Source organism: Nostoc sp. DedVER02, from assembly GCF_034530675.2.
Lineage (GTDB): Bacteria > Cyanobacteriota > Cyanobacteriia > Cyanobacteriales > Nostocaceae > Nostoc.
The window spans coordinates 1-115,343 of the sequence record NZ_JAVRCP020000019.1; the positions used below are offsets into that span (position 1 = coordinate 1).

The 115,343-nt window shown below is 41.8% G+C and carries 83 protein-coding genes and 1 pseudogene (1 of these 84 running past the window's edge); 41 read left to right on the forward strand and 43 right to left on the reverse strand.

Annotated features, from left to right (window positions below; genetic code table 11):
• The 5 genes from RMZ41_RS19190 to RMZ41_RS19210 all read right to left on the reverse strand — a co-directional run.
• Positions 1-795: calcium-binding protein (locus RMZ41_RS19190; protein ID WP_322734326.1), on the reverse strand; the 795-nt coding region annotated here is incomplete at its 3' end.
• Between the two features lie 81 nt (positions 796-876).
• Positions 877-2,445: a serine hydrolase gene (locus tag RMZ41_RS19195; RefSeq protein ID WP_322643972.1), complete on the reverse strand. Its 1,569-nt coding sequence runs from the start codon at positions 2,443-2,445 to the stop codon at positions 877-879.
• A 174-nt stretch (positions 2,446-2,619) separates the two neighbouring features.
• A complete protein-coding gene (locus RMZ41_RS19200; RefSeq protein WP_322643971.1) occupies positions 2,620-3,357 on the reverse strand; it encodes an RNA methyltransferase in 738 nt (245 codons plus the stop codon).
• Positions 3,358-3,468: 111 nt separating this feature from the next.
• A complete protein-coding gene (locus tag RMZ41_RS19205) occupies positions 3,469-3,864 on the reverse strand; it encodes an HNH endonuclease signature motif containing protein (protein WP_322643970.1) in 396 nt (131 codons plus the stop codon).
• Between the two features lie 2 nt (positions 3,865-3,866).
• Entirely contained in the window at positions 3,867-4,208 is a 342-nt protein-coding gene (locus tag RMZ41_RS19210; RefSeq protein ID WP_322643969.1) for a hypothetical protein, read from the reverse strand.
• A gap of 217 nt (positions 4,209-4,425) precedes the next feature.
• On the opposite strand from RMZ41_RS19210, the gene RMZ41_RS19215 reads away from it, so the two are divergent.
• From RMZ41_RS19215 to RMZ41_RS19230, 4 genes are all read left to right on the forward strand, one after another.
• Positions 4,426-5,376 carry an ATP-binding cassette domain-containing protein gene (locus RMZ41_RS19215; protein ID WP_409875626.1) on the forward strand — a complete coding sequence of 317 codons (951 nt, stop codon included), beginning with the start codon at positions 4,426-4,428 and terminating at the stop codon, positions 5,374-5,376.
• Positions 5,373-6,191, forward strand: coding sequence for an ABC transporter permease (locus RMZ41_RS19220; RefSeq protein ID WP_322643967.1), 819 nt, complete (start codon positions 5,373-5,375; stop codon positions 6,189-6,191). Before RMZ41_RS19215 ends, RMZ41_RS19220 begins: the two co-directional genes overlap by 4 nt.
• Before the next feature lie 45 nt (positions 6,192-6,236).
• Entirely contained in the window at positions 6,237-7,067 is an 831-nt protein-coding gene (locus tag RMZ41_RS19225; RefSeq protein WP_322643966.1) for an ABC transporter permease, read from the forward strand.
• 99 nt (positions 7,068-7,166) lie between these two features.
• Entirely contained in the window at positions 7,167-9,701 is a 2,535-nt protein-coding gene (locus RMZ41_RS19230; RefSeq protein WP_322643965.1) for a penicillin acylase family protein, read from the forward strand.
• A 37-nt stretch (positions 9,702-9,738) separates the two neighbouring features.
• Here the strand turns inward: RMZ41_RS19230 and RMZ41_RS19235 are convergent, their stop codons facing one another.
• Together RMZ41_RS19235 and RMZ41_RS19240 are read right to left on the reverse strand one after the other, a co-directional pair.
• Positions 9,739-10,518 (reverse strand): Uma2 family endonuclease, encoded by a 780-nt coding sequence (locus RMZ41_RS19235; protein ID WP_322643964.1) that lies wholly within the window; start codon positions 10,516-10,518, stop codon positions 9,739-9,741.
• A 293-nt stretch (positions 10,519-10,811) separates the two neighbouring features.
• Complete coding sequence (locus tag RMZ41_RS19240) at positions 10,812-12,044, reverse strand: hypothetical protein (protein ID WP_322643963.1); 1,233 nt, start codon at positions 12,042-12,044, stop codon at positions 10,812-10,814.
• Positions 12,045-13,002: 958 nt separating this feature from the next.
• On the opposite strand from RMZ41_RS19240, the gene RMZ41_RS19245 reads away from it, so the two are divergent.
• The 4 genes from RMZ41_RS19245 to RMZ41_RS19260 all read left to right on the forward strand — a co-directional run bounded on the left by RMZ41_RS19245 (position 13,003) and on the right by RMZ41_RS19260 (position 18,973).
• Complete coding sequence (locus RMZ41_RS19245; RefSeq protein ID WP_322643962.1) at positions 13,003-14,496, forward strand: sensor histidine kinase; 1,494 nt, start codon at positions 13,003-13,005, stop codon at positions 14,494-14,496.
• A gap of 18 nt (positions 14,497-14,514) precedes the next feature.
• The gene (locus tag RMZ41_RS19250; protein ID WP_322643961.1) at positions 14,515-14,943 is read left to right on the forward strand and encodes a response regulator; all 429 of its coding nucleotides are present in this window, start codon (positions 14,515-14,517) and stop codon (positions 14,941-14,943) included.
• Positions 14,944-15,171: 228 nt separating this feature from the next.
• Positions 15,172-16,254 (forward strand): sensor histidine kinase, encoded by a 1,083-nt coding sequence (locus RMZ41_RS19255; protein WP_322734327.1) that lies wholly within the window; start codon positions 15,172-15,174, stop codon positions 16,252-16,254.
• A 259-nt stretch (positions 16,255-16,513) separates the two neighbouring features.
• The gene (locus tag RMZ41_RS19260; protein ID WP_322643959.1) at positions 16,514-18,973 is read left to right on the forward strand and encodes an EAL domain-containing protein; all 2,460 of its coding nucleotides are present in this window, start codon (positions 16,514-16,516) and stop codon (positions 18,971-18,973) included.
• Between the two features lie 113 nt (positions 18,974-19,086).
• Here the strand turns inward: RMZ41_RS19260 and RMZ41_RS19265 are convergent, their stop codons facing one another.
• Positions 19,087-19,557, reverse strand: a complete 471-nt coding sequence (locus RMZ41_RS19265) for a hypothetical protein (protein ID WP_322734328.1) — start codon at positions 19,555-19,557, stop codon at positions 19,087-19,089.
• 326 nt (positions 19,558-19,883) lie between these two features.
• Here RMZ41_RS19265 and RMZ41_RS19270 point away from each other — a divergent pair, with 326 nt between their 5' ends.
• From RMZ41_RS19270 to RMZ41_RS19285, 4 genes are all read left to right on the forward strand, one after another.
• The gene (locus RMZ41_RS19270; RefSeq protein WP_322645270.1) at positions 19,884-20,777 is read left to right on the forward strand and encodes a YihY/virulence factor BrkB family protein; all 894 of its coding nucleotides are present in this window, start codon (positions 19,884-19,886) and stop codon (positions 20,775-20,777) included.
• Positions 20,778-20,864: 87 nt separating this feature from the next.
• Positions 20,865-21,371 carry a DUF4112 domain-containing protein gene (locus RMZ41_RS19275; protein ID WP_322645271.1) on the forward strand — a complete coding sequence of 169 codons (507 nt, stop codon included), beginning with the start codon at positions 20,865-20,867 and terminating at the stop codon, positions 21,369-21,371.
• Between the two features lie 19 nt (positions 21,372-21,390).
• A complete protein-coding gene (locus RMZ41_RS19280) occupies positions 21,391-22,323 on the forward strand; it encodes an alpha/beta hydrolase (RefSeq protein WP_322645272.1) in 933 nt (310 codons plus the stop codon).
• A gap of 749 nt (positions 22,324-23,072) precedes the next feature.
• Positions 23,073-23,738 carry a class I SAM-dependent methyltransferase gene (locus tag RMZ41_RS19285; protein ID WP_322645273.1) on the forward strand — a complete coding sequence of 222 codons (666 nt, stop codon included), beginning with the start codon at positions 23,073-23,075 and terminating at the stop codon, positions 23,736-23,738.
• A 295-nt stretch (positions 23,739-24,033) separates the two neighbouring features.
• Here RMZ41_RS19285 and RMZ41_RS19290 read toward each other — a convergent pair whose 3' ends face one another.
• A complete protein-coding gene (locus RMZ41_RS19290; RefSeq protein ID WP_322645274.1) occupies positions 24,034-25,722 on the reverse strand; it encodes a fasciclin domain-containing protein in 1,689 nt (562 codons plus the stop codon).
• Between the two features lie 736 nt (positions 25,723-26,458).
• Positions 26,459-29,254: a PAS domain-containing protein gene (locus RMZ41_RS19295; RefSeq protein ID WP_322645275.1), complete on the reverse strand. Its 2,796-nt coding sequence runs from the start codon at positions 29,252-29,254 to the stop codon at positions 26,459-26,461.
• Between the two features lie 388 nt (positions 29,255-29,642).
• Between RMZ41_RS19295 and RMZ41_RS19300 the strand changes: the two genes are divergently transcribed.
• The gene (locus tag RMZ41_RS19300; RefSeq protein WP_322645276.1) at positions 29,643-30,824 is read left to right on the forward strand and encodes a serine hydrolase domain-containing protein; all 1,182 of its coding nucleotides are present in this window, start codon (positions 29,643-29,645) and stop codon (positions 30,822-30,824) included.
• 209 nt (positions 30,825-31,033) lie between these two features.
• Here the strand turns inward: RMZ41_RS19300 and RMZ41_RS19305 are convergent, their stop codons facing one another.
• The 3 genes from RMZ41_RS19305 to RMZ41_RS19315 all read right to left on the reverse strand — a co-directional run bounded on the left by RMZ41_RS19305 (position 31,034) and on the right by RMZ41_RS19315 (position 34,474).
• The gene (locus RMZ41_RS19305; RefSeq protein WP_322645277.1) at positions 31,034-32,242 is read right to left on the reverse strand and encodes a NupC/NupG family nucleoside CNT transporter; all 1,209 of its coding nucleotides are present in this window, start codon (positions 32,240-32,242) and stop codon (positions 31,034-31,036) included.
• A gap of 495 nt (positions 32,243-32,737) precedes the next feature.
• Complete coding sequence (wecB, locus tag RMZ41_RS19310) at positions 32,738-33,868, reverse strand: non-hydrolyzing UDP-N-acetylglucosamine 2-epimerase (protein ID WP_322645278.1); 1,131 nt, start codon at positions 33,866-33,868, stop codon at positions 32,738-32,740.
• 231 nt (positions 33,869-34,099) lie between these two features.
• The gene (locus RMZ41_RS19315) at positions 34,100-34,474 is read right to left on the reverse strand and encodes a hypothetical protein (protein WP_322645279.1); all 375 of its coding nucleotides are present in this window, start codon (positions 34,472-34,474) and stop codon (positions 34,100-34,102) included.
• 729 nt (positions 34,475-35,203) lie between these two features.
• Between RMZ41_RS19315 and RMZ41_RS19320 the strand changes: the two genes are divergently transcribed.
• Positions 35,204-36,487, forward strand: coding sequence for a type IV pilus twitching motility protein PilT (locus tag RMZ41_RS19320; RefSeq protein WP_322645280.1), 1,284 nt, complete (start codon positions 35,204-35,206; stop codon positions 36,485-36,487).
• 205 nt (positions 36,488-36,692) lie between these two features.
• Complete coding sequence (locus tag RMZ41_RS19325; protein ID WP_322645281.1) at positions 36,693-37,460, forward strand: circadian clock KaiB family protein; 768 nt, start codon at positions 36,693-36,695, stop codon at positions 37,458-37,460.
• Positions 37,461-39,984: 2,524 nt separating this feature from the next.
• Here RMZ41_RS19325 and RMZ41_RS19330 read toward each other — a convergent pair.
• The 9 genes from RMZ41_RS19330 to RMZ41_RS19370 form a co-directional block, all read right to left on the reverse strand.
• Positions 39,985-40,896 (reverse strand): M23 family metallopeptidase, encoded by a 912-nt coding sequence (locus RMZ41_RS19330; protein WP_322645282.1) that lies wholly within the window; start codon positions 40,894-40,896, stop codon positions 39,985-39,987.
• A gap of 326 nt (positions 40,897-41,222) precedes the next feature.
• Complete coding sequence (locus tag RMZ41_RS19335) at positions 41,223-41,660, reverse strand: DUF6918 family protein (protein ID WP_322645283.1); 438 nt, start codon at positions 41,658-41,660, stop codon at positions 41,223-41,225.
• A 412-nt stretch (positions 41,661-42,072) separates the two neighbouring features.
• Complete coding sequence (locus RMZ41_RS19340; protein WP_322645284.1) at positions 42,073-45,366, reverse strand: multidrug efflux RND transporter permease subunit; 3,294 nt, start codon at positions 45,364-45,366, stop codon at positions 42,073-42,075.
• Positions 45,367-45,881: 515 nt separating this feature from the next.
• Positions 45,882-47,189: a CO2 hydration protein gene (locus tag RMZ41_RS19345; RefSeq protein WP_322645285.1), complete on the reverse strand. Its 1,308-nt coding sequence runs from the start codon at positions 47,187-47,189 to the stop codon at positions 45,882-45,884.
• Between the two features lies 1 nt (position 47,190).
• Positions 47,191-47,781, reverse strand: coding sequence for a CDP-alcohol phosphatidyltransferase family protein (locus tag RMZ41_RS19350; RefSeq protein ID WP_322645286.1), 591 nt, complete (start codon positions 47,779-47,781; stop codon positions 47,191-47,193).
• 35 nt (positions 47,782-47,816) lie between these two features.
• On the reverse strand, positions 47,817-49,313 hold the full coding sequence (locus tag RMZ41_RS19355) for an NADH-quinone oxidoreductase subunit M (RefSeq protein WP_322645287.1): 1,497 nt from the start codon (positions 49,311-49,313) through the stop codon (positions 47,817-47,819).
• An 86-nt stretch (positions 49,314-49,399) separates the two neighbouring features.
• Complete coding sequence (locus RMZ41_RS19360) at positions 49,400-50,122, reverse strand: carbonic anhydrase (RefSeq protein WP_322645288.1); 723 nt, start codon at positions 50,120-50,122, stop codon at positions 49,400-49,402.
• Positions 50,123-50,171: 49 nt separating this feature from the next.
• Positions 50,172-52,049 carry an NAD(P)H-quinone oxidoreductase subunit F gene (locus tag RMZ41_RS19365; protein ID WP_322645289.1) on the reverse strand — a complete coding sequence of 626 codons (1,878 nt, stop codon included), beginning with the start codon at positions 52,047-52,049 and terminating at the stop codon, positions 50,172-50,174.
• Positions 52,050-52,397: 348 nt separating this feature from the next.
• Positions 52,398-52,583 carry a hypothetical protein gene (locus RMZ41_RS19370; protein ID WP_322645290.1) on the reverse strand — a complete coding sequence of 62 codons (186 nt, stop codon included), beginning with the start codon at positions 52,581-52,583 and terminating at the stop codon, positions 52,398-52,400.
• 823 nt (positions 52,584-53,406) lie between these two features.
• Between RMZ41_RS19370 and RMZ41_RS19375 the strand changes: the two genes are divergently transcribed.
• Positions 53,407-54,918, forward strand: coding sequence for a hypothetical protein (locus RMZ41_RS19375; protein WP_322645291.1), 1,512 nt, complete (start codon positions 53,407-53,409; stop codon positions 54,916-54,918).
• Between the two features lie 120 nt (positions 54,919-55,038).
• Here RMZ41_RS19375 and RMZ41_RS19380 read toward each other — a convergent pair whose 3' ends face one another.
• Positions 55,039-57,177: a hypothetical protein gene (locus RMZ41_RS19380; protein WP_322645292.1), complete on the reverse strand. Its 2,139-nt coding sequence runs from the start codon at positions 57,175-57,177 to the stop codon at positions 55,039-55,041.
• 500 nt (positions 57,178-57,677) lie between these two features.
• On the opposite strand from RMZ41_RS19380, the pseudogene RMZ41_RS19385 reads away from it, so the two are divergent.
• Positions 57,678-57,791: pseudogene (locus RMZ41_RS19385) on the forward strand (transposase); the annotation flags it as partial.
• 341 nt (positions 57,792-58,132) lie between these two features.
• Here RMZ41_RS19385 and RMZ41_RS19390 read toward each other — a convergent pair.
• A complete protein-coding gene (locus RMZ41_RS19390) occupies positions 58,133-59,335 on the reverse strand; it encodes an alpha/beta hydrolase (protein ID WP_322643222.1) in 1,203 nt (400 codons plus the stop codon).
• Positions 59,336-59,424: 89 nt separating this feature from the next.
• Positions 59,425-60,306, reverse strand: coding sequence for a shikimate dehydrogenase (locus tag RMZ41_RS19395; RefSeq protein ID WP_322643221.1), 882 nt, complete (start codon positions 60,304-60,306; stop codon positions 59,425-59,427).
• 147 nt (positions 60,307-60,453) lie between these two features.
• On the opposite strand from RMZ41_RS19395, the gene RMZ41_RS19400 reads away from it, so the two are divergent.
• A complete protein-coding gene (locus tag RMZ41_RS19400) occupies positions 60,454-61,392 on the forward strand; it encodes an alpha/beta fold hydrolase (RefSeq protein WP_322643220.1) in 939 nt (312 codons plus the stop codon).
• Positions 61,393-61,521: 129 nt separating this feature from the next.
• On the opposite strand, the gene RMZ41_RS19405 is transcribed toward RMZ41_RS19400, so the two are convergent.
• The 7 genes from RMZ41_RS19405 to RMZ41_RS19435 form a co-directional block, all read right to left on the reverse strand.
• Positions 61,522-62,172 carry a sigma-70 family RNA polymerase sigma factor gene (locus tag RMZ41_RS19405; RefSeq protein ID WP_322643219.1) on the reverse strand — a complete coding sequence of 217 codons (651 nt, stop codon included), beginning with the start codon at positions 62,170-62,172 and terminating at the stop codon, positions 61,522-61,524.
• Between the two features lie 233 nt (positions 62,173-62,405).
• Positions 62,406-63,779: a DUF2330 domain-containing protein gene (locus RMZ41_RS19410; protein WP_322643218.1), complete on the reverse strand. Its 1,374-nt coding sequence runs from the start codon at positions 63,777-63,779 to the stop codon at positions 62,406-62,408.
• A gap of 1 nt (position 63,780) precedes the next feature.
• Positions 63,781-64,719 carry an RnfABCDGE type electron transport complex subunit D gene (locus tag RMZ41_RS19415; RefSeq protein ID WP_322643217.1) on the reverse strand — a complete coding sequence of 313 codons (939 nt, stop codon included), beginning with the start codon at positions 64,717-64,719 and terminating at the stop codon, positions 63,781-63,783.
• 121 nt (positions 64,720-64,840) lie between these two features.
• On the reverse strand, positions 64,841-66,103 hold the full coding sequence (locus RMZ41_RS19420) for a lactate racemase domain-containing protein (protein WP_322643216.1): 1,263 nt from the start codon (positions 66,101-66,103) through the stop codon (positions 64,841-64,843).
• 3 nt (positions 66,104-66,106) lie between these two features.
• Positions 66,107-66,943, reverse strand: coding sequence for an SDR family oxidoreductase (locus RMZ41_RS19425; protein WP_322643215.1), 837 nt, complete (start codon positions 66,941-66,943; stop codon positions 66,107-66,109).
• 187 nt (positions 66,944-67,130) lie between these two features.
• Positions 67,131-68,549, reverse strand: coding sequence for a glucuronate isomerase (gene uxaC, locus RMZ41_RS19430; RefSeq protein WP_322643214.1), 1,419 nt, complete (start codon positions 68,547-68,549; stop codon positions 67,131-67,133).
• 263 nt (positions 68,550-68,812) lie between these two features.
• Positions 68,813-69,847 carry a LacI family DNA-binding transcriptional regulator gene (locus RMZ41_RS19435; protein ID WP_322643213.1) on the reverse strand — a complete coding sequence of 345 codons (1,035 nt, stop codon included), beginning with the start codon at positions 69,845-69,847 and terminating at the stop codon, positions 68,813-68,815.
• A gap of 165 nt (positions 69,848-70,012) precedes the next feature.
• Between RMZ41_RS19435 and RMZ41_RS19440 the strand changes: the two genes are divergently transcribed.
• From RMZ41_RS19440 to RMZ41_RS19485, 10 genes are all read left to right on the forward strand, one after another.
• Positions 70,013-70,498, forward strand: a complete 486-nt coding sequence (locus RMZ41_RS19440; RefSeq protein ID WP_322643212.1) for a gluconokinase — start codon at positions 70,013-70,015, stop codon at positions 70,496-70,498.
• A 137-nt stretch (positions 70,499-70,635) separates the two neighbouring features.
• Positions 70,636-70,959, forward strand: a complete 324-nt coding sequence (locus tag RMZ41_RS19445) for a DUF1815 family protein (protein ID WP_322643211.1) — start codon at positions 70,636-70,638, stop codon at positions 70,957-70,959.
• 621 nt (positions 70,960-71,580) lie between these two features.
• Positions 71,581-72,477 carry an inositol oxygenase family protein gene (locus RMZ41_RS19450; RefSeq protein WP_322643210.1) on the forward strand — a complete coding sequence of 299 codons (897 nt, stop codon included), beginning with the start codon at positions 71,581-71,583 and terminating at the stop codon, positions 72,475-72,477.
• A 563-nt stretch (positions 72,478-73,040) separates the two neighbouring features.
• A complete protein-coding gene (locus tag RMZ41_RS19455; RefSeq protein ID WP_322643209.1) occupies positions 73,041-74,036 on the forward strand; it encodes an ABC transporter substrate-binding protein in 996 nt (331 codons plus the stop codon).
• Positions 74,037-74,172: 136 nt separating this feature from the next.
• Entirely contained in the window at positions 74,173-75,195 is a 1,023-nt protein-coding gene (locus tag RMZ41_RS19460; RefSeq protein ID WP_322643208.1) for an ABC transporter substrate-binding protein, read from the forward strand.
• A gap of 388 nt (positions 75,196-75,583) precedes the next feature.
• Entirely contained in the window at positions 75,584-77,140 is a 1,557-nt protein-coding gene (locus tag RMZ41_RS19465; RefSeq protein ID WP_322643207.1) for a sugar ABC transporter ATP-binding protein, read from the forward strand.
• Positions 77,137-78,135, forward strand: a complete 999-nt coding sequence (locus RMZ41_RS19470) for an ABC transporter permease subunit (protein WP_322643206.1) — start codon at positions 77,137-77,139, stop codon at positions 78,133-78,135. Before RMZ41_RS19465 ends, RMZ41_RS19470 begins: the two co-directional genes overlap by 4 nt.
• A gap of 38 nt (positions 78,136-78,173) precedes the next feature.
• Positions 78,174-79,634 carry a sugar porter family MFS transporter gene (locus tag RMZ41_RS19475; protein ID WP_322643205.1) on the forward strand — a complete coding sequence of 487 codons (1,461 nt, stop codon included), beginning with the start codon at positions 78,174-78,176 and terminating at the stop codon, positions 79,632-79,634.
• 239 nt (positions 79,635-79,873) lie between these two features.
• Positions 79,874-80,920 (forward strand): Gfo/Idh/MocA family oxidoreductase, encoded by a 1,047-nt coding sequence (locus tag RMZ41_RS19480; RefSeq protein WP_322643204.1) that lies wholly within the window; start codon positions 79,874-79,876, stop codon positions 80,918-80,920.
• Positions 80,921-81,049: 129 nt separating this feature from the next.
• Positions 81,050-82,663, forward strand: coding sequence for an iron uptake porin (locus RMZ41_RS19485; protein ID WP_322643203.1), 1,614 nt, complete (start codon positions 81,050-81,052; stop codon positions 82,661-82,663).
• Between the two features lie 176 nt (positions 82,664-82,839).
• Here the strand turns inward: RMZ41_RS19485 and RMZ41_RS19490 are convergent, their stop codons facing one another.
• From RMZ41_RS19490 to RMZ41_RS19510, 5 genes are all read right to left on the reverse strand, one after another.
• Positions 82,840-84,249 carry a family 2B encapsulin nanocompartment shell protein gene (locus tag RMZ41_RS19490; RefSeq protein ID WP_322643202.1) on the reverse strand — a complete coding sequence of 470 codons (1,410 nt, stop codon included), beginning with the start codon at positions 84,247-84,249 and terminating at the stop codon, positions 82,840-82,842.
• A gap of 104 nt (positions 84,250-84,353) precedes the next feature.
• A complete protein-coding gene (locus RMZ41_RS19495) occupies positions 84,354-85,763 on the reverse strand; it encodes a family 2B encapsulin nanocompartment shell protein (protein WP_322643201.1) in 1,410 nt (469 codons plus the stop codon).
• 68 nt (positions 85,764-85,831) lie between these two features.
• Positions 85,832-88,189, reverse strand: coding sequence for a family 2 encapsulin nanocompartment cargo protein terpene cyclase (locus tag RMZ41_RS19500; RefSeq protein ID WP_322643200.1), 2,358 nt, complete (start codon positions 88,187-88,189; stop codon positions 85,832-85,834).
• 890 nt (positions 88,190-89,079) lie between these two features.
• On the reverse strand, positions 89,080-89,856 hold the full coding sequence (locus RMZ41_RS19505) for an intradiol ring-cleavage dioxygenase (RefSeq protein ID WP_322643199.1): 777 nt from the start codon (positions 89,854-89,856) through the stop codon (positions 89,080-89,082).
• 361 nt (positions 89,857-90,217) lie between these two features.
• Entirely contained in the window at positions 90,218-90,841 is a 624-nt protein-coding gene (locus RMZ41_RS19510) for a hypothetical protein (protein ID WP_322643198.1), read from the reverse strand.
• Positions 90,842-91,088: 247 nt separating this feature from the next.
• On the opposite strand from RMZ41_RS19510, the gene RMZ41_RS19515 reads away from it, so the two are divergent.
• The 5 genes from RMZ41_RS19515 to RMZ41_RS19535 all read left to right on the forward strand — a co-directional run bounded on the left by RMZ41_RS19515 (position 91,089) and on the right by RMZ41_RS19535 (position 99,287).
• Positions 91,089-91,772 (forward strand): response regulator transcription factor, encoded by a 684-nt coding sequence (locus tag RMZ41_RS19515; protein WP_322643197.1) that lies wholly within the window; start codon positions 91,089-91,091, stop codon positions 91,770-91,772.
• On the forward strand, positions 91,769-93,310 hold the full coding sequence (locus RMZ41_RS19520) for an ATP-binding protein (protein WP_322643196.1): 1,542 nt from the start codon (positions 91,769-91,771) through the stop codon (positions 93,308-93,310). The genes RMZ41_RS19515 and RMZ41_RS19520 overlap by 4 nt, the downstream gene beginning before the upstream one ends.
• Before the next feature lie 208 nt (positions 93,311-93,518).
• On the forward strand, positions 93,519-93,989 hold the full coding sequence (locus RMZ41_RS19525; RefSeq protein WP_322643195.1) for an N-glycosidase: 471 nt from the start codon (positions 93,519-93,521) through the stop codon (positions 93,987-93,989).
• Positions 93,990-95,047: 1,058 nt separating this feature from the next.
• On the forward strand, positions 95,048-97,792 hold the full coding sequence (locus tag RMZ41_RS19530; RefSeq protein ID WP_322643194.1) for a GAF domain-containing protein: 2,745 nt from the start codon (positions 95,048-95,050) through the stop codon (positions 97,790-97,792).
• Positions 97,793-98,516: 724 nt separating this feature from the next.
• On the forward strand, positions 98,517-99,287 hold the full coding sequence (locus RMZ41_RS19535; RefSeq protein ID WP_322643193.1) for a hypothetical protein: 771 nt from the start codon (positions 98,517-98,519) through the stop codon (positions 99,285-99,287).
• Between the two features lie 84 nt (positions 99,288-99,371).
• On the opposite strand, the gene RMZ41_RS19540 is transcribed toward RMZ41_RS19535, so the two are convergent.
• Positions 99,372-100,226: a phosphate/phosphite/phosphonate ABC transporter substrate-binding protein gene (locus RMZ41_RS19540; protein WP_322643224.1), complete on the reverse strand. Its 855-nt coding sequence runs from the start codon at positions 100,224-100,226 to the stop codon at positions 99,372-99,374.
• A 181-nt stretch (positions 100,227-100,407) separates the two neighbouring features.
• Between RMZ41_RS19540 and RMZ41_RS19545 the strand changes: the two genes are divergently transcribed.
• A complete protein-coding gene (locus RMZ41_RS19545) occupies positions 100,408-101,322 on the forward strand; it encodes a DUF3365 domain-containing protein (RefSeq protein WP_322643192.1) in 915 nt (304 codons plus the stop codon).
• 66 nt (positions 101,323-101,388) lie between these two features.
• On the opposite strand, the gene RMZ41_RS19550 is transcribed toward RMZ41_RS19545, so the two are convergent.
• The 3 genes from RMZ41_RS19550 to RMZ41_RS19560 all read right to left on the reverse strand — a co-directional run bounded on the left by RMZ41_RS19550 (position 101,389) and on the right by RMZ41_RS19560 (position 105,919).
• Positions 101,389-102,768 carry a serine/threonine-protein kinase gene (locus RMZ41_RS19550; protein ID WP_322643191.1) on the reverse strand — a complete coding sequence of 460 codons (1,380 nt, stop codon included), beginning with the start codon at positions 102,766-102,768 and terminating at the stop codon, positions 101,389-101,391.
• A 220-nt stretch (positions 102,769-102,988) separates the two neighbouring features.
• Positions 102,989-105,217, reverse strand: a complete 2,229-nt coding sequence (gene psaB, locus RMZ41_RS19555) for a photosystem I core protein PsaB (RefSeq protein ID WP_322643190.1) — start codon at positions 105,215-105,217, stop codon at positions 102,989-102,991.
• Positions 105,218-105,673: 456 nt separating this feature from the next.
• Positions 105,674-105,919: a hypothetical protein gene (locus RMZ41_RS19560; protein ID WP_322643189.1), complete on the reverse strand. Its 246-nt coding sequence runs from the start codon at positions 105,917-105,919 to the stop codon at positions 105,674-105,676.
• Between the two features lie 283 nt (positions 105,920-106,202).
• Between RMZ41_RS19560 and RMZ41_RS19565 the strand changes: the two genes are divergently transcribed.
• The 5 genes from RMZ41_RS19565 to RMZ41_RS19585 all read left to right on the forward strand — a co-directional run bounded on the left by RMZ41_RS19565 (position 106,203) and on the right by RMZ41_RS19585 (position 111,072).
• Positions 106,203-107,291: a M24 family metallopeptidase gene (locus tag RMZ41_RS19565; protein WP_322643188.1), complete on the forward strand. Its 1,089-nt coding sequence runs from the start codon at positions 106,203-106,205 to the stop codon at positions 107,289-107,291.
• Positions 107,292-107,296: 5 nt separating this feature from the next.
• Entirely contained in the window at positions 107,297-108,379 is a 1,083-nt protein-coding gene (galK, locus tag RMZ41_RS19570) for a galactokinase (protein WP_322643187.1), read from the forward strand.
• Positions 108,369-108,764 carry a signal peptidase I gene (locus RMZ41_RS19575; protein WP_322643186.1) on the forward strand — a complete coding sequence of 132 codons (396 nt, stop codon included), beginning with the start codon at positions 108,369-108,371 and terminating at the stop codon, positions 108,762-108,764. Before galK ends, RMZ41_RS19575 begins: the two co-directional genes overlap by 11 nt.
• Positions 108,765-109,088: 324 nt before the next feature.
• Positions 109,089-109,898: a phytanoyl-CoA dioxygenase family protein gene (locus tag RMZ41_RS19580; RefSeq protein ID WP_322643185.1), complete on the forward strand. Its 810-nt coding sequence runs from the start codon at positions 109,089-109,091 to the stop codon at positions 109,896-109,898.
• Between the two features lie 157 nt (positions 109,899-110,055).
• Positions 110,056-111,072: a glycoside hydrolase family 43 protein gene (locus RMZ41_RS19585; protein WP_322643184.1), complete on the forward strand. Its 1,017-nt coding sequence runs from the start codon at positions 110,056-110,058 to the stop codon at positions 111,070-111,072.
• Here the strand turns inward: RMZ41_RS19585 and RMZ41_RS19590 are convergent.
• A complete protein-coding gene (locus tag RMZ41_RS19590; protein WP_322643183.1) occupies positions 111,066-111,206 on the reverse strand; it encodes a DUF4383 domain-containing protein in 141 nt (46 codons plus the stop codon). The two genes, RMZ41_RS19585 and RMZ41_RS19590, sit on opposite strands and share 7 nt — an antisense overlap.
• A gap of 584 nt (positions 111,207-111,790) precedes the next feature.
• Here RMZ41_RS19590 and glf point away from each other — a divergent pair.
• Positions 111,791-114,226 carry a UDP-galactopyranose mutase gene (gene glf, locus RMZ41_RS19595; RefSeq protein WP_322643182.1) on the forward strand — a complete coding sequence of 812 codons (2,436 nt, stop codon included), beginning with the start codon at positions 111,791-111,793 and terminating at the stop codon, positions 114,224-114,226.
• Between the two features lie 146 nt (positions 114,227-114,372).
• Here the strand turns inward: glf and RMZ41_RS19600 are convergent, their stop codons facing one another.
• Entirely contained in the window at positions 114,373-114,636 is a 264-nt protein-coding gene (locus tag RMZ41_RS19600) for a hypothetical protein (protein ID WP_322734493.1), read from the reverse strand.
• A 154-nt stretch (positions 114,637-114,790) separates the two neighbouring features.
• On the opposite strand from RMZ41_RS19600, the gene RMZ41_RS19605 reads away from it, so the two are divergent.
• On the forward strand, positions 114,791-115,343 hold the start of the coding sequence (locus RMZ41_RS19605; RefSeq protein ID WP_322643180.1) for a family 1 glycosylhydrolase. The gene runs 1,655 nt beyond the window's last position; 553 of the gene's 2,208 nt are visible here — the first part of the coding sequence; it begins with the start codon at positions 114,791-114,793; the stop codon falls past the right edge of the window.

Genomic DNA, 115,343 nt, shown 5'->3' on the forward strand with positions numbered 1-115,343 from the left:
AATCCCTCCAGCGCCGATGACACTATCAATCCCTGTACCTGGGTCAAGGTAATCATCTCCATCTCCGCCGTTGAGGGTATCATTACCAGCACCGCCATAGAGTCCACCATAGCGACTCGAACCAAAATAGGTATCTCGATTATCATTGCCTGTACCACCAATTAGCGAGTCATTGCCATCATCGCCATAGAGTCCATCAATTCCACCACCACCATTGAGGGTGTCATTCCCACCAAGACCAATCAAAAGATCGTTGTCAGTGCCACCGACCAGATTATTCGCGTTGTTGTCGCCGGTATAGTTCGCTTGTTCGACTTCAATTTGTTGACCATTAAGGGTAATTGTCGCGTGGTCATCCTCAGCTTTTAAAGCCTGTAAGGTTTCTGCATCCAGACTGTAACCTTGTACCAACGCGGCAAAAATCGCCCCTTCATCTCCAGCACTATCGGTCTGATTGACATGAGCATCAACAAAATGTCCAATTTCCTCTAACAGAACCGCTCTAAGTGCTGCTGGGGTAGCGGTTGCCACAAAGTTATCTGAGAGATAAATCTTATTAGTACTGCTAGCATAAGCTCCATAAGCATTGCCAAGAATGCTACTACTAATCACCTCAACTTGGGGAAGTTGACTAAAATCATCTGCTTGCCATTGCGATCGCAATGTTGTGGCGACAGTATAGTTGTATTGTGTACCAAAAACAGTATCGAGCAGATTCCAAAAGTTATCTGAACCAGAAAACGCGCCAAGCTGTTTGTATGTCAGCGTGACAAAGGATTTGAGGAAAATATTCATAAAATATCAGATTTATGCCTTATATAAATTTATGGTTATTTCAAAAACCATGAAAATAATAGCAAATTTCCAAATTCCAAATTATCTTGGGGGATAATACTGGGGATTCATAACTGGAGATTGATAACCGTTTGGTGGTACATTACTTCCCATACCGTTGGGTATAGGGCTGATAACAGGAGGCTGATAAACGTTCATGGGCACAGTGCCTGTTGTACTGTTGGGTAAAGCCGGATTCGCAACCTGTGGCTGATAACCATTGGTGGGTATAGTAGTTGTGCTACTGTTGGGTGTAACAGCATTTTGGCTAAACTCTTGGTAAGCAGCACGAGAAATTGAGCTAATCAGTTTTTCGGCACGAGGGTCGTTTTCAGGGCGTTGTACCATGACACTAGCTATATAGCGCTTGCCAGTTGGAACAACAATTAAACCTGTGTCTGCCAGCATAGTACTAATATCACCCGTTTTATGGAATGCTCTTGCGCCTGTTCCTAAACCAGATGGTAGCAGACTATCTCTTTGGGTGCGACGCAAGATATCGAGCATGAGATCGCGTGATGGCATACTGACTAAATTTCCCTGACTAATAATAGCCATCAAACTCGCTAATTCTTTGGGACTAGTCGTATTTGTTCCTTCTAAATCTGGGAGTTGATTACGAATTTTTGTGGTTGTCAATCCCCAAGTGCGGAAACGCTCGTTTAACGCTTCCATCCCTCCCAGGCGGGCTATCAGCATATTTGTCGCCGTGTTGTCGCTGACTGTAATCATTTTAGTGACGACTTCCAGGGCGTTGTACTGGGTTCCGGCTGGTTTATATTGCAGATTTCCCGAACCGCCAGCTATCATATTTTGTTGCATTGTCAGCATTTCATCCAGGCGGATTTTCCCTGTGTCCACATCCTGGAAAAAAGCAAGTAAAATCGGTACTTTAATTGTGCTAGCTGCTGGAACACTGGTAGAAGCGTTGATATCTACATAATTACCAGTATCCAAATCTACCAAGAAAACACCTGGTGTAAGACTTGGGTTGGTCGTCGCCAGATTTTGAACGGCGTTTTTTAAGGAAATAATTTCCTGGGATAGGTATAAGCTGGAAGTGGCAGTTGGGGGAGCTTGAGTAGGTTGTGGCTGCGATCGCGCTACATTATTAGATTGGGATGCAGGAGTTGTGCTGATGCGATTAGCCGGATCTAGTACTGACAGTACCGTGCCCACAATTGCACCCATCCCAACACCCACAATCAACAACCGCACAATATACAACATCGTTTTGGCCATTGGCTTTAATCGCGTTTTGTGCGATGTTCGTCTGCCGAGTTTTGGCTTTTCCATCCGTACTGTTTTCACCATTACAGCACCTGGTCGAAAGGGAGGAATTTTCCCTTTCCCAGTCGGTATTGGTTTTACTGCCGTTGGCATAACTAAACCCGATTTTACCCTGCTGGTGCGTGTAGCACTAGGGCTTGGGGGAGGACTAATGCGATTTTTTGGGCGTGCTAGCGCCGCTTCCCGTCCATTGATAGCTTGCTGCTGGTTGTTAGCTTTAACTTTCTTTTGTGCCACTTTTTGAACTTTTTGTGGACGTTGGCGGCGATTTAAGGGTTGTCGCCGCGAGAAAGCTGTTAGTTCGTCACTTGACTCTGACACAGTTACTCCTTGTGACCGACTTGACTGTTTTCTTGCAGACTCCTGACCCAAAACTCAATCTTTAAGCAATATTTAGTACTCAAATTCTACTCTGTCACTAAGTAGGACTTTTTTGTTTAGTTTAAGCTATGTTAAATATTTTGGGGGATAATTACGTATATATTAAACAAATAATTACAAGTTTTCACCATCCCTCTGGTTTTTAAGCGCCCATTCTACCTGCTGCAAAATTCCTCGGAGCATGGCTACTTCGCCAGTTTTCAGGTGAGCGCGATTATAAAGTTGGCGAAATTTTCCCATACGACTAGCTGCGGTATGGGGATATATATAACCAATTTTTAATAATAGTGATTCTAATTGCTGGTAGTATCCTTCTACAACATCTAAGGGAGCTTCCGGTTGGCTTATGGTCTGAGTATTAGGTTGCTGGGCGCATTGTGACAATTCATAACAACAGATTGCGACGGCGGTGGCCAAATTGAGGGCTACATAATCTCGACTTGTGGGAATAGCAACAAACCTCTGTGCATAATTTAATTCTTCATTGCTTAATCCCCGGTCTTCCCTACCAAAAATTAGGGCTGTAGGTTTTTCTGGTTCCTCAAGTAACCAGGGTAGTGCAGTGCGGGGATTTTCTAAGGGTGTTTCTAAACTGCGAACCCGACCAGTAGTAGCGATCGCTCGTACACATCCATGCAATGCTTCTGGTAAGGTCGGCACTATGACCGCAGATTCGATAATTTCCTGACCATGAACAGCCATCATCAAGGCTTCTGTCGATAGCGGATCGCATTGGGGGTTCACTAATACTAAATTATATAGCCCGAAATTTTTCATGACTCTGGCGATCGCCCCGATATTTATCGGCCCAGCTGGTTCTACCAACACAATTCTTAATCCAGCCAAGCCCATTTTTTGCCTCCTGCGATCGCACCATAAGATATTTTTAGGCTAACTTTCAGCATTGTGGTTCTGCTGAAAAGTTTCCTTGGAATCATTTTAACTGTGTCAGGTCTGAACAGTTCAGCGCAATCTCCGTCGTTCAGCTAATCGTTCGTCGCTATTTATTTGTAGTAATCTAATCGTAGTACGTCCTATGGGTGTTAGTCCCACCAAATCTAGTTCTAAAAAGCTGAAGTGTTCAGCCCATTTCTGAATGCGTGGGTTGAAGAGAAAACTAAAAGCCCCTGTTTCAGGATCAAACGATCCTAAGTCAGTGCCTTTATGACGGTTACATCGCCAGCAGGTGAGAGCTAGATTATCAGCATTTGTTACACCGCCGTGCTTTTGGGCAATAACATGATCGATTTCATGGGGAAAAAAAGCAACTCCTGCGGGTAACTGACAATATTCACATCTGTAGTTTGCACGTTCTTCTACTAATCGGCGAAGAACAACCGGAATATAGGTTACACTCACGGTCAACTGGTTAAATAAGCTAAGTTACCTGCTTTAATCATCACAACTAAGTGTTCAATACGTTCATATTCATCTAGTTCTTTCAACTCTGTGGGGGTGACTTCACCTGCGTTACTGCGTGCTAGCAAGGTACGCAACCGTTCTTGCATTTCAGGAGTGGGTTTAAATTCAGCAATTTGTTCAGGAGTGGGGTTGCTGGCCAAAAAATCTAGGATATATCGGTAAACTTGTGCTGGTACAGCTGGTTGTTGGAGGCTTAAAGCCAGAAGTTCAGGTAAGCGATCGCCTACTTGTGCTAGTTGTTGAGATAATTCTTCTGATACTTCTAGGGTAATTCTTGGCATGGGGATTGCATTGGCAATTTATTATTATTAAATGATATATCGGGAAATTTTTCATCACCCTGGCGATCGCGCTGCCAAATCATTCGCGCTGCGTCTCGTAAAGAAGATTATGGCGGGAGCCTTCTCTCGGAATTAGGTAAAAACACTTCTGCAAGCGATAATAGACTAACAAAATATGTCTCACATTCTTGTCGAAAATCTGAGGAAGACTTTCTTTGTGTCTGAACGTTCTTCTGGGCTTTTCGGGTCAATACGAGGGCTTGTGCAGCGAAAAACTAAAGAAGTTTATGCCCTCAAAGGAGTTTCGTTCTCACTAGAACGGGGAGAACTTGTAGGATACATTGGCCCAAATGGAGCCGGGAAATCGACTACTATTAAAATTCTAAGTGGTATTCTCGTACCTTCCAGTGGAAAATGCATAATTGGCGGCCGAACTCCTTGGAAAGATAGAATCAAGCACGTTAATCGTATTGGTGTAGTGTTTGGTCAAAGAACACAACTCTGGTGGGATTTGCCGGTAATTGAGTCCTTTGATTTGCTGCGGGATATTTATCGCGTTCCCCAATCAGAGTATCGCCAGACACGTGAAGAAATGATTGATTTGCTTGGTCTTGCAAGCTTTCTCTCGACTCCTGTGAGACAGTTAAGCCTTGGTCAAAGGATGCGATGTGATTTTGCAGCAGCCATGCTTCACAGACCGGAAATTCTTTTTCTTGATGAACCTACCATCGGGCTTGATGCAGTTTCCAAGCTTGCAGTCAGAAAATTTATCAAAACGCTGAATAAAACTCATCAAGTAACCACCATCTTGACTACCCATGATATGGATGATATCGAAGCATTGTGCGATCGCATAATTATTATTGGTGGAGGTGAAATTCTCTGTGATGGATCTTTAGCAGCACTGCGTTCTCAGGTTTCCTCGCGTCGTTACTTAAGAATCGACCTAGCAAACGATGATTTTTTCTTTGAGCAAGAAGGAGTCAGTATTATCTCTAAAGAAGGTCGCACTGTAACTCTTGCTTTCGATCCTATAAAGCTTTCTGCTGCATCTTTAATTAGCCAAGTTACCTCACAACACGAAGTAGAAGATCTTTTTGTAGAAAATCCACCCATTGAAGAGATAGTTGCTGAACTTTATGCAAATTCAGCAGAAATTTTTGTATGAAAGCATATTGGTCACTGTTTGTTGCTAGATTTACACTACTGTTGCAATACCGTACTGCTGCTTTAGCAGGCGTTCTAACTCAGCTTTTTTGGGGGTTCGTGAAAGTAATGGTATTACAAGCATTCTTTACTCATACAACCTCTGCTCAACCTATTACTTTTCAACAAGCTGTAGGCTATATATGGCTAGGACAGGCTTTTCTGATGGCGATTGTCCCTTGGGGAGGTGATAGAGATATTCAAGAACTCATCCGAACTGGTGCCGTAGGATACGATCTTCTCCGACCGACAGACCTTTATAATTTTTGGTTTACTCGCGCCTTGGCACTTCGTATAACGCCCCTAATACTTCGTGCTATTCCGCTTCTTGGTGTCACAATTTTTATTTTTCCTCTTTTAGGGTTTTATGAATGGTCGCTTTCTGTTCCACCCTCATTTGCTGCTTTTCTTGCCTTTTTTCTCTCTTTTATTGGCGCAATTTTCCTTTCGTCTGCATTGACAATGCTTCTTACTGTATCAATGATGTGGACAATTTCGGGTGAGGGAATTAATAGTGTTCTACCCACTCTTATTATTATCTTGTCTGGAATGATTGTTCCTTTGCCACTTTTTCCTGAGTGGAGCAAACCTTTTTTGAATGCACTTCCTTTCTCAGGATTGCTCGACAAACCTTTTCGTCTTTTTACTGGTAATCTTGAACCAAATGCCCTGTTGAATATATTGCTGCATCAAACTTTCTGGATAGTTGTCATTATTATCCTTGGGCGTTTACTTGTGAAATATGGCATCAAAAAGCTTGTAATTCAGGGGGGATGAGGAAATTATTTGTAATTTTTTCAGGCAGGAAGCTAGGTTAGGTAATTGATTTTAGATAAAAATTACAACGCGGCTATGAATGATTTTTTGCTTTATATTCGATATATTTCTGTATCTTTCAAGTCGCAAATGCAATACAAAGTTTCCTTTTGGCTGCAAGTTATAGGGCAACTTATAGGAACTGCTGTTGAATTTTTTGGAGTTTGGGCACTCTTTACTCGTTTTAATAGTATTGATACATGGACTTTGAATGAAGTTGCTCTCTTTTATGGAATAATCAATATTTCTTTTGCCTGTGCGGATGCCCTGGGAAAAGGTTTTGACTCATTCACAACAATAATTAAAAGTGGAGATTTCGACCGTTTACTTCTTCGTCCACGCACTACAGCACTTCAACTTTTAGGTAAAGAATTTACTTTGAAACGAATCGGAAGATTTTCTCAAGGAATAGTTGTTATGGGTTGGTCAGTTTCATCTCTTCACATCCCTTTAACTTTTAAAACTTTATGGCTTTTGGGCACTTCATTTCTTGGCGGGGTTGCACTTTTTGTTGGCATTGTCATTATGCAAGCAACCCTCACCTTTTGGACTATTGAATCTCTCGAAATTATGAATATCCTTACTTATGGAGGAGTTGAAACAGGTCAATACCCTCTTTCAATTTATAGCAAGTGGTTTCAGCGATTCTTTACGTTCTTGATACCGCTTGCTTGCGTCAGTTATTTTCCTTTGCTTGCAGTACTTGAAAAAGAAGATGTTTTTTTAGTGCCTTTGTGGTTTTGCTATGTTTCGCCAATCGCAGGCATCCTGTTTTTGATGGTTGCGCTGAAGCTTTGGAACATAGGAGAGCGATACTATTGTTCTACTGGCAGCTAAACAAAATTTTAAATGGGCAGATCGCAGTTTTCTAAAGATTCTGATTAAATACCTTCTAGTATTACCTGATTTTACTAAACAATGCCACGGGAAGCTCAAATGAAAAACTCCAGGAAAGGTTGGTTAGGTAAAAGACTCAAAATTACTCTGATTTTCCTGTTAGTGCTGGGGCTATTATTAATGGGATTCGCCACATACACTGTACGTCAATCCTTTGCTCAAGAGAGTGGCACAATTCAACTATCTGAACTCAAAGCGGAAGTAACAGTCCAGCGCGATAAATGGGGAATTCCTCATATTTATGCTGCCAACTCCCACGATTTATTTATGGCGCAAGGTTATATCCACGCCCAAGATCGTTTTTGGCAAATGGATTTTTGGCGACACATCGGTTCTGGGCAACTCTCAGAAATGTTTGGTTCCTCTCAGATTGACGCTGACAGATATCTGCGGACAATGGGTTGGGCAAGGGTGGCGCAGCAAGAAATTCAGGAAATTAATGCAGAGATGAAGGCATATCTGGAAGCATACTCGGATGGTGTCAATGCCTATTTAAAGGAGCATCAAGGCAGCGCTCTCAGTTTAGAATACGCTGTGTTAAAATTCCTGAATCCTCAGTATAAACCAGAACCTTGGCAAATACTGCACTCCCTGACTTGGGGGAAGGTGATGGCTTATGACTTGGGTACAAATTTTCAGAGCGAAGTTGAACGTGCTATCCTGCTTAAAACTCTTACTCCCGCGCAAGTAGAAGAACTTTATCCACCGTACCCTGAAGATTTGCCAGCGATTTTACCTGAATTCCAAAAAGAGAAAACAGGAGAGGATGAAAATTATGACGATACGCCATTCACCGCCTTTGGTTTTGAGGACGCAATAGAGTCAATTACTAAACCGATGATGGCTTTGGAAGAACTCATCGGGCCAACGGGGATAGGCATTGGTTCCAATAACTGGGTAATATCCGGCGATCGCACAAATACAGGTAAGCCAATTTTAGCAAATGACCCCCACTTAGGTATGCAAATACCCTCTATTTGGTATGAGGTTGGTTTGCACTGTACACCTAAGAGTGCAGAATGCCCTTACAACGTTACTGGCTTTTCCTTCGCGGGAATGCTTGGGGTAATTATTGGTCATAGCGATCGCATTGCCTGGGGTGTAACTAATGTACTATCTGATGTAATGGATTTATACATCGAGAAAATCAATCCCAAGAACCCCAATCAGTATGAGGTAAATGGGAAATGGGTTGACATGAAACTCTTGCAAGAGACGATTCAAGTTGCGGGAAGTCAGCCAATTGTACAAACGGTGCGCTATACCCGACATGGGCCAATTCTTTCTGATATTTCGCCAAATCTGAAGCAGTTCCAACCAAATCAGCCGTTAGAAATACCGCAAAACTACGCTGTAGCCCTGCGCTGGACAGCCTTAGAACCTTCCAAACTTGCGTATGCCATTCCCCAAATAAATCGCGCCCAAAACTGGCAAGAATTCCGCACTGCTGCCAGCAATTATGATGTCCCGGCTCAAAATTTGGTCTACGCTGATATTGATGGCAATATTGGCTACCAAATGCCTGGTAAATTCCCGATTCGGGCTAAGGGAAATGGGCGTTATCCCGTTCCTGGTTGGACGGATGCTTATGAATGGCAAGGCTATATTGACTTTGAGAAGTTACCCAAAAGTTTCAATCCGTCTCAAGGTTTTATTGCTACTGCTAATAATTTAGCTATGCGTAAATATCCTTATTTAATTACCGCAGATTGGGTTTATGGCTATCGGGCAAAGCGCATCGTTGAAATGATTTCACAGCAAAGCGAACCGATTTCTTTAGAAGATGTGCAGCAGATCCAGGGCGACGATCGCAATCTCAATGCCCAAACATTAGTACCCCTATTGCAATCTATCACTGTTGAGACTCCCCGTTTGCAAACAGCCCAAAAACTTTTGCAAGATTGGAATTTGCAGTTGAGAATGACATCGCCTGCTGCTGCCTTGTTTGAAGTATTCTGGAAACACTTGCTAGCAGATACGTTTCACGATCAGTTACCTGAAAAGTACTTTCCCAGTGGGGGCGATCGCTGGTATGCTGTGGTAGCAAATCTGTTAAAACAGCCCAATAGTTCTTGGTGGGATAATCGCAACACCCCAAAAGTTGAGAACCGCGACCAAATTTTGCAGCAATCCTTTACAGAAGCCGTGGATGAATTAGAACGGATTCAAAGCAAAGATCCGAAAAACTGGAATTGGGGTAAACTACATACTGTTACTTTTCGTAATTCCACCTTGGGTAAATCTGGAGTTGCACCGATTGAAGTTTTATTTAATCGTGGTGCATTTGCTACAGCCGGTAATGGCGAAACGGTCAATGCTAACCGATGGAGAGCAAATAAATCCTTTGAGGTGACAGATATTCCTTCCCTGCGGATGATTGTAGATTTAGGAAATTTGGATAACTCGGTAGCGATTCATGCACCTGGACAGTCAGGCCATGCTTTCCATAACCACTACAGCGATATGGTTGACTCTTGGCGCAATATTGAATATCACCCCATGTTGTGGGAGCAAAAGAATGTTACAAGTAGTACTGCTGCAACGTTGAAGTTAGTTCCAAAATTGGGAGAGTAAGGAGGCAGGGGGCAGGGTGAATCCCCATAAATGCATCTTAATCCAACATTTCGGGGTTAATTCCTAAAGCATTAAGTTGTTCAATAGAGAGCGATCGCAATTTTTCTATAATTAAGAGCCGTTTTTGTCGTTCAGTTTCAGCCCTTTGTCGCTCAACATTCGCCCGTTCTTCACCAGTTAGCAGTAAATTTCCTTGTGCATCCCACCAGCGTAACCAAGGTAACTCTGCATTCTGATAAAATCCCTGCCAGATTCCCAACTCTACCCCCAAAGGAGCAATTGGGTAATGTCCCCGTTCATTGGGTTTCATTAGTTGATAAGTATTATCGATTAGGTGATATACTTCAACCTGTGCTTTTGCAACTTCATAAATCCCATAATAAGGGACTCGAATCGCTTGCTCATAAACCCAAAATTTACCAACATTCCCACCTTCGCCTTGAGATGGTGGCGTGTTATCTCGTTCTTCTGAACCATCGCCAGAGACAAATTCTAGTGCAATCAACGGTGCTATGTACTCTTTCCATAGCACATAAGAACGCCGCATTTGACCATTCAGAGTAGGCGGTACATTTGGTACATAAAACCAATCGGGTGCTTCAGCGCCTTTTTCAGGAGGTTCTGTCAATCGCCAGTAAATACCAGAATCTTGTCCAATACAATATTGACCATCAGGATGGCGTTGTTCTAAAACTGGTTTAATTGAATCTGTAATTAAGATGCTTTGCGGATGCTCCTGAAGATTTTTCACAAATGTACCATCTGAATCTGGTAAATCGGTGTGATCGGGTAAAGTTAATGTTGATAAAGAAGTCACGTCGCTTCGCTCCAAATTCAAAATTCAAAATGACGCTCGCGGACTCGCTGTGGGTCAAATTAAATATAAAACCTCACCCTACCTCCGGCTTCCCTCTCCTTACTAAGGACAGGGATTGAGGGTGAGGTTTGATTTTATATTTAATTACGCATACCTACTTATTATATCAAGAAGAAGTAGAGTAAATTTATTTGTTTAAAATTCCTCTTAGACATTTTTTGATTTTGAATATTTCAATCCAAAATCAAAAATTTAAAATCTAAAACTTAGGGATTGAATAGCGTTAATATTGCCTACAACTTTACCTTTGATATTTTTTCAATTTGCTTAGTAAAGTATGCTTCTTCATGTTTAAGTTGTTGTGCTATTTCCAACCCTTTTTTAAAAGCTGTTAATGCTTGAGGAAAATCTTTGCGTTCTAGATGTAATTGCCCAATTTGATCGTAAGCTTGCATCGCCCCGTAAAAGTTTGCGGCTTGTGTCTGTGTCTGCACCAGAATTTGACTAGTCTGCAAAGCTTCGTCTATTTGTCCTTGAGAACGGTACAGCGCAATTAACTTCTGCAAAGCTTCACCAGCACGAACGTATTCCAGTAATTGCCAAGCAGTTATATAAGCTTCTTGATAATTATTAAAAGCTTCTAGCAGTAGGTTAGGATCTTTCGCGGCTAGAGATTCGTAATTTGAACCGATCGCTAGCTTTAATTCTGGGATTTGAGTAAGATTATTTTCACTAACGTAAATTTCTACTAGTCTATTAAGTACATTTAATGACTTCTGCGGTTGTTTTGTCTGCTCATAAATATAAGCCAGCCGTTGTAAATACGTTAACTCGTTTATACGCTCACCTTGGGAAGTCGCTAAACCCAATAATTCCTCGTAGACTGGGGCGGCTTTGGTATAATCAAACCAAGTTAAATGTAGTTCCCCGATTGTCTGAAGTATTTCTACTAGTGCTATGGGATCTTTTTGCTGTCGCACCACTAACAAAACTTGGTCATAAGCTTCTACAGCTAGTTTAATCGATCGCACATCTTGGTAAGCTTGGGCTAGCGATCGCCACAATTCTAGATCGACTTGGGCAGTTTTTTTCTGCTGAGATTGTGCAAGCTTTTGAATAGCTTGCAATCGCTGCAAAATATATTGTACTTCTTCTTTATTGTTTTGCTTCCAGGCGATCGCCCCGACTCGTGATAGCGCTTGCACTTCTGCTAATGGCCCGAAAAAGCGCCGCAAACGAAGTTCCCGGTTCCAAATTTCAAACGCCGTCAGCTGATCCCCAGCTTGCAGTTTTGCTGCTGCTTCTTGATTTAAGTCATCTAACGCTGGCTCTAACTTTTGCTGTTCTTGAACAGTTAACGGCTGTTTATCCTTGGGCGAACGTGGTAGCAGTGGATCGGGTGTGGTAATTTCTAGGGGATTAGGAGGAAATTGATCGGGTGGTTTGGGTTTTTTAGTCTGCGCCAATGTCAAGGAGTTGCTAAAGAGTATGGCGGCAGTCACAATCACAATTAAGCGCCTGAGCATGGGTACTTTACCTTACCTTGAGTTAGTTGCATGAGTTAATTATCGAATAGAGTTCAGGAGTCAGGAGTCAGAATTCAGCTTGGGTATTCTGCACGACTGGCAAAAAGCGAGTCCGCGTTCGCTCTAGCGTCTCGTAGAGAGCGTCTTGATTCTGACTAGAGGCGGAGCGTCTCCGGCTCCGCTTCTGTTAGCGGATAGCTAAGGTTTAGCCCATTCTGACTTCTGAATTCTGACTTCTGAATTCTGACTTCTGAATTCTTCTTCAACCCCATACCATATTATTTTTACCTTATTCCAGGAATTCCAAAGCGTCACTGAGTTTGCTTCCCCTACTCCCCTACATTACTTTATGTCTCCATCTAGTCTAAGTATTTAATTAGTCAATTTAATATCAAGCTAATATAACTAAAATTTTTTAAGTATAATTACTGAGAATTATTACCATATTTGATTAATTTATGCAAGCGAAAATCTCTTGAATATAGCTGGGGAAATATACTGAATAATTAAACAAAAATTCTTATTTTCCTTACGATGAGTCAGAACATATACCCTCACAATAATTAACCAATTATAGATATCCTTTATTAGAGCTAATTTACTCTGTAAGTTAAGAAATTTGGTATCAGTTAGCATGACTATGACGAATAGTACTATGAAAAACTTTTGGCATTGTTGAATAAGAAGTATCAATGAAGAGTTAGAAACGCGACATATCACGTCTCTATATGGATTTTGATCTTATACAAAATCATTTTCATACTTCTTATTCAGCAAGCTAAGTTTTTCATTACTGCTATTTGGTGGAACGAAGATACAGCCGCTAAGATTGGGGCTGCTAGTTGCCTGAAGGTGACGCTCACTGTGCTAACGGCACTATTGTTACCTATCTATAGGACTGGCTCACCGTTATTACCACTTTAGTCAGAGGCTACTTTTTCAACTAGGAAGGTAAAAAATGGAATGGGCTATTTACAAAAGGAATACAGGTAGTTTTGTAATAGCAGTGACAATTATGGCTGGCGTGGGCGTAATTTCGTATCTGAGCTTGCTTCAGTATAGAGAAAACGCTCAATGGGTAATACATACCCGCGAGGTGCTTGAAAAGACAAAAGAAGTAATGTCACAGATAAAAGATGCAGAAAGTGGACAACGGGGCTATCTTCTCACGGGTAAAGAACGGTATCTTGAACCCTATCGTACAGCAGCTGGCGAGATTGTTCAGAAACTTAAGACTCTGCGCCAATTGACTGCGGATAACCCAGATCAACAACAACGGCTCGATCGCCTTGAACCCCTGATTGCCAAAAAACTGGTTTTGATGGAACAGGCAATTAACGCCAGGAAGAAAAATTTAGAATCCGCGCTGCAAATAGTACAAATAGATGAGGGTCAGCAGATTATGGAGGACATCCGAATGCTGACTACAGCAATGGAGAATGAAGAGAATGAGTTGTTGAAACAGCGATCGCTAGAGGCAAATGCTAGCGCTCATCAAACAACTTTGCTAACTATTTTTGGCAGCATTATCGCCTCTGCGATTGTTGGTTTAGCAGCGATAATTACCAATCAGGAACTTGTCAAACGCAAGCAGATGGAAAATTCTCTGCAAAAGGCTCGTGATGAGTTAGAAATAGAGGTTAACAAACGGACTGCCGAACTTAGAAATACTAACGAAGAATTGCAAATCGAAATTAATGAGCGCAAAAAGGCAGAGTCAGAAATTCTACGTTTGAATGTCCAGCTTGAGCAACGAGTTGCAGAACGCACAGCCCAACTCGAAGCTACTAACAAAGAGATGGAAGCATTTAGTTATTCTGTGTCTCACGATTTGCGGGCCCCTTTACGGAGTATCGACGGCTTTAGCCAAGCCCTACTAGAAGATTATGTTGACAAGCTAGACGCAGTAGGTCAAAACTACCTCCAGCGAGTGCGTGCAGCTACTCAACGGATGGCACAACTGATTGACGATTTGTTGAATCTGTCACGACTGACGCGCAGTGAAATGCGTTACGAAAAGGTCGATCTGAGCGCACTAGTGGAGGCGATCGCCACAGAGTTGCACAAAACAGAACCAGAACGCCAAGTAGAATTTGCGATCGCGCCAGGATTGGTTGCTAATGGTGATGCTCATTTGTTACGAATCGTGCTAGAAAACCTGCTGGGTAATGCGTGGAAGTTTACAGGAAAACATGAAAGAGCAAGGATAGAATTTGGGCTTTTGCAGCAAGATGACACCCTTGTGTATTTTGTCCGTGATGATGGCACAGGCTTCGATATGGCTTATGTTGAAAAACTCTTCGGTGCTTTTCAGCGCCTACACGCCATGACTGAGTTTGAAGGTACTGGCATCGGATTAGCTACTGTGCAGCGAATTATTCACCGTCATGGTGGCCGTGTCTGGGCCGAAAGTGCAGTCGAGCAAGGCGCAACATTTTACTTCACCCTTTAACAACTTTAGGAAAATAACATGATTTTACTTGTAGAAGATAATCCTGACGATGAAGCGCTAACCCTACGCGCACTGAAGAAAAACAATATTATGAACGAGGTAGTAGTGGCACGTGATGGAGTAGAAGCCCTAGATTATCTCTTTGGTAAAGGTGTATATGCCGATCGCGACATGAGCGTTATGCCGAATCTGATCCTCCTAGATTTGAAGCTACCTAAAATGGATGGTTTGGAAGTTTTGCGACAGCTGCGAACCGACGACAGGACAAAAATCCTTCCTGTTGTGATTCTCACTTCCTCCAAAGAGGAGCAAGATTTAATCAATGGTTACAGCTTGGGTGCTAACAGTTATGTTCGCAAACCAGTAGACTTTTCCCAATTCAGTGAAGCAGTCAGACAACTAGGGTTGTACTGGTTTGTCCTAAACGAGTCACCACCAAGAATATAGGGCAGGGAGCAGGGGGCAGGGGGCAGGGGGCAGGGAGCAGGGGGCAGGGGGCAGGGGGCAGGGAGTAGGGAGTAGGGAGTAGGGGAAGAAAATCGCTTTGATTCAGTGAAGTTGGATAATTTATTTTTTGGAAGTCCCTTATACCAATCCTTCAAAATCAGGCTAGAGATGCAAGGCTAACTTTCTTAATTACGAATTACGAATTACGAATTACGAATTACAACTTACATGGGTACACCTCTGCGCGTATTACTTGTTGAAGATTCAGAAGACGACGCTTTCTTGGTGTTGCGGGAACTGCAACGTGGTGATTATGAAGTAACTTTTGAACGGATTGATACAGCTACAGCCATGAAAGCTGCGATCGCAGGGCAAACATGGGATATCGTTATTTGCGATTATTCCATGCCCACCTTTAGCGCCCCGGCTGCATTGAAGCAGGTCAAGGAAAGTGGGCTTGATCTACCATTTATTATTGTCTCAGGAACTATTGGGGAAGATACCGCAGTCGCCGCCATGAAAGCTGGTGCCCATGACTACATTATCAAAGGTAATTTAGCGCGGCTTATTCCTGCTGTTGCCCGCGAGTTGCGTGAGGCATTAGTGAGACGGGAGCGTAAACAAGCAGAGGAGCAGATTAAAGCATCGCTTCAAGAAAAAGAGGTGCTATTGAAAGAAATTCATCATCGGGTAAAAAATAATTTGCAGATTATTTCTAGTCTGCTCAATCTGCAAGCAGAGCATCTCAAGGATAATCAAGCCCTTGAGGTATTCAAAGATAGCCAGAACCGGATTGAATCGATGGCTCTAATCCATGAAAAACTATATCAATCTCAAGACTTGGCAAGAATTAATTTTGCTGACTATATCCAAGATTTAGTAACTAATTTATTTTATTCATATAACGTCAATTCTAGTGCTATTAACTTGAAAATGAACGTTGAGGAGGTTTTTCTAGCTATTGATGCGGCTATTCCTTGCGGCTTAATTATTAATGAACTTATTTCAAATTCACTAAAATATGCTTTTCCCCAAAAAGAACCGGGAGAAATTTGTATTGACTTTTTCTCCATAGAAGCAAATTTATTTACACTAACCATCAGTGATAATGGTGTCGGTTTGCCCCAAGATTTTGACTTTGAAGCTACAGAATCATTAGGTCTGAGGTTAGTTAAAGGTCTAACAAATCAACTACAAGGCAAAATAGATTTGATCGGTTATAACGGAGTAAAGTATAAAATCATATTCCCGATTGAAGAAGAATTCAGAAGTCAGATTTCAGGAGTCAGAATCAATCAGTCGCGGGTCTAAATCCCCGACTAATTGAAGACCACCAAATTGAAATTTGGTGGGGGTTTTAAACCCGTTTATTCAGACGCGACGCTCGCAGAATCGCTCTAAGCGTTCGCTATCGCGGACTCGCTCTAAGCGTTCGCGTAGCGTCTCGCAGAGAAGCCATGCCGTAGTCTTTACGCTGCGCTATCCGTCACTCGTACAGTGTTCATACCCGCTTTCTGACTCCTGAATTCTGTTTCGATCAAATTTTATAAACTTATAAATTACCAAAGTTATGGACTCAGTAAATATATTAGTTGTTGAAGATGAATTCATCGTGGCAATGGATATACAAAATCGGCTCAGAAAATTTGGATATACTGTTCTGGGACTTGTCGATTCTGGAGAAGAAGCAATTAAAAAAGCAGCAGATGATTCTCTAGATTTAATTTTAATGGATATTCACCTCAAAGGAAAGATGGACGGGGTGGAGGCTGCTGAGGTAATTCATAATATTTTTAATATTCCAATAATCTATCTTACTGCTAATGGAGATGAATCAACATTGAATCGAGCCAAAGGAACAGAGCCATTTGGCTACATTCTTAAGCCTTTCAAAGAAAAGGAGTTAAAGTTCACTATTGAAATTACCCTTTCTAAACATCGGACAGAAAAAAAATTAAAGCAGAATGAACAATGGCTGACTACTGTACTTAAAAGTATTGGAGATGCTGTAATTACTAGCGACGCATCTGGATCTGTGAATTTTATGAATCCGATTGCAGAGGAATTGACGGGTTGGAATTATTCAGATGCTTTTGGTAAAGAAACAGCTGAAGTATTCAATATCGCTCATGAAGAAACTCGGACAATTATTGAAAGCCCAATCAGACAAGTCCTTCAATCTGGTGTTACTGCCAGTCTACCAGAGCAGACGATACTTATTGCTAAAAACGGTGTAGAAATTCCAATTGACGATAGTATTGCAGCGATTAAAGATGACAACGGAAACATTACGGGTGCAGTTTGCGTTTTTCAAGATATCACTGAGCGTAAGCAGATATTAGAGGCATTAGCACGTCGCCAACAAGAATTCAAAGCATTAGTTGAAAATGCACCTGATATTATTTCCAGATTTAATCATCAATTGCGCTACGTTTACGTTAATCCAGCTATTGAAAAGGTTACAGGGATATCAGCCGAAACATTTATCGACAAAACAAACGCAGAGTTAAATTTACCAGAAGAATTTTGCCGAGTATGTGACCATAAACTTCAGCAAGTTTTTCAAACTAAGGAAGAAACCGAGTTTGAATGCAGTTTAGCGATCGCTTCCCAAACCAGATATTACTATACCCGTCTTGTACCTGAATTAGCTAGCGACGGCTCAGTATACTTTGTTTTAAGCATTTCTCGTAACATTACCGCTCTCAAACTGGCACAGGCGCAATTAATTCATGATGCTTTTCACGATATATTAACTAATTTGCCAAATCGTGCCTTATTTATGGAACGGTTAGAACGGGCACTGATGCTGGCAAAACGACGTGCTGATTATACATTTGCTGTTCTCTTTCTAGATTTAGATCGCTTCAAAGTTATCAATGACAGTCTCGGTCACGTGATTGGCGATCAACTCTTAACTGCCCTTGCTCGTAGATTAGAGAAGTGTCTGCGTGCTGGAGACACAGTTGCCCGTCTAGGGGGTGATGAATTTACCATCTTGCTTGACGATCTCAACACCATCAATGACGTAACGGGTGTAGTGGAGAGGATACACAAAGCTTTGACATCTGCATTCAAACTCAGTGGATATGAGGTATTTACTACCGTCAGCATTGGTATCACCCTAAGTAAAAGTAGTTACAACCATCCAGAGGAACTGCTGCGCGATGCTGACATTGCAATGTATCGTGCTAAGGCATTGGGTAAAGCACGCCATGAGATGTTTGACTCAACCATGTACACCCAAGTAACAAAGCTATTAGAGTTAGAAATGGATCTAAGGCGGGCTGTTGAACGCCAGGAGTTTCAGGTTTACTACCAGCCAATTGTTTCGTTAGAAACTTCCAAAATTATTGGTCTCGAGGCTCTCGTTCGCTGGCAGCACCCGCAACACGGATTAATTCCTCCAGACAACTTTATTCCACTAGCAGAAGAGACTGGGCTGATTATCCCTATTGGTTATTGGGTACTAGGTGAGGCTTGTCGGCAGATGCGGGCTTGGCAAATTCAATTTCCGACCGATCCACCTTTAACAATGAGTGTAAATCTTTCCACTAAACAGTTTTTGCAACCCGATCTGATTGAGAAAATTAACCAAATTATGCAAGAGACTGGCTTGGAAGCCAACAATTTAAAGCTGGAGATTACCGAAAGCGCACTTATGGAAAATATTCAATCAGCAACTTTTATGATTTTGCAACTGCAACAGATGAATATCCAATTACATTTAGATGATTTTGGCATAGGCTATTCATCGTTGAGTTACCTGCACCGCTTTCCAAGTAATGCTTTAAAGATCGATCGTTCTTTTATTACTAAGATTGGCGCTAATGGAGAAAACTTGGAGATTGTTCAGGCGATCGTTACCCTAGCTCAGAGTTTAAATATAGATGTAATAGCAGAGGGTGTAGAAACGGTAGAGCAACTAGCACAACTTAGAACCATGAGATGCAAATATGCACAGGGATATTTTTTCTCCCAACCCTTGGATAGCAAGTCGATAGAGATGTTAATTGCATCTGGCATTTAGCCGAGAGAAAAATAGGGGGCAGGGAGCAGGGAGAAGGGGGCAGGGAGCAGGGAGCAGGGGGCAGGGGGCAGAGGGTAGGGGGTAGGGGAAAAAAATTTTTAATTCAAAAACGGTCATTTACTCTCTTTTTCTGCTGCGGCTCGTTCGCGTGTCAGACTGTCAATAGCATCACCCAAGGCAGTAGTCAGGCTATTGCGGGTTTGGGCGTGGCTATCCTGCTCAGTTTTCAAAGCTTGCAAGAGGCGATCGCGTTCTTGGGTTACAGCGATGAGTTTAGCTTGCAATTCCTCCACAGATTTTAGCTGTTCTATCTCTTTTTGGATCGCTGTTACTGATGTCTCAGCAGGCAGTGTTTCAACCTCAAAACCAAAACCTCGCAGTTTATGCAAATCTGCCTTCAGAGATGCGATCGCCTGTTGGGACAATTGGGCATCTGTGCGGCGTTGTTCTGCTTCTGTGTTGTAAAGCTGTCGCCATTTTTGGGCACTTTCCCAAGCCCCATCGCGATCGCTCTGAAGTGCCGCCATCTGCTCTCTAAGTTCCTGGATTTCTATCAACCACTGTTGTGTAAAATCTTGATTCATAGTTATTGGGAATTGGGGATTGGGGATTGGGGATTGGGAATTGGGGATTGGGGATTGGGGATTGGGGATTGGGAATTGGGGATTGGGGATTGGGGATTGGGGATTGGGGATTGGGAATTGGGGATTGGGGATTGGGGATTGGGAATAGTAATTTTCCTTCCTCTCTTGTCCCCTGCTCCCTGCCCCCCTGCTCCCTGCCCCCCTGCCCCCTGCCCTCTGCTCCCTCATCTCCCCAGTCGGTATTATTGCGGTGAAAAGATAAATGCGATCGCTACGCAAAGTTTGGCACAGTAGTTAAGAAACCTAACCAGTTTTCCCTCTAAATTATGCCAAACCCTCGTTTTTTTCGCTTCTTTCGCCACCTTAATTGGCGCACGATCAAAAAAACTTTTGCCAGGACAATCGAAAGACGACTTTTGGGACTAGCCTCGGAAATCGCCTTCAATGCCATGTTATCGCTGTTTCCAGCGATTCTTGCTGTCCTCACAGCAATTGGTTTATTGGCAGAATCTTTACAAGCTACCTTTAAACAATTAGCGGCACAACTGAGTCAAGTTCTACCTGAACAAGCTCTGGTTTTGATTCGTGATTTTACTACTACAGAAATTACAAATTCTAGAAATAGTGGCTTATTTTCTCTGAGCTTTGTCTTAGCAATTTGGACTGCTTCTGGAGCGGTAAGTACTGCTATGACAGCCCTCGACCAAATTCATCAAATTCCTTCAGAAAAGATCCGCCCCTTTTGGAAAGCCAAGCTTGTCTCTCTGGGATTAACACTTGGTACTATGTTACTTTTAGTGCTGGCTTCTTTCTTAGTATTTACTAGCGACTGGCTGTTAGGAATAGTAGTACGCGAAAATGGTTCTTTGATCTTTTTATTGCATCTTTGGCAGCTGTTACGCTGGCCTTTAGCATTAAGTATTGTTGCTGTCGCTTTTGGCTTTGTTTATCGCTATGGGCCAAGTGCATGGAACTCAGGCACACCAATGATGCCTGGAGCAATTTTAGCAGCTGTTTTCTGGGCAATATTGTCTGCCCTATTTCGGCTTTATGTGGCTAATTTTGGCAATTATAATAAAGTATATGGTGCTGTAGGGGCTGTGATAGTTTTAATGCTCTGGTTGTCGATGAGCGCAGCTGTACTTTTAATCGGCGATCAGTTGAATGTAACAGTCGGTGAAGATATGCGCCCAAAAGCGCAATCTAACGAAAAATATTAATTTGTAAATCCCTGAGAAAAGTTTTGCAAAAGCTCAGTAGAAGAGTAAAATATCTAACGATTCAATGCAAAGTTAGCGATCGCCTTCATGCCAGATTCTAACCCTCGGTTTTCTATGATTGAACCTGATACCAAAGCACCTACCTTGAAGCGCCTGCGTCAGTTAAGTCGGCTGCTAGATAATATTATTACCATTCCTGGTACAAAGATTGGTTTTGGTGTAGATCCAATTTTAGGACTTATACCTATTGGTGGTGATTTTTTGGGTGTTATGTTTTCTAGTTACATCATCCTAGAAGCCGCACGGCTAGGTGTATCTAGAGCCACTTTAGCTAAAATGGTTTTCAACGTGATCCTTGATGGCTTGGTAGGGACTGTCCCAGTTTTGGGAGACTTCTTTGATTTTGCCTGGAAAGCTAACACTAATAATATCAAGCTATTAGAAGAATACTTAAAGTTTCCCAGCGAGCAAAAGAGTGCAGACAGATGGTTTATCATTGCTCTTTTACTTGGATTATTATTGATCTCTATTGTTTTAGTAGCATTACCTGTCATCCTAATTAGAATGGTCTGGAACGCTTTAACTGGTGGTTAAATTATTGATAGATAATGGAATGAAAGATTGGTGGCAAGCTACTTTTCCTAAAGGGCGACAAAGTTTAATTATTACTGATGCTCAAGGATATCCTGTACAAATTTCTTATGGCGAAAAAGGTAAAGGTAAACCGCTAATTTTATTACATGGCATGGGTAGTTGGAGCTACAATTGGCGACATAGCATAGGAGAATTATCTAAATATTTTCGGGTAATTTGTTTTGATGCCAAAGGTTTTGGATTTTCCGAAAAAACATTGTTTCGTAGAGAACATAACGGCCATCAAGTTATTGAGTTTCAAAGAATTATTCAGGCGTTATGTAATGAACCAGCAATAATTGTGGCTGAATCTCTGGGCGGATTAGTTGCCCTTGCCCTAGCTCAAGAAAGTCCGCAGTTAATCAGGCAGCTTGTAGTAGTAAACGTACCTGTTTTTATCAAACAACTACCCCATTGGGGTATGTGGTTACTTGCCCAAATTCCTCGAGAAGTAATCCAAACAATTGACTCCTTACGTTTGGCATATTTGTTTGCACCTCTATTAAGAGAAATTATGGCAATAGAAAGACGTAGGGTATTATTTGATCCGTCAATTTTGACACAAGAAGATGTCTATTGGATAACTTACCCGTTTATTGAATTTCCTGGTACGATTGCCAAGGTTTCTGAAGAGTTACAAATAGCAGCGCGAGAAATTGATAATTACCAAGCAAATAAACCAAATATGCTTACCCAAATTCAAAATAACTTGGGTGCAATTAAATGTCCTACACTAGTTTTATGGGGCGATCAAGATAGTTGGTTTCCTGTTAGTCATGGGGAAAAATTGCATCAGCGTATCCCCAATTCCAAATTAAAAATTTTGTCTAATTGCTATCATGATGCCTCAACAGGCGCTTTTGAGAAGTTGAATGCAACAATTCTTGAGTTTTTACAGGATACTGAATTTTAAAAGAAAATTCTGTTTAGATAAAAAGAGAGTGGGAGGAAGCATATCAGTTAGCTTTCAAACTCCCACTCTGCCATTTGCTGCTGAAGCGAGCAGGAATGTATACAGGCGTTACCCGTTATTTGGGGGCCAATGCGTACTTTAACAACAACGCCCATACGCATTTAATATTCCTGTTGCAGCAAATGCCAAACCTGATTATTAATATTTCTCTGCTGAGGAAAATCCTCTGCAAATAATTGGTAGAGAAGCCCCTGATAAAAAAACCCTTGAAGTCGTTTATCTTTGTACAATTTAACTTGGTGAATCAGAGTGTAGTTGCCATTTTGCCAGGTTTCTAAATTCCCTAATGGGACTCGCGTGAAAATAAAACAAATAGGTAAGTAGGTCAAATTAAATATAAAACCTCACCCGGTTTCCGGCTTCCCTCTCCGATACTTTGGAGACGGATTGAGGGTGAGGTTTGATCTTAGAGGTTGTTTTAAAAGTGGTATGTTGTGATTTTAATCGAATTATTACCCCCCTTATAAAGGCGGGAAACCGGAAAATCTGGTTCCCTCCCCTTTATAAGGCTACCGTGTATACACAAGAGGGGGATAAGGGGAGGGTTAGGGTGGGGTAATAAATACGTATTTTATTTCTGAATTCTTGGTAGAACAAGACGAAGACGACATTAAGCTTACTGATGATTCCGAAGAAACCACTCTTAGGCGATAGTATAGCTGTAGTTTCTTTTAATCCTCCCACCTATCATGCCAAAACAGTCTTTAGGTCTTGATAACCAACTCTACAATTACCTTTTATCCGTTTCGCTGCGAGAACCGGAGATTCTTTTGAAGTTGCGTCAAGAAACTGCCAGTCATCCCAGAAGCACAATGCAGATTTCACCAGAACAAGGGCAGTTTATGAGGCTACTGGTACAGCTAATTGGAGCCAAGAAAACCTTAGAAGTTGGTGTATTTACAGGCTATAGTTCACTCTCAGTTGCCTTAGCGCTTCCTGAAGATGGTAAGATTATCGCTGCTGATGTGAGTGAAGAATTTACTGCGATCGCTCGGCGATATTGGCAGCAAGCTGGAGTTGCCCATAAAATCGATCTGCGACTGGCTCCAGGTTTGGAAACTCTAGATGCGCTTTTGGCATCTGGAGAAGCCGAGACATTTGATTTTGCTTTTATTGATGCGGATAAAGAGAATTATGATGGATATTATGAGCGATCGCTGCAATTAATTCGTCCAGGTGGATTGATTGCTATTGATAATGTTTTATGGTCTGGAAAAGTTGCCGATCCGCAAAATCAAGATGAAAGCACCCAATCAATTCGAGCGCTCAACGAAAAGTTACATCATGATGAACGGGTTACACTTTCCCTTGTCCCGATCGCCGATGGACTGACTTTAGCTATTAAGCGATCTTAGTATAGTTTTATTTCTAATTACTTATAAATTACGCAAACAACACCCGAAACCGTTATTTCTACATAGGGGCAATTCATAAATTGCCCCTACTTCTATCTTCAACTTGTCGCGGCGCTAGCGCTGTAGGAGTGTAAGAGTCATCTACTAACCGACGGTTTGGTGGCACGATGTCCGCCACTCCGCAACTGGGAAAAGTTTTTTAAAATTTGGTAGTGGGTAATGAGCAACCACCATAATTTTTCGATGATTCTTCCCTATGCCCAGTCCCCAATCCCCAGTCCCCAGTCCCTTCTACTTAGAAGTTGTAGCCAAGTCCTAATTGCAGCCCTACGTCAGTTTCATCCATAAAAGCAGCATTTACAGCACCATTTAGCGTAAAGCGAGAACCGAGTGGAACGTCTACACCACCAGTTAGGAGTAATCCAAAATCGGTATCGAGATTCGCTTCAATGGCTACGCCAGCACCTATATAAGGAGCTATAGCGAAGGTTCGTGTACCCACATCAGCAGTTGCGCGAGGAGTAAAATCCAAAGTCAAGGGAACCATAAACAATGTATCATCCCCAAAGATTACTGATGGCCGGACTGAGATATTGCGTGTCAGACCAATTTTGCTGAACACTGAAAAGTTGGTGTCGCCCAAAGCTGTATCGTTACCGCTCAAACCAATGTTACCACCAACCCCGATATAGCTAGGGCCACCAAGAGTAGTTCTACCTGGTCTAACGCTAGGCGTTGTGCCATCTGTATTTCCTGTCGGTGGTTGATTTAACTGACTGATGTTAACATCAGGCGGGACGAGGACTTGGTTAATTGCATGGATAACTCCATTGCTAGCTTTAACGTCTGCCTGGATAACTCTGGCATTATTCACCGAGATTTGATTGCTAGCGCGATCGATTTGAATATTTACAGGTTTTTCTTCAGCAGTATTCAGTTCCCCAGCCGCAAGTTGACTAGAAGTTACTGCACCAGGAACGACATGGTATGTCAAAATTTTAATCAATGCTTGTTTGTTTTCTGGTTGCTGTAACTGCTGTAATGTTGCAGCAGGCAAAGCAGCAAACGCTTGATCGGTAGGAGCGAAAATTGTATAAGGGCCTGGTTGTTGAAGAATATCTGTTAAACCAGCTGTTTTTAATAAAGAAGTCAGAGTTGTCAAAGAATTACTTGATGCCGCAAGAGAAACAATATCGCTACCGGTTTGAGTGCCGCCAGTAGTTCCACCAACAATATACTGACTAGCTGGAAGATTGCTAGCAATGGGTTGTACCCGTCCTTGTCTCGCCAAAGCTTGATACAACAGTGCCGCAGCTTCTGCACGAGTCAGGGGTTGTTGTGGATTGAGTTGTTTGACATCTGGATAATTAACAACAATATTAGATTGTGTTGCACTAGTAACACTGGCAACAGCATAGTCTGGAATATTTGAAGCGTCGGTGTAATAGGTGCTGAGGTCAGTACTGCCTCCAGTGCTGCTAGCAGTCAAACCCAAACCACTTGTTAAAGCAACGATCGCCTGTACTCTAGGTATTTGTTCACCTGGTCTAAATACGTTCCCAGGATAGCCTGCCAGAAATCCTGTTTCGTAGGCGTATTGAATTACAGAACTCGCCCAGTAGCCAGCCGGAACATCTCTAAATCCACCTGCGCTTAATTGCCGAATTCGGTTTTGGCTAGGGAAAGCTTTTTGAATGAGTGCGGCAAATTCAGCCCGAGTTACAGCCTGATTTGGTCTGAAGCTACCATCAGGAAAGCCAGCAATCACACTATTGTCAGCTAGGGCTTGAATGAAGGGACGCGCCCAATAATCTGAGGAGACATCAGATAAGTTAACTGTGGAAGTTGGGGTTGGTGTTGCAGATGGAGCAGTATCTTGAGATGAAGCTGGGGCAGAAATTACGATAGGAGTTATTGTTGCAGCTGTCATTCCTAGAACTATTAAAGCAACCCTTGCTGATGGCCAACGAGAAAAACTAAACATGGAAATACCCCTCTTGAAATACTTAGATTAACTACTGGAAAATACTGGATGCAAGGTTAAAGTAATACAAATATCCAGATGATTGCTTGGTTTGCCTTGATATGGAAGCGTTAACTCTGGAAAATTTAAGTGTTGGACATTATGAGTAGCTGCTCTGACATCTCATCACATTTATCCAAATATTCACCACACATAGTACTAGAATTCCTATTTAATTTTTCAGAAACCGCAGATCGCACTAATAACGATAGGAAATGTTTCTGTGGTATGTGGTATGTTGCAACAATAAAGATGATTAATGCCAGGAGGCGATTTTGTCAGGTTTAAAATCGCAGGCAAGCAATAAGGTTATGGGCTTTTAATAGCCGTCTCTCTATAATTGCCAATGAGGGTTAAAGCCGTCAATCTCAATGTATCATGATATTTCGCAAGATTTCACAAATAAAATTTCTCTAAGTGATATGGTGTATTATTAGTCTTTTGGTAACATTATACAACTAACTAATGGCTGGGGTTTGAGGAAAAACTTTCACTCTTTAGATAGTTGTCCTTGATGGAATAATTTTAAATAATAGACTGCAAATCAGCGATCGCAATTAATATTTTGGTGCAGTCATGCCCCAAATTCTTTTGTAAAAAACAATTTTATGAAAATCTACCCAAGGATAAACTAGGGTTTTTGAATTTCATAGAAGTGTGACATATTTGCACATTTTGAGCTAGTCAGAAGGGTTGCCTATCTCCGCCGTAGCAAATCTGCAATTGAGGTTAGTAATTCAGTTGGTTGTACTGGTTTAGCAATATGTTTCTGAAAACCAGCTGCTAAGACTCGCTCGCGATCGCTTTCTCCAGCGTAAGCTGTAAGAGCGATCGCCGGAATTTCCCCTCCTTCTTCCTTGGGCATCGCTCTCAGCAGCTTAATCAGGTTATAGCCATCCATCTCTGGCATTCCTAAATCACTGATTAATAAATCAGGTACGGTTTTCACTATGAGAGCCAGCGCTTCAGTTCCCGATGCTACAACTGTGGTCAGCACCCCATTTTGTTGGAGCAAGAAGTGCAAAAACCCCCGTGTGTCAGCATCATCATCGACAATCAATATCCGTCTTCCGGCGATGAGTGACGAGTTAAATTCTTTCTCTACTTCCTTTGCTTCCCCTACTACCCGACTCTCCTGCATCACGGGCAGCCTAACAGTAAAAATTGCTCCCTGTCCTATTCCTGGACTAGCCGCTGTGACAGTCCCACCATGCAACTCTACCAGATGACGAACTATTGCCAATCCCAGCCCCAGCCCACCAAATTTTCTGGTTGTGCTGCTATCGGCTTGCCGAAAATATTCGAAGATGTGGGGTAAAAATTCGGGAGAAATACCAAGACCTGTATCTTGAACTTGAATTAGGGCGAAATCAGAACTTACTTCCCCACTCAATGAGAGGCTGACTTCCACTGAACCATTGGCCGGAGTGAACTTGACAGCATTCGAGAGTAAATTTCCTACAACTTGCTGCAAGCGATAATAATCGCCTGACACTTTACCAACATTGGGTTCAACCTGTATTTTTATCTGAATAGATTTGGTTTCTGCTATTAACCGGACTGTTTCTAATGCAGCATTAATTACAGATACCAGGTTAACAGTGGCAAAAGTCAGGCTCAACTTACCACGAATAATTCGGGAGACATCCAGCAACTCATCAATTAATTGAATCTGCAATTGGGCATTTCTTTCGATGGTTTCCAAGGCGCGATTTGTAGTCACGTCATCAAATTTGCTGCTTTTGAGCAGAGATGACCAGCCGAGAATGGGGTTGAGGGGCGATCGCAATTCGTGGGAGAGAACAGCAAGAAATTCATCTTTATTCCGGTTTGCTTGTTTGAGTTCCTCTGCTTGTTGTCTCAGTGCCTTTTCTAATTGCTTCCTCGGGGTTAAATCCAGAATAAAACAGATCCAAGATACCGGATCTTTCTCTACCAAAGCACCACCAATTAGTATAGGAATGCGCGAACCATCTTTGCGGATATATTCTTTTTCAAAAGGATTACATACTCCAACCGTTAAAAGTTGCTCAAGTCCTTGCTCATCAAGAGCGTAATATTCCGGTGGAGTTATCTGTTTTCTGCTTACCTTACCTGCTAATAGTTCCTCTCGCGTATAACCCACCATTTCTAAAAAAGCCTCGTTCGCCTCAGTAATGTAGTCAGGAGTGGCGAACATAATGCCAATAATATTGGAATCAACTAAGCGCCTTAATTGAGTTTCACGCTGGCGCAAATCATTTTCTGCTTGTTTGCGCCCAGTAATATCCTGAGCAGTACCCATCATCCGAACTGGCTTACCCTCGGCATCGTAAAAGACACGACCTTTAGCAGCAATCCAATGAATACTGCCATCAGCCCAAACACTGCGGTATTCAATGTCATACTCAACCTTTTCTTTAAAAGAGCGGCCGATCGCTTCATTGAGGCGTTGATGGTCTTCTGGATGTACACTGTTGATGAAAAGCTCATAGTCGATTTCAACTTCTGGCTTGAATCCAAACAGCTGCTTACATTTCTCTGTCCAAATTAACTCGTTAGTGGTGATATTCCAAAACCACATCCCCAGTTCTGCGGCAGTAGTAGCTAACCGAATCCGTTCTTCACTCTCGCGGAGGTTTGTTTCAATTTGTTGGCGTTCGCGCAGTATAGCTTGCTGTTCGGTAATATCTGTACTAGCACCAACTACTCTAACTACTCGACCATTGGCATCTCGGACAGCAAATCCTTGGTCTTTCACCCACAAGTAGCGGCCATCCTTGTGACGGACTCGATACTCGATACTATAACGGTTCCCATCGGCCATACTAGCCATGAACTCGTCATTAACTCTTTGTTGATCATCAGGGTGAATAAGTTCTTGCCACCACTCGAAGGTAGGTTCAGCTTCTTGTTGTGTGTAGCCAAAAAGCTCAGTTAGACCTTGAGTTCTTTCTACAGTACTTCTTTGAATTTCCCAGTCATAGATTAGGCAATTAACCGCCGCCGCCGCTAGTTCAAACCTTTCATTACTTTGCTGCAAAGAAATTTTTATTTGTTCGTAGCTAGAGTTTTCCTCAAGTTGCGCGTGCTTAGATTCTGTAATATCCGAAAAAGTTGTAACGATCGCGTAGGGAATGCCTTCTGCATTTTGGAACAGAGGTTGTGAAGACAACAATAGCCAGACTAGCTTACCATCTGGCTTATAAAAGCCACACACAACATTTAAACAAGGTTTACCCGTTTTCTGAGCAGCGATCGCAGGGTGAGTCTCACCGAGCAAAGGAGAGCCATCTTCATGAATAAATTTCCACTTGGGATCGAGTAGATTTTGCCCTACAAGCTGTTCTGCGGTTAGTCCTAAAATGCGATCGCTATCTGCATTGCAAGCCTGAATTGTGCCATCAGCCAACAGAAGCACCATTGCCTCTTCTTTTTTGGCTAGCAGCGCATAATTGGCTTTGTTACTAACTTGCCGATGCAGCTGGTTTTGGGACTTTTCCGCGTCTGGCATTTTATCAAGTTAAATAAATTTAAATTTAATGTATAACGTAGGATTCGCGGCTCGTGTTTACCTAAATTTTAGGACAATTTCTTCCAATTTGAGACTTAATATTTTTAGTCAACAGTCTTCTGAAAAGGAACAAGACGAATTTCCAAAGGTTCCTCAGTAGTGAGATGATCTCAACGAGGCCGTACTTGACCTTTTTCCATTACCCAAACAGTGGCTTTAGTTTTGCTTTTAGTTGGCATTTTCATGTTTTTGAGACTTGGTAAATTGAAATTTTGATACTAATCTGGAAATATAGGAATGCTATTTTTATATTCACATGTCTCTTTGATACTCACTAACTAATTTTCTCAGTTGAGCTAGCTTGCTATATTTCTATTTAGGAAGTAAAATGAACCTAAAATTTTTGGCTTTCAGGAAAATTTTATTTGCAATACCCTTTGTGATTTTCCTTAGTTTCGTAGGATATCTAGTGGGTAATAATATTAGTCAGAGACTAATTGAAAAATCTTTTGCTCGCCAAGTCACATCTACCTCTACCGTCGGAAAAAATTCTCAACTACAGACACTTTTAAATGAGATAGTTGCAGAAGAAAAAATACCTGGTGGAGTAATGTATATTTCTACACCTAAAGGTTCTTGGCTAGGAGCATCTGGTGTCAATAACTTGTCAACTAAAACTCGGATGAAACCCACAGATGGCTTTTCCATTGCCAGTATGAGTAAAACTTTTATGGCGGTGGTTGTCCTGAAACTAGTGGAACAAGGGAAGATAGAATTAGATCGGGCGATCGCAACCTACCTACCAAGAGACATCACTCCTCATATTATCAACAGCGACAAAATTACAGTTCGTCAACTGCTCAACCATACTAGTGGTGTTGCTGAATATCTAGATACAAAAGAGTTTATTCGAGCTACTGCAAAAAGAAACCGTTCACAGCCTTGGACAGCCAGAGAAGCTATTCAGTATATGTACCAAGAACAACCCCAGGCAGATCCTGGAGAAAAATTTATTTATACTGATTGCAACTACATTCTTTTGGAACTGATTGTTGAAAATATAACTAGGGAAACTCTCGCACAAGCAATCCGCACTCAGATTTTAAAACCATTAGGATTAAAACATACCTTCACGGAATTGCGCGAACCGACAATTGAAGAAGTAGCTACAGGTTATGGCGATCGCAATAAGGATGGTAAGCTAGATAGCTATGCAGAAGTCAATGATGGCAATGGTTTAGGCGATGGTGGATTAGTTTCAACAGCAGAGGATTTAGCTAAGTTCGCCAAAGCATTATTTGTCAAAAAAAGCTTACTTTCCTCGAAGATGATGAAAGAAATGCTGAAATTTAAAGATAATGGCAAAAGCTATAGTTATGGGTTAGGTGTAGAAAGATTTTCATCTCCTTTGGAAACAGCAATTGGACATAGTGGTATAGCTTATGGCTTCACAACATTGCTGGCATATCTCCCCAATCAAAATACCACTATAGTAGTGCTGCTAAACGCTCAGGGTGTTGATATTAAATCAATAGCTAGGACAGGTTTAGAGGTCGTCAGTAATAAATGATATAGCTTTTCCTAATCAAATGAGCTACATCAGAGCAAGCTCCTCGCTTGCGGGGAGGGGGTTGGGGGTGGGGTTCTTGTATCTCACCAGACCGGGAAACGCTATATCAATATTAAAGCTATGGCAAAAGCCAATACCATTTTGTGAAATGGTATGACTTCTGTTAGCTGTAGCAGGGCATTTCGTCCATTCTGACTCCTGAATTCTTTTCAAATCACCATCCCAGCAATACAAGCGGTAATAAAACCTGCTAATAAACCGCCAATCATTGACCTTACACCCATACGAGCTAAATCATGCTGACGATTAGGTGCTATCCCAGTAATGCCGCCAATAGTAATGCCAATTGAACCTATATTTGCAAAATTACATAAGGCGTAAGTTGCAATAATTACTGCCCGTTGTGAAATTTTACCACTTTCAATTAGTGCCTTCAAATCTAAAAAAGCAATAAACTCATTGAGAATTGTCTTTGTACCCAATAAAGCCCCAACTTGCCGACAATCAGCCCAAGGTACACCCATCAGCCATGCTACGGGAGCCATAACAAAAGACAAAATCCACTGTAATGACAGTTGTTGTAAACCTACAAATGCTCCCAACCATCCCAGCAGTGCATTTAAAGCAGCCAATAATCCCAAAAAAGCGATAATCATCACTCCAACATTAACTGCTAACTTCACACCGTCAATGGCTCCAGTAGTAGCAGCATCAATTACATTTACATAATTAGTTTCTACATTTGCCTTTACCTTTCCAACCGTCTCTGATACTTCTGTTTCTGGATAGAGTAATTTTGATACTACCAACGCTGTCGGGGCAGTCATAAAAAAAGCAGCAATTAAGTGTTCTGCTGGTATCCCAAAGGAAAGATATGCTCCTAGTACTCCACCCGCAATTGTGGCAAAACCACCCGTCATCACAGCATGAAGTTCTGATTGCGTCATCTTCGCTATGTATGGTTTAACCATCAGCGCCGACTCTGTTGGCCCTAAAAAAATGTTACCTGCACAAGATAAAGATTCAGAACCAGATGTTTTCAGCGTTTTTATCATTACCCACGCCATCACATTTACTACTCGCTGCAAAATGCCGTAGTAGTATAAGACGCTGATGAAAGCAGAGAAAAAGATAATTGTCGGTAGCACTTGGAAGGCAAAGAAATGATCCTTAAAGTTTTCTCCAAAGACAAATTTGGCACCAACATCAGAAAATGCTAAAAAGTTGCTGACAAAATCTCCCAAAAATTTAAACACATTCAAACCCCAAGGAGTTCTAAGAATCACCAGCGCCAATGCAAATTCTAATCCTAAACCCCACGCTACTATGCGCCAACGTACCGCTTGACGATTAACCGAGAAGGCGTAGGATATACCGATAAAAACTAAAATTCCTAACGCAGAGATGGCGCGTTCCATATTTACTCCCAAAAAGGTATCACTAAGGCACTTGGCCACAAAGCATACACAAAAATACGCCTTGTTTATGGCTTTGTAGTTAATTACCCAAAGAAGGCAGGGGGCAGGGGGCAGGGGAGTAGGGGCGGGGGAAAAGGGAAAGAAAAAACCTTTAACCTTTTCCCCAAATCCAATTCCGAGTTAAAAATGCTTTACCCTAGCAGTATTGGGAATTATTCCCTGTCTCAAAAGGGTTTAGAGCAAGTAAATTTATTTCCTATAGCAACAGTCAAGGTGGTTAGGACATCAACAGATGATGAAACTTAGACACAAAAAGACTTTTCACCCAGTCCCCAGTCCCCAATCCCTTGCTATAGCGTCTCTAAGAGTTGCCATGCCAAAGGCTTTATGTAACCAGTGGGGATCTGAATCCCCGACTGATTGTATTCTGACTACTGAATTCTTCTTCAAGTACCCTAAAAAACAAAAATTTTGCAAGAGGGTTAATCTAAGTTCCTAAGTTAATGTTTCTGATGAAAGACCCAAGTAATTTTGCACAATCTGCAAAATGCGTTCTGCTGCATGACCATCTCCAAAGGGATTAATTGCATTTGCCATTGCCTCATAAGCATCTCGATCGCTCAGTAACTCAGCAGCAGCAGCAAAAATGTTCTCACTCATAGTTCCTACAAGTTTGGCTGTACCGGCTGTAACAGCCTCTGGCCTTTCGGTGGTGTCTCTCAAAACCAGTACTGGTTTACCCAAACTGGGGGCTTCTTCTTGCAATCCACCAGAATCAGTAAGCAAAAGATGCGATCGCCCAATTGCTCCCACCAATTCGCCATAATCTAGAGGTTCTGTCAAGAAAATTCGGGGATGATTGCCTAAAAGTTCTTGTAACGGAACTCGCACTGTCGGATTACGGTGTAAGGGTAGCAGTAAAGCTGTATCAGGGAACTTGTCTAATATTTGTAAAAAGCCTTGAGCGATCGCTTCGAGAGGTTCTCCCCAATTCTCCCGCCGATGAACCGTTGCTAACAAAACGCGATACGAATCCCAGTCTAAGCCTGGTATATTACAAACAGCTTGGGTTGCAGCTACATTCAACAGCGCATCAATAACCGTGTTACCCGTCATGTGAATTTCACCCAAAACACCAGAACGGTGCAAATTTTCCACAGCCCAAGGAGTCGGCGCAAAGTGCAACTGAGTAATTTGAGAAATCAAGCGCCGATTAGCTTCTTCTGGGTAAGGATTGAAAATATCATCAGTTCTTAAACCTGCTTCTACGTGACCAATAGGAATTTTTTGATAAAAAGCTGCCAAAGCTGCGGCAAAAGCCGTTGTAGTATCTCCCTGCACCACCACTAAATCTGGCTTTTTCTCTTTAAATAACGCTTCTAGCCCTTGTAAACTGCGGCAGGTAATATCATTTAGAGACTGCTGAATCTGCATAATTTCCAAGTTATAACCTGCCTTGATGTTGAACAGCTGCATAACTTGCTCAACCATCTCTCGATGCTGTCCCGTTAGAATTACTTGCGACTCAAAACTTGAAGACTTCTGGAAAACCTGAATCACTGGAGCAAGTTTAATCGCTTCGGGACGAGTACCCAAGATAATGCAAACCCGTTTTTGATTAGTCATTTGTCATTAGTCATCTGTGATTTGCCAATGGTAATAGTCAATGGTCTATGGCAAATAGTCAATAGTTGGCTGTTAATTATCACATAAATCATATAAAAAGCATAAAAAAACCCGGCTGAATCGGGTAGATGTACTGGTTATCGAAATTAACTGTAATCACATTACAAAAAAGCATGAAAAAACCCGGCTTAACCGGGCAGACGCACTGTTTGTCGTATTGACCTGTAATGACTAAATTTTAATCTCACAAGTTAAAGGGCAAGCAGCATAAACAGTAGCCTGCATTTGGTCTGCCTCTCCATGCAGCCAGCTTAACCATTTGACTTCATTGGGATGAATTCCTTTCATAGTTAGCACACCCGCAGCCAATAAAACTGCCATGACATTAAACATGATTAGAGCGCCTGCTACAAGCAAAACAGCACTAACAGGCATCACAGATTGCAAAACGATCGACAACAGACATCCAACCGTAGCCATCAAGACAACTAATGGAAAACCAACAACCAACAAGCACACTGCTAATGTAAAAGTCCATATTAAAAAGCTTTTAATCATCAACAAGGAGTAGGTCTTTCCTTGATTAGAGCTTTGAGCAGAAACCATGACTTTTCCTCCCAAAAATACACAACAAATTTTAATTTTCAGTTAGATCCCGCCTTTCGCGAGTTAACTGATTTCGTTTCTCAGTGAAATTCAGTATATAAAAACTAATGAGGAAAATGAGCATTTATTTACTAAAGTTTACAGTCAATTTTTTGTAATTGTGGATGAAAAGTCAAGTTTATATCTATTAAAATAACTTCCTTTTTGCATCTACCTTCAGGTATATAACCCAAAAGCTATCAGCTTTTAATCTTGATCCCCAGATATCGCTTCTATTCAACTTAACATTTCTTATAAAAAAGAACAGTATTTCTCATAATTTATAAATGGGCTGAATAAATGAAGAGTCAGTATTTGTGCTGTTAATTGCTGGTAATTCATACCTACACCTGAAATAAATTTCTCATGTAAGGGCTGAGAATATTTATGTTTTGTCAAAAGTATTGTAAAGCACCAACTAATCCCTGTGCTTTTGCTGAGGCGTTTTGAGCCATTGAGTGTGTTAAACCAGTTTAGATAAGTTAAATAATTTTTCTAAATATTCTGATTAGTGGAATCTGAGGAAAAAAGATACCAGTTGAGGTGGATGAAATAGATTAACCGTGGTTCTATTTCAATCGTCTCCCATCATCACCAAGGCTTGCAATGCAAGCATTCTCCAAAAGTCATCGAAGTAAGTGACTTAACTTTTCGCTAATTCAACTTTTTAACTGCCAAACGTAAAGATATATGACAGAATCACAGTCTCCATCAAATTCTAACTCTGTTACCGAACGTAACCTGCCCCCAGCGCCTCCAATGCCGCCACCTCCGCCAACCTTTAGCACGCAGAGGCAGATGACACAAACATTGGATATGTCAATGGAGAGGAGTACTAACGCTCCTGTTGCAGGTCATCGTCCAGTTAGTCCACCGCCAATACCTAGTTCAGTTGCCCCTAAAAACACCAATGCGGGGCCCACTTTAGAGAAGTTAATCAGAGAAGCTTACGATCAGGGATATTCTGACTTGCACTTGGGTGTAGGTGAAGTACCCCGCTTCCGCAGCCGAGGAGAAATTCAATCATGGGATTATCCAGAAGCAGATAAAGAAGCTTTTATGAATTGGTTGCGAGAGGTGATGACTGAGGCGGAAATTCAGCGCTTTGAAGAACACTTAGAATTTGACGGAGCAACTCAATATGACTTTGCTCGCGTGCGGATTAATGTTTTCGGCACTCTTAAAGGGCCTGCGATGGTCTTACGGTTGATTCCGTTGAAAATCTTAACTATGGAACAGTTGAGATTACCCCCAGTTTTTCGGGATATTTGCCATCACCACAAAGGTTTAATTTTAGTAACTGGGCCCACTGGTTCTGGTAAGTCCACTACAATGGCGGCGATGGTTGACTACATCAATAAGGAGATGGCCAAGCATATCATCACCATTGAAGACCCGATAGAATTTATCCATCAAAGCCGCAAGTCTTTAGTCAAACAACGGGAAGTGGGAATGCATACCCGGAAATTTGACAATGCTTTGAAAGCAGCTTTGCGGGAAGATCCAGATTTGATTCTAGTTGGGGAAATGCGCGATAAGGAAACAGTCAACACCGCCCTAAAAGCCGCTCAGACTGGTCACTTAGTTATGGGAACCCTACACACCAATAGCGCAGTTAAAACCATTGAGCGGATTCTTAACCTCTACTCTGGTGACGAACAAGATGCAATGCGGGTAGCAATTTCTGAGTCTTTGGTAGCAGTAATTGCTCAAGGTTTGTGCCGCACAACTGACGGGAAGCGGGCAGCTTTCCACGATGTGCTGATCAATACTGAGGCGATTAAAGAATGGATCAAAGATGGTAAATATGATGAAATTGGCGAGTTGATGAAACAAGCTAGCTTTGACGGCATGGTTACGATGAATCAGTCGTTGCTCAATCTCTATCAAGACGGTCGCATTACTGAAGAAACTGCTTTGGAAATGTCACCAACTCCTAACGAAATGGCACAGTTTCTCCGAGGTCGAGTTTAAGATTTGGGAATTGGGAATTGGTCAATGTTAGTAATCAGTAATTATTTTATTATCCCTCATCCCCCTCATTTCCACCCAGTCCCCAATCCCCAGTCCCCAGTCCCCAATCCCCAGTCCCCAATCCCAAATATCTTTGCGATCCTGGTTGCAGTTATAGCTAAGGTAAAAGGTAAAAGAGAGAATTTTTTACTTTTAGCTAGCCTTTGTGAATAACTTGACGACTAACAAACTATCTACACCCCAGTTGTTTAAAGGCATTGCCCTATTTACACCTGGAGGAGATTTAATTTACTGCATCGACCCTAGCAAGCAGGGTCGATGGCATTTGCATTTGTGTTCGGCTTTGCAAGAAATTCTAGATTTACCAGAGCCACCGCACTTTTTAGTGCCTTGTTATACTGCGACTATTGATCATTGGTTAGATCCGCGCACTCAACAAGTACGAACTTTCGCTGAAGCTTATCCGGCTGTAATTAGACATCAAGCTTTACTTAATGCCATTTTTGGCACAGGGGAGTTAGTATGGCAAGCAGCGCCTTGGCAAGATGGGTTGTGCGATCGTATGGTATTAACAACTTATCGTTCATCATTCCCGCAGCTTTGGGAAGATCACGATTTAATTGTCCGCCTAGACCTTTCTGAACCTGTACCAAAATACCACCAGCCAGTAATAGTACAAAAAAAGGAAGTAATTACACAAGGCTATGTTCTGCGCTTGTTTGTAGCAGGACATAGCAGTACTACCGAACGCATTCTGCAAAATTTACATGAATTGTTGGAGCGATCGCTCGGACATCCTTATACTCTAAAAGTTATTGATGTTTTAAGTCATCCAGAACAAGCAGAACTAAACCAGGTTTCTGCAACTCCTACCCTTGTCAAAGTTTGGCCTCACCCAATTCGGCGAATTGTTGGAGAGTTGGATCATGTAGAAAAGATTTTACACATGTTAGCTACTAAGGAAAAATTTTAAGTTTTATAACTAATTGAAGGTTAAAAGTGAAATACAGAGTTTTGATAGATGGCAATTGTTTTCGCTAGAAATCAAAAAAAGTCTGTAATAACCTTATAGAGCATAAACCGCTTTGCAATCAGACTAGTTTTTTGTACCAAGTGCGCGAATGGGTAGGTGTTGATGAAGGGATAGCTACAAAAATAGCTGAATTGCCCTGTATGCAAAGACTTAATGACTGTAGAATCTTAAAACCATCCGCGCACCTTGTATGGACTGGCTTTCAGCTATTTTCATTTGGTACAATTGCCACTCCTCATGTTATGATCTCTCTATTCGCGCTATTGAACCTTGAAAACCAAATAATAGGAAGCTTTCAGATGCCTGCATCGCAATCAACTAAAATCCCTATTAGGGATTGAAACACAAAAAAATCATACACAGCTTTAACGCTGATGGTAATCGCAATCAACTAAAATCCCTATTAGGGATTGAAACTCTTTTGAAATCCAATTAGGGAACGAATACAAGATCGCAATCAACTAAAATCCCTATTAGGGATTGAAACATGATTAACAAACTGTCGGGATGATCTAAAGGTAGATCGCAATCAACTAAAATCCCTATTAGGGATTGAAACATTAAAAAAGGATTCTGTCTCAAAGGTTCTGGTAAATCGCAATCAACTAAAATCCCTATTAGGGATTGAAACATAATAAAGCGTTAGCAGCTTTACAAGTTTTTGAATCGCAATCAACTAAAATCCCTATTAGGGATTGAAACTTATCGGCTATTCACCGCTAGTCATTAAATAGCTTACCCTGGCACATCGACCGACTGAAAGGGATTGAAACTTATCGGCTATTCACCGCTAGTCATGCCGAACTAGAATCGCAATCAACTAAAATCCCTATTAGGGATTGAAACTTGATTGGCTGTTGCATGAAGGGTGTACCAAATCGCAATCAACTAAAATCCCTATTAGGGATTGAAACTCAAACCTCTTAGGCATCCAGCCATATTTAATGTGATCGCAATCAACTAAAATCCCTATTAGGGATTGAAACTACTGGGTAATTGAAACTTCTGCCAGATATCAAAATCGCAATCAACTAAAATCCCTATTAGGGATTGAAACTACCAATTTCCAAATACCAGAAAGCCAGCCAAGCATCGCAATCAACTAAAATCCCTATTAGGGATTGAAACTTATTAGAAACTATATCAAAAACATATAATAAAGATCGCAATCAACTAAAATCCCTATTAGGGATTGAAACTAAATGCAATTGCTTTTTTACCATAATAATTAGTATCGCAATCAACTAAAATCCCTATTAGGGATTGAAACGATTCAGCAAGTAGGGTACACATTTATTATTATCATCGCAATCAACTAAAATCCCTATTAGGGATTGAAACATATTAATCGCCACGCTAGCAAGAGCAGAAATACATCGCAATCAACTAAAATCCCTATTAGGGATTGAAACAAAATCTACCCTAGCCTTCTAAATGCGATACAATTTCGCAATCAACTAAAATCCCTATTAGGGATTGAAACATCATGAATATGACTTGCATTAGCATCATGAGCAATCGCAATCAACTAAAATCCCTATTAGGGATTGAAACTCCGACATTTTTAGCGGCTGGGCCAGCCAAATAAGCTCGCAATCAACTAAAATCCCTATTAGGGATTGAAACGAAAACTCGCACTATCCCCCTTAACAAAGATTTAATCGCAATCAACTAAAATCCCTATTAGGGATTGAAACTTCTTACATAATCACTAGGCTGCTCACCAAAAACATCGCAATCAACTAAAATCCCTATTAGGGATTGAAACCTTTCTTTACCTACCCATTTACCTGTACCTGGAGAATCGCAATCAACTAAAATCCCTATTAGGGATTGAAACAGGAATCTTGGAAGAAGACGCAATGATAATGATGAATCGCAATCAACTAAAATCCCTATTAGGGATTGAAACTTAGTCCCCTATTCATATACTGAAGAACCAAGCATCGCAATCAACTAAAATCCCTATTAGGGATTGAAACGTCATTTGTTTTGCTCCTGATTTATTTCAAGATTATCGCAATCAACTAAAATCCCTATTAGGGATTGAAACTGAATTGTTGTCCTTACATCCTGACAAGGGAATTGAGAAATCGCAATCAACTAAAATCCCTATTAGGGATTGAAACCCAGGAAATCCATTCCTACCATCTCTACCATTTCATCGCAATCAACTAAAATCCCTATTAGGGATTGAAACCTATATTAGCGTGTAGTTTGAGCGACGTACCGCTAGATCGCAATCAACTAAAATCCCTATTAGGGATTGAAACTTTTCGATTGCAAGTTCAGGTGTAAGCTCAAAAGTTAATCGCAATCAACTAAAATCCCTATAGGGATTGAAACAATTCTGTAGATACTGCTTGCACCATTTTTTTATCGCAATCAACTAAAATCTCTATTAGAGATTGAAACCTGTGATCTGCTTTGCGATCGCAACCCAATCAAATATTAGATACTAACTTTATGGCGATTTTGTTAAAGTATAAAATCTGTCAGAACGCATCTGAGTGCCATTTCGCCAAACTTCCACTCTTTCAGGGCTAACTAAATAATAAAAACTACCATTATCTGCTCGATATTTGCCTTTGCCAATATTTAAAGCTGCAATTTTTATAGGCTTACTTAAGTCTTTCTTTAACTGACCAATATAAAATAATTGACCATTTTCTTCACAGACTTGTACACGAATATTTGCATTCTCACCCTCAATGAGAATAGCTCCATTACACTTAGTTTCATTATTATGAGGTACAAAACCTATTGGACTTGGTTGTGAAAGTGAAACTTGTTTCCCTAATTGGGGTGCGGAGACTGGGCGGTTTAGGTTATCAACTTGCTGAACCTTAGAAGTAGGAGTAACACTTGCAGTTAAAGATGTTAATAGACGAAGGGGATCAACTGCTATTCGACCATTTGGATGAACTTCAAAATGGAGATGAGGTGCTGTACTATTGCCCGTAGATCCCATCTCCGCAATAATTTGACCTTGAATAACCTGTTGATCCTTGCTCACCAACAAACGGCGATTGTGACCATAAACAGTAATGCTGCCATCAAGATGTTTAATCGTTATGGCATTGCCTAATCCCCAATTATCCCAACCTGCTTTTACAACTCTACCCGATGCAGCAGCAACAATCGGAGTTCCAGATGCCCCTGCAATATCAATTCCTTCGTGTTGATATTTGCGAAAGCCTTGAGAAATAAACCCTTGAGTCGGCCAGATTAAGTTAGAAGCAGGGATAGGAGTTTGCCCAATTGGAGAATCAGTTGCTAACTGTGTTAGGGCAGATGTAGTTGTACTTAATATGGTAGTTAAGGAGATTAACCCAATTAGTCCATAAGTGCGGTATCGATAAGTAACTTTTTTCATAAATTGCAAGCCTATTAAAACAATAATTCAGATAGTTTCTGATTATTTGCTGTTTCAAGCTGACTCGGTAAATATCAGGAAGTTTAGAATATATAGCATCTTTAAGATTCTCGCCAAACACTTTTGTAATACAAGTGTAATGTCTGCCTCGTATGCCAGCCATCGATGTATCGAAGGGCGGCATACGTTTATGAATTGCTAGAGAGCAAGGGTTTAAGACCCCACTGTTGCCTCAACTTCCTTTTTTCTTGCAAAAGTTCAGTGGCTTCAATTCAGGAGCGATCGAATTTCATAAGTGATATTGTACCCGGCTCCTGCTTCGTACCTTAAACCTTAGTGTAATTATTTATTACTTTAGCTAAATCTGGCACTGCTTCTTCTACGTGCTTTTTGGCTGAACCGCGAAGTTTTTCATAAGTTCCTCGCACTATTTGGCGCTTGGCGCTCTTGACTCTAGCATCAGTGACACTCAGTAGCGCATCTGCTGTATGAGAGCGATTTGCATTTAGGTGTCCAATCGGATCGCCTTTCTCTACGCCTTCACTCCAGATAGGATCGAGTGCCGTGAAACACTGCGGTAAAATCTGCTCAACGACGTAGGGGATATACCCTGGCTTGACTCCCTTCAGTGCAGCGAAAGCAGTTTTCAGAGCAATGCCGCTCATACCTGACTTAGATGCCAGCTGTTCTTCGATCATGTTGCAACATTCATCTATCACCATAGCCTTTTTGGTCGGGTTCGAAAGTCCTTCGCTAAGTCCCATTTCACTTTTCCTTCTCTAAGTACTTAATTTTTATTCGACTAACTTTTTTAGCAAGCAGGAAATTACAGAAAATGGTATCAGAGTTGGAGGATGTTATGAACATCACGCTCTTACTACTTAAGCAGGACTTACGCAAAAGTAGATGCTGTACGGGCTAATTTATAAAGGCTTTACACTGCGTTATCAGTGGGGGATTTAGACCCGCCACTGATTTGTTGCACCACCAAATTTTCAATTTGGTGGTGATCTTAAACCTACTTATTCAGACGCGACGCTCGTTCCTGCCTTTCTCGTGTCGCTATCCACCACTCGTACAGAATACCCAACTGTTAGCGATTAGCTAAGGTTTAGCCCATTCTGACCGGAGGCGGAGCGTCTCCGGCTCCGCTCCTAAATTCTGTTTCGATAAAATTCAGGTTATCCCATCCTGCTGAGACCTAAGTTGTGCCTCTGGCTGACTTAAGCCAGTAGGTAAAGCCCCATGTTCAGATCCCGAAGCTTGATTAGGATAATCTGGAGGTTTTAAGCCACCCGATCGCTTCCGAGAAAATATAGCCTGGGCTAGCGTCTTAACCAAAATATACAGAATTGGCACTAAGAACAAACTCAAGAATGTTGCAAGCAGCAGCCCCCCAAAAAGCGCTGTTCCTAAAGACCAACGGCTGCTGGCTCCAGCCCCTTGAGAGATTACCAAGGGCAAAAATCCTAACAACGCTGCAAAGGAAGTCATTAAGATCGGTCGCAGACGTTCTTCCCCGGCTTTTACCGCTGCTCGCGTGTAGCTCATGCCCTGTTCGTGCAGCTGATTGGCAAATTCCACTACCAAAATCGCGTTCTTGGCGGCTAGACCAATCAAAGTCACCAAACCTACCTGGCAATAGATATCATCCACTACTTTGGGAAAGAGGCTACCGGTCATGAAAATATTAGAACGTAGCCAAATTGCTGTCATTGCTCCCAAAACTGCCAGGGGAACTGTCAGCAAAATAATGATCGGATCGACATAGCTTTCATACTGAGCCGATAGCACCAGAAAGACAATAACGATCGCTAAGGCAAAAATCAAGCCTGTAGATCCCCCAGATGTCTTTTCCTGGAGATAAGTCCCTGTCCATTCATAACCAAAACCTTGAGGTAAAACCTCTGCTGCAACTTCCTCCATTGCTTTAATTGCCTGTCCAGAACTAGCACCGGGAGCAGGAGCGCCCTGTACTTTGATTGACCTATACAAGTTATAGTGGGAAATGGTTTTTGGCCCCACAAAGGGAGTAATTGTCACCAAATTGCTCAACGGAATCATCGCTCCACTTGCAGAGCGAACATACAGCTTACCAATATCATCTGGATTAGAGCGGAAAACCCCATCTGCTTGGACATATACTCGATACTGTCGCTGTCCCTGCACAAAGTCATTCACATATTGCGACCCCAAGTAACTTTGCAATGTCCCAAAGATGTCGTTGAGTTCGACGTTGAGAGCTTTAGCTTGGTTGCGGTTTACCTGAATGTCAAACTGGGGTGTGTCTGCGGTGAACTGAGTGAAAACTCGTTGTAAAACAGGTTTTTTATTTGCGGCTGCAATGAATTTTTGAGTAGTCTCAACCAGGGTTTCAATCGGCGCACTTCCGGTTCTGTCTTGAATGATAAACTCAAAACCGCCTGTACTACTTAACCCTCTAACTGGAGGAGCATTCACAGCGATCGCTCTGGCATCTGTAATTGCAGAGAGCTTTTGGTTCACCCTCTGAAGTATTCCATATACAGATTCAGATTCTTTAGCTCTCTCTTTCCACGGTTTCAGGTTAGCAAAGGCAATGCCTAAATTAGAAGCATTGCCATCAAAACCAAAACCACTGATCATAAAACTAGCTCTCACTTCGGGAACCGATGTTACTTCTTTGACAACCCGATCCATAACAGATTCGGTATATTTCAAAGAAACCCCGTCAGGGCCCTGGACAATTACAAAGAAGTAACCTTGATCTTCCTCTGGAATAAATCCGGTAGGTACTGCTCTGTACATCAAAACCGTTGCTAATAAACCAGTAATAAAAACCCCAATTACAATCGGCTTGACATGGGTAAGGTAGCTAACAAACCCGACATATCGGCGTGTGAACCAGCTAAATCCTCGATTGAACTGTGTAAAGAACCATCCCAAAGGGCCCCGTGGAGTCTGAGCAGGACGCATAAGAATGGCTGCCATACTTGGGGAGAATGTTAAAGCGTTGAAGGTCGAAATGGCAATGGAGCAAGCAACAGTTAACGCAAATTGTTTGTAGACAATGCCTGTAGTGCCCGGAATGAATGCAACAGGAATGAATACCGCCATCAGGACAAGTGAAGTGGCAATGATTGCCCCAGTTAATTCCTTCATGGCTTCTACAGCCGCTTCAAAGGGCCTCATACCCTGCTCTAGTTTGACTGCAACAGCCTCCACTACAATAATCGCATCATCAACGACGATGCCGATCGCAAGAACGAAACCAAATAATGTCAGTGTATTAATTTGAAATCCTAAAACCAACAGAGCCGCACATGTCCCAATTAGGGAAACGGGGATCGCAATAGTAGGAATAATCGTGGTACGCCAGTCTTGCAAAAATACGAAAATTACCAAGACCACCAGGATAATTGCTTCAACCAGAGTGTGCAGAACTTCTTCTAAAGAAATTTCTACAAATGGAGTGGTATCAAATGCCAACTGTGCTTTTAGTCCAGGTGGAAAACTCTTCTCCAGCGCTACGATCTTCTCTTCAACAGCATGAGCAACGTCCAAGGCATTACTACCCGGAAGTTGATATATCCCCAAACCTACGGCTGGTTTGGGCGCATTACCTGGGATGGTGAATTTGGCATCAGCGAGATAGCTTTCTGCTCCCAGTTCAACTCGACCGACATCTCTAACCTTAACTAGGGTGCTACTAGTGCCACCTTGACCTACTTTTAGCACCATATCCTCAAATTCAGCCGCATTTTTAAATCGACTGCTGGCTCGTAAAGCAAATTCAAAGCTTTGATTATCTGGTGCTGGTTCCTTACCAATTGACCCTGCACCCACCTGAATATTTTGTTCTTGCAGGGCAGTTGTCACATCTTGAGGAGTTAGTTGATGTTGGGCAAGCTTATTGGGATCGAGCCAAAGACGCATGGCATATTTGCGCTCCCCAAAAACTCTGGCACTTCCTACACCAGGAAGCCGTTTGATTTGATCGAGAATATACAGATCGACATAGTTACTGATAAAAATGTTGTCATACTCATTATTATTTGAGTAAAACCCATAAACCAGAAGCAGACTGCTCGATGCCGTTTCAACGGTGACACCTGTTCGTTGAATAGTATCTGGCAGTTGAGGTTCAGCAAGTGCTTGTTTATTTTGAACGTTTACTTGAGCAATATCGCTATTAACATTAGTCGGAAACGAGACGGTTATATTGCTGGAACCATCATTACCCGTATTAGAAGAGATATAAGATACATCTTTAACACCATTAATTTGTCGCTCAATAATGTTGGTGACAGTATTTTCTGTTGTTTGAGCATCCGCACCAGTATTGTTAGAGCTAACGGTGATTTGCACCGGGGCAAGATCGGGTAGCTGAGAAATCGGCAGGATGGGAATACAGATGCTTCCCAGCAATAGGATGATGAACGTACAGACTGTAGTTAAGACTGGACGTTTGATGAAGGTATTGACAAACATAAATCCAGGAACAGTTTAATTCTGGTTACGGACAGAGTAGCTTGTTATTAATATCAGAAGTATCAAGATTTAATGTTAGATATTTTCTTGTTGTTCTCTCTCGTTTCCATACCCGTATAGGAATGTACACGTTGAGCCAGAGTCTCAATGTATCACTAGAGGGAAGCCTTTCATCCCAATTTTAGCTAAGGCTGCGCTTTATTTAGGGGAAAGTCATGAATTGCCCATCTGATTGGACAAAAAAATGGCGATGCCTTCGGCAAGGCTTCGCCAACGCGCTGAAATTTTTCGATCGCCAGATTCCTAAAGTTATTCGCCTATACTCTTGACAAAATCTTTATCTTGTGGTGCTTTTTAATGAGTGTTAAGGCAATACGGTTTGGTTAAAGGGGAAAGGTTTTGAATACATCCTTTACCCTTTCCCCCTTACCCTTTACCCTTTACCCCTTACCCTTTCCCCAGACCACAAGGAAAATGAAAAATGCTTATCCGAACCGTATTAAGAGTTAAGGGGCTTATCGATAATCTTGCCTTTGAATACTCCCTAAACGAGCAGCATCACGAATATTATAATCGGGTCGAGTAAAGCGATTTAGCTGCATTTCAAAGAAATCTCGATTAGCTTGTAAATGCTTGGGATTTTGGTCATCTAAAGGATATAAAAGTGCAGTTCGCAAAGCTTGAATTACCGCAGAAGTAACACAGTACATTGACCGTTGAAAGCTAACGCCTAACTGAATCAACATATCTTCTTCACCCCGGCAATGTTCGCTGTAGTAATCAACAAGATATGGGGGCAAAAAATGCAGCATATCTTGCATTAATAGTGTGGGGGGAATGCCAGCAGTACCTACTGGAAATACATCAGCGTAAAGAATACCAAAGTGAAAGTCTTTCTGGTCTGCTGGCACTTGACGCGCTTGAGCATTATAAGATTTTGTCCCTCGGAAGGGTGCGGTGCGGTAGAAAACTGCTTCTACATAAGGTAACGCAGCTTCATATAGCCACATGAAACCCTTTGATTTGGGGATAATTTCGTAGCATTCGCCACGAATATAAACGTGATGGTAAATGGGACGACCTGCGATCGCAAATATACCATTAACTATGAAGTTCATCGCCTCTGGGACAGTGCTAATGGTACCTTCGTCGTAGCGATCGGACATTTCAAAGAATACTGGGGCCATGATTTCCCAGAATAAGCCCAAATTAGAGTAGTATGACATCTGGCGGCACTGTTCTAAAAACATATCTGGGAACAGCTTGTAAAGTCCCAGCATGACTGGGTTTCCTTGAAAGTAAGCTTTAATTGCTCGGTCAGCGTTGGCTTTGTATTCTTCAGAATCTAGGTAAGGGTCAAATTGCCCACCCATGCCTCTGTGCCACAACATCGCCCGCATACAAGCTTCCGCAAATTCCATGTTAATGCGATCGTGGAATAAGTGATGCAACAACTTCGGCATTTTAAAAGTTTCACCTTTCTCCATAAATGCCAAAAGTTCTGGATGTGCAGTCGCTTCGCCGCGCCAAATTCGTAAATCGGCATCATCGCCAGCATAATGATTATGCAGTTCTAAATACTCTTTGGGTAAGAAGTATTTAAAGAAAGGAACCGGGTTTAAAAATTCATTTTCGGCAATATAAAGCAGGTCGCGCCAGTAAAAATCCATCGGCACAGCATAAGCTTTGTATAAACCGATGATTTGCATCAAATTTTCTGGAGTATCGGGTAACATTGCACCGCCTGCTTCTAAGCGATGAATTACTTCAGCAAATTCATGTTTGGAAGGTGGTAATTTAATTGCTGTTTTAATTGCTGTCATGTTATTTAGTAGTTGGTTTTAGTGATTCCTGACGAATATTCAAAGCATGAAAAATGCTTAAAACATCATGTGTCCAAACTGGCAATATTAGCGTCATGGCAATTTCTTCAAGGCTGTGAATTGTGCCAGCAATACAAGTAAGCCATAGGGTAACTCCGGCATAATCAAAGCCAAACAGGGCAACTATGGCAATAAAAAGAGTGATTCCCCAAAATTTTGCTGAGTAAGTGTGATAGCTAGCGGGTTTACCATATTTCGCTAAATTCACCACCCACCACAGCAATTGAGCAAAAACAATCACTAGCAAAGGGAAGCTATGAGTAACAAGAATATCTTGATGAACTATCCACGCACTCAGGAAGATACAACTAAAAAGACAGACATCAGCCCAACTATCGGCTTGGCGTAATTGGGCAGTACTGACACCTAATCGCCGCGCAATAATGCCATCAAAAATATCTGAGAGGAAGGCTGTGACAAAACCAATGATGAACCAAATACTGGTTTTGCCATCCCAGGCATCTAATAAAAGGAATGGAGATATTAAAAAGCGAAATAGAACAAGACCACTGGGAATTAATGTCAGATTCATCCTTCCTCCTATTAGATGCGTAACTCTCTAATTTATTACTTCAGCGCTACTTCAGAGATTACAGTTTTTTCTAACGGGGAAATTGCAGCCACCATTGTTGTAGTTGTAGATTCACTCCAACGTACTAACCAAGTGGGTTGTACTCCCAAAAAGATGATGAAGGCTGCCAAAATTAAAGCTGGGATTTTTTCAGACCAAAGAACTTTAGGATAGTAAGCGAAGTTATCCAGTCTGCCAAAACAAGTACGGTTGAGGAGGATGAGAAAATAAACTGCGGTTAATCCACTAGCCACTATACACAAAATAGTCGGGATGGGGAAGGCAGAGAAACTACCTTGAAAGACAATAAATTCGGCGATAAATCCTGTTAAACCGGGAATACCTGCGCTAGCCATCCCACTTAAAACTAGTAAGGCGCTAATTAAGGGTAAACCGCGTATGGGACTCATTAAGCCATTGAGTTTATCTAACTCGCGCGTACCAACTTTGGCTTCTACAACTCCCACCAAGTGGAAGAGAATCGCCAAGATGATACCGTGACTAAACATTTGGGCGACTGCACCAACGAGTGCTAAGGGAGTACTAGCAGCACCAGCTAACAAAATATAGCCCATGTGACCGACGGAACTGTATGCTACCATGCGCTTGATATCTGTTTGAGCGATCGCAATTACTGCCCCATAGATAGCGCTGATTGCTCCCCAAATCGCCAAAGTCGGTGCAATAATACTCCAAGCATGGGGAAACATACCTAACCCAAATCGTAGCAATCCATAAGTTCCCAGCTTTGCCAAAACACCACCGAGAAGAATGGCAATTGGTGCTGAAGCTTCAACATAAGCATCGGGTAGCCAAGTATGGAAGGGAACCAAGGGAATTTTAATGCCAAAACCTAAGACTATTCCTGCTAGTAAAAGGATTTGTTTGGCTGTTGACAGATTTTCTGTAGAGACTGCATCAAAAGCAAAGTTGGTAGAACCACTCAGCCACACCATACCCAAGAATGTCGCCAGGATTAATGCTCCCGAAACCGCAGTATAAATCAGGAATTTAATCCCAGCATAACCCCGTTTTGCCCCTCCCCAAATGGAAATTAGCAAGTAGAAGGGGATTAATTCTAGTTCGTAGAACAGGAAGAATAGCAGTAAATTTTCAGCGAGGAAAGCACCTGCAACCCCTCCACTCACTAATAAAATCAAGGAGTAAAATAGCCGAGGGCGTTCAGTTTCTTTATTGCTGCTATAAATCGAAATCCAGGTGAGCAGGCTATTTAGCACCAACATTAATATAGAAAGACCATCAACACCTATTTGATAGCTCAATCCAAGGGTTTCATTCCAGGGCAAATACTCTTTAAATTGCATTCCTGGATTGCTGATATCAAATTTTAGCAGGATAAAAAGGTTCCAGGCAAGAACTGTTCCAGAAAAAATTAATGCTGTTAAACGAATGCGATGATTAGGAAAACTTACAGGTAATATTGCTATAATAGCGGCGGCTAAAATAGGGAGCCAAATCAAAACACTTAACATTATATTTGTCCTTTGTTATTTCTCCTTTGTTATTCGTCCTTTGTACCTTAGTAATGACCAATGACTAATGACAAAGGACAAAAAAATTAACTTACTAAACTGATTTTGCCAGTATCTAAATCGTAATAACCACCGACTATTTTCAGCTTTTCTGCCTTGATTAATTCAGATAAAACTGACGATGACTTCAATTTTTCAACTTGTGCCAAAATATTTGCTTTACAAGCATTTTCTAACTTATCTCCCGATTTATCTTTGGTACTTTCTACACTTGGTTTAATTGCTTCAAGCAAACTTCCAATTTGTCCTGGCACTGAAGCGCCTTTAATAGCAGCATCTACCGCACCACATCTTTCATGTCCTATTACCATGATGACTTTAGTACCTAACACTAAGCTGCCAAATTCTAAGCTACCAATTTGCTGTGTTGTGGCAATATTTCCAGCTATGCGACAGACAAATAAATCTCCAAGTCCTTGGTCAAAAATAATCTCTGATGGTACGCGGGAATCTGCACAACCTAAAATAGAAGCAAAAGGCTTTTGACCTTTAGCAACTTCGACTAAACGTGAATGGTTTTGGTTAGGATTGCGACGTTTTGCTTTGACAAATCTTTCATTCCCCTCTAATAACTCTTGCAATGCCTTATCGGGGGTAATATCATTTTCTGCTGGCGCTGGTGGGGTTTTTTCGGCTGCAAGTAAATTTGAGCCGAGTCCAGCTGTCAATACACCTGTACCGATGGCACCTGCACCAAATTTGAATAGACTTCTTCTAGAAAGATTGATTTGTGGATGTTGTCTGCTCATAGAATTATGCTCACAATATTAATGTCTGCTTGTAATAAACGGTATTTAACTACCCAACTGTCGAAATTTGAGAAATCAAATTTAAAAGCTGCACTCCCCAAAATGGCCAAGCTACCCACATTCCTAAAAGGCTGACTCCTAGTAAGACGGTTAAGGCGTAAAATTGGGTTTGTCCAGAGGTGCTGTATTTAAGACCTTCACCACCTAATAGCGAAAATAAACCAACGAAATTAACGATGCCATCGACAACAAAGCGGTCAATCATATCGGCAAGTTGGGAAACTTTGGCAACGCCAAAAATGATAGTCATGCGATAGAGTTTTGGGGTGTAAAAGTCGTATGCAAACAAATCTTGTAAACCTTTCCAAGGGAGGCGAATCGGTTTAGGAATATTGCCTAAATAAACCACACCAGTGATGCTGCAACCGAAAATACTCGACCAAATTAAAAGTAGCGCGACATCTTTATTTAAAGCTGCCCAATCTGGTAAAAGTGATAAGCTTTGCAACAATAAAGGAAGATGGAGGCTAAATGCAAGTAAAATAACCATCGGTAAAACCATTGGCCAGTGTGCTTCAGGCGATCGCTGACTCATTTGTGTAGCTTTACCACCAAAAATTAAACCAAATTCTCTGGTTAAACTCACGGCTGTCAAAGCGTTTACAGCTATCACTACTCCCACTAACCAAGGTTGGGTTTCCCACAACCCATCTGCTAGTTTTACTAACGCCCAAAAGCCACCTAGTGGTGGAAAACCAATTAACCCTAAAGTGCCGACGATAAAAGCTATTGCTGAAATCGGGCGACGTGTCCACAATCCGCCTAATTGGGTAACATCTTGAGTGATGCTATTCCAAATAATTCCCCCGGTACTCATCACCAATAGGGCTGCGGATATAGCATGGGTGAGTACTAACAACAGCGCCGCTTCGTCTTGTTGTGTTCCCACGGCGATGAACACTAAACCCATGTATGCACTGACAGAATAGGATTGGCAGCGTTTGAGATCGATTTGAGCGATCGCAATTAAAGAAGCACCAATCGCTGTCACTACCCCGATGGCTACCATTGCAGAGGAAATTATGGGCGACAGGCTTAACACAGGTTGCAGTTTAATCAGCACCCATGCACCACTAGCAACTACTACCGAATTCCGCAAAATCGTACTGGGAACTGGGCCTTCCATTGCTTCATCCAACCACAGATGCAGTGGAAACTGGGCACATTTACCCATTGGCCCGGCAATCAAGGCTAAACCTACCAGTGCCATTGTTGTTGGATTGACGTTAGCAGTCGCCGCCCACTCAGCTAGTTCTGGATAACTCCAAGTGCCGGCGAGGGGCCATAATGCCAACACGCCCATAAGTAAGAATAAGTCTCCTACCCGCTTGGTTAAGAAAGCGTCTCTTGCACCTGAGACTACCAACGGCTGGCTAAACCATAAGCCAACTAATAGATAGGTTCCCAGTGTGAGGACTTCCAAAATTACATAGCTGAAGAACAAGTTATTACAAAGAACGAGGGCGCATAGTCCGGCTTCAAATAATCCTAATAAGGAATAGAAGCGTCCCCAACCCCAATCCATCTCCATGTAACCGATGGCATAAATTTGCGCTAACAAATTCAAACCAGTAATTACAACTAAAGCGCCGACGCTGACCGAAGATATTTCTAAAGCAATGGTGAGGTCTAAACCAGCTGTAGATAACCAAGGGATAAATACTTCTTGGGGTAGATGATTCCAAGTTGCTTGTAAGGCGATCGCACTATGTACAAACGCCAAAAATGTCATCACCAAGTTTATATAACCCGCCGGCCTTGGCCCGGTTTTCCGAATGATCCCCGGCGACCAAGGCACTGCTAACAAGCCACCTATTAAGGCATAGCAAGGAACTAGCCAAACAGTCTCAAGTAGAAACTGAGCCATCAACTTACCTCTATATTTTCATGAAAGGTTTGGGGTTTTGAATCAATTTGCATTGATCCCTGTTACCCAGCGATTGCAGATAAGAGAAATTTATCTTTATTTAATCTTGTTAAAATAGCTTACCTTTATATCTGTCCAAATGGAATTACTTTATCTAAACAAATCTGAGATAAATACTCTAAATAAATCTTATATAATAGACCATTTGAGTCATGAATAATAGCTATTGCTTTTTATCTATGAACCAATCGTTGATTTAATCAATAGTTGTTATGAGTTTTTACTTATTGACTTAAATAACAAAAGACGCAGTTGATTGCGTCTCTAAATAAATCAGCTAAACGTCATTCATGTGTTGGTAATTTTGTCAATCTGCAAAAAATTAGAAATAATCGCAGGACTTTGGTCAAATTGGCTGATGGGGGCGGGTTTCATGTCTCGGTAGTCCAGTAGTTGGACTAAGATCAGGTAAGCGATCGCTAAAATCACCGAAATCGCACCTGTAAGAATAGCAATTAGTTTTGAGCGTTCCATCAATATTTCCTGTGATGCAAGTTATTATGTTGTGCCTATATCTACATTAATACTTGAGACACACTTACTTATATATAAGAATCCGATTTGATTTATGAAAATATACGTAGGATGTGAGCGCGGAGAGTACGGCATCAAACCCGTGATAATAGTGCGTTACGAACTCCGTTCTAACACACTCTACAATACCTAATTTCGTTCAAAAATCAAATAGTAATCCTACATATAAGAATCCGATTTGACTCCTGAATCACTCGTAGAGAGAGGGAACAGGAAAGAAAGAATAAAGTTGTCAACTAGGAGTCTTATAGTCGTACTTCATTAAAGCAACGCTTTAGACATTGCACCAACTTTACATAGGTTATTTTTTTCATACCTACCCATTTATTTATTGAAGCATTTTTATGAAGATACAGTTTTGATTACACTAGAAGCCTTTGCAAACTCTAAAAGGTGTGGTAGAACATAGCAACGTTAAAAACAAAATTTAGTACCAAAAGGCTTATAGCCATTACCTGTTACAGTTTGTAGACACTATCATTTATGAAGAAGGTATGTATTTATTGTTATCTGATTAAGATATTAACTACTGCGATATATAAGGCTCATATTTAATGTTTTTAAAATAACTCAGTACACCCTAATTTCCTAGAATCATTTTGCCTCTTATCTACCTATAGAAGTAATTTCAGGAATCAGATCGTGTTCGGTTAAACAGTTGTCATTGCGAATGAAGTATTCGCAATGACATATCATAAGTAATTTACCTGACATGATCTAACACTGAATTTCTATATTAATTTGAATTGAAACTAGTTATGCCATGAAATGTATTGCTAAATTAAATAAGACTGACTTTATAGTTTTGATTGTTATTGTCGTTATTGGTCTTATCCATTTACCTTTTCCCTTTGACGGAGATCAAGCCTTTTTTAGGCTAGGTGCTTTGGAAATGCAACAAGGAAAGGTACTCTATCGGGATTTCTGGGATATAAAGCAACCGGGAATTTTCTACTTTTATTTTTTAGCGGGAAATTTGTTTGGTTTTGATGAGATTGGCATCCATGTTTTTGAACTTATTTACATGGTATTATTTTCGATAATATTACAGTTGACTCTCAAAAGCTATTTTCGGCATCAAATCATTGCAAGTCTAGTACCTTTGTTAACGGTTGGCGTTTACTATAATGTTTCAGGTGCTTGGCATCTTACTCAAGTAGAAGCTCTGGTTGGTTTTCCTTTATTTCTTTGTCTTTGGTTAACCTTTAAATCTTTTAAAAATGAAGGAAAGCAAAGATTTTATCTACTTTTAGTCTCAGGCTTTATTGGTGGAATTGTTTTACTATTTAAATTGTTACTTTTGGTTATATTGCTTGCGTTTTGGCTAACAATATTTATGTATTTTCTAGTAATAAAACGCCAAGAAATTCAAAAAATATTGGTTGATACGTGCGTGCCAATTTTTATAGGACTTATACTTCCTTTTTTAGCTTTTGCCAGCTACTCTGTTTGGGTTAATAGTTTTTCAATAGTGTATCAGACGTTTTTTATATATCCACCCCGTCTTGTAGCTAATACTGTATTAAATAAAACTAATTTTATTTCGGGAATAAAATGGTTTTTACAGAGTTTTTATCCTTTAGTATTAATGGGTAGTATTACAGTCTATGTATCATTATATAAGTCTAAAAATTTATTAACTTTGTTACTTGTTGTTTGGTGTGTTTTTGGTTTAGCTGTCATTGTTTTACAACGAACATCATTGTGGCAATACCATTATTTACTATTATTTGTACCCATCGGGATTTTAGCAACTAAAGGATTAGATATATTATGGGATTATTTAAAAGAGTTAAGGTCTTTAATCCCAACTATTTTACTGATATTTTTATTGTTCTTACCTTTGTCATTAACTTTGATAAAAAAGAGTGCAACTCTGGTTGACAATAATTTTGCTTTAACTGAAGATACCCGATTAAAATATCAGACTGTCTTTAGAAAAAAATATCCATCTCTTCATTATGAAGCTAATTTGATATCTCAACCGGGAAGTATTGCTGGCGATATTTATGTAGCTGGCGATCCAGCTATTTACTATTTAGCTGGTCGGAGTCAAGCAACAATACTACGTGGTTGGGCACTTGAATATTTTCTATCTGAGCAATGGTTAGAACTTATAAATCAGTTAGATTCATCAAAGCCTCCTTATATCTTTATTGATTATGAACCACAGGCTATAATCAAAAAAAGTTCTCCCAAAATGCTGGAATTTGTTGAGCAAAAATACCAGATTTTGCGTCAAAGCAATAATGGTATTTGGTATACGATAAAATGATGATTATAGCAAAGTTGAAATATTCCTTTCACGGATGATTAAGCCCTGACGAATAGAACTTGCAGCTAAATCAAGTGCGATCGCATTGCATGTCGATGCATTAATAATTTTGAGTCGAACTTACCCTGCATCAATGCCGCAGCCATAAGCCATTTTGACATAACGAGGTTTTGTAGAGCGACACCAAGTTCTATCGTTACCTGCAACAGAATTAGTTGCCAATTGAGTATTGAGTGCTGTATCTGGCAATTTATTTTGGGGGTCTGTTTCTGGCAATAGCAGGTAATTATCTTTGCCACCGCCATCAACAAATAAACCTAATGTCAGCATCAACTCTCGCAAACCACTAACACCCTCTAACCGAGATTGTCCATAAGCTGGTTCTAATAAAGATAGATAAGTGTCATCGCCGTGCTTATCCCAGAAAACTCCGATACCGTTAATATCTCCCGTTCCGAAAGTCATTAAGCTGCCGTTATACCAATCATTTCCAGCACTATCTTCAAACCAGCCAATACTCCAGTCACGACCATTGCCTAAACTTTGCATGATGATGCCCGTATAGCGATCGCTTCCGCTATCATCTTGATAAACTCCTACGCCAAAATGCGGCGAACTTCCCAGACTGTACCATCCGGCATCGTGGTAATCATCACCCGCTTTGTCTACCAAAAAGCCCAAGCTATACCAGTAAGCTGTGCCTTGTCCGTAAACCTCACATTCGTAGCGATCGCTTCCTGCACCATCGACTAGCATTCCTAGACCTCCAGCCCAACTGTGACCTTCTGTATAGTCTGCACGCCTTCCTAAACCTGCACCTTGGATAAAATGGACGTGCCTTTTGGCTCCAAATGGGCCGCCGTTGGGATATTTGTCTTCTAGCCCAATGTATTTATCGTCACCTACACTATCTAATAACAACCCCACTCCTTTAGTAAAGCCATAGCCTTGTCCGTACCTGTAGAGAGAATAGCGATCGCTACCTTCATTATCAATCAGCAGTCCTGAGCCAAAAGTACCACTACCTTGGAGATTACTAATGCCTTGATAGGTATCTTGACCTTGTGCGTCATAGAGAATGCCAGTACCAAAAATACCTATACCTTGACTGGCGTATTCTGCCTGATAACTGTCATCACCTTGTAAATCTAGCAGCAATGCGTAGCCGAAGATACCAGCCCCAAAGCTGGGAATTTTCCCCGGTGGGCTAGAGTAGCGGTCTTTGCCAGCTAAATCTAAGGTGACACTGATACCATGAGCAATATTTTTAGTAGCAGCACCGCCTGAGTAAGTATCATTACCGTCAACATCTACAATCAACAGGTAATCGTCGGGGGAGTAGACTTGATCGCCTTTACCACTGAGAATAATTCGACCTTGGGGTGTATCTATGCTGTAGTTGTAATTGCCTTGCAACAAATTAACTGGGATTTGGCTGATTTGACTTTGCATTTCACCAGCAGCGGCGGCAGTTAAAATTGCTCCTGTGTTAAGGATTTTAAAATCAACGTTGTCTAAAAGAGATTCAATTAACAGTACCTTTTCTGGGCTAGCATCTACTTCTTCTGCGGCTTCTTCCTCCACAGTTTTAACTGCGTAGTTAAATACTTCGGTGTAAGTGCGATCGCCATCTAGTTGTAATTTAGCTAGCGATCGCAACAATCCCACCTGTCTGTAATGCAGTGCATCTGGTACTGTAAATAAAAACTGTGCGCTCGCAGAACGAAGTTGTGGTGGTAAAGCTTTGTATTCGCTATTCTTAAAATTCTCAGCAGGTTGAGTGGTTAGTTTACCAAGAGCAACAGCCAAGGCATCATCACCCAACTTTTGTACTTGCTGTTTGTATTTTGTCAGCAAATCTCTGTTTAATTGGGGATTCACACCTCCATCGATTCTTTTGGAGGCACTGGCAGCGAGTTGTGCTAAATCTGATTTAGCTGTAAGTAAATCTTGAGTAATGGTGCGGGTGTAAGGACTGATTTTCCAAGGGTTATCGAAAAATATATCTAGCAACTTGACTCGATATTTATCACCGCCCCAGAGATCCATGTCTTTCATATCCAAGCGGACATCCTCTGGAGTTAACTTAGCAGCAGCTAGTACTTGGCGAAATAGTTCTCCTTGTTCGCTTAAGTATCCGATAGTTGTAGCGTTAACTGGGGATAGGTAAAATACAAGCAAACAAGTCAAGGTAAATTGAGCAATTGTCAGAAAAGACTTTGATAGCGATCGCCCAAATTGTTGCATTTTTGGTGTCATGAAAATCTTTCTAGATGGCGTAAATACCAAATTTTATACTCAACAATACCGCAATTGCCCAGAGAATAAAAACTTTCGTAGTTAAGGCTAAAAGACTTGTGAAAGCTTAGAATGATTGCATTAATGTCTGCGATGATACAGGGAAAGGGATAAATCCAGTTTGATAACTGGCGATCGCTTGGCTTTGACTATCCCTAAATGAGCCTTTTATATTCGTGAACGAGTCTTTGAACTCTGTTAATGAGTCTTTTATAGAACCCATTTGGGATCTTGGGAGAGAGGGTAAAATAAAAAATAAATGCCGTATTCCAGCAGCTTAACGGATAAAGAGTGGCAAATAATTGAACCACTGTTGCCCCAGAAAAAGCAAACTAGTAGTCTGCCAACCCAAAAATGCGCTTGTGAGGGCTGGGGAAAGGGGAAAGGGTACTGGGTTTGGGATTTAAACCCTTTCCCCTTTCGCCTTTACCCTTTACCCCGCCAAGTTCCCTTGGCGTACTACTAGACCGCCAAAGTGGACAAAGCGACAAATATTAGATGGTATCTTTTATCAACTCAAGAATGGGTGTAACTGGTGTGATTTACCTAGAGACTTGCCGCCATATTCAGAGTAATGAGTAGTGAGTAAGGAGTGCATAGTAAGAAGTAAGAAGTTCTTGCACTGGTATTGCGCCTGTTGCTCTTTTACCTATTACCCATTACTCATTACCCATTACTTATTACTCATCATCAAACGCTTTGGAGCTTGTGAGAAATGCGGGTAAAACGGGGTTTGTTCCGGTCGCCACTCGTTGGGTAATTGAACGCTCCAATGCTTGGATGGAACGTTGTAAAAGTTTGGTCAAAAACTTTGAGCGCACTCTCACTCATGCCACTGCCAAGCTCAATCTATGTTTTATCAGGCTTATGCTTAAGCGGTTAGCTCACGCATAGATATCAAATGGGTTCTATAAAATTATTGCTTAAACAACGCCCAAGCCAAAAACCTCTCGGTATGATACAAAGCTAATTGATTGCTTACACCGTTGAAAACGGCATCAAAAGCGTGTTCTGCCCAAGGAATTTCTAGAAAAACCGCAGTATTACCAGATTCATCTAAACGTTCATACATCTGTCTGCCAAATCGCGCTTCTACCAAATGGTCACGACTGCCGTAAACTAATAAAGTTGGTGGTAAAGGGTGCGTCAAGTAATTTATCGGTGAAGCAATTTTATATTGATTAGGCAATTCTTCTAATGAACCACCCATAAATGCTTTTAAAACAGCGCGGGTGTTGATCGGATCGGGAATTGGTGGTGTTTTATATCCTCCAGGTAAGTTAACAGGCCCGTAATAGTTCACCACAGCCCGAATGGGTAGTGCATCTGGTTGATAAGCCGCTAACATTGCTAGGTGCGCTCCCGCAGAACGTCCTATAAGTACCATACGTTCAGGATCGGCTTCATAAGCTGCTGCATGTATGCGAATAAAATTTAAGGCTGTACGCACGTCATCTAACTGAGTTGGAAACTGATATTTAGGTGCGTGTCGATAGTCGATGGCAAATACTGTATATCCCTGATGAGCGATATATTGATTAAACTCAGAATTGGCATGAGGGTTGCCATATTGCCAAGCTCCACCATAAATTACTACCACTGCTGGATATTTCCCTACCTCTGGGGGTTGGTAAATTTCCATTTTTAAAGGCACTCCCGCAGGAGAAGCAAAAAGAATATCTTTTTGATGACGAGTTTTTCCTAATGGAATACCCCCGAAAAAATTAACTAAGTTAAAGGGATGGGTTTGCATTTTAGCCCTTACTTGGACTGGAATTTTCTCTAGATAATTTGCTCCCAACTCTTGCTGCGTTACTTGAGCCATCTGTATTTCAGTTAGTGGGATATTCACTAGTACCCATGCACAAATGAGCAATCCTATTAAGCTAAAAATGAAAGATAAACGCCATGTTTTACGGCGACGGAAGTAGAACAAAGAAAGTAATAAAGAGAGTGAATTTAATAAAAATAACCAAGGACTGACTTCTGGCGCTCCCACTGCTAGGGTGAGTAAAAACATATTTGGAGCCGGAAGAATAATCCAAGAGCTAAGAAATAGGCTTATAAAACTTAATAAGAATACAAGCCATGAGAAAAGTATTTTTGGTTTGGGAAACATAAATGTTTGAGACGCGATAAATCGCCGTCTCTACAAGGAAGGTTTTGGTCTTATCTGAACTGTATTCGATTCTAAACCAGAAAAAACTGCTATAAACCTAAATGCTGTTGCAAAGCTTGGCGCATCACTTCTACAGGTAAATTTTCCTGCTGTAACCAAATTTTTAAAGCTGCTACGCCTTGCTGGACTAGCATTTCTAAGCCATTGATCGCAATTGCACCTTGTTTTTCAGCTTGCTTTAGAAATTGCGTCGGTTTAGGGATATATATTAAATCGTAAGCGATCGCACCCGTTGGTAAATTTGCTATTTCCTCTCCACTCAAAGGCGACTCGTCAACCTTGGGATACATACCGATGGGGGTTGTGTTTACCAGCAGATTAGCTTGGGGAATTAGCTTTGACAATTCCTCCCATTGATGAACTTGCAAATTCTCAGCTATGGGTGAATTGCTCCAACTATTGCTAAATTCTTGTAATCTCTGCACATTCCGCCCAACGACGTGAATTTTGGCAAAACCTAGTTGGTGACAACCTGCTACAACTGCCCTAGCTGCGCCACCATTACCTAAAATTACCGCTACCTTTTGACTCCAATCCTGTTTATAGGTTGTCTGCAAAGGAGCGATAAATCCTTCTATATCTGTATTTGTCCCCACCCATCGATTATTTTGGCGACTAACAGTATTCACAGCGCCGATAGTTTGGGCAAGAGGGGTAATTTCTGAGAGGAGAGGCATGATTGCCTGTTTGTGGGGGATTGTAACACTAAAGCCGACAACCCCAATAGCGGCAAAACCTGCGATCGCTACTTCTAAATTCTCTGGTGCTATGGGAAAGGGAAGATAAACATAATCTAATCCTAAATTAGCTAATGCAGCATTATGCATCGCAGGCGAGAGCGAATGCTCCACAGGATGTCCAATTACCCCCAGCAGTTTAGTTTTACCTGTAATTAATTTGTTATTTGTCATTAGTCATTTGTCATTAGTCATTTGTCATTAGTCATTTTTCCCCTGCCTCCCCTGCCTCCCCTGCCTCCCCTGCCTCCCCTGCCCCCTGCCCCCCTATTCCTCCGATTAGCCTACAATTATTAAAGCTACTTAACAATTCTTTGAATCATGCAGGCAACAACAGCCCCCTCTACAACCCCAATTCCTGGTAAATATTGGCAGTGGCGCGGGCACAACGTTTACTATGTGCGTGCGGGAGAGAAGCAAGGGCAACGTCCGCCTTTACTTTTGGTACATGGATTTGGTGCTTCCACAGACCACTGGCGCAAGAATATCACAGGATTGTGTCAAGATTTTGAAGTATTTGCGATCGATCTTTTAGGATTCGGGCGATCGGCAAAGCCAAAATTGCAGTACAGTGGCGACTTGTGGCGCGACCAACTCCATGATTTTATTAGTGAAGTAATTGGTCAAAAAGCAGTATTAGCGGGTAATTCCCTTGGTGGCTACGCTGGTTTGTGTGTCGCAGCCCAACGTCCTGATAGTGCAGCTGGTTTAGTTTTGCTCAATAGTGCCGGGCCTTTTAGTGAAAGTCAGCCCACACCTGAGCCTGAAGCTTTACAATCAGAAATCCAGCCTCCCAAACAATCAGCTAATTTGCAGAAACTTCTTGGTGACAGTACTAAGTGGATTTTTCAACAACCTTTAGCCCAGTTTTTGTTATTTCAATACGTGCGACAACGTTGGGTAATTCGCCAAACCCTAGAAAAAGTTTATCTTGACAAAACTGCCATTACCGATCAATTAGTAGAAGAAATTTCTCGCCCTGCTAACGATCCTGGTGCGTTGGATGTATTTGTTTCAGTCTTTAGCACTCCTCAAGGGGAAAAAGTTGATGTGCTACTAAAGCAATTAACTTGTCCTCTACTAATGTTGTGGGGAGAAGCTGACCCTTGGATGAATGCTAGAGAACGTTCCCAAAAGTTTCGTCAATATTATCCTGAACTCACAGAACACTTCTTAACAGCCGGTCATTGTCCCCATGATGAAATACCTGATAGAGTAAACCAACTTTTGGGTGATTGGGCTTTGTCTATCACTAATTAATACAAACCTCTCCTCGCCTTTAACTTTATTTAATTCAACTTTGTCCCTCTTTGAATTAAACAATTAGATCCCCGACTTCTTAGAGAAGTCGGGGATCTAAGCCTTACTTTATTAACGTAGGAGCAATATTTAAAACAATCCCTCAGATTCAGCGAATTTGCGTAAACGTGGTATACATTGGCGCTGATAAAAACTGCTTAATGTTGGAATTGACAAGTCAAATTCCTCAGATAATTCTTTCCAGCTAACTTCTGGGGGTAGACGTTTAAGAATTAACACCTGACAATTTACATCTGGTCGCCCTTTAATACAAGTACGGCAAAGTTCACCTTCAGAATCTGTCCTAGCCCATGTCTCCAACTCTTCCAAAATGGGAGGTGCTTGGGGGGCGGCTGGAAGGTTATCTATAGGATCAATTATTTCACTTGTTCCACCCGATGTAGACTGACGAACCCGAAGAGGAACTGTTGTAGCTTGTTCACGGTTCTGGTTAATGTAAAAGTCCTGTATTCTCCTTTTTAGATAAGCATTTAGCCAAGTAATGACACTGCCATATTTGGGGTCATAGGTTTGACCTGTTAAACCTTCACAAACATTGCGGCAGAAATACAACCAAGTTTGTTGTAGTGCATCTTGATAGTAGGGAGTACTTTCCCTCCAGAGTCTATTTGCTGTCAAGCGAATAATTTGCGTGAGCAGCTTTTGACGCTGAGGACTTCCAAGTGGGTGTCCACAGGCTTCGGTAACTAAGCGGCGTAGCTGTTCATCGAATTGAACCATGACAATGTTGGGGAACAAAGAAAGCGAGAATATCTTAGTATTGCGTATAACAACCCTACAAAAAATTACCTTTCGTCAAGATTGGGAATTGGGAATTGGGGATTGGGCATTGGGGATTGGGCATTGGGGATTGGGAATTGGGCATTGGGCATTGGGCATTGAAAAGAGGCAGACGGGAAAACTAATCTCCCTGCCCCCTGCCCCTGCTCCCTTGCTTCTTCCCCATTCCCCATTCAATATAATCCCAGCCAAGAAAATAAATTTTCCCACCAAGAATATGTCAGATTACCAACACTCAGTTTCATTTTGTTGCGAATGTCTTGAATTTTCCAGTTGGTTAGTTTAGCCAGAGTTTGCGCCTCTTGTTCAAAACGCTTAGGCAAAGACCGCTTATATTCTCTACCCGCCTGACATTTGGATTCCCCTTCAAAGGGATGTTGTAAAACATAACGCCCTTGGAAAAATTCACTGTTAGCAGTTTGTTGGAATATCAGGTCTTCAGGGAATTTGTCGCGGGTGTAACGGACATGCAATCGCGAGATGAAGACATCACTTCTAGGAAAGGGACGACGAAAGCTTGGGGATACTGGTACACTACTTTCAGAATTATCATCTAGCCAAAATACGCCTGCTTGCTTGAGTTCTTCTTGGGTTAGAGGATCGGCTGAACAGGGATCGCAACTACCCATATTCCAAGCGTATTCCAAAAAACCAACTTTCCTGTCTTCTTTGGTGTAGGCAGTTTGAAACATTGATTTGTAGAATTCACCAAATTCATCTTTGACAAACAAGGGAATATTTTGATCGGATGGGATTTTCACTGTCCGATAATTAGTGATTTCTGCCTGTCCTTGGGGTGAGAGAATGTAGACAATCAAATCTTGCTCTGTCGTGGCATTGATCATACCCAAACGAATTGGCAGCATAAATTTGGGTGACTGGTAGGAAATTTGTAGCGGACGAAGAAACTGATAGCCAGACTTCTCGAATTTATCTAAGTTGACTTTGGCAACAAAGAATTTCATTGAGGAGCGGATGTAGGGTTTGAGTAACTGTTTCGCACCTCTAGGAATTTTGTAACCATTGCGTTGGAGCCAAGTTTCTAGTCCGCCAGATTCTTTAGCACTAAGAATCACGATGTCGTATTCGCCGACGTTGAAACGTGCTTCGACTGTTACACCCAAACTGCGATCGCCTCTTGCATCCTCCGCCTCACTTCTCGCTGCTGCTGGCGCTGGTGCTGATAACTCTTGGGGGTAAACTGGGGCACAAGGATCTGGATCAAAATATTCTACCAATCGCGGGGCACTAAAAGCATCTAAGCGTTCGATAATCTTGGGTTCAGTAACGCGAACTTGCTCTTTTTTTACCACCGTTGGCACTGGTACTACCATTGCAAAATCTTTGACTTCGCCTTGAAAATCATTTGCCATTGTTAAGACGGTGCGATCGCCATCTCGCGCTATCACCACCTGAGAAGCTTTGTTATACAGTTTTGTATCAGCTTTAGCTACATAAAATCCACAAAATGCCCAAGCTGCTGGTGCAAAGCAGAAAACAGCTACAATTGTCAATACTAATGGCGTTAAGAGTCGAAAAAATTTCATTTTATACCTCTGTATTTTTAATTAGAGACGCGATGAATCGATTAGACGTGATGAATCGATTAGACGCGATGAATCGCGTCTCTACAAGAGGCACTTCTCCTGTTTCTTTATCTGCCTCTTGCCAAGAGAACCTCGGGGCTAACCAGAGAACATCTATCAGAATGGTCAATGGCGCAAGGGCAAACAGTGCCCAGAAAACTGCTGTGGAAATAAAGAAATAATTTCGCAGGATAAAAGTTAATCCGGCGATGCAGATTGCCCAAACTACCCGCCCAATTCGGGAATTGGGAATCGATCGCGGATCTGTAATCATAAATAGGGCAAACAACAGCAAAGATCCGCTCATTAATCGGTGCCAGTAAACATCCCAAGTCCAACCCAGCCAGAGATTACGAATCGCCTCTAGTAAGGAATAGGAACCCAAAAAGGCTGCTGTGGTGTCCCAGCGACCAACGCGCTGCAAAATCATGCCGCCAGTGCCGGCAAATAATAGCCCATACCACCACTCCTCACCCCATTGTCCCGGTGAAACCCAAGCATCGGGGGTGAGAATCAAAGCAGATATGATGCCGAAATTGGTGGGATTGAAGAAATGCTTATCGCCGATTTTGAAGATAAACTTGCTAGCGATCGCAATTATTGCGGCTATTGCCATTGTCGTCCAGTGATCAGCCCGCAACAATAAGCCCAGCCCCAAAGATGTAATTAAAGCACTGCGAAGATTTGCCATTGGTTTTTTGTCATTTGTCATTTGTCCTTTGTCATTTGCTAATGACCAATGACCAATGACTGATGACAATATCAATTGAGTCACAAGACTGGTGGCGATCGCTACCCCAATTAATTCTGGTCGCAGCGTCCAATCTCGTGTACCAATTCCCAATATTAGGAACAAGCCGAGAAAAAGAATTTGATAATCTCGTATATCTTTGAGCAGCATTAATCCTTAAATTCCGGGATTACCCGTAGATTTTTCATCAATCTATACGAGTGCTAGCTCAAATAGTAATGCTGTTACAGATTTTGTTACAAAGCTACTCTATGACAGAGCGATCGCTCTGTCATAGAGTAGTTATCCGATACAACATCTCCCCAGCTTTCGGCACAAGCAAGATCCCTTCATCTTCACGGTTAGCCCATTCTGTAGGTCGAATGGTAGCCGGATCTCGATAGTTCAAGTTATGAGCAGCACAGCGTTCAGCAGAAATACCAGTGGCTAAAGTAACACGAATACGTGCTTGTTCGCCTTTTATAGCATCAAATGTACCCATACCTTTTAAGTGAGTACTATGAGCCAGCACTCCACCGGGGTAGGCTTTAAATTTATCCCACTGTTTGAGGAAGTAGTCACGCACATGATAGCCAATTTGGGATAGGATTTCGCCGTGTGTATAGCTAAACTCGGTAATGTGAGGAGCATATATAATTACTTCGCCTCCGTCGGCCACTACTGGTTCTAGCTTGTACATTCCTTTAGCGGCTGTCCAAATGTCATCATACATTTCGGGCATTACTGAAAGCACTTGTTTAAAAGGCTTATCTACATAAGTAATATGCAGTTTGGCGGATAATTTTGCCGCAGCTTCCCAGGCTGGCTCTGGTTTATCTATATAAAGTCCTGCTAGCTGATTTGTTTTAGGTGCAACCACCATCGCCAAGCAAAGTTTCGGGGTAGAAATCAGGTTAGCGGCTCGGTTAATTAACTGCCGAACTGGTGTTATTCCCGATGTTCCAATGATTTCATAACTGGTGATTAAAGCACCCAACCAGTGGGATATATCAATTACTTCCTGACCACCAATACCAGGGAAAAAGTATTTATTTCCACCAGAAAAACCGACAACTTCGTGGGGAAAGACGGGGCCGCAAATTATTATTAAATCGTACTGGTTTACAAGCTTGTTAACACGAACTTCAACGGATTGATGTAGCATTCCTCGGCTAATCTCTGCTATCTCATCCGCTGAAATTACTCCACAAGAAATAAAAGTATCTGGCTCATTCCACAGGTGGTTAAAGATGCAAACTTTTTTAAAGGTTGTCTCTCGCTCCTCTGGTGTCACCCCTATTAAGTGATTGATTTGCTCTTGACTCATGGGATTATGTGTACCCAGAGCAATCAAAAAATCCAGAGCCGCTACCCTTTTACCTAACTCCTGATGCAGTAATCGAAACATTTGTGGGATGGGAGCAGTGCGGGTACTATCTGGAATCAATACTAGGATACGCTGTCCATCTAACTGACGGTCTGCTAAAGCTTGATGAACTAGCTCAGAAACTTGCTCGTCGGAAAGTGTTCCGTTAGTTACAGCTAGTGAATACATAAATTAAACTCCACTGTAGATACTAAATCCACCGTCTACCGGCACGACTACCCCATTGATGAAACTAGAACCAGGGCTACATAACCAAATCAAAGTGCTGAGTAATTCGTCTGGTTTTCCAAAACGTCCGGCGGGAGTATGCTCGATAATTTTTTGCCCGCGTTCGGTCAAACTGCCATCTGCATTTAGGAGTAAATCTCGATTTTGTTCTCCAATAAAGAAACCTGGCGCGATCGCATTTACTCGCATTCCATCCCCATACTTTTGGGCGAGTTCGACGGCTAACCAACGAGTAAAGTTATCTATCCCGGCTTTAGCAACTGAGTAGCCAACCACGCGGCTAATGACTCGGATAGCAGACATAGAAGATATATTGACAATACAACCGTGGGGCTGTTTTTTTTCGACCATTGCTTGACCAAAAACTTGACTGGGGAGGAGAGTACCGAGCAAGTTTAGGTTAACTACTTCTTGAAAAGCCGCGTGTGGCATATCAAAAATAGTTGCATCAGGGGTAATTGTGGCAGCCGGAATATTACCGCCAGCCGAGTTTACCAGAATGTCTATTTGACCCCAGCGCTGTATAATTTTATCTCTGGCTATTTCTAGTTGGGAGCGATCGCTAACATCTGCCAGTACAGCCATACTTTCTCCACCGTTGGCGGTAATCTCTGCTACTACTGCTTGTGCCCGTGCTTCATTGCGACCTAGAACTACTACTCGCCCTCCAGCAAGGGCTAAACCTCGCGCCATAGCTCCACCAAGTACGCCTGAACCGCCTGTAACTACTGCTACTTGCTCTTTTAGGCTAAAAAGTTTATTCAAAATAAAATCTGACATCTTGTTTCAATTCGTAATTAAAGAATCAATATTAGGACTAGCCCTTTCAAGGTCGGTAAAATTTTGGTTAAGCTCTTTACTCTGTGTTCTCAGCGCCTCTGTGGTTAAATAAATTTCTTTTAAACCGCAGAGACACAGAGAGCGCTGAGAAAAACAATCTTAATAGCTTGATTTTAGAGAATTGGTGTTAGTCCAATTTGTAAGCACGCTTAGCGAGGTCGTAAGCTAAAGCGCGGGCAATATCATACCCTTCCTCTTCATCAACTAATCCCCGTGTTACCAATCCGGCTAACCAGTTACAAGCTACCCGTCGCCAAACATTATGACGAGCCGGAATAGAAACGAAAGCGCGGGTATCATCATTAAACCCAGCAGTATTGTAAATTCCGGCAGTTTCCATTACCTGATTGAAGTAGCGTTCCATGCCATTTACGCTGTCGTGAAACCACCAAGGCGGGCCGAGCAAGACAGTAGGATAATGACCAGCTAAGGGAGCGAGTTCTCGACTATAAGTGCTTTCATCCATGCCAAAAAGAATTAACCGGAAGCGCCCGTCGTTCCCGTATGCTGACAACAATGGGTGCAGATTTTGAGTCCATTCTATTTTGAGCGGAATATCACCACCTTTATCAGATCCAAATCTTTCAAACAGAACTGGGTTATGGTTTCGCATAACGCCACAATGCATTTGCATTACCAAGCCATCTTCTACACTCATCCGAGCCATTTCCATGAATATATGACCGGTAAACTGCTCCACATCTCCTGGATTCAGTTTGCCGTTTAATGCTCTTGCAAAGATAGCTTCTGCTTCCTGCTCGGAAAGGCGTGTGGTATAAGGCGTAGCTGCACCTTGATCGGTAGCTGTTGCACCCATTTTTTTAAATATTGCCCGACGTTCTTCTAAAGCTTGGATAAAAGTAGCGTAAGTGCTAATTTCTCTACCCACACTGCTTTCCAGTTTGGTCAGATTTTCTCGCCAACCAGGAGCATCTAAATTAACCACTGCATCTGGTCGAAAAGTCGGTCTAATTTGAGTAAAACCTTCTTGGTGGAGCGATCGCTGATTCTCTAGGTTATCACTGGCTGCATCTGTAGTACAAAGCACTTCGATATTAAAGCGTTTGAATAAAGCACGAGGGGAAAACTCAGGTAAGGCTAATAAACCTTCTAGATAATCATAGATACGTCCAGCATTACCAGAATTTAAAGGTTCATCTACCCCAAAGACATTAGTTAATTCGTCTTTTAGCCACAATCCTGATGGAGTACCCTGGAATAGATAAAAATGTTCGGCGAACAATTGCCAGATTTTCCGGTGGTCAGTTTCTGCTGGTGCATCACGTGTAGCTATCCCTAAAGCTTGCAAAGACACACCCCGACTATAAAGCATCCGCAAAATGTAGTGGTCAGGAATAATAAATAATTCGGTTGGGGAACCAAAACGGGCTGCTGGATTAGCTAACAGGGCTGGATCTACGTGGCCGTGTGGGCAGACCAAAGGTAATGCAGATATGCTATCAAAAAATTGATGGGCTAGTTGTCTTTGAACTGGTTCTTGAGAAAAACAGCGATCGGGAGATAAAGCCAGTTTTTTAGTTAACATATTAACGCTCTTTTATAAGTATCACGAAATAAAATCAGAAACCTTTCTAGGACTTACGCATACTCTACGAATTCTCGGCATTCTTCTCTAACGAGACGCTGCGCGTTCACGTAGTGTCTCGTTAGAGAAGGCGACTTGGCGGTATGCCTCCGGCACGCTACGCGAACGATAATTTAAGCTTTTTGGCAATTTTTGCGTAAGTCCTGCTTTGTTGTCATTAGTCTTTAATTACGAATTACGTTAGCGTAGCGGGGCGAAGCCCATTACGAATTACGAATTATTAATGCACTACTACCACGCTCTACTAGAAAAGGAGATAAAACGCGGTTTTCCACAGTTTTTTCTTCTAATAAGTCGAGTAACATTTGCATGGCATAGCCACCAATTTCTAACATCGGCTGGCTGACTGTTGTCAGTGCTGGCGTAACGTAACTACCTAAAGCAATACCATCAAATCCAACTAGGCTTAAATTTCGTGGTACTAAAATACCTAATTCTTGACAAGCTAACAGAGCGCCAACCGCTACCATATCGTTGTAACAAAAGATGCCTGTTACTTCAGCAGCTAATAGTTTAGATAGCATATTTTGTCCGGTGGCGACATCGCTGATTCTGGTATTATATTCGTCACTAATTGAAACCCAATCAGGATTTTGTGGTAAACCAGCTTCAGCAAGAGCCATTTTATATCCTTCTAGGCGATCGCGGTTCGACCTGCTGCGATCGCCTACACCCAAATATCCAATAGCGGTGTGTCCCAAACTTATTAAATGCTCTGTGGCTAACCTAGCACCTAAGCGATCGTCTATTGCTACTGAGTGAAATATTTCAGATTGATCTTCAGTCTGGCTATTAATCAGAACTGTTGGTATAGCAATTTGGGTTAGTTGCTTTGTATGCTGTTTACTAATTCGTGAGTCGGCTACTAATATTCCGTCAACTCTGCGGCGATGAAAGGTATCAATAGCTGCCATTTCCTGCTCAAAATCTCGGTGTGAAGCACTTAACAAAACACTCAAGCCGGCTGGTCTGGCTATCTGTTCAATTCCGTGTACTACCTCAGCAAAAAAGGGATCTGCGATAGAAGTGACTACTACACCAATGGTATTAGTACGTTTATTTTGCAAGCTTTGAGCAATAGCATTTGGCACATAGTTCATCTCCTGCGCCAGTTGCTTAATTTCTTCTCGCACTTTCGGGCTAATGAGAGCATTATCTCGCAAAGCACGGGAAACTGTGGAATGAGAAACACCTGCTCTCCGAGCAATATCTTCAATTGAAATTCTTCGTTTATTCATTTTTTAGTTTAGATTTTAAAATAATGCACACGTGTGCATTTATATGTATTATAGAAAATAATGGTTATTTGTCAAGAGAATTGAATACAACTTACATTTGCATACAAAAAACTTAGTAGTTTTACCCCTTACCCTTTACCCTTTACCCTTACCTCAATAACTAATATGATTATCATCGTCATGGGTGTATCCGGTTCTGGCAAAACGACCATAGGAAAACTGCTAGCAGACTCATTAGACTGGGAGTTTAGTGATGCTGATAGTTTCCACTCGCCAGAGAATGTTGAAAAAATGCGACGCGGTATCCCGTTGACTGAAGCTGACAGGATGCCTTGGTTGCAAGATTTGCAAACAGCTATAAAACATTGGCTGCAAGAAAATAAAAATGTCGTGCTGGCGTGTTCGGCTTTAAAAGACAGCTATCGGCAATTTTTGGTATCGGATAGGGAGCTTACTAAACTAGTGTACCTGAAAGGGCCTTATGAATTGATTCAAGCGCGGTTGAAAGAGCGTAGCAATCATTACATGAGCGAAAAACTCCTCAATAGCCAGTTTGATACTCTCGAAGAACCATTAGATGCCATATCTATGGAGGTTGCACAACCACCCCAGATAATTGTCCAGAACATTAAAACGGCTTTGAAGATTTAGCTTATTGGTTGCAACTGCAAGATTAAGATTAATTACGTTTTTACTAAAACCCCAACTTTTGGCAACTAAATACGTCACCTGTAAGTCTCAAGAATCTTTAAAAACAACCACATAACTGTAGTAATAGGAGAAAATTAGTGTTTCTAAGATTAGCGCAACAACATCAAGAATTCATTCAAGACTTGGTGATAAACCTGCAAGCCTTGAGAATTATACTTGAGCGGCGTGGTTATTCTGCCTCATGTTACACGTGCGGCAACCAAATGAAGAGTGCTTCATTTATGGTTAGCCTGCGAGACAAGCATCTAATTCGTTTTGTAGTGTCTGATTACGGAATTACTTGGATGGAATTATGGGAGGATCGCGAATTAATGAAGTTGGAGGGTGCAGAAGCAGTAAAACAACTTCAAGAGTTAGCTAATATCGTCAAGCATTCATCTACCATAGAATTGACAACGTAATATTTCTCAAAGTAAAGCCGATAAAAAAATTAACATATATTTTACTAATATGTGAATAACGTCATTTATTCAAAAATCTATCCAACAGGTGAATCGTTTACAGGACAATACAGTTCAGTCAAGTATTTCTTTCTTCTCTTAGCGTCCTTAGCGTCCTTTGCGGTTCGTTAAAAAAATTGACTTTGGCAAAAAGTTTTAACCTTAACTGAACTATATTGATTAGTCTATAGCACTCATATTTGATTTTTGAAAAAACTCAATACAACAAAAAGAGCCTTCTTTCCCCTTGCTTCTTATCTTTGAAGCTAAATTAGTATGGCTACGCCAAGGTGTGCGAACAAAAATTAAAGCAAATTCTTTAAGCATAAATACTTAGCCTAAAATCTGCGTTCTATATTTCGCGTACTTTATCAATCTTTTAACTAATTCTGCTCCGAGTAGATTGTAAAAAACACTTTACAAAGAGTTTTGTATACAACTGCACAAATAGAAAAGAAACTTAACACATGTTTTTGCACACGTGTGCAAAAATAAGAATAAGTCAAAAACAGGTTTTGCACACCTGTGCATAATATTGCGAAAACCCGATTTAAAAAATCAATATCGACGAGTAACAAGAATATGTCTCAAATTCTCAAGAATTCCATCGAACAAGATCAATACAATCCGTTACATTCGCTAGAAGAGTGGGAAGAAGATTTACTTAATCGTTATCCCGATCCAGATAGCATAGTTAAAGAAGGTAAAACCACCGAAGAGTACAGGAATTACGAAACCCCTACCAGAGACACGGTAAAAGAATTTTATCGGTTAAATCATATTAATCAAACATATAATTTTGTTCTTGAGAAAGAAAAGAATTTTCTCAAGTTTGATAAAAAAGAAATGTCTGTTTGGGATGCAGTCGAATTTTTGAATCAATTAGTAGATGATTCAGATCCCGATACAGATATGGATCAGTTACAGCATCTATTGCAAACATCAGAAGCCATTCGTGCTGATGGTCATCCTGATTGGATGGTACTTACCGGCTTCTTTCACGATATGGGGAAGGTACTTTGTCTATTTGGTGAGCCTCAATGGGCTACCGTAGGTGATACTTATCCTGTGGGTTGTGCATTCTCTGATAAAATTGTTTTTTCAGAATTTTTTAAAGAAAACCCTGATTACAATAATCCCAATTACAACACTAAATATGGGATTTACGAGCCGAATTGTGGATTGATTAATGTACACATGTCATGGGGTCATGATGAGTATTTCTATCAGATAATGAAAAACTATTTACCTGAACCTGCATTGTATATGCTTCGCTATCACTCATTTTATCCTCAACACCGCGAAAACGCATATAACCATTTGATGGATAATAGCGATCGCGAAATGTTTAAATGGGTTAAATTATTTAATCCTTACGATTTGTATTCGAAAAACCCTACTCCTCCTGATTGGCAAAAGTTAAAACCATACTACGAAGATTTAGTGGCTAAATATTTACCCGCGACGTTAAAGTTTTAAACTGCTAACACTCGCTAACTAACTCTTGCTGGTAATCTTCAAGCTAAATTATGATATTTGGATCTAATGACATTAAGTTTTTTTAAGTACATTTGAACTTTAAAAAACTTAATATTTCCAAATACTAGAATCTCACAAGTTTTAACTAAAGATAGATTAAAAAATCTTTCTTCGTTCTGTAAAATTCAATAAAGAAAAATCATTTTTGTACTAAGGAAGGATAAACTAAGGCAAAGACAAGCATAAGTTATCAAGTTAAATAATATTCTTTTCTAGAAACTTTGTTGAAAAGATAGTTTTATTTCAGGCATATAAAAAAGCATTTTCATCAACAAGCAAATTTTATGACGTAGTCTAGCTGTCATAGCTTTGCTGTAAAAATAAAACATCTATCTGGTGTAGGGTAATTAATAGCAGCAAATAACATCAGTTACAAGATGTTAAATAAAAGTTGAAAATGCCAAAGCCTGTAGGAATATTAGATTGTGTCCGAGCTTTTTAGACATATTTAATATTCTGTTGAACTTTATCAAATTTAAATTCCTTGTTAAAAATAGACAAAGATGAAGACACTTTTGCTCATAACTGGCATATTAAGTTTCGCTGTTGTTGGTTGTACAAATAGCGTTCAAAATAATAGCTCTACTACTAATACTGCTACAAACACTAGTTTAGAAACTACAGTTAATAGTCCAAGTAAAAAATTACAAACAATCGGTGTCGCCTTGGGTGACTTGGGAAACCCTTTCTATAATGCAGTGCAAAAGGGTGCAGAGACAGAAGCTAAGAGAATTAGCGGTAATATTAGAGTCAATGCAGTTTCCAGTGGCTTTGACTTGAACCAACAAAGCAACCAAATTGAAAATTTTACTGCTGCCAATACTGATTTAATTATCCTCAGTGCTGTTGATAAAAAAGGAGTTAAACCAGTAATCGATCAAGCAAGACTGGCAGGTAAGGTTGTCATTGCCGTAGATTCAGCCGTTGATGCAGATGTAGATGCAATGATTAGCTCTAACAATATCCAAGCTGGTGAAGTTGCTTGTCAATATATTGCCGATCGCCTCAAAGGTCAAGGTAGTGTAGTCATTCTCAACGGTACACCGATGGATTCAATCAATCAGCGAGTTAGTGGCTGCGAGAAATCATTATCCAAATATCCTAATATCAAACTCATCTCTAAAGACCAAAACGCCGAAGGGACAAGGGATGGAGGATTGAGAGTGATGAGTGATTTACTCACAACCTTTCCTAAAATAGATGCCGTTTTTGCCACGAACGATCAAAGCGGTGTCGGTGCAGACTTAGCAGCTAGACAAGCAAGACGCAAAGAATTTTTTATTGTTGGGGTTGACGGTTCGCCAGATGCAACCAAAGCAATGGAAGACAAAGATGGTGTATTTGCTGCAACTGCGGCGCAAAATCCCGCAGGTATGGCCGAAAAAGCAGTTCAGATTGGTAACGACATCATCCAGGGTAAAAAACCTGAGTCATCTGACATTCTGATTCCAGTCAAATTGGTTACTAGAGATAACCTCAGCAGCTACAAAGGCTGGTAAGAATAATTCGTAATTCGTAATGGGCTTCGCCCCGCTACGCTAACGTAATTCGTAATTACAACACACGGAGAAAGGCTTGAGAGACAAGGGTTACAATACTTGACTCTGTTTTTAGACATTTAGGAGATAGATAACTATGAAAAGGATTGCGATCGCAGCTAGCATACTAGGTATCATCAGTGGTAGTCTTGTCGGCTGTACAAATGCTTCTCCCGATGGCAATAGTGCTACTAATACTGAGACAAAACCCGTTACAAATACTAGTGCAGAGACTAAAACTGCCACTGGGAATTCAAAATTGCGATCAGTAGCCTTTACAGTTGGCGATTTAAGTAACCCTTTCTTTGTCCTCATGGGACAAGCAACTGAAGCAGAAGCTAAGAAAATTGGCGGTAAAGATGTCAATGTAACTGTAGTTTCCAGTGCTTACGATCTAAATCAACAATCGAATCAAATTGAAAATTTTACTGCTTCCAATACTGACATTATTATCGTCAATGCTGCTGATAAAAGTGGTATTAAACCAGCAATTGAAAAAGCAAAACAAGCAGGTAGAGTTGTCATTGCTGTAGATACAGGTGCAGAAGGAGGCGTGGATGCCACCATCACTACTAATAATGTTCAAGCTGGAGAAGTTAGTTGTAAATATATTGCCGATCGCCTCAAAGGTAAAGGCAATGTAGTAATAGTTAATGGCCCACCAGTGGACTCAGTAATTCAGCGAGTTAGTGGCTGCGAGAATGTTTTGTCCAAATATCCCGATATCAAAATCCTTTCCAAAAACCAGAATGCAGAGGGTAGCCGGGATGGAGGACTGAGAGTGATGACTGACTTGCTAACAACCTTCCCGAAAATTGATGCAGTTTTTGCCATCAACGATCCGAGTGGAGTTGGCGCAGAACTAGCAGCAAACCAAGCACAACGTAAAGATTTCTTTATTGTCGGAGTTGATGGTGCGCCAGAAGCAATCACTGCGATCGCAGCTAAAGATAGTATATATGCTGCAACCGCCACTCAAAATCCGCGAGGGATGGCGGAAAAAGCAGTTCAGGTTGGAAACGACATTTTAAATGGTAAGAAACCTAGCAATCCTACAATTCTGATTCCAGTTAAGCTGATTACAAAAGATAATGTAGGCACAGAAAAAGGCTGGAAATAATAATAATTGTAAATTCACAATTAAGAGTTGTATCTAATGTGAATTGAGTCTTTTGATACATTGACATAGCTTTTGCACATACCCATGATTAATATATGTGCATTTGTAGAAATTTCTGAATATCGGGAGGCAATATTCAGAACTTTCCAAGATAAGTAAAGCAGTGTAAATAATTAAAGGTTTGTAGTGAGGACTTTAGTCCTCAAATGAGGGCTGAAGCCATCACTACAAAATAATCTCAAGGTTTTTTGCATTACTTAAGTTAGTTTAATTTATTCTCACCTACTTACTTAGCAATCGGTTTTTAAAAGATGATTTGAATTTCACATCAGCTTTGAATTTATAACTTTCAATTGCGACTTTTAAATCCTTTTTACAGGAGATGTTCATGACAACAAATATTGAAACCTCATTTCCTGATGCACCAACCACCACCCCTGTATTAGAAATGCAAGGGATTACCAAACGATTTCATGGTGTATCTGCGCTCCAAAATGTTAATCTCACAATTTATCCAGGAGAAGTTCACGCCCTGATGGGTGAAAACGGAGCAGGTAAAAGTACATTGATGAAAATCCTGGCTGGGGCTTACATTGCCGATGAAGGAGAAATTCGCATCAATGGTCAACCCTTGAAAATTACCGATCCGGCGACAGCACGTAAGGCGGGTATTAATCTTATTTATCAAGAACTGAATGTTGCACCTAATTTAACCGTTACCGAAAATATGTTTATGGGTAGCGAGTTGCGGCGAGGTCAGTTTTTAGACCGCAACGCTATGCAACTGGAAGCAGAGCAAGTACTAGAAAGTCTTGGAGCCAATTTTACAGCCCAGACTATAGTTGGTACTTTATCCATCGCAGAACAGCAACAAGTTGAAATTGCCAGGGCGCTGAAAGACAAAAGCCGCGTTTTGGTGATGGATGAGCCAACAGCAGCATTATCTGACCGCGAGAGCGACCATTTATTTGAGGTAATTCGCAAACTACGGAATGATGGCATTGCGATTATTTACATCAGCCATCGGATGGAAGAAATCTATGCTTTAGCTGAGAGGATTAGCGTACTGCGCGATGGTCAATATATTGGCAGTCTGACACGCAGTGAAATTTCTCCACAGCGATTGGTGCAGATGATGGTCGGTCGCTCCATGCAAGACTTTTACGAACATCAACGCCAAATGAATCCTGGCCCCGTAGTGCTGTCAGTCAGAAATATGAGCGATGCTCGTCAGAAGATTGAGCCGGCTAGTTTTGAACTTCATGCGGGGGAAATTCTCGGTTTAGCGGGGCTAGTTGGTGCAGGACGCACAGAACTATCCCGACTGATTTTTGGTGCTGACCGCAAAGCCAGTGGTGAAGTATTCCTGAATGGGATGAAACTGGAAATTAATTCGCCCAGTGATGCCATTGCTGCGGGAATTGGTTACGTCCCAGAAGATCGCAAAGACCAAGGTTTATTTCTGGAGATGAGCGCCCGCAAGAATATTGCCATCAATACACTTAAGCAGGATGCCAAAGCTGGAATTGTTAACTGGCCTTCGGTGAATCGCCTGTCAACAGATGCGGTGGAAAACTTTAATATTCGTCTAGCTAATTTGGAAATTAGAGCGTTGGATCTTTCTGGTGGAAATCAACAGAAACTACTGCTAGCACGTTGGTTAGCCATTAAACCAAGAGTCCTGATGTTAGACGAGCCGACACGCGGCGTAGATATCGGTGCTAAAAGCGAAATTTACCGAATTATGAGCGAATTGGCAGCACAAGGTGTTGCTATTTTAATGGTTTCCAGCGAACTATCGGAGATTGTCGGCATGAGCGATCGCGTTTTAGTGATGCGAGAGGGACAACTAGTAGGCGAACTGGACGGCAGTCTTGGCAAAGAAATCACCCAAGAAAAGATTATGCATTATGCAACTGGAGCATCGGAGGTATCAGCATTATGAGTCAGACAGTCAGACCGCCGGCCAATAAATTAGGCAACAATCCCGCATCCCGCAAGCAAAAATCAATCAGCACTCTGCTAGAGGTTGCTGGTATTTTGCCGATTTTAGTAATTATCTGCATCTTATTTGCATTCCTTTCTCCCAACTTCCTCACCGGCGGTAACATCGTTAATATCTTGCGCCAAGCATCAATCAATATTGTGCTGGCGACAGGAATGACCTTTGTAATTCTCACCGGCGGTATTGACCTATCAGTTGGGTCAATATTGGCTGTTTCTGCCGTAGTCGGACTGCTGGTATCGCTACTGCCGGCTTTAAGTTGGGCGGCTGTACCTGCTGCATTGCTAGCAGGATTGCTTTTAGGCTTAGTCAACGGCGCTCTCATCACCTTCTTGGATGTGCCACCTTTTATTGTGACGTTAGGTTCACTTACAGCCTTACGGGGTGTAGCCTATTTAATTGCTAAGGGTACAACACTGATTAACCGAGACATCAACTTTGCTTGGGTGGGTAATAGTTATGTCGGGCCTCTGCCGTGGCTAGTAATCATTGCACTATTGACTGTAATTGCAAGCTGGTTTGTATTGCGGCAAACTGTTTTAGGAGTGCAGATATATGCCGTAGGTGGTAACGAACGGGCAGCCAGATTAACAGGGATTAAAGTTAATCGGGTATTGCTATTTGTTTATGGTATTAGCGGATTACTGGCGGGTTTAGCAGGAATCATGAGCGCCAGCCGTCTATATAGTGCCAGTGGCTTATTAGGTCAAGGTTATGAATTAGATGCGATCGCAGCTGTTATTCTTGGTGGAACCAGCTTTACAGGTGGTATTGGCACCATTGGCGGCACTCTTCTCGGTGCATTAATCATCGCTATTCTCAACAACGGTTTAACTCTGTTGAACCTATCTTACTTCTGGCAACTAGTCGTCAAAGGTCTAGTAATTATTTTGGCAGTCATGATTGACCGACTCCGCAGACGTTCAAGAAGGTAAAGGGGACTGGGGATTGGGGAGAAAGAATAACTAAATTAATGCCCAATGCCCAATGCCCAATTCCCAATTCCCAATACCCAATTCCCAATACCCAATATATTATGACTACTACTACTCGTCGTAAATCCAACACATTTTATGTCATTTTGATTGCTGGTGCTGCTGCCCTCGGCGGCTTTCTGTTCGGTTTTGACACCGCAGTAATCAACGGTGCAGTTTTATCTCTATCAAAAGCTTTTAACACCAGTAGTTGGGTGACAGGGCTGGCAGTGTCCCTAGCATTACTGGGATCTGCCGTAGGAGCCTTCTTTGCCGGACAGATTGCAGACCGTTATGGTCGAGTCAAGGCAATGGTAGTTGCTTCAGCGTTATTTACTATCAGTGCCATTGGCTCTGGGCTTGCCTTTACTATTTGGGATTTTATCTTTTGGCGAGTATTGGGTGGCATTGGAATCGGTGTTGCTAGTGTTATCGCACCAGCTTACATTGCGGAATGTTCTCCCACCAATTTGCGAGGAAGATTAGGATCTCTGCAACAATTAGCGATCGTAGTGGGAATTTTCATTGCCTTATTGAGTGACTACTTTATCGCTGTATCAGCAGGTTCAGCAGACTCACCGTTTTTGTTTGGGGTTGCAGCCTGGCGCTGGATGTTTTGGACAGCGGTTCCGCCTGCTGTATTCTATGGGATGGTGGCTTTAACAATTCCTGAATCTCCCCGTTATTTAGTTGCCAAAGGACGAGAGCCAGAAGCCGCTAACGTTCTGACCAAGATTTTGGGGGGTGATGTGCTGCCAAAAATTGAAGAAATTCGGCAGACAGTACTTCGTGAACGCCAGCCTAAGTTTTCTGACCTGTTGAGTAGAAGTGGCGGACTCCTGCCCATTGTTTGGGTAGGAATAGGCTTATCTGTATTACAGCAATTTGTTGGGATTAATGTAATCTTCTACTACAGCAGCGTTTTGTGGCGGGCAGTCGGGTTTTCCGAAAAAGACTCCCTAAGCATCACGGTGATTACAGGAGCAGTCAATATTATTACAACATTAATTGCGATCGCCTTCGTGGATAAATTTGGTCGTAAGCCTTTGCTGATAGTAGGGTCAATTGGTATGACCTTGACCTTGGGGACGATGGCTTATGTTTTTGGCAACGCTCCCCTAGATTCTGCTGGAAACCCCGCCCTCACCGGAAGCGCTGGGACTGTGGCTCTAATTGCAGCCAATCTTTATGTATTTTGCTTCGGTTTCTCTTGGGGGCCAGTGGTTTGGGTGTTGCTGGGAGAAATGTTTAATAACAAGATTCGAGCCGCTGCACTTTCAGTTGCTGCTGCCATGCAATGGATTGCAAATTTCCTTATTTCCACAACATTCCCTCCCATACTGCAATATTTCGGTCTAGGTTCTGCCTATGGACTTTATACAATTGCGGCAGCTACCTCATTCTTTTTCATTCTCTTTTTTATTAAAGAAACCAAAGGAATTGAATTGGAAGATATGTAATTTGTATCTACATCGAAACAAAATTCAGGAGTCAGGAGCCAGAATAGGCTAAACCTTAGCTATCCGCTAACAGAATAAATTCTGACCAAAAAAGCGGACAGCACCGCATACATATTATAGAGAACTTCTGAATTCTGGCTTCTGAATTCTGAATTCTGAATTCTGAATTCTGAATTCTTCAACAAAAATATCTGACAACAACTAAATACAAGCTTTCGCTTCAGTCAATCAGTAAAAAGATGGAAACTCTCAATACGGCTCTTTGTTCTTATGGTTTGTCCGGTAGGGTATTTCATGCGCCGTTCATTGATTTGCATCCCGGTTTTCAATTAGCAGGCTCCTGGGAAAGAAGTAAAAAGCTGATACAGGAAGATTATCCGGGAGCAAAAAGCTATCCTTCTTTGGAAGCATTACTAGCCGACGATCGAGTAATGTTGGTGGTGGTAAATACACCAACTTATACACATTACGATTATACTAAACAGGCTTTGTTAGCAGACAAACATGTAGTCGTAGAAAAAGCATTTACTACTACAGTGAAAGAAGCAGAAGAACTGAATGAATTGGCATTAAAACAGGGAAAGAAATTATCTGTATATCAAAACCGCAGGTGGGATAGTGATTTTAAAACAGTAAAAAAAGTGATCCAAGAAGGCTTGCTGGGTGATATTATTGAAGCAGAATTTCAATTTCAAAAATATAAACCAGCACTTAGCCACAAACAACACGTAGAAGTTCCAAGTCCAGGGGCAGGAATATTAAACAATTTAGGGCCGCATTTAATAGACCAAGCTTTGCATTTATTTGGGATGCCTAATGCTATTTTTGCAGACATCCGAATTACAAGAGTGCGATCGCAGGTAGATGATTATTTCGAGTTGATACTCTACTACGACAAACTCCGCGTCAAATTAAAAGCAGGTTTCCTAGTGCGTGAGCCTACACCTGCCTACATCATACATGGCACTAAGGGTTCTTTTCTCAAAAGCGGAGCCGATGCCCAAGAAGAGTATTTAGTAGCAGGTATCAAGCCTAATACACTTGATTGGTATACAGAGCCAGAAAGCGAATATGGCTTGCTGCATACAGAAAAAGACACAAAAATAATTCGGGAAAAAGTAAAAAGCTCACAAGGCAGTTATTTAGGCTATTACGACGCGGTATATAAATCTATTGTTGATAATCAGCCAATTGCTGTTACTGCCGAAGACGGAATTAATGTCATGCAGATTATAGAAGCAGCTATTAAAAGCAGCAATGAGCAAAGAGTCATAGGGTTGCTTTAAGTAACCAAAAACTAAAACTCAAAATATGTAACTTTAATGCTGATTAACTCACAACCTGCAAGCTTTGGTTTGAGTGTAATCTCTTGAGTTACAAAGTCAGAACTCAACCACTTTCAAGTAAATAAGTCAATGCTAAAAATTTGTTTTCATAGCTTTTTTATCCTATTTTTGGCAGTTCCAGCAGTTTGGGCAACACCTCCAGAAGATAATTCTAATGCAGCAGATGCTAATAGGAATTTGCAGGGACAAGTAAATTCTGTTTCCCAGTTTTCTGATGTACAACCAACCGATTGGGCGTTTGGTGCATTGCAATCGTTGGTCGAACGCTACGGCTGTATTGCAGGTTATCCCAATTCCACCTATCGCGGGAACCGCGCCTTAAGCCGTTATGAGTTTGCCGCAGGTTTAAATGCTTGTTTGGATCGGATTAATGAGTTAATTGCCACAGCTACTAGCGATTTAGTTAATAAGCAAGATTTGGCAGTGCTGCAAAAGTTGCAGACAGACTTTGCCGCAGAACTGACTACTCTGCGCGGACGAGTAGATACTATAGAGGCACATACAGCAACGCTAGAGGAGCAGCAATTTTCCACCACCACCAAATTGAATGCTCAAATTATTACCGCCATTAGTGATACCTTTGGCAATAGAGTGGGTGGAGAAAGCGATGACTCCCGTCTCTTTTTTGCAAATCGGGGTCGTCTCAACTTAGAGAGTAGCTTTACTGGTAAGGATTTATTGCGAGTCCGGCTAGAATTTGGTAACTTTGCAACTTCCAATGGTACAAGCCAAATTGCCGCAGCCACAGGCACGGGAATGACACGCCTAAATTTTGACAATGACAGCAACAATACACTGATAATTCCCCACATCCGTTACTATTTCCCCGTTGGTGATTCCCTTTCCTTCGTTGTTGGCCCAACAGGTATTGGTTACAACGACATCACAAACAACATCACTCCTGCGACTATCGGCGATGATGGTAACGGGATTCCTTCACTATTTGGTAAAAACAGCCCTCTCTTTGAGCGGGGTGGTGGTGGTGCAGCCGCTAACTTGAGTATCAGTAAAAACTTGATTCTCACCTTGGGTTATTTAGCTAATAGTCCGAATGTTCCATCAGCGCAAAATGGGTTATTTGATGGCGGTTACAATGCTCTGGCGCACCTAGCATATTACGGCGAACAAGGAGCTATTGGTGTCGCTTACTCTCATGGTTATAACCCTGCTGGGACTGTAGATGTCAACGCTGGGAGAGGCAGCGCCCTGTCAAATGCTCCCTTTGGAAACAACATTGCTACTTCCAATAGTATTGTCGGTGTACAGGGATACTATCGCTTTTCCCCAAATTTCCAGGTTCACTCTTGGGGTGGATATGTCTGGGCAAATGCGAAGAACTCTGGTTTCAGTGATATTTCTAATGGTAGGGGTGGAACAGATTCTCTCTTCGTGAACAACGGTGATAGTGCCAATGCTTGGTTTGGGGCGATTGGGATGTCGTTTCCTGATGTGGGTGGTAAGGGCAACTTACCGGGAATTCTTTTTGGTATACCGCCGCGTGTCTCTAACAGTGATGTCCGTCAAGATCGAGACACAGCTTACCATATTGAAGCATTCTATCGCTACCGCCTGAACGATAATATCTCAGTAACTCCTGGTTTTTGGGTAATTCTCAACCCGGAAAACGATAGTAGAAATGATACGCAGTATGTAGGCGTGCTTCGTACAACTTTCGATTTTTAATCACTTAACCAGCCAAACAGACCTGCTACAGTAAGATTGAAATCTTTGGCAAATTCTGGTACTGCCAAACGTGTTCCTGGTTCATCATAAAAAGCGGCGCTTTGATCTGGCTGGTAAACAAAAACAGATTGTTCTTTAATTTAGTCACTGTAAAAAAAGTCAGGTTTACCCTTCCCTCAGCGCCCAATTTCGACATCTTCCAGGATGCCAAGTGCATCGGGGATGAGAATGGCTGTGGAGTAGTAGGCGGTGACAAGATAAGAAATGATCGCTTTGTCGCTGATACCCGAAAACCGTACAGACAAGCTGGGTTCGTATTCATCAGGGATACCCGTTTTGTGTAAACCTATCACCCCTTGGTTTTCTTCTCCGACACGGAGTATTAAAATAGAGCTAGTACCCTCCTTGGTGATTGGAATTTTGTTACAAGGAAAAATCGGATAGTTGCGCCATGCAGGTACAATCTTTCCATTGACCTCCGTGCTTGGGGAGTAGATGCCACGACGGTTACACTCCCGGCTAAAAGCAGCGATCGCGCGAGGGTGAGCTAGGAAAAAACGAGATTTGCGCCGCCGAGAGAGCAATTCATCAAAATCATCTGGAGTCGGTGGCCCGGTGCGCGTAAAGATGCGTTGCTTGAGATCGGCATTGTGCAACAACCCGAAATCAGGATTATTCAGCATTTCGTATTCTTGCCGTTCCCGCAACGCTTCGATAGTCAACCGTAATTGTTGCTCCGTCTGGTTCATCGGTTCGTTGTAGAGGTCGGCAACTCGCGTATTTACCCGTAAAATGGTTTGAGCGGCGCTTAACTCATATTCCCGTGGACTCAAGTCGTAATCAACAAATGTCCTGGGTAACTCAGTTTCCTGACTATGACCTGCGGCCATGGCGATCGCCGCTTGATTATGCCTATCCTGGGGTTTGCTCAAGATAGCTCTAAAGCGATCGACCTGAGCCTGAAGCGTTGCAGACTGGTTCATCAACTCCCGAAACGCCTGTACCGGCAAAGACAAAACTATGCAGCGCGTAACAGCTTTCAGGCTAACCTCCCAAGTTTCCTGAGATAGAATTATAGCTTCGCCACCAAAACAATCGCCATCAGCTAAGATATCGCGTAAAGCTTCCGTCTCATATTTGCCTGCCTTCAGCTTATTAACTTTACCATGAGCAATTAATAACACCTGGTTAGCTGGTTGACCTTCCTGTACAATTACCTCACCAGGGGCAAATTCCTGTTGTACAAAGCGGTCTGCTAAAGCGTTGAGTACCTCAATATCCTCAAAACCACGCAGTAAAGATAGTTCACAAAGGGCTTGGGGAATGACCCGTACCTGGGCCCCTGTATTGGTAAAGCTGACCCTTCCACTACCGACATCATAAGTCAAGCGACGGTTAACCCGATAGGCTCCACCCTTAACTTGTACCCAAGGCAACATCTGTAACAACCACCTGGGGGTAATGCCTTGCATCTGGGGCGGAGTTTTCGTGGTTTTGGCTAAATTCCGCGCTCCTTTTGTGCTTAAGCTCATCTGGAGTTGCCCGTTTTCTTGGTCTAAATCAGGCCTAATCAAAGCATCTGTCATAAAGTTAACGTTTCATGCAACTAAATTTACATTCCTAAGAGAGAGCATCAAAGAGTAAGAGCGAACGACCGTTCGCCCCTACTTTGGAGAAGATATCCAACTACTTAGAGACCAATTTCTACATCTTCAAGGATGCCTAGTGCATCAGGAACAAGAACGGCTGTAGAGTAGTAAGCACTAACTAGGTAAGAAATAACGGCCTTTTCGTTAATACCCATGAAGCGGACAGACAAACTAGGTTGATATTCATCAGGAATGCCAGTTTTATGCAGACCAACGACACCCTGGTTGTTTGCTCCCACACGCATTAACATAATCGAGCTAGTACGCTCTTTCGTAACGGGAATCTTATTGCAAGGATAGATGGGAATACCACGCCAAGACGGAATTGCACTGTTACCCGTAGGGATAGGGTTGGGATAAAGTCCAAGGGCGTTGCATTGCCGACCAAACGCGGCAATGGTGCGGGGATGAGCTAAGAAAAAGCTCGGTTCTTTCCAAACAATGGAGATCAATTCATCGAGATCGTCAGGAGTTGGAGGGCCGCTGCGGGTAAAGATGCGTTGTTTGAGATCGGCATTGTGTAACAGTCCGAAGTCACGATTGTTAACCATTTCGTGTTCTTGGCGTTCCCGTAATGCTTCAATGGTGAGGCGCAATTGTTCCTCAGTCTGATTCATGGGTTCGTTGTAGAGGTCAGCAACCCGTGTATTGATTTGCAAAACGGTTTGAGCAACACTTAACTCATATTCTCGTGGATTGAGTTCATAATCTGCAAAAGTCCCAGGTAATGCTGCCTCTGCGAGGTGCCCGGAGGTAATATCAATCGAGGCTTCCCCGTATTGGTTTTGGGGTTGGCGCAATTTTTCCCTGAATTGATCCACTTGCGTTTGTAAAGCTTCAGACTGGTTAACCAGGTTTTGAAAAGCTGCTTGAGGCAGAGACAAGATAGTGCAACGGGTAATGGCTGTGAGAGTCACATCCCAAGTATCCTGGGATTGGACTAAAGCGTAGTCGCCAAAATGATCGCCATCGGCTAATACACTCAAAACAACGCGATCGTCATACTTGCCTGCGCCAATTTTGTTGACTTTACCATGAGCAATCAGCAATACTCTATCGGCTGGTTGACCTTCCTGGATGATCACATCACCCGCAGCAAATTCTTGTTGTACAAATTGACTAGCTAAGGCGTTTAACACCTCAAAATCTTCAAATTCCCGAAATAAAGGTAACTCAGTTAGTTCTTGCGGAATGACCTGTATCAGGGCCCCTGTATTAGAAAAGCTGACTCGTCCATCCCCAACTTCATAGGTTAAGCGGCGGTTGACCTGATAGCTACCCCCCACGGTTTCTACCCAAGGCAGTAGTTTTAAAAGCCACCGTGAGGTAATTCCCTGCATCTGGGGTTGGGTTTTGGTGGTGCCTGCCAATTTCCGCGCCGCTTCGGTCTGCAAAGCCATTGGCAGTTGCTCAATTTGATTTTCTAGGGGAGTGTTTGCTGTATTAGTCATGATGAATCTCCATTGGTAATATTTGTTGACAATTTATTTGATTGACCGGAATAAGAACTCAGATTGAGCTAACCTTTCCTTCCTAACAGCGTTCCGATTTTGATCGCTGAAGTCCCTAACCCTGTCGGACTACTCAGTACGTTCTGCACTATTGGCTGAACATTGGTTTGAGTTGTTTTCTGACCAACACTTGGTCTAATTTGAGTCGCAGCAGTGCCTAAGCCTGTAGGGCCTTGGAGTAACCGCTTTTGGGTCGAGTTATTCCGCAACTCAAATTCCTTATAGCGGTCTACTGCCCTATGCCACTTGAGTACGCCGCACATCCACTGTTCCAGTTTCTTGACGTATCCGTACAGTTTCTTACGCGCACTGGTATCCAGCTTGAAATCGTCACACAAGATAGGGAGTTCAGTCGCAACGATATGTTCAAACTGAAGGGCACGAGAGGTCATCAGGTCGTTAACAATGGCGACGGCCTGGGGGATATTGCAGTTTAGGAAATTCTGAATCGCTAGCACACCGTTATTAATCTCGCCCTCAAATTCGATTTCTTTCTGGTAAGAGAAAATATCGTTTGTCAAACAGGCGAAGTCGGCGGCTGAATTATCGATATTCTGCATAGTTCGGGTGCGGAATATCTCTGGTGGAATCTCATCCCCTTGGGAAAGTCGAGACAGGCTCATGGTTAGATCGGAGCCAAAGGTCTTACGACGCATTTCCACATAGTCTATCGGGTCTGGAATGCGATTCTGGATCTGGTTAGCCAGTTCCCATAACCAACTTTCCGTCATATCCTCGATCGCCTGACGAAACTGGCGACGAGCATTAGCGGTCATGGGGCCAGCCGTCCGTGCCCAAATATCAGCTAAACCTCGTTCAACTGGGTTCGTTGCTTCGGGAATGGGATCTCCATCAAGGGGCATAAACGCTGATAGCCGAGCGTTGAAAACTTTTGCCCCTGCCATGTTGCGGCTATAACCAAACAGTGCAGGGAAGTAGTCATCAGCGTATGTTCCCCAAACGAGCCAGCAGGCTGTGATATTCAACTCAGGACTAGACCCATTGGGATGAATATAGGCACCGCATAAAGCTACGTCGGCCACATCGAATTTATGGTCGTCCCAGATGTAAATGCTGGGTATCCCTGGTAATACGTCTAGCATCCCCATTTGACGCGCCCATTCTTTAGAATGCCGCCGAGCCTCGTCTAGATGGGGATTCAAACTGGTGGAGAAGGGCATATAAAACTGCGGCAGGGTTACTGGCCCTACAGGCTGATAGGGAACATGGGTAAAGCTTTTGAACCGTTTTAGTCCCAAACTATCGTATAAGGCTCCTAGACGGGCTGCTGATGTGCCTAGTCCAGTGGGGCCGCCTAAAAACCAGCTTGCTGTTGAAGATTTGTCTGATGTCTGGTTCATGTAGCGGCTCGATCTCATGTGCCACTCATGACCCCCCGATTGCCAGTCCTGAAGTCCTTTGGCATATAGGACGACTTTCAGACGCTCATCGGGACTCAAACTATATTCCTCGAACAAAGAAGGAAGCTCAGTGACAAAGGTGTTCTCGAACTGTTGCACCCTAGATGTTAGTAAGTCGTTAGTTTGATTAGCCGCCTCTTGGGTACTCACATCGAGGAATTGTTCTAAAACCAGGATACAGTTAGCATTTTCCCCTTCTTCTTCCACTTCTCTTTGGTAAGAGAAGATGTCATTTCGTAGATGTACCCCGTCAGAAAAGGTGTCTTTGAGGACACGCAGGGGTCGAGTGGGCGCGATCGCACCGGGAATTTCTGCCCCAACCGCGTGTTCCACTAGGTTAGCCGACCAGGGCGCTCCCCCCACCTTACGGCGCATCTCAATGTACTCAATGGGGTTAGCGACTCGATTTTGGGTGATATTGGCGAGTTCCCAGAGAGATTCTTTGAGAAGATTGATGGTACTCTCAGAGAATCGGATTACCCAGTCTTGGGAGGCATTGGGGATGGTGCGATCCCAGAGGTCTACTAAACCCCGTTCTACGGCATTGGTGGGTTCTGGTGGCGTTTTTTGGGGCTGCACAGGCATAAACGCTGGCAGTCTATTAAGGTACTTCTTAGCCCCAGCCATATCTTGGCTACGCTTGTAAAGCTCAAGGAAGTGATCGTCGAAGAAAAAAACCCAAACATACCAGTCAGTAACCAGATTGAGCATGGGTTCATCGGCATCTGGATGGGTATAGGAACACAATAATGCATAGTCATGGGCATCAAACTTGCGCTCATCCCAAATCCCATAATCTTCTGATCCCTCTACCCCACCCAAAATCCCCATTTCATAAGCCCAGGCTTTAGAATGTACCCGTGCCGCTTCCAGGTTTGGGTTTAGCCGTGCCGGCCAAGGTACATAAAAACTCGGCAACTCAAAAGGTTGCTTGCTTGAAGTCATTGTCCATTTAAACCTATTAGTTTAAGCTCAGTGTCTTGATTAAAGTCGCGTTATAGTGGTTCTAGTTTACGTAAGTTATACCTGTAGGGGTAAGGCACCGCCCAACTTAAGCCAAAACGCTTATTCCACAGGAATTTTAGCCCACCCCTCAATCTCCTCCCCGCCTGCAAGGAGGTTTTGCCTCAGCAAAGCCGGGGTGGGGTGACGCGGTATTGGGATGGTGAATTAGAGAATTCAAAATCACGTCTTGATAAGGCTTTCACGTTAAGTTGACTCCAATGGCTCCTGCCGTGCCCCTACACCTAGCGATATCAATGTTGTGCCGTCCCTGAGTGGAAACCGCTATAATTTGACATTCGCTGTTAATCTTGAGTAAGTGAAATTATTTCTAGTAATCGAAAAAATTACAAGTTACTCTTGCCAAATATGTACCAAGCATTAAGTTACAGCTTATCAACAGCATTATCAAGAGTTTCTATAAAACGTCCTACTTTTCCCACTTTTCCCACTTTTCCACTTACCCAAATCAATACTTTTATAGCTAAATATACGTATATTATTTTGTCTGTAAAAATACTAGTTTTTATTAAGTAATTTGGTGGAAAAATTTATAGGTCTGTAACAAACAGTTAAGCAGAAGAATGAGGTTAAACCTTGCACGTTGCGTACTGTAGTTTCCCTTTTCTCCTCTAGTTTAGACTCCAGCAATGACGGTATGAAGCTTACGTTTAAATCTTTTTTTCATAATGATTATAATTTTCATTTATAATGAGGATTTAATTTCCTGAAAGCTTTATTTGGTTTTAGTATTGGTGTATTTCACCCTGATTTAGGCTCGGCAATATTTAGATGCGTTTGCCCTGGTGCGATCGCTAATCTTGTAAGCTAGGTTAAACCATTTGAAGCCCAATATCAAAGGTTGCTGCGTAGCCAAGGCTTGTTTTAGTCAGCTTGAGCAACATTTGTTCGCCACCATCCTGAAAAATTATATCTCCAGCATTCTTTAAGTTGCGTTGTCCTTTGCTGGCGTATAGTTTTTGGGTGTGTACTCGATCTGTAATCGAGTCATCAAAATATAGCTGTGACGTAAACTCATAACTTTGGGCTGATGACCCATCTGTGCGAACCTTAAAGTGGATATGGACTGTCCTACCTTGATACCAACCAGGATAAATAGTTGTGAACTCGACGCTTCCATTCGCATCCGTGACTTGATAACCGCGTAGGAACTTTTTGCCGACGGTATTAAAACCTGAGTCTGTCACATCCGAATAAACGCCTAATGCATCACAGTGCCAAATATCCACGATCGCACCTGCAAGTGGCGCACAACCAGTCTTGTCAATCTGCGAAACCCGCAGCGTCAGTTTAAATGGTACACCGTCTTTCACTGAACCATCTGCCGGATCGGAGCGGATATCAGAGCGGTTGAGCTTTTCGTCTACGAAGTAAGGCCCTTCGGTTTGCTCTGGAGTTACGACACACGCAGACGATGTACTATTGGCTAAAGATGATACTAGGACAGCTACACTCGATTGCACCTGTGTGGATCTGGAATTTTTCGGCGTGCATCCAACTACAAGTATTGCAGTTCCGATCGCTCTAAATAGAGCAAGTGCCTTTCTTCGACTCAGAATGCGACTTATTTGATAATCATCTTTTTTCATTTTTTCCTTAATCTAGATAAATAAGGGAACTCCAACAAATAAATTTTCCAATCTTGTGGAGTAAGTTCTCTAGCCTGCCCAATTCAATATGATGGTTGAGATAAGTAAGTGGGTCAAATTAAATATAAAACCTCACCCTCAATCTCTCTCCAAAGTATCGGAGAGGGAAGCCGGAGGCAGGGTGAGGTTTGATCTTATATTTGGGACTTCCAGAAAATAAATTATCCAATTTACTAAGATAATATTTTTCTTTCTCGCCCTGCCCCCTGCCTAGACAGCGATGGGACATTTTTTTAGTTGGAAGTCCCTTTAATTACGCCTACCTACTTACGCACCCCACAAGAAATAGTAGAATATTTAGCTATTGTGCTGGATCGGGACGATCGCCACCAGGAGGATGAGGCGGAACACCCAACGCATCTTTTAACTGTTGTTCGCTAACTCCCAATTTCGCCGCAGCTGCTGCAAAATCAGGTCGAGATGGGCGCTGATTGCTGCGATCGCCACCAGGAGGATGAGGCGGAACACCCAACGCATCCTTTAACTGTTGTTCGCTAACTCCTAACTTGGTTGCAGCAGCCGCAAAATTAGGACGAGGTGGGCGCTGATTGTGATCGCCACTTGGAGGATTAGCAGGGACACCCAACGCATCTTTTAACTGTTGTTCTGTTACACCCAACTTTGTCGCAGCTGCCTTAAAATCAGGACGAGGTGGGCGCTGATTGCGCTCGCCACTTGGAGGATTAGCAGGGACACCCAACGCATCCTTTAACTTTTGCTCGCTAACTCCCAGTTTCGCCGCCGCCGCCGCAAAATCAGGCCGGGGAGGTCGCCGTTCTCCGTCTGGTGGTTGGTTAGGTGGTTGTTGCGCCTGTGCAAGCTGAGGGAATTGATTAGCGGCATTTGCTTGATTTAGTGAAATAAAACCAAATGTGCCAACAAGAACGGGAAGCGCTGTTACAACTAGTATTCTACGAATATTCATTATCGTTTTCCAAAAGATAGATTGTTTACATTTCTGATTTAACTGAATCAAAATTACAGCTTGCTCTGCTTGTAAATTACAGTTTTGTAATTTTGAGGAAGAAAGGGTGCTGCTAAGGTGTTCATATTTATGATTAAGCCATCTTAAAATTACAGTCCACCTGCTTTCTAAATTACAGTTTTGTAATTTAACTAGAAAAGTAATGAATCTAGAATGGAACAATAATATATGAACTAAATAAATACTTGTGAACGTTCTATTTGTCGAAGATGAAGCGAAAATTGCTAACTTTGTCCGGGCTGGACTGAAGGAGCAGGGATTTGTTGTAGACTACTGCGATAACGGTGATGAAGGATATCTGCGGGCATTAGAAAATGAATATGATGTTCTTGTACTTGACATTATGATGCCGGGGAAGGATGGATTATCGATTCTGAAACTATTGCGGCGGCAAGGTCGGAATGCACCAGTAATATTGTTGACGGCTCGGAATGAACTAGACGATCGCTTGGCAGGGCTAAATTTAGGAGCAGATGATTACATCGCTAAACCGTTTTTTGTGGAAGAGTTAGCGGCTCGAATTCATGCTGTTGTTCGCCGGAGTGTGAGCGAACGCCAAAATCTCCTTAGTGTTGGGCCCATCAAACTCGATCGCATCACCAGAGAAGTCACTTGCGATCGCCAAGCGATAGAACTCACCAGCCGCGAGTTTAATCTTCTAGAGTATCTCATGCGCTCCCCTGGAAGGGTTTTCACTCGCACCCAAATTCTAGAGCATGTTTGGGGCTATGACTTTAACCCCAACACTAATGTCGTAGATGTTTGTATCCAGCGAATTCGTAAAAAAATTGACCCCATTGATGAAACAGTCTGGATTGAAAGTATTCGAGGGGTTGGATATCGGTTTCGCAAACCAGAGTCTAGCTCATGAATCTCTCTTCCTTTCGCCTCCGAATTGCCCTATCATCTGCGGCTTTAGCTGGAACCACGTTAGTCGGATTTGGTGCAGTCTCCTGGTTCCAGATTTACAATGCAAAAATCAGCCGTCTTGATGCAGAGTTATTAAACCACTTGATGCGGGCAACTCCGAACTTGCCACGACGGGGGGAACCTCCTGAAATCCAGGAGAAAGAAAGCCGACCCTCACGATGGCAATTTTATGAAGATTCATTATCTGATGCTTTCGGAACCAATACAAAAACCCCCATTGCCCTACTGGTGCTTGATGCAAGCGGCAACATAATTTATCAATCAAATTCTCTATCTACCGACGTTGAGGTAAATCGTCTGCTGCTTAAGCGCCTTCAGTTGACACCTTTACCACCACCCCCGCAGAGAGAACTACCGCCACCCTCTAATAGAAATGTTCCGCCGCCACCCTTCCTTCGTCCGCGTCCACCGACATTTGTCACTGAACAGACAGCAAAAGCAGCTTGGCGGATTGGAGCAACTAAATTTCCTAATGCTCAGGTTGGCATTGCTGTGAATCTGCAAGCCGTCGATCAAGAAATGACTACGATTCGGAATATTTTCCTAGTTTCAATTCCGGGATCGCTACTATTAGTTGCGGTTGGTGCGTGGTTAGTTTCTGGGGGTGCTTTGCGTCCTATCCGGCAATTAACAGGCGTTATTCAACAGGTAACTGTCAAAGGGCTAGATCAACGGATTCCTGTTGGAACAACTGATGTCGAATTTGTTGAGTTGATTCAGGTATTTAACCTGATGCTGGAACGCTTGGAACGCAGTTTTACCCAAGCTTCCCGCTTTAGTGGAGATGCGGCTCACGAACTGAAAACCCCATTAACTATTTTACAAGGCGAACTAGAACGAACACTGCAACAGGTTGAACCGGGAAGTGAAGTCCAACAGCGCTTAAGTAACCTATTGGATGAAGTGCGCCGCCTGAGTGGAATTATGCGGAAACTCTTGCTGCTATCTCTAGCTGATGCCGGAAAAATGAGCTTGTATCTGGTTGAAGTGGATATGTCTGAGTTACTGATGGAGATGCTAGAAGATGTGGAAATGCTGGCTCCCCACTTGACTGTGCAAACTGAATTTACTGATGGATTGTGCTTAAAAGGCGATCGCGATCTTCTAATTCAAGTTTTGCAAAACCTGTTCAGTAATGCCATAAAATACAATCTCCCCAACGGCTGGATAAAAATTCACACTCATCAAACTCAAACAACTCTCCACGTCACCATCACCAATGCATCCAAAGATATTCCAGTGAGCGATCGCGATCGCATTTTTGACCGCTTCTATCGCGGCGATCCGGCCAGAACCCGCAAAGTGGAAGGCATCGGACTAGGACTCAGCCTAGCCCGTGAAATTGCCAGGGCACATCATGGTAACCTCACCGTTGACTCAACAGCTTTTGGTCAAACAGCTTTCACTCTCACCTTACCGATGGAGGGGGCAGGGAGTAGGGGGCAGGGGGCAGGGGGCAGGAGATCAAACGAGAAATGACCTTTGCAACAACTGTTTTCTTTGATGAAGTGACAGAATTTAGATATAGCGTTTTCAGGTAAATGAAGTACAAAGGTAGGGGCACAGCAATGCCGTGCCCTTAAGATCGTGTGTACCTCACGCCTGTTGAATCTGCTGTAAATTGGGTTTTGGGTTGCAATTCTCACAAATCAAATAGGATTGCTATATATGAAAGAGCAATTTTCAAATGACCATTTACTTTTATAAGGTTTGGCAGCCTTATGGCTGTTTTTCTAACTTTTCTCCCCACGAAATCCACATTCAGGGCGCTTGCTGGGCAACGGTTGAGCATTATTATCAAGCGCAAAAGTTTGTTGGCAGCAAAGATGCGGCAATTATACCCATAATCCATGCCGCCGCCACCCCAGAAGAAGCTGCTGCTTTGGGAAGATGTAGCACTCGCCAACTCCGTAAAGACTGGAATTTGGTCAAAACGCAAATTATGCGAGAAGCTGTACTCAAAAAATTTCTCACTCATGCTGATATTAGAGAAGTTCTACTAAAGACTGGCGATGAGCTTTTGGTCGAAAACTCCCCAACCGATTCTTTTTGGGGCTGTGGTGCTAATAAAGCAGGTCAAAACCATCTCGGTAAAACTCTCATGAGTGTACGTGAAGAAATCCGTAATTTAATATCTTTAACGGGAATTTACGAATAATTTAATCCAAATAGTTGCATTCAACATAAAATCAGTAATAAGACGGGGAATTTTAATATTCCCCACTCAAAAATTTTTGAAAAAGTTGCTAATAATTAAATTGATTCCAGTTCAAATTTTAATTTCCTATACCTTATATAGCACAAGCCTTGGTGGTTAGAACATCAACAGATGATGAAACTTAGACACAAAAAGACTTTTCACCCAATCCCCAGTCTCTTGCTATATCATGTCCGATTAAACAGTTGTCATTGCTTTGACGTAAGCCTTCCCGCAGGGTACAAAGTGTTCGCGGAGGGTCTTGCAGAGTTGCAATCCCAAAAGCCTTGCGATTGCTTCATTCCACTTCGTTGCCCTCGCAAAGAAATATCACAAGTAATTTACCGGAAATGATATTACTTAATAAAAATACTTGTATTTATTTATTAGTTGCATCTTGATTAACAATCTTTAAACCATTGTTTTACAAGGATTGCGATGCTTTAATTTTCTTGCTACATTGGTCACTTATACATTATTATATCAATATAAATACACCATTGTTGAGAATAAGCAACCCTAGATTTAAGGCTTCGGAACTTATAAGAGCGATCGCTATTGCAAATATTAAGAGATATCCAGATAAACAGTGCAGTTTTGGAAATATTCTAGGGCAAAAATGGTTAAACAATAAGGCAATGATGAAGGCATTATTTAAGTAATACTACTGACATAATTTAATGGCTAAGAATATAGAATCAATAAGTGTCAAATAATTAAATTTTTTTTTACTTTAAACTTGAGGGAATGTTTGAAAAGTCCCTAATGATGCGCCAAATGGTTTGATATCTCCCTAGATGAACTTTCTTTGGATTATAAGAATCAACCAAGATATCTAACACTTTTCAAATATCCTCTAATCTATTTCCCAAAATACTTGTAACAAATGTATCTCTCTCGCAATGCTTTTGTCACAAGAATTGATTGAAATGGAATGAAAATCAAGGCATTGTCAAATTGAAAATTTTCATTAGAGACAATTATAAAAAACTATACTTCAGTCATGGTGTATATAAGCAATGACATCTACCGATAAACCAAATGGGTTACAGCAAAGCTTAAACCAAGAAAGCTTACTGCATCGGATGATCAAACAGATTAGGCGATCGCTCGATCTTCAAGAAATATTAACAACTACCGTCGCTGAAGTACGGTTGTTTTTACGTGCAGATCGAGTAAAAATGTATCGTTTTGATACTAGTGGTAGTGGTGAAGTCATTGCTGAATCTATTTACAAAGATCGTTTGCCATCCTTATTGGGGTTGCGCTTCCCAGTTCATGATATTCCCGAAGCGGCCAGAGAGATGTTTTTGTTAGCGGGGCAACGTTCAATTGTCGACGTAGCAAACGGGAAGATTGGGCTATCGCCTCTACAATCAAAAGAAAATGGCAAACACCTACAAACTAATATTTACTATCGACGAGTAGACCCGTGTCATATTCAATACTTAAAGGCAATGGGAGTACAATCTTCCTTAGTAGTACCAATTTTAGATTGCGATCCACAACAACAATCGGCAAAACCTAAATTGTGGGGATTATTGGTATCTCACCATAGCGAACCGCGAAAGATTTTGAAGCGGGAACTAACAGTATTGCAGCAAGTTGCCGATGAGGTGGCAATAGCGATCGCTCAAAGTAATCTACTCACCGAAGCCCTTACCCAGCAAAAGCGAGAAGCTATTGTTAACCAAGTCACCACACTATTACATAAATTACCAACAATCCAATTACAGGGGGCGCTTGAAGAAGTTATTACCGCATTCAGTGGAGTCGGTGGCAGGCTCTACATTGAAGATAGTCGGGAACTATACACCTGGGGCGAACAACCCACACTACCCTACGAATTAGATAACAGCATTATTGAACAGCATTCTACATGGCAAACCTGGATGGCTGAGTGTAAACCAGGTAATATTTGGGCAACCTCCGATCTCTATAAAGAACCGCATTTGCGAGTTTTGGCTTTAGCCTTCCGTTCTACTCAAATTCGGGGACTGATGGTGATTCCCCTACATTACCGAGAAAAATTTATCGGTGTATTAAGCATTTTTCGCGCTGAATTTGAAACCGAGATATTGTGGGCAGGACGATGCGAGCAGAATCGGCGACAACTGTTACCCCAGCTTTCCTTTGAAGTTTGGCGAGAGCAAAAGAAAGGACAAGCGCCTGAGTGGAAACCGGAAGATATAACATTAGCACAAGCCTTATACGATCATTTTTCAATGGCAATTCAGCAACAGCAAATATATAAAGAGGTACAAGTTTTAAATGCCAACTTAGAAATGCGGGTGCAAGAACAGACTGCTGAACTAGAAAAATCATTACTACTCACCAAAGTAATCAAGCAAATCACAGAACAGATCCGCAGTACATTGGATTTGCAGATAACTTTGCAAACTATTGTTCGGGAAGTTCGTTCACTGCTAAATTCAGACCGAGTAGTAATTTTCCAGCTGGATAGTAAATCGGTAATTGTGGAAGAGATGAGTGGTAATTGGCAGTCAGTTTTGGGAGTAAATGCACCATTAGAATGCTTTCCTGATGACTATAGACAATTGTACTCTCAGGGTAGGGTACGGGTAATTAACAACATTTCAACCGATTCTTTAAGCGATTGTCATCAAGAGTTTTTACAAAATCTGCAAATTCAAGCAAGCTTAATAGTTCCGATTAATATAGGTATAGAACTATGGGGTTTACTAATTGTCCATGAATGTAATGCTCCCAGAAATTGGCAGGATGCAGAAATCGATTTATTGCAACAGCTAGGAGATCAAGCTGCGATCGCTATTCAACAAGCACAACTGTACGAACAAACACATAATGCCGAAACAGAAGCCAGAAATCAAGCTGCACAGTTAGGGTATACTCTACATAAACTCCAAGAAACACAGACAAGATTAATTCAAACCGAAAAAATGTCCGGCTTAGGGCAGTTGGTGGCGGGTATCGCTCACGAAATCAACAACCCCGTTAACTTTATCTACGGTAATCTGTGCCACGCCAGTGACTACATCGAACAGCTACTAGAAATTTTACGCCTCTATCAGCTACACTATCCCGATCCTCATAGTGAAATTAACGCTGCGATTGAAGCAGTGGATTTTGAATTTTTGGTAGAAGACCTCCCAAGAATCATTACCTCAATGCAAGTCGGAAGCGATCGCATCCGCTCAATAGTGTTGTCGTTACGAAATTTTTCTCGCTTGGATGAAGCTGAAAACAAGCGCGTTGACTTGCATGAAGGTATTGACAACACCTTATTAATTTTACAATATCAACTGAAAGCAAATGGCGACTTTCCAGGCATTCAGGTCATCAAAGACTATGGCAATATCCCATTAATAGAATGCTATGCCGGTCAAATGAATCAGGTATTCATGAATATTTTCAGCAATGCCATAGATGCTTTAGAAATGGAGAATGGGGAATGGAGAACAGGTAATGGGAACAAGGAGAATAAGTCATTGCCAATGCCTACTATCTACATTTCCACTAGAATATCAGCAGATAACTCTCGTCTATTGATTCGTATTAGTGACAATGGGCCTGGAATACCTCTAGAGGTAAAAAAGCGAATTTTTGACCCGTTTTATACTACCAAACCTGTGGGTAAAGGTACAGGGCTTGGATTAGCTATCAGCTATCAAATTATTGTCGAAAAACATAACGGAATAATGGAATGCATTTCAGAACCTGGCAAAGGTACAGAGTTCTGGATTGAAATTCCTGTCAAGCCTCCAGCTAGAATAGTTAACTAAAGGTAGAAAAATCAATTTTTTACTTGATTTTCAGAATGTTAGTTTCAAAACTTAAAATTTAAATTAGCAATTACTTGATTCATCCAAAAGGTTGATGATATTGTATTAAAAATAGACTAAAGCAGAGATTTAGAACTTATCCTATTACGGCAACATATTTACTTTAATTACAAATACTTTGCAAGTAAAGTTTCATTGCAAAAAAAAATCTGTACCATTCGGAGTGCTAATCTAATGATTGAAGCTAATAAATGAGCTTCCCTGGCAGATATAACAGCTGCATTTGGAATCATAGTAAGAGGTAAAAACGCTGTTTAACTTACATCTGTCTCGTCAAAACACAGCAACACCCAACGCGAAAACTGCTATTTACTCAAATGTAGAAGATTAGGGGGCGCTGTAACTGGTTTTCATAACTTGTTTACACAAGGAATGAAAGTTAGTACATCCCTGTATCTGATAAACAATAAGAGAAGATAGTTCAGCGAGTAGAGGTCTGGGTGTTGTTGCGTTTAAACAGAAGTAGAGACGGCGATTTATCGCGTCTCAGATATAAACCAATACAATTCATATAAGACCAAAACACTTGTAGAGACAGCGATTTATCGCGTCTCAAAAACCCAAAATTTTTACCAATAGTCCTTAACTGAACCGTATTGAGATATAGACTTCTCTTAGTCTTAGATTATACTAAGTTAAATAGTGAAAATAGTTTTAGCGCCTTATGTCAATTATTGCGCTTAGAGCGTGGTATCTACAGGATTACGAGCCGATTCCAGAACTAGAAAAACGTCCACCAGACATTCGCTTAAGCAAAAAAAGTCTGCTGAGATCGGCATTGCGGGCAGACTTTCTGGAAGAAAGCGACGAAGTTAAGAAATCAACTTGGTTTGGGCGTTATCTGGAAGGGGAAAATATTGAATTTTATATTGAAGGAAGTGGTGGCTATTGCGTCGCCAATATTGACTTAATTAGTCATGAAATTTATTTTACCAAACAAGCACTTTTAGCTCAGTTAGAACCAACGATTTTTTTATCCTATCAAACCGAGTATGTCGCAGCGACGAACGCTTTAAGAGAAGAATTGCGAAAAAGTTTGGAAAATTTAAACTTGCGATCGCGCCTTCCTTTAACATTAGTAGAATCCTCTCGCCCCAGTGGTGCGGCTGTACGGATTAATCGCACGATTATGCGAAAAATCCGTAAGAGTTTGCTATTTATCGCTGACACTACTCCCATCGCTAGTATTGACGGTAAAGAAACCCCCCAATTAATTCCCAGTCCCAATGTCTGTATTGAGATTGGTTATGCTATTCAAAGCAAGCGATCTGAACAGATTGTACTAGCGCAAATGCAACGTCCAGACATTGAAGGACAATTTCCCTTCGACTTACCCACACAGCAAATTTTGCAATTTCAAGACACCATAGAACTAAATAAAATCCTCACAGGAACAATTCAAAATCAGCTAGCCCGATTCAAATTGTTTTTTTGAGCAATGAAAAGGAGTTAGAAGTCAGAAGTAAGTTAATAATCGTAAATAAATTTCTTTTGCCTTTTACCTTCTCCCCGATCTAAATCAAAATAATTGGACAGGTTTCTTTTGCAGCTTAGAAGTAATCGAACTCACCCGATCGACTACAGAAATCATGTATTTGTAATCTGGTACTTGTCCATTGGCTACATATCCAACTTCTTGAGCTAAACCTGAAGGCGCATCACTCATCACTTTACGGATAAACTCTTGACGGTTACGTTCTATATTCGGCCCAATCAAGACCACGCCTAATGGTACATAATGAGGGTCTTTGAATAGTATACGGAATTCGGTAGGGGCGAACTGTGAAGCGTAGAGAGACAATTCTGCCTCTGAGACAGCACAAGCGATCGCTTTTCCTTGAGCCACCAATTCCAGGGCAGCTTTAGGTGTGGGTGCAAATAGAATCTCAGCTAGTGTTGTACCATAAAGATTGTAAAGAGGAAAATAATATCCTGTTGCGGAGCCTAATTGACCTAAAGCCAGTGTTTTACCTTGCAGTTGTTTCAATTCAGTGATTGGACTGTCTTTGCGAACAACGAAGATTGAGCGCAAATTACTGATACCTATTAAAGGAAACAGGGGAGAATATTGGTGACGTGCGATCGCAATAGCTGCTAAACCCGGTGGAGCAAATACCAATGACCAAGCACGAGCGTTAAGGCGCTCAACCGCTCTATTTTCATTAAAAACAGGCTCTAGCTGAATATATGAGTTGGTTTTTTCGCCCAAATAAGTATTAAATTTAGCATATTGATTAATTATCTGTTCGCCTCCACCATAGTTGATCGCGCCAATAGTTAATGCACCCTCAAAGTTGTTTTTTGGTTTGCAGGCAGTAAATGTAAAACCTAGCAGATGAAACAGAAATAAACGCCGGGAAAATCGCAAAGACATCGTAATTATGGTTAAGTAAATAACTTGGTTGTCAAGACTCATTTAGATAAGTTTTAATGCTGCCTAAATAGGTTGTATCGGAGCAAAAAGTTAATATTTATTTAAATATTCTTTAGATGCTTTCTAATAGGTATAAATAAATATTAGATAAACTTCAGATACCACCTTGGTTGGTTAGGTTATGTTAAACAACATTACGTTAAAAAACTTAAAAATAGGTGCTAAATTTAACTTGCTTTTAATATTAGTTTTCATAGTTAGCATTGTAGGAAGTGGCGTTGCCTTATCCAGTGTACTTCAGGGAAGAGCGCAAAATGAAGTAACTTCTCAAGCACAGATTCTCATCCAAATGGTGAACGCAGTTAGAGATTATACACAAAATCGTATAGATCCTCTATTAGAACCTACATTAGACACTAACCCAACATTCATGCCTGAAGTTGTACCAACTTTTTCTTCTAAAGAAGTGTTTGAAAATTTTCGTAAAAAGCCTGAATATAAAAACTTTTTTCATAAGGATGCAACCCTGAATCCCACAAATTTAGTTGATAAAGCTGATAATTTTGAAACTCAACTTGTAGAACGTTTTCGCAACGACTCCAAAACTCAAGAAATTACAGGCTTTCGCAACTTGCCAGAAGGCGAAGTATTTTACATAGCGCGACCACTAAAGATTACACAACAGAAATGTCTGCGATGCCATTCTACACCAGATCAGGCTCCTAAAAGTCAGTTGGTCACTTATGGTTCGGAAAATGGTTTTGGCTGGCAACTCAATCAGATTGTTTCTGCTCAAATAATCTCTGTTCCTTCTCAAGAGATTTTTGCCAATGCCAAACGGACTGGTATCTTGATTATGGGACTTTTAATTACTATTTTTGCGATCGTAGTTTTCTTAATCAACTTCCTAATCAAAAAATATGTAATTCAGCGCATTAGAAAAATAGAGAAGATAGCCCAAAAAGTTAGCATTGGTGATATGAGCGCTGATTTTGAAGAAAACTCTAATGATGAGATTGGCGGGTTAGCAGAAGCATTTAATCGCATGAAAGCTAGTTTGAAAATAGCTATGGAAATGTTGAATAACCAAAGCTGATAATTCGTAATTCGTAATTCGTAATTCGTAATTCGTAATTTATGGAAAGAAAAACGCAATCATAAATTAAGAAAGTAGACGCTGCTGAAATTGTAAAGCTTTTTGAGGTTCGGGGATTTGTGATGCTAGAATTTTCACAAATTCTGCACGGGAAATTTGTCCAGAAGACTTAGCAGCTTTTTGGACTAAGAACTTAGCTATTGGGCCAATCAAACCAGCCAATTCTCGCTCACACTGATGGATAAAGCTATCGGTGATTACTTGAGATTCTTGGCTTGATAAAGTATTGGACTTAATTTCAGATTTAACAGTAATTTCTTGTAATTGAGTAGGTTTTTCTAATAAAAACATTGTTTTTTTCTGAAAATCAATTTGTTGATTTTCTCGAAGATGAAGGGCTAATCGACTAATTAATTCTTGCAAATTGGGCGCTGATAATGCAACTTGCTGTAGTAACCTTGACGCAACAGGGCCAACAAATTCTAAAAGAATTGTTTCTAAGCGGCTGTAATTTTCCACAGATAGCATAACAGCAAGTGGATGCCCAATTGAGTTTTGTAAAGAAAGTGAAGCTTGAGGCGGTTGTGTAAAAGATGGTGATTGAAATGATTGCGTTTTTATTCTCGTATCCAGATGCTTAAGCGCCTGTAGAACTTCAGCCGCAGACTGATAGCGCTGTTTAAAGTGGTGTAGCACCATCTTAGATAACACCGATGCCAACTCAGAACTGACGTTAGCTTGATGTTCCCAATAAATCTCACCAGTATCTGGATCTTCCTCAAAGTTGCTCGGATGTAACCCTGTTAATGATTGGATACCAATAATACCCAAAGAATAAATATCGCTGTTGGGGCGTGGCTTACCTTGCCCCTGTTCTGTAGACATATATCCTGGAGTACCGATGATAATAGTACCCCCCGTATACCCTGGAACTGTAAGCAGTTGAGTTTGGACTTGTTTAACTGCGCCAAAATCAATCAGCACTAACTTCTCGTCTTTTTGCCGCCTAATTATATTGTCTGGTTTGATATCTCGATGGATAACGTTTTGGTTGTGAATAAATTGCAGAATACCTAACATCTGTTGGAGAAGTTCAATTACTCGATCTTCTGTCCAAAGTTGATTGGGCAAAAGTTCCGCTTTCAGAGTATGTCCCTCAATGAACTCTTGCACCAAGAAGAACTCTTGATTGTCTTCAAAATAGGCTAAAAGCCGGGGTATTTGGTCGTGGTTGCCCAGTTGTTCTAGTGTTTCTGCCTCACTGCTAAATAGCCGTCTAGCAGTTTCGAGAAATTCGGGGCTACGAGTGACGGGCTTAAGGTGTTTGACAACGCATTTCGGTAAACCTGGCCGATGGGTATCTTGAGCTATATAGGTTTGACCGAATCCACCTCCACCTAAGACCTGGAGGACTTGGTAACGTCCATCTAATAATTGTCCTAACATTATGTCACTTGCCTTAAGTCCTCAAATTCATCTTGGCACAGCAAAGCATAACGCACCTTATTTTATTATTTAGATTTTTTCAAAACAAAATCGAATTGCTATAGATGTTGCAAGCTGCTGCGGAGTGTTTGCAATTGCTTTCAGTATACAAAAATCCCCCTTTATACCATTAGGTTAAAGGAGGATGATAGCTAAGGTCAGAGGATATCTATCAACAATCTCAACCGAATTTACCGGCGGTTGAGGCTATGAGGAATGCTGCATAAGTAAGGATGTAACCAACTGTAAAGTGAGCTAGACCCACTAACCAACCCTGGACAATAGACAGAGCAACAGGCTTATCTTTCCACTGAACTAAGTTAGCTAGCGGAGTACGTTCGTGTGCCCAGACAAGAGTTTCAATTAGCTCTTGCCAGTACCCACGCCAGGCAATTAGGAACATGAAACCGGTTGCCCAAACCAAGTGTCCAAAGAGGAACATCCAAGCCCAGACAGACAAATTATTCGTACCGTAGGGGTTGTAACCGTTAATCAACTGAGCGGAGTTAGCCCAGAGGTAATCACGGAACCAACCCATAAGGTATGTAGAGTTCTCATTAAACTGAGCGACGTTACCTTGCCAAACACCAAGATGCTTCCAGTGCCAATAGAAAGTTAGCCAACCAAGGACATTCAGCATCCAGAACATAGCCAGATAAAAAGACTGTTCCCAGGAGGAAGTTTGACAAGTACCGCCCCGTCCAGGCCCATCGCAGGGGAAGGTATAGCCGAAATCCTTTTTATCAGGCATCAATTTGGTACCACGAGCATCTAATGCGCCCTTGACACAAATTAATGTGGTGGTGTGCAAACCTAAAGCGATCGCATGGTGAACCAAGAAATCACCAGGCCCAATGGTTAAGAACAGGGAGTTTGTACCAGAGTTAATCGCATCTGTCCAGCCTGGCAACCAAACGTTACCGAAATTAGGCCAAGCTGTGTAGGCAATACTATCTGGGTTAGATAATAAGGCATCCATCCCATACACCAGTTTCCCGTGAGCAGATTGGATGAATTGAGCAAACACCGGCTCAATCAAAATTTGCTTTTCAGGAGTGCCAAAGGCAACTACAACATCGTTGTGGACGTATAATCCCAGGGTATGGAAGCCCAAGAATAGCGACACCCAACTCAGGTGAGAAATAATCGCTTCTTTGTGCTGAAGTACACGCTCAAGTACGTTACCCTTATTCTGTTCTGGGTCGTAATCCCGAACCCAGAAGATCCCAGCATGGGCAAATGCACCAATCATCAGGAAACCTGCAATGTACTGGTGATGAGTGTACAGCGCCGCCTGGGTTGTATAGTCCTTACCAATGAAGGCGTAAGGAGGCATCGAATACATGTGCTGCGCCACCAATGATAATGCAGTACCTAATGCTGCCAGGTGTATGGACAACTGGAAGTGTAGGGAGTTGTTGTAGGTGTCGTACAGCCCTTGGTGCGGTAAGTTGAACTGACCTTCGGTTTGGATGCCAAAGAAATTTCTGGCGTTGAGCATCTCTTTGATGCTATGACCAATCCCGAAGTTAGTCCGGTACTGATGACCGGCGACAATAAAGATAACTGCGATCGCTAAATGGTGATGAGCCATATCGGTCAACCATAGCGATTCTGTTTGAGGATGAAAACCACCCAAAAAAGTCAGAATTGCTGTCCCTGCGCCTTGAGATGTGCCAAACACATGTCCTGATGTATCAGCATTCTGGGCGTATACACCCCAATCACCTCTCCAGAAAGGTGCTAAACCTGCTGGGTGCGGCAAGGTAGTCAGAAAATTTTCCCAACCAACATGAACACCGCGAGATTCGGGAATGGCAACGTGAACAAGGTGTCCGGCCCAAGCCAGAGAACTAACACCAAACAAACCTGCTAGGTGATGATTCAGGCGAGGTTCAGCACTCTTAAACCAAGCCAAGCTCGGACGATACTTAGGTTGCAAGTGCAGCCAACCAGCAAATAAGAACAATGCTGCTAACAGTAACAAGAACACTGAACCTTGATAAAGGTCACTGTTCGTCCGCATCCCAATGGTGTACCACCAGTGGTAAACACCAGAGTAAGCAATGTTAACAGGATAGGGAGCGCCCCCTTGGGTAAAAGCTTCTACTGCGGATTTACCGAAATGAGGGTCCCAAATCGCATGAGCAATTGGGCGAATATGTAGCGGATCTTTAATCCACTGTTCAAAGTTACCTTGCCAGGCTACGTGGAACAACAGACTAGATGCCCACAGGAAAATGATTGCCACGTGACCGAAGTGAGTAGCAAAAATCTTTTGGTAAAGATTTTCCTCGGTCATCCCATCATGGCTTTCAAAATCATTTCCCGTAGCGATCGCGTACCAGATCCGACGTGTAGTTGGGTCTTGTGCGAGATCCTGATTAAATTTAGGATATTTTGTGGCCATGTATTTTAGTCACATCCTCCTTAAAGATTAATCGAAGTTGCTAGCTTTAATGAGCCAGCAACTTTTGGCAATTGAATCAGTACCCTTACAGCCTTAAGTTGAAGACAATCTAATAGCAAAAGCTGGTGAGTATTTAAGGGAAAACACACTTATTTCTTAGATTTACATCATTGGCTAGGATGATGTAATTCAGTTCCATAGAAGTAATAAACTAATTAATGACTACTGTTTCCATCTAACTATCGGAGGATATTGATATTAAATGAACTTGTAGTCTCAAATACAATCTCAATGCCACAAAAATTACCAAATTCTTCATCAAAATAAGCTTAATATTTTGTGAAAATAATTTTAAATAAAAATATAACAAAATATTAAGTTTTTGTTTACAAAAGAGTTAGTAAGCTGTAATACTAACTCTTTATACTTTTTCTGGGACTTAGTTAAGCGAATTACTCAAGGATTAATAATTCCGTAGTAAATGGCGACAACAAATAAGAAAGTCGATAATATAACTACGGTAAAACCATAGCGAACTAGTGGATTGGGTAAGTCCCGATCGGTCATTACACTATCCTTTTGTACCTGAGTCATGGGTTCAGATTTCCCCGATTCTTGTGAATTTATATAGTCAGGTGTGTTATCTACCAAGGGAACATTATTATTCTCTGTCTTTGTCTCTTGAGTCTCTTGGGATTGCATGGGTTTTTTTCATATCTGTGTAACTCCTGCGCTTTCATAATTTCAAATATTGGCTAACGACTACATCATTCTTGGGAATTACTTAATTTGATATGCGGTTATGCTAAAAGGGTTACACAATGTGAAATTAATTTGTAATTAAGAATACAGTTCTCTAAGTAAATATTGAATGCCAAACTCAATATAATACCGTACCCAAGTTTTTTTCAAACCATAGATATACACATATAAACATAGATGAATCTCATAATTATCTGTATTCATCTGTGGTTACTAATTTTGTATGAACGAAGAAGTCTCCAAAAAACTAGAGTTAATCAGGGAAACCTTGCGTGAAACCGAAGTGCAAGGCGTGCGTTTGCGCGGTACAGACTGGTTTGCCTGGGCAACAGGTGGCGCTTCTAGCACCGTGCTGCTTACTGCTGAAACTGGCATAGCAGAAGTATTAGTAACTACTCAAGATGCTTGGATATTAACAGATGAAATTGAAGCCCAGCGTCTTATTGATGAAGAATTGCCAGCTAATTTTAAGGTACATGTCAACCCTTGGGCTGATGCTGCTGCCCGTGAGTCTTTTGTTCGTGATGCAACTGCTGGAGGAAAAGTAATTAGCGATCGCCCCATCTCCAATTTAGAACAGCCGTTACCCCCATCTCTACAACTACATAAACGGGTAATGATGTCAAGTGAATTAGAGCGATATCGCCAAATTGGGCAAAAAGCTAGCGTTGCAATGACAGAGGTACTCAAAGCCGCCAAGCCAACTTGGACAGAATATCAGTTAGCGGGTGCGGGTGCAGAGGCATTATGGGCGAAAGGGTTGCATCCGGCGCTGACACTAGTAGCGGGTGAAAGGCGTTTACCGTTATATCGTCATGCGACAGCCACCAAAGAACAGATTGGGCGGCAAGCAATGTTGGTGTTTTGCGCTAGAGGTTACGGTTTGTATGCAAATCTGACTCGATTTGTTTCTTTTGGTGCGCTTTCAAACGAACGAGCCGAGTTACATTCCCACGTGCGTGAAATAGAAGCAGTAGTTTTAAATTTGTGCCAACCCGGAACTACCCTTGATGCAGTTTATCGCGCCCTAACTCAAGCTTACGAAAAGTATGGATTTCCCAATGCCATCCTTGAACATCACCAGGGAGGAACCACTGGATATTTAGCGCGAGAAATCGTAGCAAATCCAACTACTACTGATACTTTGGCAGAAGGTATTGCTGTCGCTTGGAATCCTAGTTTACGAGGCGCAAAGGTTGAAGATACTTTTGTGATCCTTCAGGATGGAAAGCTGGAAAATCTGACTTTTGATTCAAATTTTCCTAGTGTTGAAGTAGAAGGAAGGTTACGCCCAGTACCTTTGTACAATTAAAAATTATGGATTTTCAACAAGTATTCGGTCAACCACCTGAAACTAAAGCCAGTGCGCCAGGAAGAGTAAACTTACTAGGCGAACATACCGACTATAACGATGGCTTCGTTCTTCCGACTGCAATTCCTCAATCGACGACGGTACAGCTAGGTTATAGTAGCGATGGCCGCCATCACTTTTACTCGGAAAATCTCAACGAGCAAGTGGGTATTTTAGATATCAATCATACCCCGTCTGGATTCGCCAGTTATATTTTTGGCTGTATTGAGGTTTTGCAAAAAGCCGGATATACAATCTCATCGCTTTGTGTGTACGTCCAATCATCGGTTCCTATGGGTTCAGGTTTGTCTAGCAGTGCAGCTTTAGAAGTAGCAACGCTTCGGGCAATACGCCAACTTCTGAACCTTCCCATTGATGATGTTGAAATTGCCCAATTCGCCCAGCAAGCAGAAATTCACTATGCCGGCGTGCAATGCGGCATCATGGATCAGATGGCTTCTAGCTTGGCTGATACTGAGCATATCTTGTTTTTAGATACTCGGACTTTAGAACGCCGGGTGATGCCTTTGCCTGATAATGCGGAGATTTTAGTGATTGATAGCGGTGTACCCCGCACACTTGCAAGTAGCGGTTATAACCAGCGTCGGGCTGAATGTGAAGAAGCGGCGCGATCGCTAGGAGTTAAGGCACTGCGAGATATTACTGATGTTGCAGTAACAGCAAAACTACCCGAACCTCTACGGCGGCGTGCCCGTCATGTGGTGACAGAAGATAACCGCGTCTTGGAAGTCTTGCAGGGAGTAACATCTGAGCGTTTTGGCGAATTAATGAACGCTTCCCACGCTAGTTTGCGAGATGATTATGAAGTGTCCGTACCTGCGCTGGATACTTTAGTAGAACTATTACAAAAAACTCCGGGAGTATTTGGTGCAAGACTGACGGGTGCAGGCTTTGGCGGGGCAAGTGTAGCTTTGGTTAAATCGGGTGAGAGCAAAGGTATTGCAACTCATGTCCTTGAACAATACAATCAAGCAGGTTACAACGGACAAATTTTGGTTCCTTCATTGGGATTAAGCGATGCAGCCTAAAGTTGTTTATGGAAATGCAGCCGTTGAAGGTGTAAATCGTTGGGGATGGTTCATGGGTCACTTTATCACCCCTGAAGACGATCCGCGTTCCACAGAAATGCTAGAGGTAAAATGGGCTGTTCACAAAGCAGGTGAGAGTAGAACTGATTGGGCAGTAAATAACCAAGCTGCTACTCTTTCAATTCTCATTCATGGAGAATTTCGCCTGCAATTTGAAGATAGAGAAATTTTATTATCTCGTGAGGGTGATTATGTTCTTTGGTGTGCAGGTGTAACACATTGGTGGGTTGCTGAGTCTGACTGCACGATTCTGACTGTCAGATGGCCTTCAAAGCCAGGCGATAGTGTTGCCTTGCCTGGAGTGTCAACCCCTTTGGGGAATTAAAAATTAAAAATTAAAAATTAAAAATTCCAATCCACATAAATAAATTTATTTGCTTTGAAAACTTTGGACGTAGTAAATATGGGCTGTGCGTCACTATGTACATCTTTTTTGCTTCTCCATAAATAAATTCAGTTGCTCTGTATCCTTTGCGTTTTCGGTCAAAAAGTTAGTTTGGTCATAATTAATTTTAATTAATTGTTACAGAGAATTGGTGTAAGCCACTAATTTTAAAAATAGTGCGCTACTATCGACAAGCAATTAAAAAATTCCCTAGAAGTCTGATATTAATACGACTCTAGTTTTAAGTTGGAGAGGATAAAAAAGATGATTCAAAGTATAGGCGGTATAGCGAAATATTCAGCTACCGACCTAGACCGATTTGCTCAAGAACTAAATAAAGACGGAATTTGTGTCATTCCTGGTGTTTTTGAGCAAAAATTAATTTACGAATGGGCACAAGCTTTTGAAAAATTATTTCACGAACGTCAAAATCAACCAGGTGGGTTGGCTCCTCGTGAAGTTTCCCGCTACTATCTAACCTTGCCTTGGATTTACCCATTTGCGAATGAATTAGTTTTTGCCAATCCAGTGATTATGGGTATCTTAGATCGCGTGTTTTACCAAGAATACGTAATGGTTCAGATGGGAGTTGATGTTCCATTCCAGGGTTCAGATTATCAGGAAACCCATCGGGACTTTCGTCCACTGTTTAGCGATCGCATAGTTACACCACTTTACGCTCTCGCAGTCAACTTTCCCCTTGTGGAAGTAACCGCAGAAAACGGGCCGTTTCAAATGGCGCGTGGAACCCATGTTATACCGCGAGAAGAGGGATTAGAGAAGGTAGCTAGTGGTGAAATTCCGATGGAATCTTTTTATATGCAGCCTGGTGACGTAATGGTGCGATCGCCTTTAGCACTGCATCGGGGTTCCCCAAATCGGACAAACCAGCCAAGACCGATGGTAGTTATGGGCTATGCGATGCATTGGTTGCACACACCAAAGGTAGATTTAACTCTCCCACAAGACTATTATGATAGCCTCCCAGAAAAACTAAAGCAGATGCTACGGTGTCAGCTAGTAGAAAGCTTACCTAAGAATAAAGTCGAAACTTACGTGAATTTTAAATACTAGTAGTTTTTCAAGGCAACAATGCTTGGTAAATAAGTTTGTAGTAAGGACTTTAGTCTTTATGTTAAGCACTGAAGTGCTTACTACATACCCAAGCTTTCCTTAACTTGATAAACCACTAGTGGAAGAAGGATTTTTGTCATTTCTATAGATAATTAAGATGCAAACCTATACTAATCCAGTCTACAAAGGTTATTTTGCCGATCCTTTTGTTTGGCAACACGAAGGGGTATATTATGCGATCGGAACTGGCGCAGCAGAAGCAGAAGGAATGGTAGATGAAATAGCGGATGCACCAAATATTAACGCCAATCATAAATCGCTTGTCTTTCCTCTGTTACGCTCCTTCGATTTTGTGAATTGGGATTTTGTTGGTAACGCGCTACAACGGCCAGATCCAGCCCTTGGCGATAATTTTTGGGCCCCCGAAGTTGCTTACAGCAATCGCCAATTTTATCTCTACTATTCTGTAGGACATGAAGACAAGAATCATCAGTTACGTGTGGCTACAAGCGATACTCCGTTAGGCCCTTATCAAGATGTTGGTGAGCCACTTGTAGATCCAAAATCTTGTCCTTTTGCGATCGACCCGCATCCATTCTGTGATGATGATGGACAGTGGTATTTGTTTTACGCCCGTGACTTTCTAGATACATCGGATGGAGTGCGTGCTGGCACAGCGTTGTTTGTAGATCGGCTTCAAACCATGACTAAGCTTGCCGGTGAAGGGAAAGTGGTTTTACGAGCGCGAGCCGATTGGCAGCGGTTTTTAGCTGATCGTTTGATGTACGGTGAAATCTATGATTGGCATACTTTAGAAGGCCCCTGCGTTCGTAAGCATGAAGGTAAATACTACTGTTTTTATAGTGGTGGACGCTGGGAAACTGAGAACTACGGCGTAGATTATGGCGTTGCTGACAACGTGATGGGACCTTACTCTGATGCAGGTAACGAAACTGGGCCACGGGTGCTAAAGTCTGTTCCTAATTTTGTTAGAGGGCCGGGACATAATTCTATCGTTATTGGGCCAGATGGTAAGACTGAATATGTTGTCTACCATGCTTGGACGAAAAACATGGATATGCGGCAAATCTGTTTAGATATGCTGATTTGGAAATCAGAAGGCCCATCTTGTAATGGCCCTACCTGGACACCGCAGACTATCAGTAACTATTGAAGCAAAAAGTTGGTAGGAATTGCACCAAAGAGATAACCAAAACCTGAATAAGCACCAGCAGATTCATTAAGTGGAACAAAAGCTGGTACAAATCCAGCTAAACCTAAAAGTAAATAAATGACTCCCATAGTCAAAGCAATGTAACGCTCAGTTATTTTTGCCTAATTCTTATAATTAAACTTGCTTAATATTCCAAAACTGACACAAAAATCTTCTCTATTCCTCTTCCCTCTGTGTTCTCTGCGCCTCCGTGGTTCGTTTATCTGGATAATTTATTTTCTGAAAATCCTTTAGAAGCGATCGCGTCAGGTTCATTAATTAGCATAGAACTACTTTACACTGAATAATTAAGTAATGTAATCAAAAAACTGGACTTATTAATATTTAATACTTTTATTAACTATTTTAATATTTTTGTATGAAATCGAACAGACAAAAAAACATATATATGCATGTATTTTGTTATTGTATAAGGCAAAAGATAGTACTTAGGGCTTAATAAAAAAGTAATTTAATATTTATTTAGGTAGATGAGTAAATCATAAATAAAACAGTATTTTATTAATACAACAAAGAATTGATTATAGCGATTCGATAGAGCAATGCAGCAAACTGTGTTGCAAACTTTTGCCTGAAAGTAATCTTGGTGCTGCCTTACAAAGAAAAGGTATTAGCGTTTGGCTAATCAGAATTAATAATTTAAATAATGAGACGAACTATGGCAAGTGAAAAATCTCAAGTCAAAAACAATGGTGTCGGTAATATTATTTCACCTAAGCAGCGTAAAACAAAGCGATCGCAGCTAGCTGAAACCCAATCATCGGGTACATCACGGTTGAATTTAACTTCGTCTAATAAAAAAGTTCAATCAACAGAAACCTTTAAAGACACACCTGATATAGTTTGCTTATCTCATTTACGTTGGAATTTCGTTTATCAAAGACCACAACATCTTCTTAGTCGCTGCGCTCAAGGAAAACGAGTGTTCTTTATTGAGGAACCAATTTTCTCTGAAGAACCCTTGGCAAGATTAGATATAAACGAAGATTCTAATGGAGTGGTTGTGGTCGTGCCACACCTACCACAAGGTTTAAGCGAAGAAGCAATCAACGCAGATTTACAAGTACTAATTAATAATTTATTTGCAGAGCATAATATCAACAAATACATTTGTTGGTATTACACACCAATGGCGATCGCCTTTACCCGTCACTTGCAACCCCAAGCTGTGGTGTACGATTGCATGGATGAATTGTCTGCATTCCAGGGCGCATCACCCACTTTAAAGAATTACGAAGCCGAACTATTCAACCGTGCAGACTTAGTATTTACAGGGGGACAAAGCCTTTACGAAAGTAAGGTGAACCAGCACCCCAACGTTTATGCCTTTCCCAGCAGTGTAGATGTTCCTCACTTTGGTCAGGCGAGAACTGTTCAAGAACCAGAAGATCAAGCTCATATTCCCTATCCTCGTCTCGGATTCTTTGGTGTAATTGATGAACGGATGGATATTGAACTGCTTGCGGGAATTGCCGAAGCACGTCCCGACTGGCATTTAGTAATTATTGGGCCAGTTGTCAAAATCGATCCCGCAAGTCTGCCAGAGCATGAAAATATCCATTATCTCGGTGGCAGAGATTATAAACAACTACCTGCCTATTTAGCAGGCTGGGACTTAGCCATGTTGCCGTTTGCGCGTAACGAGTCAACCCGCTTTATTAGCCCGACCAAAACTCCAGAATATCTTGCCGCAGGTAGACCTGTTGTATCTACCTCAATTCGAGATGTGGTGCGCCCTTACGCAGAGTTGAAGCTAGTGCGGATTGCAGACACGGTTTCTGAGTTCGTCACTGCCGCAGAACAAGCAATGCAAGAAGACACCCCAGCCTCAGAATGGTTGAGTCGAGTAGATGTCTTTTTAGAAAAGATTTCTTGGGATCGTACTTGGGCATCAATGATGAAGCTGATTGACTCTGCGATCGCCGCCCGCGATGGTGAAGACAAAGCTAACTCCACAGGTGCGGCTGGTAAACAAGCACCAAATATCATTACCAGAGATTTTGTCTTTGATTACTTGGTTGTCGGCGCTGGTTTTTCTGGTAGCGTCATTGCTGAACGTTTGGCAACTCAAGGTAAAAAAGTGCTGGTTGTAGACAAGCGCAACCACATAGGCGGCAATGCCTACGATCATTACAATGATGATGGCATTCTCGTACACAAGTACGGCCCCCACATCTTTCACACCAACTCCCGCGAAGTTTTTGAATACCTCTCACGCTTTACTCAGTGGCGGTCTTACGAACATCGCGTCCTTGCAAGTGTAGATGGGCAACTTGTTCCGATTCCCATCAACCTCGATACCATCAACAAGCTGTATGGGATGAATCTCAATTCATTTGAGGTGGAAGAGTTTTATAAATCCCTTGCTGAACCTGTAGAATACATCCGCACTAGTGAGGATGTGGTGGTCAGCAAAGTTGGTCGAGTACTGTATGAAAAGTTTTTCCGAAATTATACCCGTAAGCAATGGGGACTTGACCCATCGGAACTTGACAAATCAGTAATTGCTAGAATTCCCACACGAACCAATCGTGACGATCGCTATTTTACCGATAGCTACCAAGCAATGCCACTCCACGGCTTTACCCGGATGTTCGACAATATGCTCAATCACCCGAACATCAAGGTAATGCTTAACACCGATTATCGGGAAATCCAAAAAGCTATACCTTGCCGCGAGATGGTATATTCCGGGCCAGTTGACGAATACTTTGATTATCGCTACGGCAAACTACCATATCGTTCGCTCGATTTCAAGCATGAAACGCATAACACCTCTGTGTTTCAATCAGCCCCAGTCATCAACTATCCTAATGAACAGCTTTATACTCGTGTGACAGAGTTTAAATACTTGACTGGTCAGGAACACTCTAAAACTAGTATTGTTTATGAGTTTCCTCAAGCTGAGGGAGATCCTTATTATCCTGTACCGCGTTCTGAAAATCAGGAAATTTACAAGAAATATAAGGTGCTGGCTGATGAAACTCCAGGGATCTATTTTGTAGGACGATTAGCGACCTACAAGTACTACAACATGGATCAATGTGTTGCTCAGGCTTTGTCTGTGTACAAACAAATTGCGGTTAAGGCTTAAATAATTCCTAATTCACCCCGTGCGTGTACACAACTTTCTTTCAAACCTAACCCCCTGCTCCTCCCTTGGAAGAGGAGCAGGGGGGAGGAAAAAGCTTAACTGAACTGTATTCCCTGATAAAGGGCTACAGTGTAAACATAAGTCTTTTAAAGTTGCTGCGTAACGTAGGGTGGGTTAATTTTTGTAGGTCGATACAACAAAGATGCAGGGCAATGCAACAAAGGTGCGGGGCAATGCAACAAAGATGCAGGGCAATGCAACAAAGATGCAGGGCGATGCAACAAAGGTGCAGGGCGATGCAACAAAGGTGCAGGGCGATACAACAAAGATGCGGGGCGATGCAACAAAGGTGCGGGGCGATGCAACAAAGGTGCGGGGCGATGCAACAAAGGTGCGGGGCGATGCAACAAAGGTGCTTAGTTTTTAGCCTTAACTGAACTGTATTACTGTGTAACACACTGAAAATCTAAGATGGTGCGTTAACCTCCGGCATAACACACCCTACAAAAGTTGAAAAAAACGCATTAAACAAAATATCTAAAATATCAGCTTGAGTTGTAAATTATGATTTCTGCTTCCAACTCGACACTTAACAGTAATAAAGCACAACTTCCTCTAGAAGTGTGGGCTGGTGTAGAGTGTACGGTTAATCGTGTGGGTGAAGAGTATTTCGATCAGTTAGAACGCAATGGTCATGCAACCCGCTTAGATGACCTAGATTTATTTGCCCAACTTGGCATACACGCCATCCGTTATCCAGTTATTTGGGAGCGGATAGCACCCAACGGTTTAGAGAATGCTGATTGGTCGTGGACAGATGAACGGCTGGAGCGTTTGCGCGAACTCGGCATTTGTCCGATTGTGGGATTAGTGCATCATGGCAGTGGCCCGCGTGATACCAGCTTGGTAGATCCAGAATTTCCTGAGAAACTAGCGGTGTTTGCTCGTGCGGTTGCAGAACGCTATCCCTGGGTTACACATTACACACCCATCAACGAACCACTGACAACAGCACGATTTAGCGGGATGTACGGTCACTGGTATCCTCACGGAAAGGACGATTTAACTTTTGCCCGTGCATTGTTGGGAGAGTGTAAAGCGATCGCTCTTTCGATGC

Excerpts from the sequence above, each read along its gene's own strand:
- RMZ41_RS19500 (WP_322643200.1), bottom strand. The coding sequence starts at position 88,189 with ATGACTTCAAGCAAGCAACCTTTTGAGTTGCCGAGTTTTTATGTACCT.
- RMZ41_RS19360 (WP_322645288.1), bottom strand. The coding sequence starts at position 50,122 with ATGAGCAGACAACATCCACAAATCAATCTTTCTAGAAGAAGTCTATTC.
- RMZ41_RS19365 (WP_322645289.1), bottom strand. The coding sequence starts at position 52,049 with ATGGCTCAGTTTCTACTTGAGACTGTTTGGCTAGTTCCTTGCTATGCC.
- RMZ41_RS19400 (WP_322643220.1), top strand. The coding sequence starts at position 60,454 with ATGCAGGCAACAACAGCCCCCTCTACAACCCCAATTCCTGGTAAATAT.
- RMZ41_RS19495 (WP_322643201.1), bottom strand. The coding sequence starts at position 85,763 with ATGACTAATACAGCAAACACTCCCCTAGAAAATCAAATTGAGCAACTG.
- RMZ41_RS19380 (WP_322645292.1), bottom strand. The coding sequence starts at position 57,177 with ATGACACCAAAAATGCAACAATTTGGGCGATCGCTATCAAAGTCTTTT.
- RMZ41_RS19530 (WP_322643194.1), top strand. The coding sequence starts at position 95,048 with ATGACATCTACCGATAAACCAAATGGGTTACAGCAAAGCTTAAACCAA.
- RMZ41_RS19315 (WP_322645279.1), bottom strand. The coding sequence starts at position 34,474 with ATGGTTTCTGCTCAAAGCTCTAATCAAGGAAAGACCTACTCCTTGTTG.
- uxaC (WP_322643214.1), bottom strand. The coding sequence starts at position 68,549 with ATGTTAACTAAAAAACTGGCTTTATCTCCCGATCGCTGTTTTTCTCAA.
- RMZ41_RS19200 (WP_322643971.1), bottom strand. The coding sequence starts at position 3,357 with ATGGGCTTGGCTGGATTAAGAATTGTGTTGGTAGAACCAGCTGGGCCG.
- RMZ41_RS19350 (WP_322645286.1), bottom strand. The coding sequence starts at position 47,781 with ATGAATCTGACATTAATTCCCAGTGGTCTTGTTCTATTTCGCTTTTTA.
- RMZ41_RS19245 (WP_322643962.1), top strand. The coding sequence starts at position 13,003 with ATGGAATGGGCTATTTACAAAAGGAATACAGGTAGTTTTGTAATAGCA.
- wecB (WP_322645278.1), bottom strand. The coding sequence starts at position 33,868 with ATGACTAATCAAAAACGGGTTTGCATTATCTTGGGTACTCGTCCCGAA.
- RMZ41_RS19490 (WP_322643202.1), bottom strand. The coding sequence starts at position 84,249 with ATGACAGATGCTTTGATTAGGCCTGATTTAGACCAAGAAAACGGGCAA.
- RMZ41_RS19470 (WP_322643206.1), top strand. The coding sequence starts at position 77,137 with ATGAGTCAGACAGTCAGACCGCCGGCCAATAAATTAGGCAACAATCCC.
- RMZ41_RS19270 (WP_322645270.1), top strand. The coding sequence starts at position 19,884 with ATGCCAAACCCTCGTTTTTTTCGCTTCTTTCGCCACCTTAATTGGCGC.
- RMZ41_RS19580 (WP_322643185.1), top strand. The coding sequence starts at position 109,089 with ATGATTCAAAGTATAGGCGGTATAGCGAAATATTCAGCTACCGACCTA.
- RMZ41_RS19450 (WP_322643210.1), top strand. The coding sequence starts at position 71,581 with ATGTCTCAAATTCTCAAGAATTCCATCGAACAAGATCAATACAATCCG.
- RMZ41_RS19575 (WP_322643186.1), top strand. The coding sequence starts at position 108,369 with ATGCAGCCTAAAGTTGTTTATGGAAATGCAGCCGTTGAAGGTGTAAAT.
- RMZ41_RS19585 (WP_322643184.1), top strand. The coding sequence starts at position 110,056 with ATGCAAACCTATACTAATCCAGTCTACAAAGGTTATTTTGCCGATCCT.
- RMZ41_RS19455 (WP_322643209.1), top strand. The coding sequence starts at position 73,041 with ATGAAGACACTTTTGCTCATAACTGGCATATTAAGTTTCGCTGTTGTT.
- RMZ41_RS19465 (WP_322643207.1), top strand. The coding sequence starts at position 75,584 with ATGACAACAAATATTGAAACCTCATTTCCTGATGCACCAACCACCACC.
- RMZ41_RS19320 (WP_322645280.1), top strand. The coding sequence starts at position 35,204 with ATGACAGAATCACAGTCTCCATCAAATTCTAACTCTGTTACCGAACGT.
- RMZ41_RS19260 (WP_322643959.1), top strand. The coding sequence starts at position 16,514 with ATGGACTCAGTAAATATATTAGTTGTTGAAGATGAATTCATCGTGGCA.
- RMZ41_RS19525 (WP_322643195.1), top strand. The coding sequence starts at position 93,519 with ATGACCATTTACTTTTATAAGGTTTGGCAGCCTTATGGCTGTTTTTCT.
- RMZ41_RS19255 (WP_322734327.1), top strand. The coding sequence starts at position 15,172 with ATGGGTACACCTCTGCGCGTATTACTTGTTGAAGATTCAGAAGACGAC.
- RMZ41_RS19565 (WP_322643188.1), top strand. The coding sequence starts at position 106,203 with ATGAACGAAGAAGTCTCCAAAAAACTAGAGTTAATCAGGGAAACCTTG.
- RMZ41_RS19355 (WP_322645287.1), bottom strand. The coding sequence starts at position 49,313 with ATGTTAAGTGTTTTGATTTGGCTCCCTATTTTAGCCGCCGCTATTATA.
- RMZ41_RS19535 (WP_322643193.1), top strand. The coding sequence starts at position 98,517 with ATGTCAATTATTGCGCTTAGAGCGTGGTATCTACAGGATTACGAGCCG.
- RMZ41_RS19305 (WP_322645277.1), bottom strand. The coding sequence starts at position 32,242 with ATGGAACGCGCCATCTCTGCGTTAGGAATTTTAGTTTTTATCGGTATA.
- galK (WP_322643187.1), top strand. The coding sequence starts at position 107,297 with ATGGATTTTCAACAAGTATTCGGTCAACCACCTGAAACTAAAGCCAGT.
- RMZ41_RS19475 (WP_322643205.1), top strand. The coding sequence starts at position 78,174 with ATGCCCAATGCCCAATGCCCAATTCCCAATTCCCAATACCCAATTCCC.
- RMZ41_RS19420 (WP_322643216.1), bottom strand. The coding sequence starts at position 66,103 with ATGTATTCACTAGCTGTAACTAACGGAACACTTTCCGACGAGCAAGTT.
- RMZ41_RS19505 (WP_322643199.1), bottom strand. The coding sequence starts at position 89,856 with ATGAAAAAAGATGATTATCAAATAAGTCGCATTCTGAGTCGAAGAAAG.
- RMZ41_RS19335 (WP_322645283.1), bottom strand. The coding sequence starts at position 41,660 with ATGGGACTTAGCGAAGGACTTTCGAACCCGACCAAAAAGGCTATGGTG.
- RMZ41_RS19280 (WP_322645272.1), top strand. The coding sequence starts at position 21,391 with ATGAAAGATTGGTGGCAAGCTACTTTTCCTAAAGGGCGACAAAGTTTA.
- RMZ41_RS19440 (WP_322643212.1), top strand. The coding sequence starts at position 70,013 with ATGATTATCATCGTCATGGGTGTATCCGGTTCTGGCAAAACGACCATA.
- glf (WP_322643182.1), top strand. The coding sequence starts at position 111,791 with ATGGCAAGTGAAAAATCTCAAGTCAAAAACAATGGTGTCGGTAATATT.
- RMZ41_RS19550 (WP_322643191.1), bottom strand. The coding sequence starts at position 102,768 with ATGTTAGGACAATTATTAGATGGACGTTACCAAGTCCTCCAGGTCTTA.
- RMZ41_RS19540 (WP_322643224.1), bottom strand. The coding sequence starts at position 100,226 with ATGTCTTTGCGATTTTCCCGGCGTTTATTTCTGTTTCATCTGCTAGGT.
- RMZ41_RS19390 (WP_322643222.1), bottom strand. The coding sequence starts at position 59,335 with ATGTTTCCCAAACCAAAAATACTTTTCTCATGGCTTGTATTCTTATTA.
- RMZ41_RS19330 (WP_322645282.1), bottom strand. The coding sequence starts at position 40,896 with ATGAAAAAAGTTACTTATCGATACCGCACTTATGGACTAATTGGGTTA.
- RMZ41_RS19480 (WP_322643204.1), top strand. The coding sequence starts at position 79,874 with ATGGAAACTCTCAATACGGCTCTTTGTTCTTATGGTTTGTCCGGTAGG.
- RMZ41_RS19425 (WP_322643215.1), bottom strand. The coding sequence starts at position 66,943 with ATGTCAGATTTTATTTTGAATAAACTTTTTAGCCTAAAAGAGCAAGTA.
- RMZ41_RS19415 (WP_322643217.1), bottom strand. The coding sequence starts at position 64,719 with ATGCTGCTCAAAGATATACGAGATTATCAAATTCTTTTTCTCGGCTTG.
- RMZ41_RS19520 (WP_322643196.1), top strand. The coding sequence starts at position 91,769 with ATGAATCTCTCTTCCTTTCGCCTCCGAATTGCCCTATCATCTGCGGCT.
- RMZ41_RS19370 (WP_322645290.1), bottom strand. The coding sequence starts at position 52,583 with ATGGAACGCTCAAAACTAATTGCTATTCTTACAGGTGCGATTTCGGTG.
- RMZ41_RS19460 (WP_322643208.1), top strand. The coding sequence starts at position 74,173 with ATGAAAAGGATTGCGATCGCAGCTAGCATACTAGGTATCATCAGTGGT.
- RMZ41_RS19410 (WP_322643218.1), bottom strand. The coding sequence starts at position 63,779 with ATGAAATTTTTTCGACTCTTAACGCCATTAGTATTGACAATTGTAGCT.
- RMZ41_RS19290 (WP_322645274.1), bottom strand. The coding sequence starts at position 25,722 with ATGTTTAGTTTTTCTCGTTGGCCATCAGCAAGGGTTGCTTTAATAGTT.
- RMZ41_RS19435 (WP_322643213.1), bottom strand. The coding sequence starts at position 69,847 with ATGAATAAACGAAGAATTTCAATTGAAGATATTGCTCGGAGAGCAGGT.
- RMZ41_RS19375 (WP_322645291.1), top strand. The coding sequence starts at position 53,407 with ATGAAATGTATTGCTAAATTAAATAAGACTGACTTTATAGTTTTGATT.
- RMZ41_RS19250 (WP_322643961.1), top strand. The coding sequence starts at position 14,515 with ATGATTTTACTTGTAGAAGATAATCCTGACGATGAAGCGCTAACCCTA.
- RMZ41_RS19240 (WP_322643963.1), bottom strand. The coding sequence starts at position 12,044 with ATGCTCAGGCGCTTAATTGTGATTGTGACTGCCGCCATACTCTTTAGC.
- RMZ41_RS19300 (WP_322645276.1), top strand. The coding sequence starts at position 29,643 with ATGAACCTAAAATTTTTGGCTTTCAGGAAAATTTTATTTGCAATACCC.
- RMZ41_RS19275 (WP_322645271.1), top strand. The coding sequence starts at position 20,865 with ATGCCAGATTCTAACCCTCGGTTTTCTATGATTGAACCTGATACCAAA.
- RMZ41_RS19295 (WP_322645275.1), bottom strand. The coding sequence starts at position 29,254 with ATGCCAGACGCGGAAAAGTCCCAAAACCAGCTGCATCGGCAAGTTAGT.
- RMZ41_RS19510 (WP_322643198.1), bottom strand. The coding sequence starts at position 90,841 with ATGAATATTCGTAGAATACTAGTTGTAACAGCGCTTCCCGTTCTTGTT.
- RMZ41_RS19485 (WP_322643203.1), top strand. The coding sequence starts at position 81,050 with ATGCTAAAAATTTGTTTTCATAGCTTTTTTATCCTATTTTTGGCAGTT.
- RMZ41_RS19345 (WP_322645285.1), bottom strand. The coding sequence starts at position 47,189 with ATGACAGCAATTAAAACAGCAATTAAATTACCACCTTCCAAACATGAA.
- RMZ41_RS19285 (WP_322645273.1), top strand. The coding sequence starts at position 23,073 with ATGCCAAAACAGTCTTTAGGTCTTGATAACCAACTCTACAATTACCTT.
- RMZ41_RS19220 (WP_322643967.1), top strand. The coding sequence starts at position 5,373 with ATGAAAGCATATTGGTCACTGTTTGTTGCTAGATTTACACTACTGTTG.
- RMZ41_RS19265 (WP_322734328.1), bottom strand. The coding sequence starts at position 19,557 with ATGAATCAAGATTTTACACAACAGTGGTTGATAGAAATCCAGGAACTT.
- RMZ41_RS19545 (WP_322643192.1), top strand. The coding sequence starts at position 100,408 with ATGTTAAACAACATTACGTTAAAAAACTTAAAAATAGGTGCTAAATTT.
- RMZ41_RS19405 (WP_322643219.1), bottom strand. The coding sequence starts at position 62,172 with ATGGTTCAATTCGATGAACAGCTACGCCGCTTAGTTACCGAAGCCTGT.
- RMZ41_RS19210 (WP_322643969.1), bottom strand. The coding sequence starts at position 4,208 with ATGCCAAGAATTACCCTAGAAGTATCAGAAGAATTATCTCAACAACTA.
- RMZ41_RS19395 (WP_322643221.1), bottom strand. The coding sequence starts at position 60,306 with ATGACAAATAACAAATTAATTACAGGTAAAACTAAACTGCTGGGGGTA.
- RMZ41_RS19340 (WP_322645284.1), bottom strand. The coding sequence starts at position 45,366 with ATGTTTGTCAATACCTTCATCAAACGTCCAGTCTTAACTACAGTCTGT.
- RMZ41_RS19560 (WP_322643189.1), bottom strand. The coding sequence starts at position 105,919 with ATGCAATCCCAAGAGACTCAAGAGACAAAGACAGAGAATAATAATGTT.
- RMZ41_RS19230 (WP_322643965.1), top strand. The coding sequence starts at position 7,167 with ATGAAAAACTCCAGGAAAGGTTGGTTAGGTAAAAGACTCAAAATTACT.
- psaB (WP_322643190.1), bottom strand. The coding sequence starts at position 105,217 with ATGGCCACAAAATATCCTAAATTTAATCAGGATCTCGCACAAGACCCA.